Annotated in this window: 98 protein-coding genes and 1 pseudogene (2 of these 99 cut by a window edge); 49 read left to right on the plus strand and 50 right to left on the minus strand. The window is 44.7% G+C overall.

Translation table 11 applies throughout. The features are described 5' to 3' along the window. From napG to R8O10_RS10600, 4 genes are all read left to right on the plus strand, one after another. Nucleotides 1-188, plus strand: partial view of a ferredoxin-type protein NapG gene (napG, locus tag R8O10_RS10585; RefSeq protein ID WP_005383947.1) — the final stretch only. It extends 583 nt beyond the left edge of the window; 188 of the gene's 771 nt are visible here — the last part of the coding sequence; its start codon lies off the left edge, out of view; its stop codon occupies nucleotides 186-188. After that, entirely contained in the window at nucleotides 188-1,042 is an 855-nt protein-coding gene (napH, locus tag R8O10_RS10590) for a quinol dehydrogenase ferredoxin subunit NapH (RefSeq protein WP_017635480.1), read from the plus strand. Before napG ends, napH begins: the two co-directional genes overlap by 1 nt. 199 nt (nucleotides 1,043-1,241) lie before the next feature. Continuing rightward, a complete protein-coding gene (locus R8O10_RS10595) occupies nucleotides 1,242-2,423 on the plus strand; it encodes an MFS transporter (RefSeq protein ID WP_005375129.1) in 1,182 nt (393 codons plus the stop codon). A 206-nt stretch (nucleotides 2,424-2,629) separates the two neighbouring features. Further along, on the plus strand, nucleotides 2,630-2,911 hold the full coding sequence (locus R8O10_RS10600; protein ID WP_005375130.1) for a YrhK family protein: 282 nt from the start codon (nucleotides 2,630-2,632) through the stop codon (nucleotides 2,909-2,911). Between the two features lie 122 nt (nucleotides 2,912-3,033). On the opposite strand, the gene R8O10_RS10605 is transcribed toward R8O10_RS10600, so the two are convergent. The 9 genes from R8O10_RS10605 to deoD form a co-directional block, all read right to left on the minus strand. After that, on the minus strand, nucleotides 3,034-3,873 hold the full coding sequence (locus R8O10_RS10605; protein ID WP_053307919.1) for an energy-coupling factor transporter transmembrane component T family protein: 840 nt from the start codon (nucleotides 3,871-3,873) through the stop codon (nucleotides 3,034-3,036). Further along, nucleotides 3,870-5,609 carry an ABC transporter ATP-binding protein gene (locus R8O10_RS10610; protein ID WP_047104520.1) on the minus strand — a complete coding sequence of 580 codons (1,740 nt, stop codon included), beginning with the start codon at nucleotides 5,607-5,609 and terminating at the stop codon, nucleotides 3,870-3,872. The genes R8O10_RS10605 and R8O10_RS10610 overlap by 4 nt, the downstream gene beginning before the upstream one ends. Nucleotides 5,610-5,615: 6 nt before the next feature. Further along, the gene (locus R8O10_RS10615; RefSeq protein ID WP_005375133.1) at nucleotides 5,616-6,164 is read right to left on the minus strand and encodes an ECF-type riboflavin transporter substrate-binding protein; all 549 of its coding nucleotides are present in this window, start codon (nucleotides 6,162-6,164) and stop codon (nucleotides 5,616-5,618) included. 335 nt (nucleotides 6,165-6,499) lie between these two features. Further along, nucleotides 6,500-7,630 (minus strand): HlyD family secretion protein, encoded by a 1,131-nt coding sequence (locus R8O10_RS10620; RefSeq protein WP_005375134.1) that lies wholly within the window; start codon nucleotides 7,628-7,630, stop codon nucleotides 6,500-6,502. Further along, nucleotides 7,630-8,010 (minus strand): DUF3302 domain-containing protein, encoded by a 381-nt coding sequence (locus R8O10_RS10625; protein WP_005375135.1) that lies wholly within the window; start codon nucleotides 8,008-8,010, stop codon nucleotides 7,630-7,632. Before R8O10_RS10625 ends, R8O10_RS10620 begins: the two co-directional genes overlap by 1 nt. 244 nt (nucleotides 8,011-8,254) lie before the next feature. Beyond that, nucleotides 8,255-9,838, minus strand: a complete 1,584-nt coding sequence (locus R8O10_RS10630; RefSeq protein WP_318191369.1) for a GGDEF domain-containing protein — start codon at nucleotides 9,836-9,838, stop codon at nucleotides 8,255-8,257. Continuing rightward, a complete protein-coding gene (locus R8O10_RS10635; RefSeq protein WP_005375137.1) occupies nucleotides 9,822-11,306 on the minus strand; it encodes a hypothetical protein in 1,485 nt (494 codons plus the stop codon). The genes R8O10_RS10630 and R8O10_RS10635 overlap by 17 nt, the downstream gene beginning before the upstream one ends. A gap of 166 nt (nucleotides 11,307-11,472) precedes the next feature. Continuing rightward, nucleotides 11,473-12,942, minus strand: a complete 1,470-nt coding sequence (locus R8O10_RS10640; protein ID WP_318191370.1) for a lactate dehydrogenase — start codon at nucleotides 12,940-12,942, stop codon at nucleotides 11,473-11,475. Nucleotides 12,943-13,012: 70 nt separating this feature from the next. Beyond that, a complete protein-coding gene (gene deoD / locus R8O10_RS10645; RefSeq protein ID WP_005375140.1) occupies nucleotides 13,013-13,723 on the minus strand; it encodes a purine-nucleoside phosphorylase in 711 nt (236 codons plus the stop codon). Between the two features lie 398 nt (nucleotides 13,724-14,121). On the opposite strand from deoD, the gene R8O10_RS10650 reads away from it, so the two are divergent. Genes R8O10_RS10650 through R8O10_RS10665 form a run of 4 tightly spaced genes read left to right on the plus strand, consistent with a single transcriptional unit; the run spans nucleotide 14,122 to nucleotide 18,233 of the window. Then, entirely contained in the window at nucleotides 14,122-15,072 is a 951-nt protein-coding gene (locus R8O10_RS10650; RefSeq protein ID WP_258476604.1) for a YbgA family protein, read from the plus strand. After that, nucleotides 15,062-15,862, plus strand: a complete 801-nt coding sequence (locus R8O10_RS10655; protein ID WP_005375142.1) for a MerR family transcriptional regulator — start codon at nucleotides 15,062-15,064, stop codon at nucleotides 15,860-15,862. Before R8O10_RS10650 ends, R8O10_RS10655 begins: the two co-directional genes overlap by 11 nt. 22 nt (nucleotides 15,863-15,884) lie before the next feature. Next, nucleotides 15,885-17,300: a deoxyribodipyrimidine photo-lyase gene (gene phrB, locus R8O10_RS10660; RefSeq protein ID WP_318191371.1), complete on the plus strand. Its 1,416-nt coding sequence runs from the start codon at nucleotides 15,885-15,887 to the stop codon at nucleotides 17,298-17,300. Nucleotides 17,301-17,306: 6 nt separating this feature from the next. Further along, the gene (locus R8O10_RS10665) at nucleotides 17,307-18,233 is read left to right on the plus strand and encodes a L,D-transpeptidase family protein (RefSeq protein ID WP_318191372.1); all 927 of its coding nucleotides are present in this window, start codon (nucleotides 17,307-17,309) and stop codon (nucleotides 18,231-18,233) included. A 26-nt stretch (nucleotides 18,234-18,259) separates the two neighbouring features. Here the strand turns inward: R8O10_RS10665 and R8O10_RS10670 are convergent, their stop codons facing one another. After that, entirely contained in the window at nucleotides 18,260-18,514 is a 255-nt protein-coding gene (locus R8O10_RS10670) for an Lpp/OprI family alanine-zipper lipoprotein (protein WP_005375145.1), read from the minus strand. Nucleotides 18,515-19,064: 550 nt separating this feature from the next. Here R8O10_RS10670 and R8O10_RS10675 point away from each other — a divergent pair. From R8O10_RS10675 to R8O10_RS10700, 6 genes are all read left to right on the plus strand, one after another. Then, complete coding sequence (locus R8O10_RS10675; protein WP_176311321.1) at nucleotides 19,065-20,408, plus strand: DEAD/DEAH box helicase; 1,344 nt, start codon at nucleotides 19,065-19,067, stop codon at nucleotides 20,406-20,408. A gap of 324 nt (nucleotides 20,409-20,732) precedes the next feature. Further along, a complete protein-coding gene (locus tag R8O10_RS10680; protein ID WP_318191373.1) occupies nucleotides 20,733-22,730 on the plus strand; it encodes a prolyl oligopeptidase family serine peptidase in 1,998 nt (665 codons plus the stop codon). Next, nucleotides 22,731-24,872, plus strand: coding sequence for a TonB-dependent hemoglobin/transferrin/lactoferrin family receptor (locus tag R8O10_RS10685; RefSeq protein ID WP_318191374.1), 2,142 nt, complete (start codon nucleotides 22,731-22,733; stop codon nucleotides 24,870-24,872). A gap of 9 nt (nucleotides 24,873-24,881) precedes the next feature. Beyond that, the gene (locus tag R8O10_RS10690) at nucleotides 24,882-27,134 is read left to right on the plus strand and encodes a proprotein convertase P-domain-containing protein (protein WP_318191375.1); all 2,253 of its coding nucleotides are present in this window, start codon (nucleotides 24,882-24,884) and stop codon (nucleotides 27,132-27,134) included. A gap of 25 nt (nucleotides 27,135-27,159) precedes the next feature. Then, a complete protein-coding gene (locus tag R8O10_RS10695) occupies nucleotides 27,160-28,611 on the plus strand; it encodes a DUF1566 domain-containing protein (protein ID WP_171344174.1) in 1,452 nt (483 codons plus the stop codon). 1 nt (nucleotide 28,612) lies between these two features. After that, entirely contained in the window at nucleotides 28,613-29,188 is a 576-nt protein-coding gene (locus R8O10_RS10700) for a DUF1566 domain-containing protein (RefSeq protein WP_005375151.1), read from the plus strand. Between the two features lie 108 nt (nucleotides 29,189-29,296). Here the strand turns inward: R8O10_RS10700 and R8O10_RS10705 are convergent, their stop codons facing one another. Then, a complete protein-coding gene (locus tag R8O10_RS10705) occupies nucleotides 29,297-30,940 on the minus strand; it encodes a methyl-accepting chemotaxis protein (RefSeq protein WP_005375152.1) in 1,644 nt (547 codons plus the stop codon). 331 nt (nucleotides 30,941-31,271) lie between these two features. Here R8O10_RS10705 and R8O10_RS10710 point away from each other — a divergent pair, with 331 nt between their 5' ends. The 5 genes from R8O10_RS10710 (at nucleotide 31,272) to R8O10_RS10730 (ending at nucleotide 37,273) form a co-directional block, all read left to right on the plus strand. After that, complete coding sequence (locus R8O10_RS10710) at nucleotides 31,272-32,093, plus strand: phosphate ABC transporter substrate-binding protein (RefSeq protein ID WP_005375153.1); 822 nt, start codon at nucleotides 31,272-31,274, stop codon at nucleotides 32,091-32,093. A 100-nt stretch (nucleotides 32,094-32,193) separates the two neighbouring features. Continuing rightward, complete coding sequence (gene pstC / locus R8O10_RS10715; protein ID WP_005375154.1) at nucleotides 32,194-33,126, plus strand: phosphate ABC transporter permease subunit PstC; 933 nt, start codon at nucleotides 32,194-32,196, stop codon at nucleotides 33,124-33,126. Between the two features lie 22 nt (nucleotides 33,127-33,148). Beyond that, on the plus strand, nucleotides 33,149-34,012 hold the full coding sequence (pstA, locus tag R8O10_RS10720) for a phosphate ABC transporter permease PstA (RefSeq protein WP_005383923.1): 864 nt from the start codon (nucleotides 33,149-33,151) through the stop codon (nucleotides 34,010-34,012). Between the two features lie 60 nt (nucleotides 34,013-34,072). After that, a complete protein-coding gene (gene pstB / locus R8O10_RS10725; RefSeq protein ID WP_005375156.1) occupies nucleotides 34,073-34,822 on the plus strand; it encodes a phosphate ABC transporter ATP-binding protein PstB in 750 nt (249 codons plus the stop codon). A gap of 327 nt (nucleotides 34,823-35,149) precedes the next feature. Continuing rightward, nucleotides 35,150-37,273 (plus strand): GGDEF domain-containing protein, encoded by a 2,124-nt coding sequence (locus R8O10_RS10730; protein WP_258654478.1) that lies wholly within the window; start codon nucleotides 35,150-35,152, stop codon nucleotides 37,271-37,273. Nucleotides 37,274-37,401: 128 nt separating this feature from the next. Here R8O10_RS10730 and R8O10_RS10735 read toward each other — a convergent pair whose 3' ends face one another. Genes R8O10_RS10735 through R8O10_RS10760 form a run of 6 tightly spaced genes read right to left on the minus strand, consistent with a single transcriptional unit; the run spans nucleotide 37,402 to nucleotide 44,174 of the window. Further along, nucleotides 37,402-39,048 carry a BatD family protein gene (locus R8O10_RS10735; protein WP_318191376.1) on the minus strand — a complete coding sequence of 549 codons (1,647 nt, stop codon included), beginning with the start codon at nucleotides 39,046-39,048 and terminating at the stop codon, nucleotides 37,402-37,404. Nucleotides 39,049-39,052: 4 nt separating this feature from the next. Next, nucleotides 39,053-40,774, minus strand: coding sequence for a VWA domain-containing protein (locus tag R8O10_RS10740; RefSeq protein WP_318191377.1), 1,722 nt, complete (start codon nucleotides 40,772-40,774; stop codon nucleotides 39,053-39,055). Next, nucleotides 40,767-41,771 (minus strand): vWA domain-containing protein, encoded by a 1,005-nt coding sequence (locus tag R8O10_RS10745; RefSeq protein WP_050550100.1) that lies wholly within the window; start codon nucleotides 41,769-41,771, stop codon nucleotides 40,767-40,769. Before R8O10_RS10745 ends, R8O10_RS10740 begins: the two co-directional genes overlap by 8 nt. Continuing rightward, nucleotides 41,764-42,240, minus strand: a complete 477-nt coding sequence (locus tag R8O10_RS10750; protein ID WP_318191378.1) for a DUF4381 domain-containing protein — start codon at nucleotides 42,238-42,240, stop codon at nucleotides 41,764-41,766. The genes R8O10_RS10745 and R8O10_RS10750 overlap by 8 nt, the downstream gene beginning before the upstream one ends. 37 nt (nucleotides 42,241-42,277) lie before the next feature. Continuing rightward, entirely contained in the window at nucleotides 42,278-43,204 is a 927-nt protein-coding gene (locus R8O10_RS10755; RefSeq protein WP_130545783.1) for a DUF58 domain-containing protein, read from the minus strand. Between the two features lie 13 nt (nucleotides 43,205-43,217). After that, nucleotides 43,218-44,174, minus strand: a complete 957-nt coding sequence (locus R8O10_RS10760) for an AAA family ATPase (RefSeq protein ID WP_054578631.1) — start codon at nucleotides 44,172-44,174, stop codon at nucleotides 43,218-43,220. Nucleotides 44,175-44,484: 310 nt separating this feature from the next. Here R8O10_RS10760 and R8O10_RS10765 point away from each other — a divergent pair, with 310 nt between their 5' ends. The 8 genes from R8O10_RS10765 to R8O10_RS10800 all read left to right on the plus strand — a co-directional run bounded on the left by R8O10_RS10765 (nucleotide 44,485) and on the right by R8O10_RS10800 (nucleotide 53,385). Continuing rightward, nucleotides 44,485-46,401, plus strand: a complete 1,917-nt coding sequence (locus tag R8O10_RS10765; protein ID WP_318191379.1) for a methyl-accepting chemotaxis protein — start codon at nucleotides 44,485-44,487, stop codon at nucleotides 46,399-46,401. 56 nt (nucleotides 46,402-46,457) lie between these two features. Continuing rightward, nucleotides 46,458-46,658 carry a restriction endonuclease subunit S gene (locus R8O10_RS10770; protein WP_005375165.1) on the plus strand — a complete coding sequence of 67 codons (201 nt, stop codon included), beginning with the start codon at nucleotides 46,458-46,460 and terminating at the stop codon, nucleotides 46,656-46,658. Between the two features lie 246 nt (nucleotides 46,659-46,904). Then, nucleotides 46,905-47,573 carry a LuxR C-terminal-related transcriptional regulator gene (locus R8O10_RS10775; RefSeq protein WP_318191380.1) on the plus strand — a complete coding sequence of 223 codons (669 nt, stop codon included), beginning with the start codon at nucleotides 46,905-46,907 and terminating at the stop codon, nucleotides 47,571-47,573. A 228-nt stretch (nucleotides 47,574-47,801) separates the two neighbouring features. Then, the gene (locus R8O10_RS10780; protein WP_318191381.1) at nucleotides 47,802-48,458 is read left to right on the plus strand and encodes a LuxR C-terminal-related transcriptional regulator; all 657 of its coding nucleotides are present in this window, start codon (nucleotides 47,802-47,804) and stop codon (nucleotides 48,456-48,458) included. A gap of 206 nt (nucleotides 48,459-48,664) precedes the next feature. Then, a complete protein-coding gene (locus R8O10_RS10785) occupies nucleotides 48,665-49,255 on the plus strand; it encodes a calcium-binding protein (RefSeq protein WP_005375168.1) in 591 nt (196 codons plus the stop codon). Between the two features lie 152 nt (nucleotides 49,256-49,407). Beyond that, nucleotides 49,408-51,126, plus strand: coding sequence for a type I secretion system permease/ATPase (locus R8O10_RS10790; RefSeq protein WP_318191382.1), 1,719 nt, complete (start codon nucleotides 49,408-49,410; stop codon nucleotides 51,124-51,126). Further along, entirely contained in the window at nucleotides 51,101-52,441 is a 1,341-nt protein-coding gene (locus R8O10_RS10795; RefSeq protein WP_318191383.1) for an HlyD family type I secretion periplasmic adaptor subunit, read from the plus strand. Before R8O10_RS10790 ends, R8O10_RS10795 begins: the two co-directional genes overlap by 26 nt. Nucleotides 52,442-52,536: 95 nt before the next feature. After that, nucleotides 52,537-53,385, plus strand: a complete 849-nt coding sequence (locus tag R8O10_RS10800) for a mechanosensitive ion channel family protein (RefSeq protein WP_005375171.1) — start codon at nucleotides 52,537-52,539, stop codon at nucleotides 53,383-53,385. Between the two features lie 95 nt (nucleotides 53,386-53,480). Here the strand turns inward: R8O10_RS10800 and fhuB are convergent, their stop codons facing one another. From fhuB to R8O10_RS10820, 4 genes are read right to left on the minus strand one after another with little or no spacing between them, the layout of a single operon-like run. Then, the gene (gene fhuB, locus R8O10_RS10805) at nucleotides 53,481-55,448 is read right to left on the minus strand and encodes a Fe(3+)-hydroxamate ABC transporter permease FhuB (protein ID WP_318191384.1); all 1,968 of its coding nucleotides are present in this window, start codon (nucleotides 55,446-55,448) and stop codon (nucleotides 53,481-53,483) included. Continuing rightward, the gene (locus R8O10_RS10810) at nucleotides 55,445-56,374 is read right to left on the minus strand and encodes an iron-siderophore ABC transporter substrate-binding protein (protein WP_262667888.1); all 930 of its coding nucleotides are present in this window, start codon (nucleotides 56,372-56,374) and stop codon (nucleotides 55,445-55,447) included. The genes fhuB and R8O10_RS10810 overlap by 4 nt, the downstream gene beginning before the upstream one ends. Beyond that, a complete protein-coding gene (locus R8O10_RS10815; RefSeq protein WP_005383893.1) occupies nucleotides 56,365-57,150 on the minus strand; it encodes an ABC transporter ATP-binding protein in 786 nt (261 codons plus the stop codon). Before R8O10_RS10815 ends, R8O10_RS10810 begins: the two co-directional genes overlap by 10 nt. Before the next feature lie 51 nt (nucleotides 57,151-57,201). Then, nucleotides 57,202-59,304 (minus strand): TonB-dependent siderophore receptor, encoded by a 2,103-nt coding sequence (locus tag R8O10_RS10820; RefSeq protein ID WP_318191385.1) that lies wholly within the window; start codon nucleotides 59,302-59,304, stop codon nucleotides 57,202-57,204. A gap of 145 nt (nucleotides 59,305-59,449) precedes the next feature. Here R8O10_RS10820 and R8O10_RS10825 point away from each other — a divergent pair, with 145 nt between their 5' ends. The 6 genes from R8O10_RS10825 to R8O10_RS10850 all read left to right on the plus strand — a co-directional run bounded on the left by R8O10_RS10825 (nucleotide 59,450) and on the right by R8O10_RS10850 (nucleotide 66,615). Continuing rightward, nucleotides 59,450-61,303, plus strand: a complete 1,854-nt coding sequence (locus R8O10_RS10825; protein ID WP_042521744.1) for an ABC transporter ATP-binding protein — start codon at nucleotides 59,450-59,452, stop codon at nucleotides 61,301-61,303. A 237-nt stretch (nucleotides 61,304-61,540) separates the two neighbouring features. Continuing rightward, on the plus strand, nucleotides 61,541-62,575 hold the full coding sequence (locus R8O10_RS10830) for a DUF4118 domain-containing protein (RefSeq protein ID WP_318191386.1): 1,035 nt from the start codon (nucleotides 61,541-61,543) through the stop codon (nucleotides 62,573-62,575). Then, on the plus strand, nucleotides 62,572-63,270 hold the full coding sequence (locus R8O10_RS10835; protein WP_169628843.1) for a response regulator transcription factor: 699 nt from the start codon (nucleotides 62,572-62,574) through the stop codon (nucleotides 63,268-63,270). The genes R8O10_RS10830 and R8O10_RS10835 overlap by 4 nt, the downstream gene beginning before the upstream one ends. A gap of 151 nt (nucleotides 63,271-63,421) precedes the next feature. Continuing rightward, nucleotides 63,422-64,075, plus strand: coding sequence for a potassium channel family protein (locus R8O10_RS10840; RefSeq protein WP_169628844.1), 654 nt, complete (start codon nucleotides 63,422-63,424; stop codon nucleotides 64,073-64,075). A 1-nt stretch (nucleotide 64,076) separates the two neighbouring features. Beyond that, nucleotides 64,077-65,441, plus strand: a complete 1,365-nt coding sequence (locus tag R8O10_RS10845; RefSeq protein ID WP_005375181.1) for a TrkH family potassium uptake protein — start codon at nucleotides 64,077-64,079, stop codon at nucleotides 65,439-65,441. A gap of 247 nt (nucleotides 65,442-65,688) precedes the next feature. Further along, nucleotides 65,689-66,615, plus strand: coding sequence for a LysR substrate-binding domain-containing protein (locus tag R8O10_RS10850; RefSeq protein ID WP_115386780.1), 927 nt, complete (start codon nucleotides 65,689-65,691; stop codon nucleotides 66,613-66,615). Nucleotides 66,616-66,708: 93 nt separating this feature from the next. Here the strand turns inward: R8O10_RS10850 and R8O10_RS10855 are convergent, their stop codons facing one another. Then, on the minus strand, nucleotides 66,709-68,445 hold the full coding sequence (locus tag R8O10_RS10855) for a BCCT family transporter (RefSeq protein WP_318191387.1): 1,737 nt from the start codon (nucleotides 68,443-68,445) through the stop codon (nucleotides 66,709-66,711). A 319-nt stretch (nucleotides 68,446-68,764) separates the two neighbouring features. Between R8O10_RS10855 and R8O10_RS10860 the strand changes: the two genes are divergently transcribed. The 6 genes and pseudogenes from R8O10_RS10860 (at nucleotide 68,765) to R8O10_RS10885 (ending at nucleotide 74,642) form a co-directional block, all read left to right on the plus strand. After that, the gene (locus R8O10_RS10860) at nucleotides 68,765-69,952 is read left to right on the plus strand and encodes an aromatic ring-hydroxylating oxygenase subunit alpha (protein ID WP_042521602.1); all 1,188 of its coding nucleotides are present in this window, start codon (nucleotides 68,765-68,767) and stop codon (nucleotides 69,950-69,952) included. A gap of 1 nt (nucleotide 69,953) precedes the next feature. Then, nucleotides 69,954-71,390, plus strand: a complete 1,437-nt coding sequence (locus R8O10_RS10865) for an aldehyde dehydrogenase family protein (protein ID WP_318191388.1) — start codon at nucleotides 69,954-69,956, stop codon at nucleotides 71,388-71,390. Nucleotides 71,391-71,532: 142 nt separating this feature from the next. Then, nucleotides 71,533-71,694, plus strand: a pseudogene (locus R8O10_RS10870) (rubredoxin); the annotation flags it as partial. Next, nucleotides 71,683-72,966: an NAD(P)/FAD-dependent oxidoreductase gene (locus R8O10_RS10875; RefSeq protein ID WP_318191397.1), complete on the plus strand. Its 1,284-nt coding sequence runs from the start codon at nucleotides 71,683-71,685 to the stop codon at nucleotides 72,964-72,966. The pseudogene R8O10_RS10870 and the gene R8O10_RS10875, both read left to right, overlap by 12 nt. A gap of 12 nt (nucleotides 72,967-72,978) precedes the next feature. Continuing rightward, the gene (locus tag R8O10_RS10880; RefSeq protein WP_005385877.1) at nucleotides 72,979-74,295 is read left to right on the plus strand and encodes an NAD(P)/FAD-dependent oxidoreductase; all 1,317 of its coding nucleotides are present in this window, start codon (nucleotides 72,979-72,981) and stop codon (nucleotides 74,293-74,295) included. Further along, on the plus strand, nucleotides 74,292-74,642 hold the full coding sequence (locus R8O10_RS10885) for an ethanolamine utilization protein EutQ (RefSeq protein WP_318191389.1): 351 nt from the start codon (nucleotides 74,292-74,294) through the stop codon (nucleotides 74,640-74,642). The genes R8O10_RS10880 and R8O10_RS10885 overlap by 4 nt, the downstream gene beginning before the upstream one ends. A gap of 226 nt (nucleotides 74,643-74,868) precedes the next feature. Here the strand turns inward: R8O10_RS10885 and azu are convergent, their stop codons facing one another. The 4 genes from azu to norR all read right to left on the minus strand — a co-directional run bounded on the left by azu (nucleotide 74,869) and on the right by norR (nucleotide 79,025). Then, complete coding sequence (gene azu / locus R8O10_RS10890; protein ID WP_005375211.1) at nucleotides 74,869-75,321, minus strand: azurin; 453 nt, start codon at nucleotides 75,319-75,321, stop codon at nucleotides 74,869-74,871. Between the two features lie 335 nt (nucleotides 75,322-75,656). After that, nucleotides 75,657-76,307: an HAD family hydrolase gene (locus R8O10_RS10895; RefSeq protein WP_213905445.1), complete on the minus strand. Its 651-nt coding sequence runs from the start codon at nucleotides 76,305-76,307 to the stop codon at nucleotides 75,657-75,659. 269 nt (nucleotides 76,308-76,576) lie between these two features. Further along, nucleotides 76,577-77,095 (minus strand): hypothetical protein, encoded by a 519-nt coding sequence (locus R8O10_RS10900; protein WP_053307894.1) that lies wholly within the window; start codon nucleotides 77,093-77,095, stop codon nucleotides 76,577-76,579. Nucleotides 77,096-77,492: 397 nt separating this feature from the next. Continuing rightward, on the minus strand, nucleotides 77,493-79,025 hold the full coding sequence (gene norR / locus R8O10_RS10905; RefSeq protein ID WP_248486176.1) for a nitric oxide reductase transcriptional regulator NorR: 1,533 nt from the start codon (nucleotides 79,023-79,025) through the stop codon (nucleotides 77,493-77,495). Nucleotides 79,026-79,215: 190 nt separating this feature from the next. Here norR and norV point away from each other — a divergent pair, with 190 nt between their 5' ends. The 4 genes from norV (at nucleotide 79,216) to R8O10_RS10925 (ending at nucleotide 83,319) form a co-directional block, all read left to right on the plus strand. Beyond that, nucleotides 79,216-80,718: an anaerobic nitric oxide reductase flavorubredoxin gene (gene norV, locus R8O10_RS10910; RefSeq protein WP_372052361.1), complete on the plus strand. Its 1,503-nt coding sequence runs from the start codon at nucleotides 79,216-79,218 to the stop codon at nucleotides 80,716-80,718. A gap of 8 nt (nucleotides 80,719-80,726) precedes the next feature. Continuing rightward, the gene (gene norW, locus R8O10_RS10915) at nucleotides 80,727-81,875 is read left to right on the plus strand and encodes an NADH:flavorubredoxin reductase NorW (protein WP_318191390.1); all 1,149 of its coding nucleotides are present in this window, start codon (nucleotides 80,727-80,729) and stop codon (nucleotides 81,873-81,875) included. A gap of 42 nt (nucleotides 81,876-81,917) precedes the next feature. Continuing rightward, nucleotides 81,918-82,256, plus strand: a complete 339-nt coding sequence (locus tag R8O10_RS10920; protein WP_005375231.1) for a DUF1971 domain-containing protein — start codon at nucleotides 81,918-81,920, stop codon at nucleotides 82,254-82,256. Between the two features lie 184 nt (nucleotides 82,257-82,440). After that, nucleotides 82,441-83,319 carry an NAD(P)-dependent oxidoreductase gene (locus tag R8O10_RS10925; protein ID WP_017821261.1) on the plus strand — a complete coding sequence of 293 codons (879 nt, stop codon included), beginning with the start codon at nucleotides 82,441-82,443 and terminating at the stop codon, nucleotides 83,317-83,319. 195 nt (nucleotides 83,320-83,514) lie between these two features. Here the strand turns inward: R8O10_RS10925 and R8O10_RS10930 are convergent, their stop codons facing one another. The 17 genes from R8O10_RS10930 to malK all read right to left on the minus strand — a co-directional run bounded on the left by R8O10_RS10930 (nucleotide 83,515) and on the right by malK (nucleotide 101,647). Continuing rightward, nucleotides 83,515-84,954 (minus strand): catalase, encoded by a 1,440-nt coding sequence (locus R8O10_RS10930; RefSeq protein WP_017821260.1) that lies wholly within the window; start codon nucleotides 84,952-84,954, stop codon nucleotides 83,515-83,517. A 290-nt stretch (nucleotides 84,955-85,244) separates the two neighbouring features. Continuing rightward, complete coding sequence (locus R8O10_RS10935) at nucleotides 85,245-85,862, minus strand: glutathione S-transferase family protein (RefSeq protein ID WP_005375238.1); 618 nt, start codon at nucleotides 85,860-85,862, stop codon at nucleotides 85,245-85,247. Between the two features lie 14 nt (nucleotides 85,863-85,876). Beyond that, complete coding sequence (locus R8O10_RS10940) at nucleotides 85,877-86,911, minus strand: NADP-dependent oxidoreductase (protein ID WP_213873852.1); 1,035 nt, start codon at nucleotides 86,909-86,911, stop codon at nucleotides 85,877-85,879. Nucleotides 86,912-87,062: 151 nt separating this feature from the next. Continuing rightward, on the minus strand, nucleotides 87,063-87,662 hold the full coding sequence (locus tag R8O10_RS10945) for a TetR/AcrR family transcriptional regulator (RefSeq protein WP_005385858.1): 600 nt from the start codon (nucleotides 87,660-87,662) through the stop codon (nucleotides 87,063-87,065). Nucleotides 87,663-87,712: 50 nt separating this feature from the next. After that, nucleotides 87,713-88,033, minus strand: a complete 321-nt coding sequence (gene yqfB / locus R8O10_RS10950; protein ID WP_005385855.1) for a N(4)-acetylcytidine aminohydrolase — start codon at nucleotides 88,031-88,033, stop codon at nucleotides 87,713-87,715. A gap of 67 nt (nucleotides 88,034-88,100) precedes the next feature. Further along, on the minus strand, nucleotides 88,101-88,496 hold the full coding sequence (locus tag R8O10_RS10955; RefSeq protein WP_258474778.1) for a VanZ family protein: 396 nt from the start codon (nucleotides 88,494-88,496) through the stop codon (nucleotides 88,101-88,103). Between the two features lie 2 nt (nucleotides 88,497-88,498). Then, the gene (locus R8O10_RS10960; RefSeq protein WP_318191391.1) at nucleotides 88,499-89,806 is read right to left on the minus strand and encodes an oligosaccharide flippase family protein; all 1,308 of its coding nucleotides are present in this window, start codon (nucleotides 89,804-89,806) and stop codon (nucleotides 88,499-88,501) included. Nucleotides 89,807-89,814: 8 nt separating this feature from the next. Next, on the minus strand, nucleotides 89,815-90,846 hold the full coding sequence (locus R8O10_RS10965; RefSeq protein WP_318191392.1) for a glycosyltransferase family 4 protein: 1,032 nt from the start codon (nucleotides 90,844-90,846) through the stop codon (nucleotides 89,815-89,817). Beyond that, nucleotides 90,843-91,676 (minus strand): putative capsular polysaccharide synthesis family protein, encoded by an 834-nt coding sequence (locus R8O10_RS10970; protein ID WP_258474777.1) that lies wholly within the window; start codon nucleotides 91,674-91,676, stop codon nucleotides 90,843-90,845. Before R8O10_RS10970 ends, R8O10_RS10965 begins: the two co-directional genes overlap by 4 nt. Nucleotides 91,677-91,691: 15 nt before the next feature. After that, nucleotides 91,692-92,939, minus strand: coding sequence for an O-antigen ligase family protein (locus tag R8O10_RS10975; RefSeq protein WP_258474776.1), 1,248 nt, complete (start codon nucleotides 92,937-92,939; stop codon nucleotides 91,692-91,694). Beyond that, nucleotides 92,905-93,957, minus strand: a complete 1,053-nt coding sequence (locus R8O10_RS10980; protein ID WP_005385849.1) for a glycosyltransferase — start codon at nucleotides 93,955-93,957, stop codon at nucleotides 92,905-92,907. The genes R8O10_RS10975 and R8O10_RS10980 overlap by 35 nt, the downstream gene beginning before the upstream one ends. A gap of 2 nt (nucleotides 93,958-93,959) precedes the next feature. Continuing rightward, entirely contained in the window at nucleotides 93,960-94,769 is an 810-nt protein-coding gene (locus tag R8O10_RS10985) for a putative capsular polysaccharide synthesis family protein (protein WP_005385848.1), read from the minus strand. Continuing rightward, nucleotides 94,747-96,927: a polysaccharide biosynthesis tyrosine autokinase gene (locus tag R8O10_RS10990; protein ID WP_318191393.1), complete on the minus strand. Its 2,181-nt coding sequence runs from the start codon at nucleotides 96,925-96,927 to the stop codon at nucleotides 94,747-94,749. The genes R8O10_RS10985 and R8O10_RS10990 overlap by 23 nt, the downstream gene beginning before the upstream one ends. Nucleotides 96,928-96,942: 15 nt before the next feature. Further along, the gene (locus R8O10_RS10995; RefSeq protein ID WP_005375265.1) at nucleotides 96,943-97,476 is read right to left on the minus strand and encodes a polysaccharide biosynthesis/export family protein; all 534 of its coding nucleotides are present in this window, start codon (nucleotides 97,474-97,476) and stop codon (nucleotides 96,943-96,945) included. A 12-nt stretch (nucleotides 97,477-97,488) separates the two neighbouring features. Further along, a complete protein-coding gene (locus R8O10_RS11000; protein ID WP_017635284.1) occupies nucleotides 97,489-98,694 on the minus strand; it encodes an outer membrane beta-barrel protein in 1,206 nt (401 codons plus the stop codon). Between the two features lie 10 nt (nucleotides 98,695-98,704). Then, complete coding sequence (locus tag R8O10_RS11005; protein WP_258497806.1) at nucleotides 98,705-100,105, minus strand: undecaprenyl-phosphate glucose phosphotransferase; 1,401 nt, start codon at nucleotides 100,103-100,105, stop codon at nucleotides 98,705-98,707. A gap of 423 nt (nucleotides 100,106-100,528) precedes the next feature. After that, nucleotides 100,529-101,647 (minus strand): maltose/maltodextrin ABC transporter ATP-binding protein MalK, encoded by a 1,119-nt coding sequence (gene malK, locus R8O10_RS11010; protein WP_005375271.1) that lies wholly within the window; start codon nucleotides 101,645-101,647, stop codon nucleotides 100,529-100,531. 672 nt (nucleotides 101,648-102,319) lie between these two features. On the opposite strand from malK, the gene malE reads away from it, so the two are divergent. The 3 genes from malE to malG all read left to right on the plus strand — a co-directional run bounded on the left by malE (nucleotide 102,320) and on the right by malG (nucleotide 106,055). Continuing rightward, nucleotides 102,320-103,498, plus strand: a complete 1,179-nt coding sequence (gene malE, locus R8O10_RS11015; protein ID WP_005375272.1) for a maltose/maltodextrin ABC transporter substrate-binding protein MalE — start codon at nucleotides 102,320-102,322, stop codon at nucleotides 103,496-103,498. Between the two features lie 79 nt (nucleotides 103,499-103,577). Further along, nucleotides 103,578-105,152 carry a maltose ABC transporter permease MalF gene (gene malF, locus R8O10_RS11020; RefSeq protein WP_005375273.1) on the plus strand — a complete coding sequence of 525 codons (1,575 nt, stop codon included), beginning with the start codon at nucleotides 103,578-103,580 and terminating at the stop codon, nucleotides 105,150-105,152. A gap of 12 nt (nucleotides 105,153-105,164) precedes the next feature. Further along, nucleotides 105,165-106,055, plus strand: coding sequence for a maltose ABC transporter permease MalG (gene malG, locus R8O10_RS11025; protein WP_005375275.1), 891 nt, complete (start codon nucleotides 105,165-105,167; stop codon nucleotides 106,053-106,055). A 367-nt stretch (nucleotides 106,056-106,422) separates the two neighbouring features. Here malG and R8O10_RS11030 read toward each other — a convergent pair whose 3' ends face one another. The 3 genes from R8O10_RS11030 to R8O10_RS11040 form a co-directional block, all read right to left on the minus strand. Next, nucleotides 106,423-106,668, minus strand: coding sequence for a hypothetical protein (locus tag R8O10_RS11030; RefSeq protein ID WP_005375277.1), 246 nt, complete (start codon nucleotides 106,666-106,668; stop codon nucleotides 106,423-106,425). 171 nt (nucleotides 106,669-106,839) lie between these two features. Further along, entirely contained in the window at nucleotides 106,840-107,325 is a 486-nt protein-coding gene (locus R8O10_RS11035; protein ID WP_005375279.1) for an acyl-CoA thioesterase, read from the minus strand. Between the two features lie 145 nt (nucleotides 107,326-107,470). Next, nucleotides 107,471-108,376, minus strand: coding sequence for a DMT family transporter (locus tag R8O10_RS11040; protein WP_318191394.1), 906 nt, complete (start codon nucleotides 108,374-108,376; stop codon nucleotides 107,471-107,473). A 98-nt stretch (nucleotides 108,377-108,474) separates the two neighbouring features. Between R8O10_RS11040 and R8O10_RS11045 the strand changes: the two genes are divergently transcribed. Further along, entirely contained in the window at nucleotides 108,475-109,263 is a 789-nt protein-coding gene (locus R8O10_RS11045) for a helix-turn-helix transcriptional regulator (RefSeq protein WP_318191395.1), read from the plus strand. Here R8O10_RS11045 and R8O10_RS11050 read toward each other — a convergent pair. After that, a complete protein-coding gene (locus R8O10_RS11050; protein ID WP_213986597.1) occupies nucleotides 109,258-110,175 on the minus strand; it encodes a M14 family metallocarboxypeptidase in 918 nt (305 codons plus the stop codon). The genes R8O10_RS11045 and R8O10_RS11050 overlap by 6 nt on opposite strands. A 172-nt stretch (nucleotides 110,176-110,347) precedes the next feature. Here R8O10_RS11050 and R8O10_RS11055 point away from each other — a divergent pair, with 172 nt between their 5' ends. Then, entirely contained in the window at nucleotides 110,348-111,253 is a 906-nt protein-coding gene (locus R8O10_RS11055; protein WP_017821242.1) for a DUF808 domain-containing protein, read from the plus strand. A 95-nt stretch (nucleotides 111,254-111,348) separates the two neighbouring features. On the opposite strand, the gene pyrC is transcribed toward R8O10_RS11055, so the two are convergent. Further along, entirely contained in the window at nucleotides 111,349-112,377 is a 1,029-nt protein-coding gene (gene pyrC / locus R8O10_RS11060; protein ID WP_005385019.1) for a dihydroorotase, read from the minus strand. 155 nt (nucleotides 112,378-112,532) lie between these two features. Beyond that, the gene (locus R8O10_RS11065) at nucleotides 112,533-112,697 is read right to left on the minus strand and encodes a YqaE/Pmp3 family membrane protein (RefSeq protein WP_005375297.1); all 165 of its coding nucleotides are present in this window, start codon (nucleotides 112,695-112,697) and stop codon (nucleotides 112,533-112,535) included. Between the two features lie 267 nt (nucleotides 112,698-112,964). On the opposite strand from R8O10_RS11065, the gene R8O10_RS11070 reads away from it, so the two are divergent. After that, on the plus strand, nucleotides 112,965-114,782 hold the full coding sequence (locus R8O10_RS11070) for a hybrid-cluster NAD(P)-dependent oxidoreductase (RefSeq protein WP_318191396.1): 1,818 nt from the start codon (nucleotides 112,965-112,967) through the stop codon (nucleotides 114,780-114,782). A 100-nt stretch (nucleotides 114,783-114,882) separates the two neighbouring features. Here R8O10_RS11070 and nadE read toward each other — a convergent pair whose 3' ends face one another. After that, on the minus strand, nucleotides 114,883-115,343 hold the 3' portion of the coding sequence (nadE, locus tag R8O10_RS11075; protein ID WP_005375299.1) for an ammonia-dependent NAD(+) synthetase. Its footprint extends 370 nt past the window's final position; the window shows 461 of its 831 coding nt (coding positions 371-831); its start codon lies off the right edge, out of view; it ends in the stop codon at nucleotides 114,883-114,885.

Consider the following 115,343-nt stretch of genomic DNA (forward strand, 5'->3'; position numbering starts at 1 on the left):
AGTGTGAACAAGCGTGCGTGTTGGATGTCGCTGCTATTAAAGTTGTCCCGACGGATTTGGCGAAAGGCAAAGTGGGCAGCCACTACAATTTTGGTTGGAAAGAGATCGACAAACCACTCGAAAATATCCTCCCTAGTGAGACGCCTGTGCCGGAAGGTGCGCTTGAATCGCTAAAAGGAGGTAAGTAATGGCAAAGAATTTAGCTCAAAATGCTGGCAAAGAAGCGCTTGAAAAGCTTGGTTGGTGGCGCGCGCATCGGTTTTTGATTTTACGTCGGCTATGTCAGTTCACCATCATTGCGCTATTTATGGCTGGGCCGACGCTGGGAATTCTAACTGGTAATCTGTCATCAAGTATGTTGCTCGATACCGTGCCGTTAAGTGACCCGTTAATTGTGCTTCAAGCTTTGGCGACAGGGCATGTTCCGGAGTTTAATGCGTTGTTAGGCGTAGTGATTGTCGTGGTGTTTTACGCGATTTTGGCGCCGCGCGCATTTTGTGCTTGGGTGTGCCCGTTGAACATCGTGACAGACTTGGCGGCGTGGTTGCGTCGAAAGCTCAACATTAAAGCGAGCTATCGTTGGTCTCCCGTGATTCGTTATTGGCTGATCCCTGTTTTGATGTTGGGCAGTGCGCTGTCTGGCGCAATTCTTTGGACATGGTTAGATCCAGTGGCGGCACTGCATCGCGGGTTGGTGTTTGGTATGGGCGCAGGTTGGGTGTTGATCGCCCTGGTGTTCGTGTTGGATTTACTCTTGGTTGAGCATGGGTGGTGTGGGCACTTATGTCCACTGGGGGCTACCTATGGCGTGATAGGCCGAAAAAGCCTGTTGCGCGTTACTGCTGTTCGCCGCGAAGATTGCACCAAATGCATGGATTGCTTTTACGTTTGCCCAGAACCAGAAGTGCTTCGGCAGCCTTTGAAAGAGGGAGATCGTCGAGTTATGGATCAAAACTGCATTAGCTGTGGCCGTTGTTTGGATGTGTGTCCAGAACATGTGTTTGAATTTAAAAATCGCCTATCAGTAAAAGTCATTGATTAAGCCACTGAGCACATTTACTCATGCTTTAGTTCTCTTGATACTTGAACATCGCGCTTAGCCAAGGAATTGAGTGCGATGTTTATCTTCATAACAATATTCCTCAGCCATATCAGCTTGCTCTGGGTTGAAAATAATAATGATATTGCGAATTTGTTACATTTAAAGCTATGATGATGCCTTCATATTTAAAGGAAACATCATGACTACCTCATCGCACGGCTGGAGAACGCCGCAAAATTTCCTCCTGTTAATTTCCATTATCGTGCCCATTGCTTTTTCTACCTGGATGGCGTTGTTGAACAACTTTGTTATCGAGAAAGCAAACTTTGATGGTGCTGACATAGGCCTATTGCAAAGTGTGCGCGAAATTCCGGGTTTTTTGGCCTTTACCGCCGTGTTTGTATTGCTGTTTATCCGAGAGCAACGCTTTATGCTCGTCTCTTTGGCGATGCTTACGCTTGGTACGGCATTAACAGGTTATTTTCCCACTTTGTACGGTCTACTTTTTACAACCTTGTTAATGTCCACCGGCTTCCATTACTTTGAAACACTCAAGCAGTCTTTGTCTTTACAATGGCTATCTAAAGAAGAAGCGCCAGAAATGCTGGGTAAGTTTATTTCTGTTGGAGCTTTGGCTTCTCTGTTTACCTACGGCGCCATTTGGGTTTCGCTCGAACAGCTCAAACTTGATTTTAAAACGGTCTATTTAATGGCTGGTGGTTTAGGTTTTGTGCTCATTTTGGTGATGGCATTTGCCTTCCCACAATTTAAGACAAAAGTGCCTCAGAACAAGAAGCTCATCCTGCGTAAACGTTACTGGTTATACTATGCGCTTACGTTTATGAGTGGAGCACGCCGTCAAATTTTTACGGTGTTCGCTGGTTTCTTGATGGTAGAAAAGTTTGGTTACTCCGCCGCAGATATTACGTTGCTGTTCCTGATTAACTATGTCTTTAACTTCTTGTTTGCGAAGCGAATAGGCCGTTTTATCGGCGTTGTAGGTGAGCGCAAAGCGTTGATGTTTGAATACGTCGGTTTGATCTTCGTGTTCGTCGGGTACGGTTTGGTGCAAACGGCTGAGTGGGCGGCAGCATTGTATGTTGTCGATCATCTATTTTTCGCGTTAGCGCTTGCGATTAAAACCTACTTCCAGAAAATTGCCGACCCAGCAGATATGGCGTCGACCGCGGGCGTTGCGTTTACGATTAACCATATTGCAGCGGTTGTAATACCTGTTACGTTTGGTGTGATTTGGCTGGTTTCACCTGCTAGCGTATTTTACATCGGCGCTGGTATGGCAGCAGTGAGCTTGCTGTTGTCACTCAATATTCCAGCGAAGCCGGAAGAAGGCAACGAAACTCGCTTGTTGAAGTGGAGTTAAGTTGGCACTCTCTATCTAATCATTAAAGCGAATACCTGTAATTAGACTCGCTAAAAAGGGTGCTTATGCGCCCTTTTCTTTTTATTGCAAATAGATAATCCCTCCAATGGTTGTCAATGCATGCCACGTCCGTTAGGGTTTAGAACTAAGTATTTCGAAATAACTTGGGCATAACTGACGCGAAACAATAAGAGGGGAGCTATACAGTGCAGATACATGGCAGAGAGTTGGATTTAGATCTAGGAAGCCGTCACATCGTTATTCAGCGCCGCTATGAGGCGTTAGGTGCTGCAAACGACCTACTCATTGCTATTTGGTTTTTAATTGGTAGCTTTTTCTTTTTGAATGATTCGTTGATTGAAAGTGGTACTTGGCTTTTCATTGTAGGCAGTGCGCAGTTGATCATTAAGCCCCTGATAAAACTGATGAGTTTAGTTCATGTTGGTCGTTTGAATAAGCAACTTTCTGGCACATCAGTGAGCCGCTGAAATCACCGCTTCTTTTGAATACTTGCGAGCAAGAAGCCAGCAGGCGAGTTATCGAGGGGAAAGCGGGAAGATAACGTGTTCGCAATACTAAGCACGTTATCTTCTGTTTGAAGCTTAAGAATTTAGAACGGATACCAGAACAGTTGTGTGTCGATAACACGCTTGCTGATCGCCGCAATCACTATCACTGCAATCCCCGCCATGCAGATCATATCGGCTTTGGTCAGGGGTTTTAAGCTGTACCAAGTGCGAGAGGAGTGGCGGCCAAAACCACGTAGCGTCATCGCGTTTGAGATTTGATCGGCTCTGTCTAAACTAGAGAAAATCAGAGGTCCAAGAATCTTCGCGACGTTCTTCATACGATTGAACAACGGAGCCTTCTTGCTCAGTTCTACTCCGCGTGCTTGTTGCGCGTGCATGATGTTAACAAAGTCCTTTTTCACTTCCGGCAAGTAGCGCAGCGTTAAGCTTACGGCATAGGCGATTTTGTAAGGTACACCCAAGCGGTTCAAGCTGGCTGAAAACTCCGTCGGGTGAGTGGTAAATACAAACACCAACGCGATTGGAAACATGCTGAAGTATTTCAACGTCACTGTTACTAGGTAAAACAACGTCTCTTGAGTGAGCGAGTAATTACCGGGTAACGAGAGTAAAACCGTTGATGAGCCCATGAATTCAGTACCTTGTTGCGGTGCTAACGCGAACATAAACAGGGCATTGATCAGTAATACCGTGCCTGTACCGAATAACAGCGGTTTGTAGACATGAAAGGGCACTTTGGTCATTTTCAGTAAGCCTAAACCAAGCACGATCAACAGTGCGATGATTCGCAAGTCAAATGTGGTCAACACCACCGTTACCCAAGCAATGAAAAGCAAGAACTTAGTAATGCCATTCAACTTATGAAGTGGTGATTGGGTATCGATGTAGTTGATACCAAACTTCATCTTATTGTCTTTCATGCCACCGCTTTCTCTAGTTGGTTTACGTCGTCGCTTTTTTGTTGGCGGTGCGCTTTTTCTACATTGATAAAGTGCTGCATAAAGCCATTGGTGTCTTCGATGCCAACTTTCGTAGCCAACTCAAACAGACTTGTTGTGGTGAGGTTTGCTTGGTCTAGTAGCTCTGGACTGCTGAATACCTGCGTCATTGGCGCATCCGCGACTAATTTACTGTCTGCAATCACGATAGAGCGCGTGGTGTATTCCAGCACTAAATGCATGTCATGAGAGATGATCATCACGGTTACGCCCAACTCGCGATTGAGCTTTTCGATGAAACTCAGCATAGACGTGTAGTTTCGATAGTCCTGACCTGCCGTCGGTTCATCAAGGATCAGAAGCTCTGGTTCCAATACCAAAATTGACGCAATGGTTACGCGCTTTTTCTGGCCGTAGCTCAATGCTTCGATTGGCCAGTGGCGGTATTTGCTCAAACCGCACAGCTCAAGGACTTCAAGTACTTTAGCTTCGATTTGTTTCTCTTCAACGCCACGATTACGGAGGCCGAAGGCCACTTCGTCGAAAATCATGTGATGGGAAATCATGTGATTCGGGTTTTGCATCACCACGCCCACTTTCTGGCTGCGCTCGAAGATGGTCAGTTCGTTAAGATCTTGACCATTCATACTCATTGAGCCGCTATCCGCTTCAATAACGCCCATAATCAGTTTGGTGATGGTCGATTTACCCGAGCCATTTTTGCCAAGTACAGAGACAAACTCGCCACGCTTGATGTCAAAACTCACGTCTTCTAACGCGTTTTTCTCACCGTCGTAAGAATAGGTGAGGCCACGGACTTCAAGCAAAGTCTCGGCTGGCGTTTTGGGCGGTTGTGCTGTTGAACCATCAAACCATGCTTGTACTGCCGGTTTATATTGCTCCAACGGTAAGGTAGTTAAGCTAGAAGGTTTTGCATCGCCCTCAATCGCGCAGCCTGCTTCTTTCAGTGCTGAAATATAAAGCGGTTCGCGGATGCCGTAATCTTCTAGCAAAGGCGACGCTAAAATTTCATCTGGCGTTGTATCGGCAATGATTTTGCCACTTTCCATCAAGATAATACGGTCAACTGAGCAATGCAGAACGTCTTCAAGACGATGTTCAATGATTACGATGGTTTTGCCCGTTTCGCGGTGTAGATCATCGATGATCTCGATGGTTTTTTTACCCGTTTTAGGGTCAAGCGCAGCTAGTGGTTCATCAAACAAAAGGATATCGACATCATCGACGAGAATGCCCGCCAAAGAAACACGCTGTTTCTGCCCGCCAGATAAATCGTGGGGTGAGCGTTCTAGCATCTGTTCCAAGTCGACCATTTTGGCCGTGGCTTTGACCAATGGGTACATGTCGATATTTGAAGTTAGCTGGTTCTCCAGCGCAAATGCAATGTCTTCGCCAATGCTCAAACCGACAAATTGGCTGTCCGTATCTTGCAGTACGGTGCCAACTTGCTCAGTGTATTGGTGCATGTCGAAAGGGGCGGTGTCTTGACCATTGATGGTCAATGTTCCACTGGTTTCCCCTTTGATTGCGTGTGGGATCAGTCCGTTAAGACATTGCCCAAGGGTAGATTTACCACTACCACTTGGACCGATAATGACGATTTTCTCTCCTTTCTCTATCCTTAGATTGATATTTTTTAGCGTCGGTTTGTCCAGCGACTCATATCTAAAAGAGAAGTTAGAAAATTCGATTGTCATTCGACATTAAGCCTCTGTTAAGTTACGGCTTTGCTTGTTACGTTTAGCGACAGACTTAAGAATGAAGAAGCCAACAATAGCAATAAGAATGGTGTTACCGATCGCGATAATAGAAAGCTGGGTAAACACTTTAGTGAACGGTTCTGCGTATAAAATCGTGTCGAGGAATGCAGAGCAACCGTAACCAAATACGTTGCCTAATAGCGCAAGTACTACGAATAACGCGAAGTCTTTCATATTGAAATCACCTTTCTCCAAACGGTAGCGCGTTAGAGAAGGGAATAGACCGATAATCAAACCAACAATACCTGAACCAAGTACCCAAGTGAGCCATACGCCCCAACCTGCAAATAGGTCAGTAACCCAGTGACCAATAAAACCAACCAAGAAGCCAACAAGTGGTCCAAATAGTACTGAGAACAATGCTAATACTGCCATTGCTGGTTTTAGCGTTGTGTTTGCAAACACAGGGATGCCAAACATAGGTAAGCCGCCGATACCGTAAAGAGCAGCACCGATTGCAATAACCACAACAGTTTTAGCGGAAAGATTCATAGATAACCTCAGTTCAATAGTCGATTTTAAAGAACGTTCATTTATATTGTTGGAAAGCGTTAGTTATTTGATTGTGTAACATATATTCAAAACAACCAAGCTGCTTATTGTTTGCTCTATTTTTCTTCAGGAAATGTGTGATTTGATTCACGCATCCCTTTGACTGGCTTTGGTTTTAGCAAGCATTAAAAATAAGGCGCGCATTATACAGAATATTAATAAAAGTGGGAATGCTATCTATCTGGATGGCTAGAATGAATCAGGGGCTGATCGTCAGCCCCTGATTACACGGTTTGATGTTATTTTTACCAATAAATGAATGCGCTATATGTTCATTAATGGTCGAGGTATAAATAGTTCTGCCAGCTCTTCATACGAATAAGCACTTTGCGCATCACTGATACGTGAGTAAAGCTGTCTGAATAAACTGCAACTTCAACCGCAGTACCCATTGGTAGGTGGTATCCACTCAAGTCGTCGGTAATTTTCAGCTTCGCAAAAACACGTCCGCTCGTGCGCAAGGCATCAGTCCCAAGAAGAGCGCCTCGCGCTTGAATTTGGCTTTCACCAATGGCTGGAATCACGTCAATGACTTCGCCACGGAACACTTTGCCCGGAATTGCGCGGAACATAAATTCTGCTTCAAAGCCTGGCTTCAAGCGTTGTAATGAGTTCTGTCTGAATGCCGCGGTGTACGTAATGTCTTCGGTATGTACGAAGGTCATTGCCGGGGCAAGTGGCAACGGCACAGCCATCACTCCAGGACGTAAAGCCAATTGCGTAACGTAACCATCGGTTGGCGCACGAACGACGGTTTGCTCTAGGTTAAACTCTGCTTTACGCAGCTCGGCAAGAAGTTGCGCGACTTGGGTATTTTCGCCTCCGATTTCAGAGTCCAGAGCGATTTGCGCTTGTTCTTGTTGCAAAATCGCAACGTCTAACATGGCTTCTGCCGCTTTATACGCTTGGCGTCGAGTATCCAAATCTTGTTCAGTAAACGCGCCACGATCAAAGCCCCTTTGATATCGGCTAAATTCCCTTTGTGCTTTATCTCTGTCCGCTTGCGCTTTCAATACAGCAGCTTCTGCCTCTCTTAGATCAGACTCTAAGCCCAACGCACCTTGGCTTGCTTCTTTGACTTTCGCTTCCAGGCGAGCAACTTCTGCTTCAAAAGGCACAGGATCGATTTTGAAAAGAATATCGCCCGTTTTGAGCGGTTGGTTGGCCTGGACTGGCACTTCCACCACGCGGCCACGCACGCCAGAGACGATAGGCGTAGTCGGGAACACTTGGTTACCCAATTGAGTAAATGGGTGGTTGTAGTTCATAAGCAGCACGAGTGTGCCCACTAACACTACGCCGCCAAGTACGGCGGTTGGAACGGTCCATTTGTTTAGAGGAATATTGAAAATTTTAAAAATGGCAATACAAAGAGCTGCGTAAGTCAGAATCAGCAATAAGTCCATTATTCGTCCTCTTTACTTTGTTCAGGCAAAGGCTTTTGCTGAATCTTTTGTTGTTTCAACATCGATACTTCGTTTTTGAGTTCGTTGACTTCATCGATGAGTTCTTCAAGGCGGTGATGAATGTCGTGTGTTTCTTGTTCTAGTTGTTTAAAACCCCAGCCGCGTTCCTTGCGCCATAATGTTGCCCAGATCCATAAAAATGGCCACAGCGCATGCAAAGTGAAAAGGCTGACCCAGCCAGCGTAGTGAATTGCGTCTTGGTGCGGGTGCTCTCTCTCTTTGGCGATTTCATATGGAATATCATGGATGACAATGATTCCGTAAAAGATCACTAAAGCAACGAAGATGAGTAACCCAAGTGCAAAATAGTCTAGAAACATCTTACCTACCTGTGCGTATTGCGAAATGGAAAATCTACGTAAATTAACAATTTAAGTATTTGTCTTAACTACAGATGAATCAAGCGGTTTTTATGTAGGAATTATGTTTATGCGATGTAAGTATCCACTGATGTTTATTGGCAGTTAAGGTGTTGCTGAGTACTTATTTAAACAAGCAGTGAAGTGATATAGGAAGGATAAGTAAAAAGTATACTAAAGCCCCAGGTGTCAACCGGGGCATGGTTTAAAGTTCGGTACAGACTTGGTTTCTGCCATTGGCTTTGGCGCGATAAAGAGCTTTGTCTGCACGATAAAAAGTTCGCTGAGTATTCTCGCCTTCTCGATGCAAGGTAATCCCTATGGATACGGTCAGCCCCCGCTCACCAAGAATATCGTCCCAACCATATCGATAAATCCGTTCACGATAATTCTCGGCATGCATTTCTGCGCGTTCCAGTTGGGTATTCTCAAGGATCACGAGGAACTCTTCACCACCAAATCGTACGCACGATGCGCCTTTAAATCTGAAGTAGGACGCCAGTTCCTGTGACACACTTTTGATCGCTTTGTCGCCCACCAAGTGGCTTAGTTCGTCATTGATGGATTTGAAGTGATCGATATCGATGACCATCAATGCAAATGCAGTATCGTGCAGAAGTAGATCTTTTAGTTTAACTTCTAACCAGCGTCTGTTGTGTAAAGACGTAAGTGGATCGGTAAAGACGTCCTGCTGTAGCTGAGCAACAGTATTTTTATGCTGCTTGGTGGTTTCTTTTAGTTCTTTGTTTTCTAGCTCTGACAAAATGAGTTTGAGTTGTAACTCAAAGCGTGAAAGTCGGCGTAGTTGAGCAGACCCTAACTCACCGATCGGAATATGTTTTACAAGATCAGATTCGATTCTATGCGCTTTTTTTTCACAATTTAATGCTTCTTGATACAACCCTTGAGAGGCGTAAACTTGACTCATCGCGTTATAAAAATGCTGAGTAACGATAGGAGATAGTTGCTTTTGAATCCTTTTACTGATGGAGTCCAACGTTAAATTAGCTAAAGAAGTGTGCCCTACACCGTTTAGACAATACGCAGTCTCAATTTTGACCATCGTGGATAACCAGTATGTCGTGGCACTACCCGTTGTATACTGAACATTCGAAATAGCCAGCAACGCATTGGGGTAGTCTTCTTGCAGACGATGTAATTTGGCTCGGTAGAGGTGAATTTGTGCGGCGAGGTTTTTATCACTGACGAGAATGCTCAGTTCTTCACATTCACTCAATAGTTCTTTGGCGTCTGCGGTACGGTTCAAGCTGATATAACAGGCAAGCATGTACAGCTTGTAACGAAGGCGTAGGGATCGACTGCCAATAGCGTGATCGATAGCATCTATTTTTTGATAATAACGTAATGCACGTTGGTGATCCCCATGGGCATCGCACAAATTACCCATTCCAATAATGGCCAATACGTACTCATCAATATAGCCGTACTCGACGGCGATATTGGTTGAAGCAACATACTCGGTTAATGCCGCATTGTAGTCACCTACTTCAACCAAACGCTCACTCAAGCTTGCTTTCACAGAAAGAATATCTTCTACATCCTCTGGTAAAACAAGCAACTCAAGCGCTTGTTTCAATTCACTAATGCTGTCGTTGAGCTGTTTGATCTCTCTTCGATACTCGGCGCTAATGATATAGCAATGCGCTTTCTCTCGGTTTGTTGACGCAATATGTAACCCTATGTGTTCCCATAGCGTAATCGCTTCTTCACCTGAAACGGAAGAAGGATCGATACCTGCGTCAGTCACCTTGCTAAGCAGTTGTTCCATTCTTCATTACCTCAATATAACTTTCTTCGAGCTGTTCTAACGTGAATGGGAAGGTCAGGATATCTTGCAAATACAGTATCGGTTTCGGGCCTTTGATTCCGCGTCGCTTCCATGGATAGATGTCTAACATCGCTTGGACAGTGCGGTAGACCTCTTCTGCTGCTTGACCTTTTTCTGCAATTAACATTGCTAGCCTGTTACTGGAAATTCTCGAGATGAGGTCGCTGGAGGTTGTCAATGCATGAACGAGCTCGGTACAAACATCGAGAACTTCGGGGTTTGAATGCTGAATCATAATGATGGCGTGGTTAGAGCGTTTGAGCTCCGTTTTAAACAAAACTAACTGTTCCCACCAGTAGGTCTCAGAAACGACATTAGAGAACTGTTTTTCAGGGTCGTATTCGTGTTGAGAGCGAATATGATTGATCAGCTTACGTGCTCGCTGCTCTAGTTGGCGTTTAGAGCCTCTTGCTTTATCCATGCTGATTCGATGAGTTTGTTCTTTGAGCATTTTGAGTGCGTGCTTACGGTATTTCTTGAACGCGTTAAACGCAGACTCAAAGTCACCTTGTTCTTCAGCGACTCGTGATTGTTGGAAGCAAATTTGGCTGAGTAGCTCACCGTGGTCGAAACTGAGTGCAGACTCTTCTGCTGCAAGTAGCAACTTGGCAGCGCTGTCTGTATTTTGGCGCAAAAGCTCAAGTCTTGCTCGGCTAATAAAAGAGTGTGCTTTCATCCAAACGAGGTCATGCTCAATGGCGAGCTGGTGGGCTTTTTGGGTGGCTTCTTCGGCCGCATCAAGGCGTTCTAGTCCAAGCAGTGCTAACCCTTTAAAGTCCCAGATCTCGGCTTGCCACGTACTGTCATCATGATCTTTTAATACTTCGGTTGCTCCATCCAGTACCGTAAGCATCTCGACAAACTTATTTAGTAAGTAATAGTCCCAAGCTAATAGGATGCGCGCTTTGCCTTCTAACCAAGCAATACGAACATTGTTTGCCACTTTAACGGCTAACTCATGAGTTGAAGCGGCAAGTTGGTGTTCATTAGTGATGCGCCATACATTACCAAGCCCAATTAGAGATTCGATTTGAATTTCAACATCATCAACAAGAGCAGATTGTTCGAGCGCATTAATCCAATATTGTTGCGCGGAATAATACTTTGCTTGGCCCCAATATTGGAGTGCAAAAAGATGGAGAATTTCCGGGAGATGATCGTCGGTTTCAAGCTGTGTTTGTTTGCTGTAAGCGTCTTTGACGAGTTTTAAGCCTTGTCGGTAATCCATTAGGCACCAACAGCATTGCGCCATGATGAGTAAGGCTTTGATCTCTCCGTCCACAAATAAAATTTGTTCCGCGCGGATACGATATTGCTGCGCAATATTAAAGGTATGTTTAGGGGCCGATTTTATTTGGCCTTTAAGCTTAGTGAGATCATCTTCTAGCTGAATTTGGTTTTTATCCAACGTTCACATCCATGACTATCGAACTGGAAATCACACCTAATATTAAGTGGTTAGATGCATGTTTCTTTACCAAAGCGATGCGGATAACGTTTTGGTAAACGATCAGGGGCCGTAATGTATACCGTTACAACCCCTAATTACTACATCTAAATTACCAATAGAATAGCTACGATAGGAGCTGTTTGATTGTCAAAGGTGCATCAGAGACTTCCAACCTTTGTGCAGCGGTAAGACCTTGTTTATCCTGATAGCACAAATTATGCCAAGCTCTGAATATATCTAAAAGAGGTAAAATACCAGCAGGTCGTAATTTGCGACGTGGCTCGTTAATGAAGCTTTCGAAAAGAATCTGAAAGCGGTTTTGATAAAACTTCACATGACGAGTTGTCGCAACGTTAAACCATTTTTCAGGCTCATTTTGATCGCCAGCGAGGTAGCAAATGCCTTTGTGGTTTTCGTTTTGACTAGAGATTGCCCAACGATCGCGCCACCAACTCATATAGGCGATATCGACTTTGCCAAAGGGAGTGCTCATGTCCCAACTAGCGTCCTCTTCTACATACATCAAGTCGACACTTTTCTCTTTAATACGAGGTAAACAAACGCTCAATGCAGCTGAACGTAGTAGGGGATCTTGAGGCATGTATAGAGATACACGTTTGTTTGGGCAGCACATATCAAGTACGTGCAAATAGTGTGCATACGAGGTGTATGGCGGACGGACTAATGCCCCTTTTGAAGGGTAATGAAATACAGATAGATTACCAAGAGGGTCTTCTACGTTACCGCGAGCCAAAATTGTTTGGTATTTTTGGTCAATTCGCTCTCTGAGGTGATGAGAAGGTTCCGCAAGCGGCTCACTTGCTTCCGCTACGTACTCCTGGGAAACAAAACGAGACACCTCATCGTAAGGATTATGATCGAGAGTTGCGATTGGCTCTTCATCAGCGGAATAATTGACGTGCTGGCAAAGAATATAGCCAGAATGCGCTTCGCCAGAAACAATCCAATACACACCATTATTGCTGTTCGGTTGCAATGCAATATAGTTTGAGGCCAATTCATAATGCGTTGCGTGGTTTACCCAGCGCGCATCAATGGTTGCCAGCTTGCGGCGGCAGCGGCTAGCTATATGGTCAACATGATCGTAAAAGGTTTTTGGGTTAATACTAAGCTTGCGGCAGATTTCTCGTACGGAATATCCCGTAAACAATAAACCCATCAAGTTCTCTTGAAATTGAAGCTTCTTGTTGGCACCAGACCACTTGTCGACAAAGGTACTTTGACACACTTTACAGCGGTAACGTTGGCGATCGCCACTGTAACCGAAAGCGTGATAGAGGTGTTTGTGAGTGTGGACAGAAAGTCCAAAGTTGTCGCAATCATTATTACGGCAAGCAGGCAACCCGTCACTGTGGACGTGCCGCAGGCGATGAAGTTCGTTCACGACATCGCGATTATTAAGTAAGGGGGGGAAAGCTCCACATTCACGGCATACCATCGCCGGACGCTTAGGGTTCGCATGTTGCAGAACGTAACGCTTTGCATCACTCAATCCAAAGTTGTCACACGCCAATGTTTTACAAAAGTTGAGTTGTAACCCATCTGCGTCTTTTGGCAGTTCGCCGTTAGACACAATCGCCCCCTCGGGATAATTCGGGCAGCCAGCATAACTCTGGCTGCAAATTATTACTTACTATTTGTTCTTAGATGTTGATTGCAGTTTCTAGTGCAACTTTCATCATGTCGTTGAACGACTTCTGACGCTCTTCTGAGCTTAGTTTTTCACCACGGATGATGTGGTCAGAAACTGTCAGGATAGTCAGTGCTTTCGCGCCTAGGTCAGCTGCTACGCCGTAGATACCAGCCGCTTCCATGTCTACACCTAGGATGCCTAGTTTTTCCATCTTCTCGAAGATGTCTGCTTCTGGTGTGTAGAACAGGTCTGCAGAGAATACGTTACCTACTTTTACAGGCACTTCCTGAGCGCGTGCTTGGTTAACTGCTTCTTCTAGAAGACCGTAATCAGCGATTGCTGCGAAATCGTGGTTGTTGAAACGGATACGGTTAACTTTAGAGTCTGTAGAAGCACCCATACCGATAACAACGTCCATTAGTTTCACGTCGTCACGTACTGCACCACAGCTACCCACACGGATAACGTTTTTCACGCCGTATTCAGCGATTAGCTCGTGTACGTAGATACAGCAAGACGGGATACCCATGCCGTGGCCCATTACAGAAACTTTTTTGCCTTTGTAAGTGCCAGTAAAGCCGAACATGTTGCGAACGTCACAAACTTGTTTCACATCTTCTAGGAACGTTTCAGCGATGTATTTAGCGCGCAACGGGTCGCCTGGCATCAGAACTGTTTCAGCGAAATCACCTGGTTGTGCGTTAATGTGTGGGGTTGCCATAAGTGCTCTCCAAAGTTTTGTTTTGATAAAACGCCTCTATTATAGAACGCTATTACCAATTCTGTTGAACTTGTTCGTTTTCGTTGAGGCAATAATATCGGGACGTACAGTGGCCCCTTGAGAGCTTAGTCACAAAAACCACGCATTTAGAAACTGCAACTACTATTGATAACCAAATCTGTTGAAATCAAAAGAGCAATCGATTTGCTTTTGAGCAGTTTGTCGATTGCGCGCACAAATTCTTTGTTTTTGGGCCAAACTTTTTTCTGACAGCTGGTTGATCGAAATACTTTCGAGTGAAGTAAAACGATTAAATTGTACAACTTATTTTCTTGTACAATCTGGAAAGGCTTGCTATAAGTTATACAACAAAACTTTTTGTATAGGGATGCGTCATCATGGAATCTTCAATCAAAGTAGGTATCAGTTCGTGTGTTTTGGGTGAACGAGTGCGTTTTGACTCTGGTCATAAGGTGAGCAACTTTGTGACTAAAGAGCTCAGCCCGTATTTTGACTTTATTTCGGTATGCCCTGAAGTCGGCGTAGGTATGCCAGTACCCCGTCCAACCATTCGTCTTGTTTCTAATGAAGAGCGTGTTGCATTGGTTGAAACCAAAAATCCAGAAAATGATCATACCGACAATATGCTCACTTACTCGGCCAATAAAGTAGAAGAACTTCAAAGCGAGCAGCTTTGTGGTTACATCGTTTGTGCCAAGTCACCAACTTGTGGCATGGAGCGAGTCAAGGTTTACAGCAAGAACAGTGCTGCGAAAGAAGGTGTTGGCTTGTATACGCAAACATTGATGCAAAAAATGCCTTGGTTGCCTGTTGAAGAGGATGGCAGACTTAACGACCCTGTATTGAAAGAAAATTTTATTACTCGAGTATTTTGTCTAAATGACTTTTACGACTCGATGGATGGTGAGCCTACTCGTGGCAAAATCATCGACTTTCATTCGCGCTACAAACTGACGTTAATGGCACACCACCCAGAGTCATACCGCTCCCTTGGCCGCTTAGTCGCTGATGTCGCTAATTATGAAATTGAAGACTTTTACCAAGAGTATCGTTTAGGACTGATGAAGGCGTTAACGAATCGGGCTAGCCGAAAAAACAACACAAATGTGTTGATGCATTTACAAGGGTACTTCAAACGCTCACTAACTAAAGAAGAAAAAGAAGAGTTAGCGACAGTGATTCACGACTACCGAATCGGAATGCTGCCTCTGCTAGCACCACTTACATTGATTAAGCATTACTTAAATACTTACCCAGACGAGTATTTAGCAAAACAGAAGTTTTTAGAACCGTATCCGCAGGAGATGAGATTGCGCTATGGTTTGTAGTTCAGAAGAAAAACTATACGCGATCCGAGATGTCGCAGAAATCACGGGTGTAAAACCAGTTACGCTGAGAGCTTGGCAACGAAGATACAACTTGATCCAGCCTCAGCGAACTGAAAAAGGACACAGACTCTATCGCCAGCAAGATCTCGATACGATTCGCGAAGTCCAGAGTTGGCTCGCGAAGGGGATTTCGATTGGTAAAGTGAAGGGGCTGCTAGGAAAAAGCGCCGATGTCGAAGTCAAAAACGAGGTTCGCACACTCGAAGAAGTTGAAAACATGCTGCTTGCGCTGTCTACCCTGAATCGAGGAAAAGCAGAGAGTTTACTTGCCTCTGTTCTTAAAGAGTACCCACTAAAACTCGTTATTGATCAGTTTATTAGCCCAGTATTTGATGCGCTAGATATGGTAAAAGGATCGTTGCGATCCTTGCAGGTGGGGTTATTTCAGACTTGTTTAATCACTCGACTTGCCCTTGTTATCGATTCTGAAAACAAAGCCGCTTCCAAAGGAAAGTGTCTGCTCATTAGCTTTGAACAAAACAGAGAATCTGAGAGTTGGATTCAAGCAGCGAAGCTTTGTGAACAAGGGTATCACACGACTTTGATCGATAAGGTTGATGATGTTTCTGGTCTACTAGATCACGAGGTCATTGAAAATGGTTCGTTTATCTACCTTTTCTCCAATAAAGCACTAGCTGCTAAACAAGTAGCGTCCATCAAAATGCTTCACGCACAGCTAGGTGATCGGATGGGGTGCTCTGAAGTGATAGAGAAATTACACCTAACTTAGTAGACAAAAGATAGGAGCTACCATGATTTTAGTATGGTTTCGACGTGACTTACGTACGTTAGACCACACGGCACTCAAAGCGGCATTGGATTCAGGTCAGCCTGTCGTCGCTTGCTTTATCGCGACGCCAGAGCAGTGGCGGGAGCATCACATGGCGCCGATGCAGGCAGACCTCATTGCTCGTCGCTTAGCTAGTCTTAACGAGGAGCTTGAAAGCCTTAATATTCCCTTTTTGTACAAAGAGGTACCGTCGTTTTCCGATTGTACAGATGTGATTAGTGGGTGGGCGGAAACACTTGAAGCCACGTCTGTCATGGCAAACATTCACTATGAGGTGAACGAACGAGAGCTCGATACACAAGTAAGTGAAGCGTTAGCTTCTCACGATATCGAATTTGAACTGTTTCATGACAAATGTGTGCACGCGCCAACGACGGTTCTTAATAAGCAAGGCGAATATTTTAAGGTGTTTACGCCATTCAAGCGTGCTTGGTTAACGCAGTTCCATATGCCGACGGTAGTAAAACCTCACGAGCAAGCGCCACTCAATAAAAAGGTACTCGAACAAATAGAGTCGGCTCGATTTAATTCAAGCTTCACATTTAGCTATGCTCGAGAATCCAGTGAAGACTGGCTGGCTTCGACTAATGATATTTTGATGCAGCTTAGGGAATTTGCACGGGAGCGCAGTGACGCGTATCAAAGCGAGCGAGACTTTCCAGCTATTGGTGGCACTAGCCAACTGTCTCCATACCTTGCGATTGGCGCGCTATCACCAAGGCAGTGTATTGCTCGTTTGTATGCTGAAAATCAACAAAATGACCTTACAGAAGGGAAAGCAACTTGGTTAAGTGAGATCATTTGGCGTGAGTTTTATCAGCACCTATTGGTTTTCGAACCAAAACTCGTCAAAGGCAAAGGATTTATCGATTGGGAGGATAAAATCCAGTGGTCCTATGATGAGAAGGCCTTTGAGCGATGGAAGACAGGAACAACAGGATACCCAGTCGTTGATGCAGCAATGCGTCAGCTCAATCAAACAGGTTGGATGCACAATCGATTACGTATGATTGTCGCGAGCTTTCTTACCAAGGACTTACATATTGATTGGCGATGGGGAGAAGCGTACTTCATGAGTAAGCTGGTGGACGGCGATTTTGCAGCGAACAATGGTGGCTGGCAATGGTCTGCTTCTACGGGCTGTGACGGGCAGCCATACTTTCGTATTTTCAACCCGATAAGCCAAGGCGAAAAGTTCGATGCTAATGGTGAATTTGTGCGCCACTGGGTACCAGAAATCAAAAGTGTACCGAACAAATACATCCATAAACCTTGGACTTGGGAGGGCTTTTCTTTACTGGAATATCACAAGCCGATGGTTGATCACAAGACAGAAAGAGAGATAACCTTACAGCTCTTTAAAAGTGCCAAGGAATAGAGTGAAATGCTTAGCAAAAAGCGATCAATGAGTTTCGCAAAACGTACCCTGCTATCTGTGTCGTTATCTTTAGTGAGTGGTCTATCATTCGCTAAGATGTACGAATTACCAGAGGATGGAAGCCGTTTAATTGGTCGCCTTGAAAACCACGTCGTGCAAGAAGGCGAAACCATGGCAAATATCGCTAAGCTCTACGATGTGGGTATGCTAGGTTTAATGGCCGCAAACAAAGGCGTGGATCCCTTCTTACCAGAAGAGGGGCATGTTCTTACTATTCCGACACAGCTAATCCTCCCAGACGTACCTTATAAAGGTATCGTTATTAATCTAGCCGAGCTGCGCTTATATTACTTTCCGAAAGGAGAGAATATTGTCCATGTATTTCCTGTCGGAATTGGCCGAATAGGGCGCGATACCCCAGTAATGACAACGCGTATCAGCCAAAAACGACCGAACCCTACATGGACTCCTCCAGCCTCTATTCGTGCCGAGTACAAAGCAAAGGACATTGACCTACCAGCCGTTGTTCCTGCGGGGCCTGATAATCCACTTGGTATGTTTGCATTGCGTTTAGCTTACGGGAATGGCGAATACCTAATTCATGGTACCAACAAGGACTTTGGGATTGGTATGCGAGTCAGCGCGGGTTGTATTCGTATGGACCCAAGTGACATTGAGTGGTTATTTGACAAGGTTCGTAACGGCGAAGACGTTAACATCATTAACCAGCCTATCAAAATGACACTTGAGCCTGACAGAAGCGTGTTCTTAGAAGCACATGAGCCTTTGACTCGTAGTAATGGCGAGAAAGATGAACTGAAAGTGCCGAAAGAGTTAAAGTGGTGGTTGGATGAATTCGGTATGAAAAACGTGAAGGCTAAAGCAGCAATCGCTGCACAGAATGGGGTTCCTATCGAAATAACCGCGCCTTAACGGGCGTTAAGACGCGGTATCAAATCTTACTTAGTGTAAGACTGAGCGATGTTATCGATACGCTCGTTAGCACGCTCAGCTTCTTCTTGAGCAGCCATTGCTGCTGCGCCTGATTTTTGAACGTCAGATTGAAGAGCTTGTACGTCTTGGCTTAGTTGGCTAACTTGGTTGCTTAGTTCGTCTAATTTTGCTGCATTTGCTGTAGCTGCGTCATCAGAAGAAGCACAACCGGCTAGTAGAAGTACTGAAGTTGCTGCAGCTGCGATCAACGTTTTGTTCATATAAGAACTCCTTGCTTATAGTGAAAGTCTCGCCACTAACTATTATTTTATACAGTAGCGAGGTTAAATGTGGTTACATTTTATCAGTACATGATGTAGCAAAAGTCAAAAAAACCCAAGAATTTCATGGAGTACCTGACGTCAACTTTTACCTGAACTTAACAAAGTTTAACTACCTATCCTTTATTTCGTTCTCACAACAGTTTTCATAGCAGGTGTATTTGCCACGTTCCTGATATCAATAATTTAGACGATATTGACACAAATGAAAGTTTATTGGCCCAAATAACTGCTATTTAAGTCGTTTTGTTGATGGATAGAAGGCATATTTGAACGGCTTTTCTCTAAACTTCCTGTCCAGCTGCTCATCAAAAAGGCTAGTCTTTACTCTGAACTGAGCCACAAATGATGTTTTACCGTTACCACAGGGAATTAGTTTGTGTGATCTCTATCTATACTCCTATGATTTGCGGTATTATACCGAGCTTTATTTTTTTGCTGCGTTAGAGCGGAAACGACACTACAGAGCGCTCAGACGCTGACTGATTTATTGGAGAATACTTTGCAATTTAAAGATCTAGGCCTAGACAACCGATTGTTGAAGAACCTAAAACACTACGATTTTAAAAAAGCGACTGACATTCAGCAGCAGGCGATTCCTGTTGCGATTGCAGGCAAGGATCTATTGGCATCTTCGAAAACAGGTTCGGGCAAGACTTTGGCGTTTGTATTGCCAATGCTTCATAAGTCTTTAAAGACAAAATCGTTTTCTGCGAAAGACCCTCGCGCGGTAATCCTTGCTCCTACTCGTGAGCTAGCGAAACAAGTATATGGTGAGCTTCGTTCTATGCTAGCTGGCCTATCTTATGAAGCAGCACTGATTTTGGGTGGTGAGAACTTTAACGATCAAGTAAAAGCTCTGCGTCGTTACCCGAAATTTATCGTGGCGACACCAGGACGTTTGGCTGATCACTTAGATCATCGTTCGCTTTATCTGGATGGTTTGGAAACGCTGATTCTTGACGAAGCAGACCGCATGTTGGATTTGGGTTTTGCACCAGAGCTTCGTCGCATTCATAAAGCAGCCAAGCATCGTCGTCGTCAAACGTTGATGTTCTCTGCGACATTAGATCATGCAGACGTCAATGAAATCGCGGCTGAAATGCTCAATGCGCCAAAGCGAATTGCTATCGGCGTTTCTAACGAAGAGCATAAAGATATCACGCAAAAATTTTACTTGTGTGATCACCTAGATCATAAAGAGGCAATTTTAGATCGTGTTCTTTCTGAGGCTGAATACCGTCAAGTTATTATCTTTACGGCAACGCGTGATGATACTGAGCGACTAACAGAAAAGCTGAACGAAAAGAAACTGAAGGCTGTAGCACTAAGTGGTAACTTGAACCAGACTCAACGTAACTCCATTATGAGTCAGTTTGAGCGCGCAGTATTTAAGATCCTTGTAACGACTGATGTTGCTTCCCGCGGTTTGGATATTGCAACTGTGACACACGTCATCAACTTCGATATGCCAAAGCATACCGAAGAATACGTACACCGAGTTGGTCGTACTGGTCGTGCTGGAAACAAAGGGGATGCAATCTCTCTTGTTGGTCCAAAAGACTGGGATAGCTTTAAACGTGTAGAAGCATACCTACAACAAGATCTTGAGTTTTCAGTGTTCGAAGATTTGAAAGGTAAGTTTAAAGGCCTTAAGCCACCTAAACCAGATTTCCGCAATAAGAAAGCGACCGCAAAGAAAGCTCGCCCTCAAGCGAAAAAATCGGCGAAAAAACCAGCTAAGCGTGACAAGAGCTTCTACAAAAACGTATCTGTGGGTGATGATGTCTTCATCCCTAAGAAAAAACCAGCGGCACCGAGCTCTGAAGAGTAAAAGCTGCTGTAGTTTCCCACGGATTTTAGTTCTTAAAAATCCGAGTGTTCGCACTCGGATTTTTTATGTCTGTCGCTAGGTGAAATAGCGTTTTTCCATACTCACTCGTTTGTCAGCTTTTATATTTGTCTGGTTGTATATAAACAGCATAGAACGCTAATTTAGAAAGTTATTAAGTTTTATTACCTCGGTCAAAGCAAACGTTTTTCCTCACACACTAGATAAAAATCTCACATGATTATGAAAATGATAATTGATCTCATTTTTATTTAAGGGCAGAATACGCGCCATTGTATTAATCCTATAAATGAATTCGCTCTCTATATGAAATTTACTCATGTTTTTTTAGGGCTCATAATTACCTCTAGTTCTGGCTTTGCTGCTGATGATTTCAACTGGCTTCGAGATGATGCTCGTAAAGATGAGCGAGTTCTTACCTACCTAACAGAACAAAACCACAAAACTGAACAGCACCAAAAAAGTTATCAGACGTTGACAAAAAACCTACTCACGCAGTGGGATACCATGGTGGCAGACAAAGGTGATAAGCCATGGTCGATCATGAGTGGAAGAGAGTGGACGCTAACGCGTCGCGATGGTCGTTACTTACTATTATCCCGTGCGAGTCAACATGCACCAGAAAACGTGGTGTTCGATTTCGATGAACGACAATCTGCGCATCAGTACTACCAACTTGGTCAATGGCAAGTGAATGGTGACACGCTCCTTTTCACGGAAGATATCGACGGTAGCGAACAATATCGTGCTGTGGTTGTTGATTTACTCTCCGGCCAATCTACGGAACTGGCGACGCACGTCGATAGTGGCGTATTGTTGTCACCTAACGGGAAAGTGGCATTCCTCGTTGCAAAAGAAAAGCGCACTCAGCGACCTCATCAGATCTTACGTATCTCCACTGAATCTTTGGCAAAAACAGTCCTATGGAATGAACCCAAGTCAGATTGGTTACTTTCTTTCTATCGTGCGGCAGATAGCCGTTATGCTGTGCTGCAAAGCAACAACGAGTCAACAACAGAGCAGAAGCTTGTCGACCTAGAAACGGGCACTGTCTCAGATTCATTGCGAAAGCCTGAAGTGGGTGTGGAATATTACGCGGATGTGGCGAAAGGTTACATTTATCTTAAAAGCAACCTGGAAGGAAAGTTCGCCCTTTACCAAGCCGAACTCGCACCGCTTGGCGCAACATGGCAACGCTTCACCAATCCTCGTGAGCCGCTTGAACAGTTCTACCTTTATGATGCAGGAGTTGTGGCACTTAGTAAGCCAAACAATGTGTCGACATTGACGGTGTATTCTTACCAAGGGCAGGAAAAAGTGATACTGCCATTGGAACACGATGGTCATGTCGCTTGGCTAAGCACATTGGGCGATTTTGAATCAAACAAAATTCGTATCCGAAGCATGTCGATGACTACGCCTCCTCAGTGGGAAGAGTTCGATGTAAAAACGCTAAATAAATCCTTGTACTCTCAAGATGTTTACCAAGACTTTGATAGTCAGCGTTATGTATCCCAACGTATTTTTATTAAGCACGACGGCGTTTCTGTCCCGGTCTCTTTGGCGTATCGCAAAGACAAATTGCACCCACAATCTCCTGTGATGATTTACGGTTACGGCGCGTATGGTTTTACGATGAAACCGTACTTTATGCCTCAGGTTATCAGTTTACTCGACCAAGGTGTGATTTACGCTATCGCCCATGTCCGTGGCGGTGGGTACTTTGGCGATGAATGGCACGAGCAAGGCCGTGGTGTGCGAAAAGCCAATTCTATTGGTGATTTTGTCGCGGCCGCGAAGGCGCTGCAAACATTCGAACGTGGCAATAGAGAGGTTTTCGCCATCGGTTCTAGTGCTGGTGGCACGTTGGTGGCCGGAGCGGTTAATCAAGATCCTAAATTGTTTTCAGGTGTCGTACTTAAAGTGCCTTTTGTTGATGTGGTTGCAAGTATGTCGGATACCTCACTTCCGCTTACCACACAGCAGTATGGCGAATGGGGTAACCCAACCAAACCTGAACAATTGGCGTTAATGAAGGCGTACGATCCGATTCTCAATATCCATAAAGACGCTTACCCACCCATGTTGGTTCAAGTCGGTTTAATCGATCAGCGCGTGCCATATTGGGAAGGCGCAAAGTATCTCGCTAAAGTTTCAGCGTTAAGTGAGCGCAACGGGCCGTACTTGTTGCAAACTGATTTTAATTCGGGCCACCAAATGGACCCACGACAAGCGCAAGAACAACAAGCAAAAGAATACGCATTTCTACTATCACTCATTAAAACATCTAAAGCGGAGCAGTAAATGAAGCTTACCCCAGTGTCAGCGGCAGTACTTTCGGTACTTGCTGCCAGTCAAGTGCACGCCGAATCTAAGGTTTTCTCAATGGAAGAGGTGGTGGTAACCGCCAATAAAATCGATCAGCCATTGTCAAAAGTGGCAGGTAGTGTCGCGGTTATCACAAACGAGCAAATCGAAGAAAGAGGCGAGACCGAGCTATATGACGTGCTGCGTAACGAACCTGGTGTAAGCGTGACGGGCGGTGCAGGACGTCCGCAAAACATTACCATCCGTGGTATGACGGGTAACCGCATTATGATCGTTCGTGATGGCATTCGTTCTGCGGATGGCTTCGGTGCGAATGACATTAATGATGCCGTTGGGCGAGATACTTTTGATTTATCCAATTTTGAATCGCTGCAAATCATTAAAGGGGCAAGTTCTTCGGTGCATGGCTCTGGCGCGATCGGCGGTGTGGTGATTTTAGAATCCAGCCAGCCGGGTGATTTCTTAAAAGACAAAGACTTCTACACCGATGTTTCCGGTACTTACACCGATATCAGCAACAAGTACAAAGGCACGAGTAATCTAGCTTTCCGTTCCGGTGATACAGAGAGTTTGTTTAACGTTTCATACTGGCAAGGACAAGAGACACGTAACTTTGATGAAGATTTGTATAACCGCGACCTCGATGGTTACAGCGGTGCTTATACGATCAACCACTTTTTCAATGAAGAGGTGATGTTGAAAGCCAAAGCGGAACTCTACACCCAGAACCAAGAGCGTTTGGAGGGTTCACCGTCCATTCAACCTGATGGAATTTGGCATATTGAAGACTTTGCTGAGGATGAAACCACAGAAGAGTACAGCGCTTATATTGGTGCAGAGGTGACTCCGATTAATCCAACTTGGTTCGAAGAGTTGGATACCAAAGTTTACTGGCGTCACACCGAAGTGGTGGAAGACACCAACCGTTTAATGCGCCAAGTGGATCACAATGGTTTGATCACCAAACGTCGCGAGCTGGAACACAAAACCTTCATTGACGAGACAATTGGCTTCCGTGGCGACTTCACCAATACGATTTATGCAGCAAATGCAGAGCACCAATTGGCTTACGGTGTCGAGCTTTCTACTGACTATTACGAACGCACAGATAGCGATTCCAAGATTGATTGGAACGGAGTAACGCCTTCGACCAAACAACCTTTCGCTCCTGCTCGTGCTTATAACATTGGTTTGTACGTTCGAGACATGGTGGAACTGGATAAATGGACCATCACTGGCGGCCTGCGCTTTGATGCGCACCGTTTAACGCCGGACGGTGAGGGTGAAGTGGGCGGCTTCCCATTAAAAGACATGGATAGCTCAGAGGTATCTCCAAGCCTGTCGGTTTCTCGTGAAATGTTTGCCAACAACATCGTTTATGTATCGTACAACCACGGTTACCGTGCTCCGGAATACGACAAAGCATATGGCTTCGTGAACCATGATTTCGTGCCGCTGACGCCTTTTGTTATCGCACCTAACTTAGACCTAGAAGCTGAGACTTCGGACTCATTTGAAATTGGTAACAAGTTCGATAACGGTCGTGCGCATGTCTATGCGTCTGTGTTCTACAACAAGTTTGAAAACTTCATCGATGTTGTGACCACAGGCTTTGACTCAAGCACTGGTAATTACATCAAACAGTACCAAAACCTTGATGGCGTAGAGACTTATGGCGCAGAGCTTTCTGCGGGGTACGCGCTCACCAAACAATGGGACATCAGCACTAAGTTTGGCTACGTAGATGGCAAAGACGCGGAAGGCGAATACGTTCGAAGCATTACGCCATTCGAAGGTAATGCTCAACTGAAATACGCCAACCAAGACTTCAATGCTTACGTGGCTTGGAACTGGGCCGCTGCTATGGATCGCGTTCCTAAATGCCAGACCACGCTTGGCCTAGCGACAGAGTGTGCGCAGACAAGCGCGTGGAATACGTTTGATATTGGCGCAACTTACTACGTTTCCAAAGACCTTCGTGTTAGCGCAAACATCGTCAACTTGTTCGACAAAGAGTACATCCGATACCAAGACGTAGCGGGTATCGCTGAGGAAAGTAAGCGTTACTCAACTGAGCCTGGGCGCTACTTCACGCTCAATGCAAAATACGAATTCTAGGACGAAATCATGAAGCTAAAACCATTGGCGTTTTCGCTGCTCATTGCTTGTACCCCTGCGGCACAGGCTGCAGAGTGGGATTATCCCGCAACGGACTCTGTGGTAACGAATGAAGCGCAAGCGAAAACTTATCTAGACAGCCACTACTCAGAAGCGGGCGAGTTTAAGTTCCGTTACAAAACCCAGTCTCAGCTTGGTGAGCATTACAATTTTGATGTTTGGGTAAACGGTGAATATCAAGCACAGCGCACCCTAGTAGTAACAACCGATAAAAATCATCACGTTGTGCGAGTGTTTAAGAGCCTTGAAGATACGATCATTCGCAACGGTAAACCAACGGTTGCAATGGAATTGGAATCGCCTCGCCAACTGCAAGCACAAGAGCCACCGGCTTTGAGCTCTGGAAGTCTGGTTAATATTGAGGTTTCTTTATTCAACCCAGATCTTCGCACCATGCAACAGCAAGCGGCACCAGAATCGACGTGGTCAGCACTGTCCGATTACCCTCAGCCGATCGAGTACGTCACCAAGTCGATTGAGGTTTTACAGTCCGGCGGTAAGTTCTATCTCTCTAACCCAAGATTGAAGCAAGTGGATGCGACGGGCTTATTTGCAGCCCCAGCACCTGGTGAAGCGCCTGTACTCGATACGTTGGACTTTCTCAGCGCAGAAGGGGTTCAAGCATTTGACAGTGTTGATGAGATGCAAAGCACCGAGTTTGGTGACAATGCGTTCCCACAGTTGATGGCTTTTTATCATCTTGATAGCTCGATCCAATATCTGACAAGCCTGACTTACGACTTGTTTGACGAACCGCTTCGTTTTGATGCTCGTGGTTTATCAAAAGATAACTCTACTTACTATTACGGTCCGAAAGCTCTCATGCTGGGTGTCGGTGGTGTTTCTCCGGATGCAGTCGATGCTGATGTCGTGATACATGAGCTCGGGCATGGCATTCATTACCAAATCGTACCGGATTGGGCGTACGGTCACACTGGTGCTATCGCAGAGGGTTTTGCTGATTACTGGGCGGGCAGCGCGAGCTACCGCATTCAATATTTGGATGCTTCGCGTCGTGGTCAAGAATTCGAGTTAGATACGGTGTTCAACTGGGACGGTGTGTTCGGAACACGCAAAACAACTCGTAGCTTATGGAACCAAAGAGCACGTTACTTCGAGAGCTCAGAGTATCCAGCGCACGTCAGTGTGGGCGGTGAACTAGGTGACGAGCTATGGTCAACGCCGCTGTTTCAAGCGCTTAAAGCATCGGTTGAACGATACGGTGATGATACCGATAACGTGTTCCGCGAGTTTGACGCCATTGTACTTGAAGGTATGTACGGCATTGGTCGTGGCGTGAAAATGCATGATCTGGCGGAATCGACCGTGTTTGCCGCAAACACCTTGTTCCCAAATAAAAACTACGCCCAATTCCTGACGGACAGCTTCAACAGACACAACTTACTTAAAGCGCCTCTTCGTGTTCGCTATGACGCTCGATACATCGCACAAGGTCAAGACGTTGGTTTGAGCCTGAGCCAAACTGGCCGTGAAGCGAGCATCAAAGGGCAATGGCAGCTAAACAACGCATCTGTTTTCGACTTTGATGAAACGCTTTCTGACTCGACCTCAATGAAGGTGGCGTTACCAAGCGGTCTAACATGTGGCACGCAATTCGATTCCTCTATTTCATTGGATTATCAATTTTCTGAAGGCCTAAAGACTCACCAGTGGAGTGAAAAGGTGATGCTGGTTAATGGTACGCCAGAGCTCGATATCCAGCCTCAACCAGTGAACTCCGCTTTGCCGGAACAGGGCGACAGACTGTTCTCTCAGACGCTATCGGACAAGTCACGCACGATTGATGATTCGTTTGCGGTTTACCTGAACATCGAACATGACTCACTGCAAGATCTGCAAGTGACGCTAGTGTCTCCACAAGGCAAATCGGTCGTGCTACTTAGCCATCAATCAAGCAATACCAAAGGATTTAAAGGTTACTTCACCGCTCAGTATGACGAGGAGTTACAAGCACTTGTCGGTCAACCGAGTTGGGGTACTTGGCGTCTCGAAGTGTCTGACCGCGTGTCAGGGAACTCTGGGGTGTTGAAAGAGTGGGGTGTGAGTCACTTTGCTCAGTATCAGTGTAGTGCTGATACCACTAAAGAAAGCAGTGGCGGTGGTTCAGGTGGCAGTGGTTCGCCTTGGACCTTGTTAGGACTTTTCCTGCTTTCAATGGTGAGAGTGATTCGCTCTCGTTAATTAAAATCAAAAGAAGATAAAATCTATGAAGTTTCAATATTCTTTCGTTGCTATGTCACTAGCCCTAGCTGGCTGTGGCGGAGGTTCTGGTGGTGACACGTCGGCACCGACCTATGATGTAGCTGGCACCATCGTTTCTGCAGGTACACTTCTTGATACGCCAGTATGTATCGATTTAAACCAAAACTACGTTTGTGATTCCACTGAACCGAGTGCTAAAACGGATAATGCCGGTAAATTTAGCCTGACTTCAAGCGACAAAAACGTACTAACCAGCACCATTCTTGCTCAAGTTGATCAAGGTTCAAACCAAACGTTGCGTCTTGCGGCTCCGGGTCAAAATTTAGCAACGGGTAACACGGTCAATGGTGTAACAACGTTGCTCGCGGGTCTTGTAATTGACGGTAAAACCGTTGCTCAAGCTGAAGAGATTGTGAAAGCGCAACTCGCCGATGCCGGCGTTTCTCTTTCTGGTACGGTGATGTCTAACGCAGAAGCTAGCGAGCTAGACAAGCTAGAGCAAAACACGGTTGTGCTATTAGCTGCGATGCAACCAAAGCAAATGATCAAAGGCGTAGCGCTGCTTGCTCAAAATCTTAGCTTTCAAGGTAAATCGTTGGCCTCTGATCTTCTGTCTGAAGCGGAAGTAAGTGCATTTGCTGAAGAAATTGTAGCGGTTGCTGAACAAACGGTTGGTAGTAACGATACGGGCGCCGTTCTTTATTTTGCTGAAGGAGCAGCAGACGTTGCTGAGGTTCAAGCGTCTTACCCTGGTCAAGATGCAGAATACGGCTTCGACAAAGAGGACAAGCAAACGTCGACAGGCGCTGGCTTTAAGTTCGTTAAGCTAGATTCACAAGGTGCAGCTTTAGCTGCAGATGCGACTGAGTGGGCTTGTACTATGGACGAGCGTACTGGTCTTGTTTGGGAAAACAAAAGTGCGGATGCGAGCTCAGTTCAATTTAAAGATCGCCTATTTGCGTTTGAGTCTGAAACATTTAAGCCATTTAGCAAAGATGTAGAGCTTGCAGGTTGTAAAGACGCTGGTGATGAAGTTTGTACCACTAGCCAATATGTTCAGTACATAAACAAACAATCGTTATGTGGAATCACTGGTTGGCGCTTGCCTACTTACCGTGAGACTTATGACTTACTAGACTTTGGTGAACAAACACTGTTTGCTCCGAACGATGAATATGCAAAATACAACGTCTATGGTTTTAATGTTAAATACTTTCCACAGCAAACCATAGGTAGCCCTTATTTAGGATATGGTGCGTTTTGGCATAGCGACTTTAAGTTTACGAATGCATCATCACAACTTATTGATGGCGAGATTTATTTCCCTGCGATTGTCTCCCGGGGCAAAGATAGAGGCACTATTTCATACGTCGAGATTCGATCAAGCAACACAAGTGCGGGTGCCGATGATTCTTACCAATTCCCAATCCGTCTAGTCGCAGTTAAGGGGCAATAAGATGAAGAAATTAATAACTGTACTATCTCTTACTTTGGCTTCTCAAACTGCAATAGCTGCACAAGAGTGTTCTACTGACTTTGCTAAAACGGCACCTAACACGCGTTATACATATTCTGAGAGCGGTACCGTAACTGACCTGAAAACAGGTCTAACATGGATGCGCTGTCCAGTTGGTATGACATGGAATGTAGGAAACCAAGAATGCCAGGGGACGCGATCTACAATGTCATGGCAACTCGCTCTCTCCACAGCCAAACAAATTCGTAATAAGGACGGCAACCATCCTCTTCACAATTTTGCTGACAAAAAAAATTGGCGACTAGCAAATATCAAAGAGCTAGTATCTCTAACTGAGCGAGCTTGCCACAGCCCAGCCATAAATAGTACAGGGTTTGCTAGCGGCTATAGTCTGAAAGATGGAGATGATGTTCTAGGGCGTTATGTCTGGAGCAACACACCTAATGGCGACGGTAAGCATGTTGCAACTTTTGATACGACTAATGGTGAGGTTTTCAATAGAGATCCGTTAAACTCAAGTTTCAAAAGCTCTCTCTTGTTAGTGACAGATGAATAATAATTATTACGTTAATAAGGGTTGATAGCTTTGCCTTTATGATAGGCTCCGCCAGTGCGGAGCTTTTTCTTTTCTAACCTTTGGAACTTATCGTGTTGAGCAGAGTATTTAAACTTGGAACTGCTTAAGTTGATGTTTTTGATTTTCTGCTAAACCAGACAACTCTTGCGCTGCCGCGGCGGATTGAGTGATACCAGTGACGTTCTGGCTCACTAGTTCATAGATGTTCGTTAAGTTGTTGTTGATATCAGCCGTAACCTGTTTCTGCTCTTCTGATGCGGTCGCAACTTGAGTGTTGATTGAGTTCAGATCGGCGATAGCATTACTGATATTAGCAAGTGATTGGCTAACTTCTTGTGTAAGAGCTTGGTTGTCTGACAACATGGCTAAGCTGGAATGCATACTTTCATTTGCGTGACCAGATTGTTGCTGTAGCTCTTCTATAATGGTTTGGATCTCTTTGGTGGACTCCTGAGTTCGCGCTGCCAGCATACGTACTTCATCGGCCACTACCGCAAAGCCTCTGCCACTTTCGCCCGCCCGTGCAGCTTCAATCGCTGCATTCAGTGCAAGTAGATTCGTTTGCTCAGAAATACCTTCAATCACTTCGATCACGCGACCAATGTGTTCTGATTGATCTTTTAGTGAAGTCACGACGGCAGCGGCTTCGTTAAGTTGTTCCGCCATCTTTTCACTTGCGCGAGTGCTTTCCCCAAACATGCTTATACTTTGTGAGGTTAACGTACGTGCTTGATTTGATGCACTATCGGCTTCTTGTGCATTGGTCGATACTTCAGCTGCGGTCGACTCTAGCTGATTGATCGCCGAGGCTACTTGCTCAACTTCTTGCTTTTCTTGATCCGAGTTGACGCTGCTTTGAGTCATAACAGTTGCTAACTCGGTTGATGCTGATGCCACATCTTCACTAATGCGAACCAATGCGCTTACAGTTTCACGCAGTTTTTCTATGGTCTGGTTTACATCTCGAGCCAGCTGAGACACTTCGTTTTTCCCGATGGCTTCGGCCTTAACTAGTAGGTTTCCCTTCGCGACTTCCTGCATCGTTACTTGAAGGTTACGAATCGGCGCAACGATGTAGCTGGCGAGTACCCAACTAATAAGTGAAGCGGCACTCAAGATCACCGCAAGCGAGACGGCGCTGTAAGTTAGCGTGGTTGAATGTTGTTCGCCATTCGTTTCGACTTCATCGGTGACGATTTGATTCAATTGTTTAGATAGTTTGTCGATGGCGTTGATCATCGCTTCGCCAGCTAATCGATACTCAGCCATTGCAGATTCGTACTTTTGATTGAAATCAGAGGTGGTGTAATCAGAAGAGTGTTTAGTGGTGAGCAGAGGTGTCATGGTAACGCGAGTGAAATCAACATAGTGATTCATGGCCTTACGCATAGCATTGACTTCATTTTGAACGCCAGGGAGATTGTCGATGGAGTTAAGAAAATCGCGGTTTTTGTTTTGTCGCTCAGAAAGCTCTTGGTTGAGAGACTGAACATCTTCGGCTCTAAATAGACTATAAATGGCTTTGATGCGCATGGCGTAAGTGTTGTCTACGATGCCGCTAAGTTCCTCTTTGTGAATGATTAGCTTATGGGTGGAAGCCGAAACCTTATTGAATGCTTGATCGAGTTTACCGATTCCGACACTCAGTCCAATGATGAGTAATATAACTGTGAATAGAACAGGCAGAAAAACCTGAAGTTTAATAGAAAGCGTACTAAGAAATTGACGCATGAGATTGACCCTCTATCGGTTTGATTATTATCTTTTTTATAAATAAGCATTTCGATTTTAATTGTTATATTTGCCAAATCAATGAGTTACTCATATCTAATTGTTATGAAATGTACCAAAATCGATGGGGTTATCATCTTGAACATGAGGCAACGTTATAAAAACGTTACGTTCAAATTGAGAGAGGGATAAGTCGCGGAATTAATAGTTAGAAATGACAACGTGTCATAGAGGGTTCAACTAAGTGAAACACAACTGTCATATTCAAATTCTAAAGTGAGCACCGTTCAAGTGAAACACAACGGCAATAAAGCCACTTAAGGAAATTGTGATGAAAAAGACAGTAATCGGTGCAATCGCACTTCTAGGCGCAATGGCAGTGACTCCTGTTTCTGCTAAAGAAACTATCTCTGCAGTGGGTTCTAGCAGCGTAACTCCACTGATGGAAGTTTTCTCTGAAACGTACATGAAGAAGAACCCTAACGTATTTATCGAAGTTCAAGGTCCTGGTTCTTCAGCTGGTGTAAAAGCAGCGAAAAATGGTTCAGCAGACCTTGGTATGTCTTCTCGTAATCTAAAAGACTCTGAAAAAGAATCAACACTAATCGAAGAAGTGGTTGCTCGTGATGGTATCGCAGTGGTTGTTAACCCACAAAACAAACTGCCAGGTCTAACAGCCGAGCAAGTGACTGCAATCTACAAAGGCGAAGTATCAAACTGGAAAGAAGTCGGTGGTGCAGACAAGCCAATCGTAGCCATTACTCGTGACACAGCTTCTGGTACTCGTGGCGCATTTGAAGACATCATGTCTCTAAAAATGAAGATTTCTGGTAAGAAGGTATCAGCTATCTCTCAACGTGCTCAAGTTGCAAACGGTAACGGCGCACTGAAAACAATGGTTGCATCTAACCCATACGCAATCGGCTACATTTCTCTTGGTACTGTAGACAACACTGTTAATGCGCTAGCAATCGACGGCGTTGATGCAACGGTAGCTAACGTTAAAAACGGTTCTTACAAAGTAGCGCGTCCATTCCTTGTTCTTTACAAAGAAGGCAAGCCATCAACAGAAACGCAAAAATTCCTAGACTGGATGCTAACTGACGAAGCGCAAGCGCTAGTTGACCAAAAAGGTTACATCTCAGTTAACTAATCCCATCGGGACTCTAAAGTTTGCTCAGCCCAACGTTTCGGGCTGAGCCTTTTCTATCCATTGTGTTCAACGGCATTGCCCAGAACCGTGAGATTTTTAAATGACCATCGCAACAAATAGTGAAAAGCTTATGAATACTGACGCTAGAGCTATCAGCAAGTCAGGCCTACGCGAGAAGCGTCGTGTAGACTGGAAAGAGCGCATCTTCCACGGCTTGTTCCTAACGAGTGCCGTAATCGGCATTGTTTCATTGGCCGTTATTGCATACTTCATCGTTCGAGAGAGTATTCCGGCATTCCAAGAAGCAGGCGTATCGGGCATTGTCTTAGGACAAAACTGGTTACCACCTGCGCTTTACGGTGTCGCCACCATGATTGTGGCATCTATCGTATCGACGGCTGGTGCTGTCATTGTTGGGGTTCCCATTGGTGTTCTGACCGCCATTTTTATCGCTGAAATCGCACCAAAGCGATTAGCAGACATTATCCGTCCAGCGGTTGAGCTGCTAGCCGGTATTCCTTCAGTGGTCTACGGTTTCTTCGGTCTGGTTATTATCGTTCCATTGATTCAGAAAGTATTTGATGTACCTGCAGGTAACACTATCTTGGCCGGTATTATTGTTCTTGGTGTGATGATTCTACCAACAGTAATTACGGTTTCTGAAACGTCTATTCGCGCTGTCCCTCGTACTTATAAAGAAGGTTCTTTGGCACTGGGCGCATCGAAAATCTACACCATCTTTAAGTTGCTCGTTCCAGCGGCTCGCTCAGGCATCATGACAGGTGTGATTCTGGGTATCGGTCGTGCATTAGGTGAGACCATGGCGATTATCATGGTTATGGGTAACGCGCCGGCAATGCCAGAAGGCATCTTGGATTCGGCTCGTACACTAACTGCAAACATCGCTATTGAAATGTCTTACGCAAGTGGTGTTCACGCGAACGCACTTTACGCTACAGGTGTAGTACTTCTGGTCTTCATCATGTCGTTGAACGCTGTACTACTGTACCTAAACCGAGAAAAAGCGAAGTAATCGCTCGTTAAAGGTGACTATTATGGATCGCGCAAAACTAAAAAAAGCACGCCAGTTCAAAGATAATGTCTTTAACGCATTTGTCTGGATCTCGGCAGCACTAACGGTAGGTTTCTTGTTCTGGATTATCTGGTACATCCTATCAAACGGTCTACAACACGTAGATTGGAACTTCATTACTGATAACTATACGCGCACAGGTGAAGAGCACGGTATCTTCCCAATGATTGTGGCGACCATTTACATGGTTATCGCTTCTATCGCAGTGGCAGCGCCACTCGGTATCATGACGGCAATCTACTTGACCGAATACGCGAAAGTGGGCAGTCGTTTGGTGAAAATCATCCGATTCTGTACCGAGTCATTGGCGGGTATCCCGTCGATCATTTTCGGCCTGTTTGGTATGACTTTCTTCGTGGCGATTCTTGGCCTTGGCTTCTCGATTCTGTCGGGTGCATTGACGCTAAGTATCCTAATCCTGCCAGTTATCATCCGTACAACGGAAGAAGCGCTGATGGCAGTACCACAAACGTACCGTGAAGGCTCTTATGGCCTCGGTGCTTCTAAGATTTACACTATCTGGCGTTTGATTCTTCCGAGCGCAATGCCAGGTATCTTAACCTCGGTCATTCTAAGTATTGGTCGTGTCATTGGTGAGTCTGCTCCAGTATTCCTGACAGCAGGTATGGTTGCACGTATTCCGGATTCTTTATTGGATTCAGGTCGTACGCTAACCGTTCACCTATACAAACTGACTACCGAACTGTTTACCGTTGAAGAATGGAATCAGGCTTACGGTACGGCAACAGTGCTTATCGTAGTTGTTCTCTTGATCAACATGGTAACGAAACTGATTGCTAGACGTTTTAACACCGCAACTTACTAACAACACTAATTAAGAACGCACGTTAAAAGACACGAATTCAAGAATTAAGAGATTAAGACAATGAACAAATTTGATATTGAAAACCTAGACCTATTCTACGGTGACAACCAAGCACTGAAATCGATCAACTTACCAATTCCAGTTCGCCAAGTGACGGCACTTATCGGCCCGTCAGGTTGCGGAAAATCAACGCTTCTACGCTGTTTGAACCGAATGAATGACCTAATCGAAGGCGTGAAAATTACAGGTAAATTGGCGATGGACGGCGAAGATATTTACGGCAACATTGATGTTGCTGACCTTCGCATCAAAGTCGGCATGGTATTCCAAAAGCCAAACCCATTCCCGATGAGCATTTACGAGAACGTGGCTTACGGCTTACGTGCTCAAGGTATCAAAGACAAAAAGACAATTGATGAAGTGGTAGAGCGTTCGCTGCGCGGTGCTGCACTTTGGGATGAGGTGAAAGATCGCCTTAAATCACACGCATTCGGTCTTTCTGGTGGTCAGCAGCAACGTTTATGTATTGCACGTACAATCGCGATGGAGCCGGATGTGATTCTGATGGATGAGCCAACGTCGGCACTTGACCCAATTGCGACACACAAAATCGAAGAACTGATGGAAGAGCTAAAGAAGAACTACACCATCGTTATCGTGACTCACTCAATGCAACAGGCGCGTCGTATCTCTGACCGCACTGCGTTTTTCCTAATGGGTGAACTGGTTGAGCACAACGATACGCAAGTGATCTTTAGCAACCCTCAAGACGACCGTACTCAAGGCTACGTAAATGGTGATTTCGGTTAATCCACCGTATTTACAAGCATAACTAAATAACTATAAGCGATGGTAACTTTGCCCCTCTTGATGAGGGGCCTTTTTCTTTTTAAGTCGTAGGCTTAAAACATCTACCAACACAAAAATCTTGTAAATAAGTACAACTTTCCTCCCCAGTTTATAAAGCATGTAACTTATGTGAAACATGGCTTTAAAAGTGCTGAAGAGCTCTCGAATGTAACACTAAGTCTGATAATTTTGCGAATGACTTAACAGCTCAAATTTGAACGTATTGATTGCATATCATGGCCTAAGTAGTTTTTTATCGAGGATAAAAAAGTAGATTAGGTTGGTAGGGTGAGTTTAAGAAGTTTTACAAGAAAAGTGTCTTCAACGAGGGACCATCGGTTGCTAGCGGAGGCAATCTTTGATCATTTAGAGAGTCTGTTCTCCCCTCAAGCCCTCGCTATTTTTGAAGATCCTTCAATTAACCCTCGTCATTCTATGAGCTTCTCTCGCGGAGAGCTTTACCCAACCCAAAACTATCCTGAGACATTCTGGGAGTGGGCAAGTCAGTTTGATACCTCTGAAAGCATCATACCTCTGGCGATCAACACTTGTAACTGGAATCACACCCGAGATTTAGGCGGTGATAGTTACATCATGATGCTCGACAACACGCCTATCAAACGTACCTACCTACTGATTCAATCTGTACATGCTCGCACAGCACATAATATCTATGAAGAAAGTTACGACGCAATGCAGCTCGCAGCGGCGCGTTGGCAATGTATTCGTGCTGAAAAAAATGCCTCGAAAGAGATCAGGCACAGAGATATTCGTGAAGCGCAATATGTTGATGAGATTAGCCAACGCGAGCGCTTTATCGAAAATATGAAGTTAGTTCAGCAAGTTGCACTCGAAATCTCTAATCCTGATTCTTTAAAGGACTTGTACTACAAAGCCGTCGAAGCGTTACGTGAACGACTTGGGTTTGATCGCTCTACACTGATGCTTCTCGATATGAAAAAGCGCAGCTTCAGTGGTACATACGGCACGGATGAGTCAGGAATTACGATTGATGAATTTCACACACAATACGATTTACATCAACTTAGCGAGGAGTATATCACCGCGTTATCTAGCCTTGAGAGCAACTTAGTGATTGTAGAAGACGCGCCAATATACACAGCAGGCAAGGTCATCGGGCAGGGCTGGAATGCGATGTTGATTTTACGCGATGGCAATGAACCGTTTGGGTGGTTCGCGCTAGATAACTTTATTCATCGTAAGCCGATAACGGCATATCAAAAACAGATGTTGGACTCGTTTGGTTCACTCTTCTCTCAAATTTACATTCGTAAGCGCCAAGAACAAAACGTACGCATGTTGCATTCAAGCATGGTTGAGTTATCACGTTGCACTTCTGTCAGTGGAGTATGCAAATCGGCCGTCACTTTCGCCATTAAAAATCTTGGTATTGATCGAATGGCGGTGTTTTTAACTGATGAAAATTGCTCTTACATGCAAGGAACGTGGGGTACCGATATTCAAGGTAACGTGGTGGATGAATCTTACTTCTTTGGCGAAACCCAAGATTTCTCTCTTATAAATCTGGCTCGCTCAATGCCAAACGAAGTCGCATTTGAAGAATCAGTGCCTATTTATCATGACTGTAATATTGTTGGCTTTGGTTGGGCTGCGATGACGGTATTGACTTCAAATAGCAGTGGTCCTATCGCCTTTATCGCTGTTGATAATTTGCTGACACGTGCGCCGTTAACTTCTCAGTTACGTGAAGTGATTCGTATGTTCGCGTCCAGCTTAGCTGAAGTATTGCAACGTACTCAAGCTCAAGAGGCGATTCGCGAATTAAACGAAAACTTAGAGCTGGAGGTTCAGAACCGAACAAAAGAGTTGGAGGAAGCCAATCGACAGCTTGAGGTACTTTCTAAGCTCGATCCTTTGACGCGTCTTGGTAATCGCCGCATGTTAGAACATGTGATGCAAAAATATTGTGCCCTAGAGTGTGAAGACGACATGTCGTTTGGCCTGATCCTGATTGATATTGACCATTTTGGCTTATTCAATAATCACTATGGTCATCTCGAAGGCGATATCGCATTGATGCGAATTGGCTATATCTTGGATCATCATACCAAAGGTGAAGATGAAGTTTTTTGCCGTATCGGAGGTGAGGAGTTTGCATTGCTCATGATTGGTTCTGAGCAAGAGGAGGTTCGACTGAGAGCAGAGTGCATTCGTCAGTGCATCGAGGGCGAGGGGATAAAGCATCGACATAACCCAGAAGGGGAGTTACTTACCGTTTCAGTCGGTTACTCCTGTTATAAAGCGAAAGGCAAAGACTTTAATTTCGACCATTTATATCAGTTGTCGGATAAGGCACTCTATCAAGCGAAGAATCATGGGCGAAATTGTGTAAGGCGATATGAATACGAGCCCCAAGTGTTTGTTGAGTGAGTGATGTTCATAAGAGCAACTTGATAGGGAAGGGGCGGCGGTTGGTGCTCTAGATAAAACCGCTAAAGCAAATTTGGCCGGATAAGAGAATGGGCAGCTCATGAGAGCTGCCATTGTTATCTAGTTATTTATAGCTTTTCGAGCTGGTGGTCGGTTTTTGTTACGTTTGCTTTGCCAAGGTTTTGAATTTTCGCTAGCAGCGAATCAGGGCTCCAAGGTTGTTGGTTAGCACTAAAATACGCTTGATTCCTGGCATTAAGCTCTTGCTTAATTACTTGTACGTCACCAGGGTTTAACCTGTCTTGATGAGTGGTTAAATACTCATTTACAGATCGTTCAATTTTCGCAGCATCGCCCTCTTCGATGACTTTTTTTAGCGCGTCGATGCAAAGTGGTTGTTCAGTATTTGAAACCGTTCCTCTCGCTGTTATTGACCGCTTTTTCCATGCCCAAATTGCGATTCCCAATGTCATTATCCAAAGCCCTAAGAAAACAAAGGTTAACGTTCGCCAGAGACTGTTTACACCGCCGCTTGATTCAGGACTAGGGGCTGGCACTAAAGGCGCTGAAAGAGGCGATTCCGGCAACGTGATTAGCCCAGTGTCATTTTTCTCTACGTCTAATGTTAGCTCTGGTAACGTTGTTTTCTTCGCTTCATCATTTTGACTGTCCCACCAGTTCACGTCGTATCCTGGTAAGGTATATTTCCCGGCCTCTGTAGGAATAATGACTTGCTTCACCGTCATGGTAACGGTGCCATCTCTTCCGCTATCGAACTTAGGTTGTTCGGGATACACGCGCAGTGAACTCGGGTAACTAATATTGACTCGTGGCAGATATTCGGCTTGTGTACCGCGAGCCTTAACTTGAATGGTTCGAGTGAGTGAAGAACCTTGCTTTACTGTGTTGATCGCGTTAATCGACAGTAGATTACCTTGATCGTCTTGCCAGCTCTGTGTCATTTCTAACGCTGAAGCAGGAAGCCATTCACCTTTAAATTCGCTCGGAATCGGTTTGACCGTGATTGGCATGCGTTCCGCTTTGGTGTTGATAGGCATTATTTTGGTTGAGCCCGTCAAGCTGTCGCCATAAATATAAGAACCGGTCAGTTTAGGACCTATCAAGGTATAAGTGCCTGGTTGATTGGCCGTTAGGCGAAACGACTGCTCTATGACCGCTACTTCTAACCCATTTAAGATCTTCTGTCTTTGCTGTAAGCCACCCAGTGCCTCAAGCTTCATGCCTTCAATTTGCGGAGGTACTATTTGTGGGTTATCTAGGCGTCGAGTGTCCGCTTTGATTAGAAGCTGTATACGTAATGTTGCAGATTGCTGAGGGTAGAGCGTACTGTTGTCGACCGTAATATTGAAGCTAAATAGATCATCAAGATTGGGGTCTGTTTGGCTCGCGTTGACACGTAGTTTGATCGGCTCCGTTTTCATACCATCAGCGGAAAAACTTGGAATAGTCAGAACACCTTCTTTCATTGGTGCAATTGAGATACTCCACTCGGTACGCACTGATTTTCTTCCGTTAATGTTATTGCTAGAGCGGCCATAACGAGGTTGACCCAAGAAGAAGTCTTTCTCTAGAACATTGAAGTCGATTGAGTCTGAGCTGAGCTCAGTATCTGAAATGATTCTGAGGTTAATCACTTCATTCTTGGCTACTTGTGTTTTATTCACACTAGCTTGAAGTGTCTGTGCCATCACCGAGAAACTGGATATCAGGCTGGCCACAAAAATAAAGACCAGTTTTACGCCTTTGTTCATCACAGGCTTACCACTCCTTTTGAGATTGTTGTGGAGGTTGTTTTTGTTGCGCTTGAAGTTGCATTTGCGCACGGATCAAAAAGCTTGGGTCGCGAGCACTTTCTACTGCTTCTAGTCGACGGAACTCAGGATCATCCTGATGCATTTTTTCGGGATGCGCTTTAGCCTGTATTGGTTCACCTTGATCCTTCACTTGCTTGTCATCTCGTTGCGGTTGATGTTGTTCCGTTTTTTGTTTTTCTTTTTTATTTTTAGAATCTTGCTGATTTTGTGACTGTTGTCCTTGCGCTTCTTTCCCTTCGTTTTGAGACTTTTGTTGCTGTTGCTGTTGCTGTTGCTGTTGCTGTTGCTGTTGCTGTTGCTGTTGCTGTTGCTGTTGCTGTTGCTGTTGCTGTTTTAGCTTTTCTTCTACAACCGATAGGTTTTTCTTCGCGGCTTCAAAGTTAGGCTTTTCCTCTAGCAGTTTTTTATACAAATCAGCCGCATCTTCTAATTGACCATTTTGAGCGAGCGAGTTGGCGAGGTTATAGCGGCCGTTAAGGGAGGCATCATGAGAAAATGCTTCGATAGCGGCTTCGTAGTCACCTTTTTGATAACTGGCGGCTCCTTTCCAGCTTGGGTTTGTAAATAGGTTTTGCGCCTGTTCATACTCACCTTGCTTGTATAGTTGCGATCCTTGTTGGTCGGCATTTAAGAACGGATTAGCTTCTGCATGCGGTGTCCACGTTACTGGGACTGCAGTCGCAACTACCACCCAAATCAGGCCGCGTCGAAACAGTAAAGCCGCAGGAAGAAGTAACAACGGCAGTAACCAAAAGCCACTGTTGAGACGAGAATCAGTTTTAACTTCTTCGCTTTGGGTCGCAGAAAGCTGGCTACCAATGTTATTAGTAAAGGCCGCGATATTTTCAACATCACGGTTGGTGTGCTGAATAGGAACAAATAGGCCGCCAGTTTTATTCGCTAGCGTCTGTAGGTTTTTCAGGTTTGTTTTCGCTACGACGGTTGTGCCTTGTGCCGTTTTTAGCAGAGAGCCATCGGGCAGCGCGATAGGCGCACCGTTAGGAGTCCCGACGGCAAGAACAGAAATGCGAAACTTTGTACCTTGGACTAAATCTAACGCGCGAGACAGCTCTGACGTATCAAGATCATCCGCTAACACGATGATATCGCCTTGTTGCGTGCCGGCTTGAGAAAACTGGTTGATCGCCAGTTCAATCGCGGCAGGCAGGTTTGCTCCTTGAAAAGGCATCAGCTCTGGTGACAAATTTTCGATAATCCCCGCAAGCGTGCTGGAATCAGTTGTCAGTGGACTTAAGTTATAGGCATCGCCAGCGTAAGCAATAAGTCCAGTGGCTCCCTCTTTCCATTTAGGCAGCAAATCGAGCGCCTTATAACGTGTTTGTGCTAGCCGATTGGGTTTGATGTCTGTAGCAAACATAGAGCGAGACATATCAAGCACCAAGATACGGTTTTGGTTTAACTCAAAGCTTGGTCGAGCATTGGACCGCCAGCTTGGCCCCGCTAATGAAATGCAAGTTATTGCCCAAGCTAAACCCCATAGAGTGAAGTAATGCTTAGACTGCGTGTTTTGTCCGAGCATCCGCGATAGGTGAGGGGCAATCAGTGTGGACTTTTGGGCTCTAAATTTGTAATTAAGCAAGAGTGCAATAGGGATCACGATGAGCCCCAAAAGCCAATAAGGATTGAGGAAAATAAACTCAGCCATGTTTTCTCCTTAATAGGAATAACAATACCGATAATACAAATGCAGCGCTTAATGGATATGGAAACCATTCAGACTGTGGGCGCCAAGTTTGTGTGTCGCTAGATACGGGTTCTAGCTGGTTGATGGTGTCATAAATCTTTTCGAGCTCTTCCGTATCTCGCGCTCGAAAATATTGTCCACCTGTCACCTCTGCCACTTTAGTCAGTGTTTGTTCATCTAAGTCGGCTGCGGTGTTGACTTTGCGAGTCATGAAAAACTCTTTCACCATCATTTCACCAGCGCCCACGCCCACGGTGTAAATAGTGGCGTTGTATTTTTTCGCAATTTCCGCTGCTTCTAGCGGCTCGAGCACCCCTGCAGTATTGCTGCCGTCACTGAGCAAAATCATGACTCGTTGGGGAGCATCACTGTCTACAAAGGTTTTTGTGCCTAAACCAATACCATCACCAATGGCGGTTCGTTGACCAACCAAACCGATGACGGTTTGATTAATCTGTTGCATGACGCTTTTTCGGTCTGCAGTGAGTGGTGTTTGCAAATAAGCATGGTCGCCAAACAAAACAACTCCGAGACGGTCACCTTTTCTCTTTGCTACGAAATCAGACAGAACTTTTTTGACTGCTGTGAGGCGATCGATATATTCGCCGTTGAGTTCCATGTCTTCCTGCTGCATCGAACCGGACAGATCGACGACTAACATCAAGTCCCGATATTTGGGTTGGAATTCAACGGGATCGCCAAACCAAACTGGACGCGCACAAGCGACGACAAGAAGGCCCCAGATCGCGATTGAAAGTGCTTTTTGCAGCGCTTGCTTAGGCTTGCTGCGATTCTCATTGGTTGGTAAGTACGCCAATTTGATCTCGGCTTGTTGAGATTCTTGTGGCAGGAACTTGTATACCAGCCAGGGGATGGGCAACAAAAACAGTGCCCACCACCAGACAAATTCAATGTTTAGCCATTGGGCAAGATCGGTTATGAGTGTTTGCTCAGTCACGGTTATTTGCCTTTTTCTTTGGTGGCAAAGCGTAGGTTATCCAAAAGACACAATCGTCTACCAAGCTTTGATGATGCCCTTGGGAGGAATTCTGATACAACGCTTCTTGCCACTGATGTTGTTTGTCTACGAATCGAGTCTCTTTGGTATGGCTATCGAGAAATTTATACCAAGCGATTCCAGTTAATGGTGCGATCTCTTCACGCGGAAAGTAACTCAATGCTGCCTGGCGCAATATTTCCAGAGCAGAAGAGGGGGTATGAGGCGCGGTAGGTTGAGTTAAAAGTGTTAATGCTGTCTTTTTTGCGCGTAAGTGTTTTTTACGCCATCTCACATAAAGACAAATGCCGAAAACGAAGAGCAAGGTGGCTGCAAGCACCACCCACCATCCCCAAGCGAGCGGAAACCAATCCGGTGCGTTTGGCAAAATCAAAGGTTCAAGGTCTAGGCTTTGGTTGTTTGTTGTCATTATTATTACTGCTTAATAAATACTGCTTGTCAGTTTGTTAGCTTAATTGTGAAATTAAGGGCCAGCCACTTGATAGCGTGTTAAATGGAATTGCTATCGAATGGCACTGCTGCTTAATGGTTTCTTGATGTTGGGTAAAGTGGTTTTCGAGTTCTCTTCGTTGTCCTTTAGAGCCAAAGTTAAACCATTGACTATGCAGCCCATCCGAAGCTTTCACTTGACCTCTAAAGTCTGTTTCGCCTCTTTCTAACGGATCATAAAACTGAACAGCCCTTACGCTATTGTGTTGTTTGAGTCGACGTAGTTGTGCCAGTTCCGTTGGTGTTACGTGGGCAAAATCACTGAGCATAATCAATTCGCTGCCTTTTGGGGTGAGCGTATGAAGTGTCTCCAATACTTGTGCATACGGCAGTGTACGAGTGTCGTTGCTTGCAGTACGAGTTACTTGCGCATTATGTATGTCGACTATGGCGTTAAGAATCCGCAGCCCTTGTCTTTGTAAAGAAGAGGGGCGAAATTCAAGACATTGATGTCCGTCATCAATCACTGCGCCGATGCGATCTTTTTTAGCTAGAGTTAGCCAAATTAGAACACTGGCAAAGTGGGCCAATTGAACGGATTTGAGTACATACTTAGATCCAAAATGTAGACTAGAACTTAGATCAAGATAAAGAATGACCGCTTGCTCTTTATCTTCTGCAAACAACTTCGTATGTGCTTTACCGGTCCTAGCGGTGACTCGCCAATCAATGCTGCGAATATCGTCGCCAGGTTGATATTGGCGTACCTCCATAAAATCCATACCTCGCCCTTTTTGGCGACTGGTATGGTTACCACTCATCTGCGACCAGAGACTCTGTGCTGGTGGTAACCAACGTACAGATTGAGTGCGATATTGGAGCAGCTCTTCAAGGGTTAATGTCACCCCATTCGCATGAGGTGGTAATGAATGTGTAGCGGACATATCACTCACCTGTTTATGCACTGCCAACAAGGTTTAGCAGTTTATCGATGACCTGGTTTGCCGTAATGCCTTCCGCTTGAGCGTGATAACTCAACAATAAACGGTGGCGCAGTACCGGATAAGCCATGGTTTGAACATCTTCCGGAGAGACAAAATCACGACCAGCAAGCCAAGCGTGCGCACGTGCACAGCGATCAAGAGCGATGGTGGCACGCGGACTCACACCCATTGACAACCACTTGTCCAACTCAGTGTCATATTCGTTGGCTTGACGTGTCGCCATAACTAAACGGACGATGTACTGCTCTATCGTTTCCGCCATATGAATATCCAACACTTCTTTACGTGCGGTGAATATATCGTGTTGGCTTAACATTGGGCGTTCAACCTTTGCTTCGCCTTTTGCTTCTCCGCGGTTAATACGCAAGATAGACAGCTCATGCTCCGCATCTGGGTATTCCACTTCTAAATGCAATAAAAAGCGGTCTAGCTGCGCTTCAGGAAGGGGGTAGGTCCCTTCTTGCTCTATCGGGTTTTGAGTTGCCATAACCAAAAACAACTCTGGCAGCGGGTAGGTATGACGACCTGCTGTGACTTGTTTCTCTGCCATTGCTTCAAGCATTGCCGCTTGTACTTTGGCTGGCGCACGGTTTATCTCATCCGCAAGAATAAGCGAGTTGAAGATAGGACCTGATTGGAAAGTGAATTCTCCGGTTTCGGGACGGAAGATATCGGTGCCGGTTAAATCGGCTGGCAGCAAATCAGGGGTGAACTGAATGCGGTGGAAGTCGCCTTCAACACAGTCTGAGAGTGATTTTACTGCACGGGTTTTTGCTAACCCAGGAGGGCCTTCAACTAAAATATGCCCATCCGCAAGAAGCGCAACAAGCAGTTGCTTTACCAGATCTTGCTGTCCGATGATCTGCGACTCTAAGTATTGCTGAAGAGTTTCGAAGTTAGATTTATGCATGCTTTGGACTCTCGGTATCCATGTGATTTTCGTGTTGAGTATTGGTCATTTTCCATGTGAAAAAAGTTCCAACGCTCTATTGCAATTTATCTTTTCAATATTGGGACGCTACAGAGAATTGCAAGTACGTGCTATCTCTGAAAGTGCTTATTTGACAGTGTGTTACATTTATTTTTCATAATATAATGAGAAATGCCTCTAGTTTTGTACATATGAGCCGATAAAGATTCCGTGGTGTGCGTGTCATGAGATATGCACCTGATTCCCCTTGTGGGGCCAATAACAAGTGATTCTTTTAAAAGGTCCGAATATGTTGAAACTTCATTCCTTGAGCATCAAACAGAAGGTTGTACTTGGCATTACGTTTGCTGTTCTAGCATCAACAATCATTGTTGGTGTTATGGCTCAGCGTCATGCGAGAGATGTATTGAGCCATCGTCTTATTGACATCGAGCTACCTGCGATGTTGCAGCAAATCAATACCGAAATTGACCGCGAAGTTGTCGAAATGCAACAAGCGGCAAAACAGCTGGCTACAAACGAATTTATTGTTGAAGCCCTATCTAATACAGACCGTGATCCGTCAGTAGAAGTTCAGTTGGTTCAGCAGCTCAATAACGTTAAATCACAGTATGGTCTTAATGATGCGTCGGTAGCGAATCGTCAAACGGCATATTACTGGAATCAAAACGGATTCTTACGTCAACTTAACCGAACGCAAGATGCTTGGTTCTTTGGATTTACGTCGTCTGGTCAAGAAACGTCCGTGAGTGTGTTCCAAGAGGCAAATGGCGAAGTGAAAATGTTTGCCAATTTCCAAGATCTTAATGGTACATCAATGTCAGGTCTCTCTAAATCTATGGGAGACATGGTTACTTTGCTCAATGGGTTTAAAATTGAAGATACGGGTTACGTGTTCCTCACTAATGAACAAGGCCAGATTCAAATACACCGCCAACAAGGTAAGAACCAAACTTCTATCACTAAACTATTTGGTAGTGACGCAAGTGCGCTGTTGAACAAAAATAGCTTCAACCTAATTAATGTGGAGTTTGAAGGGCAGGATACTTTTGTTTCTAGTTTGTATGTTCCTTCAATGAACTGGTTTGTTATTGGCGTGGTTCCCGTTGATGAAGTATTCGCAGACCTGAATGCGACAGCTAAAAAAATGCTGTTTACGACCATCATTGTTGCCGTTGTATTCATCCTCATGGGCGTATGGTTAGCAAACAGCATTACGAAACCAATCCGGCTGATTGCCGGTCGTTTTACCGACCTTGGGCAAGGTGAAGGCGATTTGGCGCAGCGTATTGAAATTAAGGGTAATGATGAAATTGCTCAGCTTTCAAAAGGCTTTAATGGATTTATTGAGAAGATTCATGCCACGATGAAAGAGGTTGCTTTAACCAGTGGCTCATTAAGTCAAGCGGCAGAAAGTGTGTCAACGAAAGCAACATCCACACACGACAACAGCCAAGAGCAGCGTGATCAAACCATTCAAGTAGTTGCAGCTATCAACCAAATGGGTGCGACCATCAGTGAAATTGCATCGAACGCTGCTACCGCTGCTGATACGGCAAATCAGGCTTCAGATAACACTCAAACTGGTCGAGAAGTTGTGATGAAAGCAAAAGAGGTGATCAGCCGCCTAGCCGATGATGTTGAAACAACCAATATTGTTGTGACGCAGTTGGCATCGACAACCAAAGATATTGGCTCGATTCTGGGTGTAATTCGTGACATATCTGAGCAAACGAATTTACTTGCGCTAAACGCTGCAATTGAGGCTGCTCGTGCTGGTGAGCAGGGACGTGGTTTTGCGGTTGTTGCTGATGAGGTAAGAAACCTAGCTTCACGCACGGCCGATTCTACAGAAGAGATTCAGCGCATGATCAATCAGCTTCAAAGTGACGCACAAGACGCGGTAAGTGCTATGGAAGCGGGCAAAGCGGTCACCATAGAAGGGGTTACTTCTACCGATGAAGCAGTCGAGGTATTAATCAGTATTTCTGAACGAATCACCGACATCTCTGATCGTAATACACAGGTTGCAACGGCGACGGAAGAGCAATCCACGGTGGTGCATACCATTAATCAAAATATCGAAGAAATCAACGCGATAAATGAAATGACAACCGCGACAGCAGAAGAGTTGGCGGATGCAAGTCGCGATCTTCAAGCGCTCTCTTCTCGTTTGGACAAGATGGTTGGTAGCTTCAAGTTATAGAGTTGGATAGAATAGGCGAAGTTTAAAAGTTCAATCATTAATTTTAGGTAAGTACTATGAATGACTTCGAAAAAGAACTAGAGCAAATTTCTCAAGAAACCGCTCAGGAGCCAGAAGTAAAACTGCCGTCGCTAGAAGAGCAAAAAGCGATCGTCGCTGAGCTGAAAAAGCTGGAAGCGGAAGGTAAGCTGACGCCAGAAGTGTTAGAACAACACTTTGGTAAGTTTAACCAAAAAAACGCAGTTCCAATCCACTAAGTTAGGTGGTGTTTTGCCTCTAACGTGCGTGATTAAATCACCTGCTCAAACACAAAAAGGGAGTTTATACTCCCTTTTTTAATGTCTGAAAAATGCTAATACCTCTCACATACTTGCCACTTAAAAATTATTGACACTTCAATGAGTTATTAATTAGTACTAGTGATTTTCATACTTGACAATACTACCGCTCTATCTAAATCTATTGCGTATTTCAATAAAAACGACCAAGGGAATGCGATCAGGATGGAGCAGCAAAAAAAAAGAAACGTTATTTTAATCACGGAGGGAAGTCTACAGTCATCTCTGTTGAAAGATGTATTGGAGACCAAACTCGATATTAGTGTTGCTCTAATCACGCCAGATAATCTGATTCACGGAGTGTTACATGAATCTCTTGCATCAGCCATTATTGTTGATTGCAGCGTGATCACGGATGAAATTTTTCGCCGTTATGCGGAGTTTAAAGCGGCCAAGCAGAAAGACACGCTTGAAATCTTAATTAATTGTGAGCAATCCATATCGACAGAAGATCTCTTTGCTTGGCGTACTTTGGCCGGTATTTTCTATACCTCTGATGATATAAAAACGTTGCAAGTTGGTATTGGTAAGGTGCTTCAAGGAGATATGTGGTTCAGCCGTAAGTTTTCTCAGCAGTACATTACTTACCTTCGTCGACATTGCAAACCTATAAATAAGAATGTTTCCGCTATTCTGACCAAACGAGAGCAACAAATAATTACCTTTCTTTCCATGGGGGCGTCCAATCAACAAATCGCCGAACAATTATTTGTCAGCGAGAATACGGTAAAAACGCATTTACATAATATTTTCAAGAAGATTGATGTGAAAAATAGAGTTCAAGCACTTATTTGGGCAAAGGAAAATATTTCAGACAACTCGTTAACGGTGTAATGCTATTGCAATATTAGGTTGCCTAATTTAGTAAACTCTTAATAATTTCTGTGACCTGAATGTGTTAAAAGTGTTTCTTTTATGAGAAACACTTTTTTTGGTTCTCTTTTTAATAACTTTAGAATTTAAAAAAGTAGCAAATAACTTTACTCTGTGAACTAGCACTTACATATCAAACTAAGTGCTGACGATTAACTACTAATTTAAGAATGTTAAGTCACTGAAAGTATGAGAAACATTATGGAACAGTATATGGAAAAGCCTGAAATCCTAATGCTCACTCAACAAAGTTTACAGAGTGAAAACTTTAAGGAAATGCTTTCTAAAAATACAGAAACTAAAATAACGATCATTGATACTAAAAACCCTAGTTATCATGAACTCATTCCGGAACGCTACTTTTTGCTTGTTGATTTTTCAGTTGAGATTCCTTCCGAAACTTTAGTTTATTTAAAAGATAGTAATAAAGTGCTAGGAACTATAATGCTTAATCTAGGTTATGACTTAGACACAGAAGAACTCGCTTCTTGGCCTCATGTAAAAGGTATATTTGGTCCAGGAGATTCAATGGACAAGGTTTGTCAGGGATTAAAAGCAATAATAAAAGGGGATAATTGGCTGTCTCGAAGATTACTTGATCAGATAGTAAATTATTATCGAGGCAGAGAAGTAAATAGCATTATCGAACCTGCTATTGAGGTTGAGCTTACTCGGCGTGAAGTTCAGGTTTTAAAAATGTTGAAAGAAGGTGGTTCAAATATGGAAATCGCTGATTCTTTATTTATCAGCGAGCATACTATTAAATCACATCTATACAATATTTTTAGAAAGTTAGAAGTAAAGAACCGTACGCAAGCTACAAGTTGGGCTAAGAGAAACCTGTAGTACTAGTATTAACTTGCTGTAATAAAAAGAAAATACTCTATAAAGTACTAAATTTTATATTTATTATTAAAATGTCAGTCTGAAATATCATCCCATATTCAAACTTATTCCTATTCAGTTGACTATTAGACTTCTCATGTCGTGACGAATCTAGTCAGACGTGGAACAGAAGGTCTATTCAATTAATAAGCTAAGAGGGAATAAAAATGAGCGCAAGTGACAATGACACGTATTTAGGCGATGCAGGTGTAAATAACCAATTTGCTGATTTCGATGGCGGCGATGATTTGTTTATCGGTTTTGGTGGTAATGACTCGTTTGTTGGCGGTGGCGGTAATGATTATGTGATCGGCGGTGACGGCGATGATCGCCTAACTGGTGGTGCTGGAGATGACATCCTTAGGGCTGGTACAGGAAACGACTACCTCGGCGGTGGTACCGGTAATGACTTGCTGTTGGGTTTGCTGGGCGACAATAAATTAAATGGTGGTGTCGGTGAAGATATTCTTGTTGCTGGTTCTGGTGACAACGTTTTAGTTGGCGGCAGCAATGGCGATAAGTTTGTGTTCACGGATAAGTTTGGTGGCCATGGCGAAGCCAAAGTTGTTGATTTCACCATTGGTGAAGACTCTTTGCACATCATTAGCGACTCTGTCACAGACTTTGGTGATTTAAGCTTTAGCTACGATGCAGTTGGGAATGCAGTGTTTACCGATGGGGCTGATCTAACAGTGAAACTTATTGGCGTGACTGAAACTGACATCAACACCTATGGTGCTGATCTGTTCGTAATCTAAACGACTGAAAATAACTCTGGATGGGAATTAGTTTGCGTGGCTCTGCCATGCTGAGGTGAACTAATCGGACACTCTAGAGCGATTTGAGGTTACCTTAAGTTAGGCGCTAGTATTTCTGGCGCCTACAATTTTCACATTAAACGGAAGTAGTCGTGCAAAAAACGGTTTTCAAAGAAGTGAAACAAAAACTATGCACGCTTTCGGGCTTGCTAATCGTTTTTAGCCTTTTTATCAACTTATTGGTTCTCTCGATTCCGCTGTACATGCTTCAAGTGTACAACCGAGTGATATCCTCCTACTCAACCGATACTTTATTCTTGCTCACTGTCATCGTAATTGTCGCGCTGTTAACCATGTCCATCATCGACATTGCACGAGCACAAATGAGTAAATCTTTTGGTTATTGGATGGACACAAAACTCTCCGCTTTCATGCTCAAGCGCACGATTCAATATCAATCACATACTGGGAAGAGTTATACCTCGCAAACTCTGAGAGACATTCAGAACATCAAAAGCTTTTTGAGCAGTCAAGCACCTTATCCACTGTTGGATGCGCCCTGGACACCGCTGTTTATTTTATTTGTGTATTTATTGCACCCGATACTAGGTCACATCGCGTTACTTGGATCTATCGTATTGTTTAGCCTAGGTCTACTTAATGAGCTAATGACGCGTAAAACAATGCAAGAGAGCGAAGTCAGAGCGATTTCTCATATCAACAACGCAGAATTAGCCACGCAAAACTCCAATTCAATTCTCGCAATGGGGATGATGAATGCATTTTTAGAGAAGTGGCAGTCGCGCGTGAGTGAAGTGAATGTGCTTGAAGAGCGAGTTGCAGGTAAGTCCATCTACATGGCTAACTTTTCTAAGTTTGTGCGTGGGTCACTACAGATATTTTTACTGGGAGGTGGTGCATGGTTAGTTATCCAACATGAGATAACGGCAGGGGCGATGATCGCGAGCTCCATATTAATGAGTCGGGCATTATCGCCGATGGAGCAGGCGATAGGCACGTGGCGAAGTGCGATGTCTGCTAAAGGCGCCTATAAAAGGTTGAAAGAAATCGATGCGATCGTGCGCCAAGATGAATCAGATATGCCACTGCCTAAACCAAAAGGACACTATGAGCTTACCGGACTGGCCTATCGCCATCCTGGAGCAACCGAACCAGTGCTCTCATCGATCAACTTATCGATTCCTCCGGGTGTTGCTGTTGGGGTGATTGGCCCTTCTGGTACGGGTAAATCGACGTTTGCTCGGCTGTTATTAGGTACGGTTAAGCCATTAGCGGGTAAAGTGACTCTTGATGGAATGGAAGTCTCCGTATGGGCATCTGAAGATCGCGGCGTGCATTTTGGGTATCTCGCTCAAGAGGTGGAGTTATTTCCTGGCACAATTCGAGAGAACATCGCGCGCTTTAAAGAAGAAGACCCCGCTAAAGTCATCAAGGCGGCTCAACTAGCAGGATGTCATGAATTAATACTCAAGAAAAACAAAGGCTATGATTGCATTATTGGTGAAAATGGCCGTGGTTTATCTGGGGGGGAAAGGCAGAGAATCGCTCTTGCAAGAGCCGTTTATGGCGACCCTTCTATTGTGATTTTCGATGAAGCGAATGCCAACCTCGATGGTGAGGGAGAGGCTGCGTATCAACGTTTGATTGCCCATTTAAAAGCACAGAGTACAACGATTATCGTCATTGCCCACAATCCGAGTACGTTGCGACAAATGGATAGGCTGTTGTATTTGGCTGACGGCCGAGTCAAGTTATACGGCGCTAAAGATGAAGTATTAAAACGTTTGATGGGCGAAGAAAGAACAGATATCCCAAGGGTAAGAAATGAGCAATCAACTGCCAACCGTTAATCAGAGTTCTACCGAGATCGTATATCGTTTTAGCCCCAAAGCGAGACTAAGCTTTCGAAAACCAATTTTACTCGGTGTGGTGACCTTAAGTGTTTTTCTTGGAGGTCTTGGCTACTGGGCTGCAACAGCCAAATTAGAAAGTGCAGCGATTGCTTATGGTGATTTGTCAGTTCTCACTAAGCGACAAGAAATTCAGCATTTAGAAGGCGGTATTATTGAAAAGCTATATGTACAGGAAGGGGATTTAGTCGAAAAAGGTCAGTTATTAATTCAACTTTCTAAGCGTCAAGCTATGGCTAAGTTGGACTCGTTAAGTGGTCGTTTTATCCATACTCTAGTAAAGGAAAACCGTTTAAGTGCGGAGCTTGATGAGCTTCCAACGATTGTATGGTCTGATGATCTTGAAAGCATTCCCCGTGTCGATATCGTACAAGAAGCACAACTGGTTCAAAACAAGATCTTTGAAGCGAGAAAGCGATTCTTTGATAGTAAACTGAGTATCATTGAGCAGAGTATTTCTGGAGCAAATTTAGAGCTTGAAAACCTTCAGCAAACCAAAGTGATTGAGACGGAACGGCTCAACTTTATTGCTGAAGAAATAGACAGCAACCAAGCCTTGGTGCAAAAAGGTTTCTCGGGAAAATCTACCTTACTTCAACTCAAGCGCCTAGCAGCGGAGGTGAGAAGTACCTTAAGCCAGTTAGACAGGCAGTCGCTCACCGTGCGAAAAAGGTTAGATGAGAACTTGGCGCAAATTGAAGAGTTGAAGCTTGAAAGGCTGAATGAGATTGTAGAGGAACTACGAAACACCAAAACGGAAATTGTCGCAATTCGGGAAGAATATCGCTCCGCTCAAGATATTGTCGCAAGAACAACGATCAACGCACCTATTTCTGGTCGCGTAGTCAACATGCAAGTGTTTACCGAAAAAGGTGTGATTGGCTCGGGTGAAACGTTACTAGAACTGGTCCCGCAAGACGATAAGTTGTTAGTCGAGGCTCGTGTTAATCCTCAGGATATTGATTTAGTGAATCCAGGCCAGCAAGCGCATGTTCGTCTGACCGCTCTGAATGCACGGACGTTGGCACCTTTAGACGGTACAGTGCTGACGATTTCTGCCGATAAGCTCTCGCAAGAAAACCAAGAAGATTTTTATCTCGCTAGAATTGCAATTTCACCGGAAGATGTGACAAAACATCGTTTAACCTCAGGTATGAATGCCGAAGTGCTTATTTTATCTGAGCCACGAACGCCATTGAGCTACCTAATAAAGCCAATTACAGAAAGCATGAATCGCGCCTTCAGAGAGGAGTAATTTCAAAAAGACTTGAGTGAGCACGGACAACAGACAAAATAATTTGTTATCGTTAGCTGTTACTGGGCCGTATTTTTATTCGAGGGAGCCGTGGAATGGAGAAAGTGCAGTTAGTTGTCGATTTTCTTCTCACTCATAAATTGATTTTTACCGCACTGATCTTTGCGATTATGTGGTTAATTCGTCGTGCAATTTTATCGATGATTCGTGGTGATCACGCTTTTCTCTCAGAAGATCAGCGTAGTTGGATGTCCAGAACTAAAAATGGCACCTTTGCTGTTACATTACTGATTTTATTTATTTTATGGCAATCAGAAATTAACGAGTTTGCTCTGAGTGTAACGGCGATTGCCGTTGCCATTGTAGTGGCATCCAAAGAAATCATTTTGTGTTTTACGGGTTCGATTCAAAGAGCAAGTTCACGTTCTTTTCGCGTTGGGGACTGGATTGAGGTCGGGAAGTTATGCGGTGAAGTGATTGAGCACAATATGATGGCGACGGTGATTCAAGAGATCGACCTGCATCATGGGCAATATCATTACACCGGCAAAACAGCGACATTGCCTAATAGTATGTTCTTTACCTATCCAGTAAAGAACCTCAACTTCATGAAGCGGTACGTTTACCACAACTTTTCTGTAGTGGTGAAAGACTTCGTCAATTTGTATCCACTGCTACCGATTTTAACTGATAAAATTGAAGAACATTGCAGTTACTTTGCTGATGTTGCACATCGTTACAATGCGATGATTGAAAAACATGCCGGTGTTGACCTTCCTGGTTCTGAGCCACATATGCATATTTCTAGCAACATTAATGGTGAACAAATTCTGCACGTGATGATTTTCTGCCCAACCGATAAAGCGAACCACTTAGAGCACTTAATTCGTAAGGACTTTATGGAACTTTATGAGCAACGTTTTCCTGTAGTGCGAGAAGAATAGAGCATCGTACTTCGCCTTTAATTTCAAACCCCGCTATCAAAATAGCGGGGTTTGTTTTTCTTAGCGTATTTTTAGGCTGTAACAATATTCCCAACTTAGCTGAATTTACTCTTCAGCATTAAAAATAGGAAGTAAGTGCTGCCTATAATAGCGACCAACGTGCCAGCTGCGACCTGACTTGGATAAATAGCGATTTGTCCTAGCCAATCTGCCCACAACATTAGGGTTGCGCCAATTAAGGCACCGACACACAGTTGCTCTTTCACTTTTCTTGCTCCTAACATCATCGCCATATGGGGAGCGACCAAGCCAACAAAAGATATTGGACCAACTGTAGCGGTAGAAAAGGCGCATAACAAAGCAACGATGGTGAGCATAAGCGTATTGGCTACGGTAGGGTTAAGCCCTCGTGCATTTGAGAATTGTCGCCCGATGGAAATTAGTGTTAGCCAACGAGAAATCGAGAATACAGCGGCAACCAGAACTATTATGGCCAAACATAGCATCAGTGCGGTGTCGGCTGTGACTCGATAAATTGAACCAGTTAGCCACAATAAAATTTTGTAACTGTCACCTGAGCCTTGAGCTAGCGAAAATTGAACGAGGGCTTCTAATAGTGCCGTTAGTGCGATGCCGGACAACACGAAGTTAGATGGATTAAAATGGCTTCGTTTACCGATAATCAGCAATAACATCAATACGGACATACTTCCGAAAAAAGCGATACCCCAGCTAAATGCGGAGAGAAGCGACCCAGCGATTACTCCTGTCGTAATAATGGCAAACGTGGCTCCGGAAGACACACCGAGAATATCGGGACTTGCCAGAGGGTTGTAAACAATGCGTTGCAAAATGATTCCGGCAACGGATAGCGCAATACCGACAGAAAGTGCGGTTAACATTCGCGGCCAACGCAATTGCCATTGGAACTCACCTGGCACAGACCATTGAATTCCGTTTATACCATGGGTAACGAATGAGTAAGCTAGAATCCCAATCAGACTGAATAGCGCAATGCTGCATACCGCGCGTTTAGAAAGTGCCGTTTTTCCTTGGCTCATTGAAAGGTTAAGTTGATCGGTTGCCGTCAGCTTTTTACGAGTAAACCAAATTAAAGCGGGAGCGCCAATAGCTGCAGCCGCTACGCCGCTAGGAATGGTTTCCTCTAACCATAAGCTCAGCGAGATAGCGGCAGAGTCTGTGATGATTAGTAGCATTGCGCCCAAAAGCATGCTGCTGATCAATTCGTCGCGCGGTGTTCTTGCCCCCATCGCTCTGGCAATATTGGGTGTCAGTAATCCGATGAAGCTGATAATACCAACTGCGGTGATGGAGGCTGATACCAGCCAAATACCCATCACCATTAATGCACCAAACGCGGGTAATACCGCTAAGCCTCGGGCTGCTGCGCCTTCTTGTCCCAGTTTCATTAAGGTCAGAATACGTGGTGCGACGATCAAAATTACGATTGCGATAGCGCAGCGAGGCAATAACCACTCAAACCAATCCCAGCTGTATTGAGAAAGGTCTCCGGCTCCCCACATAAAAATATTCTGTGCGAACTGGGCGTTTAAAATAATAATGGCTGTGGCGATAGAACCGAGCAAGATATTGATCACCATCCCCGAAACGACCAGCGGCAAACCTGTCATATTACGCACACCGGCAATTGATACGATCAGGCCAAACGCCACTAAAGCCCCAACCATTGCGGCTAATGCAGAGTAATCGGCGACCCAATCGACGAACCAAATGTTTACCACGACTAATGCAAGCCAAGCACCAGAAGAGGTGCCAAGAGTCAACGGCGAGGTGAGGTTATTCTGCGTTAATTGCTGCATTAAGCTGCCGGTGAGACCAAGCATGGCACCAACAAGCAGGGTCATACTTAACCTAGGAAGCTGCGCTTGCGTAAAGAATACGTCACGAAACTCGGTTGCTACCTCTGGTTTTGTTAATAATTGCCATTGTTCGAAAAGTGATAAATTAGTATCAATTTGTAGGCTAAAGACGCTAAGTAACGTAATCAGCGCCAGATAACCAATATAATGTTTCGTTCTCATTGTTCTGGTGCCAACTCTATTAGACTGTCGGTAATCGCTTCAGCGGTGTATTGCAAAGACATGGCACCGCCATACGCCCACACTGCTCTGACTGAATTTACCCGCTGCTTTTTCACAAACGGCATCGCTTGCCAAAGTGGCGACTCTTTCAGTTTTCGTTCTTCTGGGAAAGGTTGTACGTAGAGAACGTAGCTGTTTTGAAGGCTCTGAAGCCGATTGATTCGATCTTGCTTTACTCCCCACGCACGTGGGTCCTCTTTAATTGGAGCCTGTAATCCCAGTTTTCTAACCACGTAGTCAGTGGTGGAGTTTTCGGTTGCAAGTAATACAGTATTCGGAGTTGAAAATCGCATCACAAGAACGCTGAGTGGAGCAGAGTAATAGTGGCGAATTCGCTGGCGCATCTGCGCAAATGAAGCATCTAATTCTGCCAATTTCTGTTCAGCAAGTGCCTCTTTATTGAATAGCTTGCCGAGCGTACGAAAGTGACGAATGGCCGTTTCAGCTGCGGCCTCATTTTCAGAAAAATTAGGTAAATAGATTACCGGAGCAATTTGTTTGAGTAACGGAATCAAGTCTTGCTGTGGAGACGCAGCAAGGATGACATCTGGTTTCAAACTGGCTATTTTTTCTAAGTTGGGCTCTGCTCGGGTTCCAATATCTTCAATTGACTCTGGTGCAGTTGGATTGACGACCCATTGGCGGTAGCCTGGTAAATTTGGGGCTGCGATTGGTTCTACGTTTAGCGCCAAAACTTGTTCTAAGATGTCCCAGTTTAAGGCTACAACGCGTTGTGGCGCGTGCTCAAAACTATGCTCACCATATTCATCGGTAACGGTGATGACTGCATGTGCATTGGTCATAAAAAATACGAGGAGAAAAGCAGATTGTGTAACCACAGTAAGTAAACGAGCCATTATGCGCATACAACAGCCACCTTTTGGCTCGCTAATGTGTTAGCCGGGCTTGGGTGCTCAATCAGCTTAATTGGTGACTCATATAGTTTAGAAAGGCGTGCCTCGTCTAACAACATGTCGGCGTTGCCTTCGAAGGCAATTTTACCTTTTTTGAGCGCAACAATGTGGGTGGCGTAGCGCAGTGCTAAGTTCAGATCGTGCAGGATCACGATAATGCCTACATTCTCGGTTCGATTCAGTTCTGCCAGCAGCGCCATTAGTTGAAACTGATGGTGAACATCGAGCGCCGAGGTTGGCTCATCGAGAATTAAAATTGGCGATTGTTGAGCCAGTAGCATAGACACCCAAGCACGTTGGCGTTCGCCGCCCGATAAGTCATCCGCCAAAGCTTGAGCAAAAGGTGTAACTCCTGTTCGTTCCATAGCCTGCGTGATGATCTGTTTGTCTTCGGTTTTCCAACGACCAAGTGCCCCACGCCACGGAAAGCGACCCAAGCGCACTAGCTCTTCTACCGTTAAACCAGCCGAAGAGGGCAGCTTTTGTGGCAAATAGGCGATCTGTTTTGCCAACTCTTTGGTTTTGAGTGATGAAAGGGAAGTATCGTTTAGTGTTACCGTGCCTTTATCTGGTGGCATTTGACCAGAAAGCAGGTTCACCAGTGTCGACTTACCTGAACCGTTATGGCCTAAAACGACCGTTAGCTCATTTGTTGGGATGTTAAGTTGTTCGATGCCGAGGATCTGACGTCCACCTCGCACGATCTCAATATTAGACAGTTGAAACATGGATGGCTCTTAGGAGAAAACTCCCCTCAATAGAGGGGAGTAGAAGTACAATTACCAGCGGTAGTTTGCGTTTAGCATAACAGAGCGAGACTGGCCGTAGTAACACCAGTAATCGCAACCTGAAACAAACTCTTTATCTAGGATGTTGTTCACGTTTAGCTGTGCTTGCCACTGTGAAGTGATGTCGTAAGTGACTGACGCATCCCAAAGAGTGACTGAAGGAACCGTTAGGTTCGAGCTCTTAGGGTTATCTTTTGACTCACCTACGTAGTGCACACCAGTACCGATATTGAGGCCTGGAATCAGGCTGTAGGCGCTGTAGTCTACCCATGCAGAAGCTTGGTGCTCAGGAATAAGTGCGGCTTGTTTTTTACCTTGGCCAAAGCTCTCATCTGTTTTCGCTTTAGTGTAGGTGTAGCTTGCCATCAGTTTTAGATCGTCGGTTAGCTGCGCCGTGCTTTCTAGCTCAATACCTTGAGATGTCACTTCACCTGTTTGTGTCGCAATCCATGTTGATGGGTTAGTGACCAACGCGTTCTTTTGCGTGATGTCGAACCATGCAAGGTTGATAAAGCCATCCATAAAGTTTGGTTCATACTTCACACCCACTTCTACTTGCTCGCCTTCCAGCGGTTTGTAAAGTTCATTGGTTGCCGCATCAATAGTGCTGATCACTTCAAACGACTGAGAGTAGTTTGCGTAAGGTGACAGGCCATTGTTTGCAAGGTACATCACACCCGCACTTAGAGAGAGCTGACCATCATCACGAGATTCACTTTGATCAACGGTAGCGCCTTTGCCAGAGTTTTCTGTTTTCACCCAGTCGTAACGAGCACCGATGTTACCAATCCACTGTTCATGCAGTTTCAATTGGTATTGTGAATAGAGACTTGCTTGAGATTTCTCAATCTCACGTTTCACGTTGTCGGCAGGATCAAGAGGGGTGAAGTTGCCGTAAACTGGGTTCCACGGATTGATGGTGCCAAATGCGTAGTTGTCTTGCTCGTCGCCATCGGTTTTGTGGAATTGCAGATCCATACCGATAAGCACTGTGTGCTCTGCGTTGTCTGTCATCCAGTTGCCGACAGCATTGTTATCGAACGTGATGCTCTGGTTTTTTCCGTCACGGAATACGATGCCTTGCGTTAATTCTTCTTTCGCTGGATCGTTGTTTGAGAACGCGTAAGAGCTGCGCAAGTACAACTCATTCGAACCGTAGTTGAGGTTTTGCGAGAGTGACCACGTGTCATTGATGTCGTGCTCTAGTAAGTAACCCAGAGAAAACTGCGTGCGTTCGTATTTATCGTAGTTTGGCTGACCAAGGTTAGTCGAAGGATCGATTTTGCCAAAGTTAGAACCAATCAGAGTACCTGCTGCTGGGAAGAATGGGTTAGTTGGTACACCGTCATCATGAAGGTAAGTTGCCAAAACGGTCAGCATTGTACGGTCAGAAATGTCGAACTCGACACTTGGCGCTAGGTAGAAACGCTCGTTATTTGTGCCGTCCAGTTCACCATCTTGGCTTGTCATCAAGCCAACCAAACGATAGCGCACAGTGCCTGAGTCGTTTGCTTCGTCAGCAATGTCAAAACCTACGGATTGGTGTTGGTTGTTGCCAACTTCGACTTTTACTTCGCCTTGAGGCGTAAACGTTGGTTTTTTCTGCACCGCATTCACGATACCGCCTGGTGCCGATTCACCAAACAGAATAGCCGATGGGCCTTTAACCACTTCTACACTTTCTAGGCCGTAAGGCTCGACCAACCATGTGTAGTAACCATCGCGGAATAGACGGTTGCCGTTTAGGTAAGTCGCTGCATCAAATCCACGAACTTTGAACCAATCAGTGTCGTTGTCTGCGCCATAAGGCTGAGCGGTTACACCAGACGTGTAGCGTAATGCTTCATCTAGCTTTTTCGGTGCACGAACACGAAGTTCATCTTCAGAAATGATAGATACGCTGCGCGGCGTTTCTGCCGCAGGGGTTTCTACTTTAAGTGCTTGCGCGGTGACCGTTATGGTCTCCATGGCAATCACGTCATCTTGTACGACGTCTTCTTGAGCTTGTGCTGTGAATGCAACCACTGCTGTAGGTGCTAAAGCACAAACCAACGCGTTGCGGATAGCGATGGTCAGTGAGTTATTCTTTTGCATAAATCTATTCCCGATAATTATGATTAACGCTAAGCTTAATTGTAATTATTATCATTTGAGCTTTTGTTTCGGTATTTTACTGACTTTTGTATCAAAAGATAGTAAAACGTTCGCAAATTCATTCGCGGTACCTAAAGTCATTGTTATGTTCAATTGGTTTGAAAAACTGACCCAACCCTTTCCCCAGATGGAAACCGAAAAGCCACCGAAGACGCTATTTGGCTTTTGTCGTTTTTACACTCGTGGCTTTGAAGCCCCTTTACTCGTTATGGCAGTGTTCAGTGCGCTTATTGCCATTACAGAGGTGACGCTGTTGCGTTATATGGGCGAGCTCGTCGATATTCTCTCTAATCAAGATCGCGCAACATTCTGGCAAGACCAGGGTGATCGCATGCTAATGATGCTGTTCTTAGTGGCGGTTGTGATGCCAGCTCTCGGTTTTGTCCACTCAATGGTGATGCACCAAACGTTATTGGGTAACTACCCGATGTCTATCCGTTGGTTGATTCACCGTTACTTGCTAAAACAAGCGGTTGGATTTTTCCAGCGTGACTTTGCAGGCCGAGTTGCGACCAAAGTGATGCAAAGTGCGTTAGCGGTACGAGAAACGGTCATGAAGCTGGTGGATGTACTGGTTTATATCAGCGTTTATTTTCTTTCGATGCTCTGGATGATGGGCGAAGCCGATGGTTTGCTAATGTTGCCTATTGTGATTTGGATAGGAATGTACGCGGTTATCCAGTTCTACTTTATCCCTAAAATGAAACAAGTAGCGACGGAGCAAGCGGATGCTCGTTCTGTAATGACTGGGCGCATTGTCGATTCTTACACCAACATATCTACCGTAAAGCTATTCGCGCACTCGCAAAGAGAGTTGGAATACGCAGAAAGCAGCATGAAGCAATTTTTGGTGACGGTTTACCGCCAAATGCGCATGGTGACTTGTTTACTGTTTAGTGTGGATGCCATCAACTATTTGCTGCTGATGTCTATTAGTGCCATTTCGGTTTATCTATGGCTAGATCACGCTGTAACAATTGGTGCTATTGCGATTGCCATCAGTATTGCGTTGCGCGTACAAGGTATGTCGAAGTGGATCATGTGGGAAGTTAGCGCACTGTTTGAAAACATCGGTACAGTAGTAGACGGTATTAATACGATTTCAAACGATGTTGAAGTGAAAGACGTACCAAATGCTAAGCCTTTGCAAATCTCTCAAGGTGAGATCTGCTTTGATCACGTAGGTTTTAACTACAGTGATGAGAAGGCAGTATTTGAGAACTTGAATCTGACCATTAAACCGGGCGAAAAAGTCGGCATTGTCGGTCGCTCTGGGGCAGGTAAATCCACGTTGGTCAACTTGTTGCTGCGCTTTTACGACGTAAATAGCGGTAAGATTTGCATTGATGGACAGGACATTTCTCAAGTTGAACAAGAGTCGCTTCGCCAACACATCGGTATGATCACGCAAGACACCTCTTTGCTGCATCGTTCAATTAAAGAGAACATTCTTTACGGTGATCCAGATGCTTCAATGGATGCCGTTATCGCAGCTGCTGAGAAAGCACATGCTCATGATTTCATTCAATCTCTACGAGACGAGCAAGGTAACGTTGGCTATGACGTTGAAGTGGGTGAACGCGGTGTGAAGCTGTCTGGTGGTCAGCGTCAACGTGTGGCGATTGCTCGCGTGCTGCTGAAAAACGCGCCAATTTTGATCATGGATGAAGCAACGTCTGCACTTGATTCAGAAGTAGAATCGGCAATTCAAGAAAACCTTGAAGTTCTGATGGAAGGAAAAACAGTGATTGCGATTGCTCACCGTTTATCAACGATTGCCGCGATGGATCGTTTGATTGTAATGGATGACGGCAAAATCATTGAGCAAGGATCGCATTACGAGCTGCTGCAATTGGGTGGTGTTTACGCTCAGCTGTGGAAGCATCAAACCGGCGGCTTTTTGTCTGAGCAAGGTGATGCTCAACTACAAGTCATCTAATATGACGCTACACGAAAGAGGAGCAAATGCTCCTCTTTTTTGTGTCTGTCGTTTATACCGAGTAAGTAGGCGTTAATGGGCAACGTTAACTTGTGATTATTCATTGAGTTAGGCCAACTTAATGATGATTATGTTTATAACTCACTGTCGTTATTGAATTTTTTACGCTTTTTTTACGCGAACTCCGAATGGGCTTTTGCTAAAGTTTTCTACATCGAATTTTGGTTGATGTATTTTATGTTTGTTCAATGGCGAGATAACACCTTTCTCTTTTCTACTACCGTGATTGTTGGCGCGGTTGTCGTCTCATGGTTGTTAGACCAACTGTTTGGCTCTACAGCCGCAGTCCTGCTGATTTTACAGTTAGCGGTCGTGGTAGTGGCGTTTCAATGCAACTCGCGATTCGCTTATGCGGCGGCGGTGATCGAAGCGCTGAGCTTCAACTTCTTTTTTACGACACCTCGTTACTCTTTGCAGATGTTTCGTCCGGAAGACATTTTTAATTTAGTCGTGTTTATGGTGATGGCTTTTATCACCAGCACCTTTGCGGATCTTTATCGTCGGCAGCAGGGAGAGTTAAAACAAACCAAGCTGCAAAACAGCATCCTGCTATCGGTGTCCCATGACTTACGCACGCCGCTAGCAACCATTATTGGAACACTGACCACACTCAACGAGTACATGCCCAAGCTCAATGACTTAGAGCGCAAAGAATTGCTCGACAGTGCGACTTCAGAAAGCCACCGTTTGCACCAATATATCGAGAACCTTTTACAGGCGACTAAGCTCCAGCATGGCACATTAAAAATTACCAAAAAAGATGAGCTGATTGCAGATATTGTGCGGGATGCGGTTTCTCGTTTGCCGAATTACACCGAGAAAGTTTCCATGAATATGGATGATTCCGTTGGTTATTTATCAGTAAGTCGTTCGCTAATCGAACAAGCGATTTTTAATGTGTTGGATAATGCCATGCGATTTTCACCAGAGAATGAATCTGTTGAGGTTTCACTTTCTAAGCAGGGTTCGTCGTGCGTGATTGATGTTCGGGACATGGGGATTGGCATCAAAGCTGAAGATACGGAAAAAATATTCAGCCTTTTCTATTCCGGTGTGAACAACAAATCGGCCGATTCAGGCACCGGAATGGGACTCGCGGTTGCCAAAGGCATCATCACCGCACACCAAGGATATATTCAATCTATGCCAGTATCAGAAGGGACGCTGATCCGCATTCGACTTCCACTCAATCAAGGAGCAGAGCAGGCGTGAGTTACAAAGTTTTAGTCGTGGACGATGAGCCTCGCATTCATACCTTTATTCGAATTTCGCTGTCTGCTGAAGGGTTTGATTACATTGGCGCGAGTACCATTTCAGAAGCCAAAGCGTGTTTCGAAGCGCATTCGCCGCACGTCATTCTGCTAGATTTAGGCTTGCCCGACGGCGATGGGGCGGAGTTTCTCACTACGCTTCGTCAGACCTATAAAACGCCAGTGCTAGTGCTGACAGCTCGCGATCAAGAAGAGGAAAAAATCCGCCTTTTAGAAGCGGGCGCGAATGATTACTTGAGCAAGCCTTTTGGCGTAAAAGAGCTCATCGCGCGCATCAAAGTGCTGGTTCGAGATTTGGTGGATGAGCAAACCGTCGCTGATGAGCTGGTGGCTGGCCGAGTCAAAATCATCAAAAGTACTCACCAATTTTGGTTGGATCAGAGGGAAATTCCACTCACCAAGAAAGAGTTTTCTTTCATTGAACAGTTGATTCTCAAGCCGGGAAAACTCATTGAGCAAACTCATTTGCTAGCGGTGATTTGGGGAAAAAGTCATGTCGAAGACACTCACTACTTACGTGTGTTAGTGAGTCAACTACGCAAAAAACTGAACGATAGTGCTGACGAACAGCGGCTATTAAAAACCGAGCCGGGGCTGGGTTATCGTTTAGTGCTTGAGACGTCCAAGCACTACTAAATTCCAAATTTAATCAACGTTAATGCCAAGGTTTAGTGCTGGTTATCGGCACTCGAACAGGATTCGTGTTGCCTATTTTCCGTGACGGAAAATCAGTCTAGCCCTTAACGCATTAGCATGTTCTATACATAAAACACAGTTAGGTATTGATATGGCTCACTTTACAGTAATTGGTCTAGGGCGATTTGGCGTTGCCGCCAGCTTAGAACTTATTCATCTTGGACACACCGTAACGGGGGTGGATAGCGACCCGAAAATCGTCGAAAAATACGTCGAAGAGTTAACGCAAGCGGTCATATGTGACGCAACAGACGAAGGTGCACTCAGAGAGTTAGCGCTAGCGAACAGTGATGTGGTGTTGGTGGCGATTGGCGAAGACATGCAAGCCAGTTTGTTGTGTACGCTGGCGCTGAAAAATCTGGGTGTGAAATCCATTTGGGTCAAAGCGAGCACCAAAGCGCACCACACCATCGTGTCTAAGCTTGGCGTACAACGCATTATTCATCCGGAAGAGGAGATGGGCGTAAGAGTCGCGCAGGCACTCAACTATCCGATGGTGAACAACTATTTGGAAATGGGTCATGGTTTGTATGTGGTGGAAATCCACGTTAAATCCAATCTGCACGATATGCCGCTTTCTAAGTTGATCAGCCGAGGCAGTTACAACATTCAGCCTATCTTGGTGAAGCGCGAAGAAGCCGTCTACACCAATATCAATGATGAGTTTGTGCTTAATGAGTTCGACACGCTGTTGCTTTGTGGTAGTCGCGCTGAGCTGAAATACGTCGCTCCAAGGTTGGTGTAACATGGTTTTGTGGCATCCCTCTATTATCCCCATCGAGCGAAAACCCAAAGCGGGCAAAAAATTGTTGGGCGCACCGCCATTAATACTTAGCCTCAGCTTTGCGTGCTTGATCATGCTCGGCACGGTCTTACTCAAACTGCCGATTGCCACCACAGAGCCCATCACTTGGATTCAAAGCCTGTTTACAGCAACATCGGCCATTACGGTGACGGGATTAGTTGTGGTGGACACGGGCACGGCGTTTACGCCTTTTGGGCAAGTGGTTATTGCTTTCCTGATTCAATGTGGTGGCCTAGGTTTAATGACGTTTGCCATCGTGACCTTGCTGGCTCTGGGCGGAAAAATTGGCTTTTTGGAGCGAGCCGTCGCGAGAGAGGCGTTCAACCAAACTGACTCATCGACACTCATTGCCACTGCTAAATCTGTATTGATGTTCGCTCTGCTCGTTGAACTTATTGGTTTCACTATTTTGAGCGTTTATTGGAGTGAAGAGCTGGGTTGGAAAACCAGTTTGTTCCATGGTTTCTTCTACACCATCAGTGCGTTTAACAATGCAGGTTTTGCGTTGAGTGCCGATAGCTTAATGCCTTACGTGGACGACCCGGTCGTTAACTTCACCATTACCAGTTTGTTCATTATTGGTGGTTTAGGCTTCTCGGTTTGGATTGACTTAAAACGCAATCGCCGTTGGCACCGACTCACCGTTTACAGTCGAATGATGATCTTAGGCACGGTGATCATTAACGTGGTGGCACTTATCGCCATTTACCTGATTGAATATGATAACCCCAACACGCTTGGCCCTTTGAGCGAAGCAGGGAAATGGTGGGCATCGTGGTTTCAAGCGGTGACGCCAAGAACGGCAGGGTTCAACACTTTAGCTATCGATCAGTTGGAAGATGCCACAACGGCGATCATTCTGGTGTTGATGTTTATCGGCGGTGGATCATTGAGTACGGCAAGTGGCATTAAAGTTGTGACATTTATAGTGTTAGTCTTGGCGACTTACAGCTATTTGCGTCGCGATGAAGCAACCTATGCCTTTCAACGCAAGATTCCCAAAGAGACCATCAGCAAGGCATTGGCGCTGACTCTGATCTCGGTGGGCGTGACTTGGTTTGCCATATTCACGCTGTTACTGACAGAGAAAGCGTCTATGTTAGATATTATGTTCGAAGCGGTCTCGGCACTGGGTACGGTTGGTTTGTCGCGAGGCTTAACGGGCAGTTTGTCCGAACCGGGTGAGTTAGTGATCATCTTCATGATGTTTATGGGACGATTAGGGCCTCTTACATTAGCGTACTTCTTAGCCAGTCCAAGAAAGAAAAAAGCGCGTTACGCGAGTACTAAACTGGCAATAGGGTAGATGGGCTAACTCGAAGAAAGTGAGCAAAAGGCTAGGCAAAAGAGGAGTAACTGCTCCTCTTTTTGTGCTCGTTGTAGCCACGAAACTGTATACGGCAGTCTCTCTCACAACAATTTATGATTCATCTCTATTTTTTATCAGTTATAAATTGTCGTTTTTGAGGTGTTGTCCAGAATGGCATTATCCACGTGCAACATAAGATTGCCGGGAATAAAAATAATTACAATACTGCCTTACTGGAAGATACATGAAAATCAAACCCCTCCCTCCTTTAAATAGCCTCGTTGCGTTTGAAGCGTCGGCGCGGCACTTGAGTTTTACGTTAGCCGCTGACGAGCTAAACGTGACCCAAGGTGCTATCAGTCGCCAAATTAGACAATTAGAAGAATACTTAGGCAAGGCTATGTTCACGCGAGCCAATCGAAGCATTAATTTAACGCCTACAGGTCTTCAATATTATCAAGCTGTCAGCCAATCTTTGCTCGATATTGCTCAAATCACGGGTGAAGTGAAGAAGTGGCAGGGCGAACAAAAGATCACGGTTGCGACGACAAATGCAATGGCAGCCTTGTGGTTGTTGCCTAAGGTTGCTCAATTTCAAAATGAACATGATGACATCGATATAAGAATATTGGCCTCAGATAATGTGTTGGACTTACGCCGATTAGATTGCGATCTCGCCTTGTTTTATTGTCGCACTCCACCTGCGGAAATGGATGTGACAACGCTATTTTCAGAAGAAGTATTCCCTGTGTGTAGCCCGCTTTATTTAGAGAAAATCGGCCAGCCTAGTAAGCCAGAAGAAATCTTCAATAAAACGTTACTCTATCTGGAAGAGTCTCAAAGAGATTGGGTGAATTGGGAGCAGTGGTTTGCGAGTGTAGGATTGCCAAATATTTCGCCTCGTAATCGCATGAACATCAATAACTATCCAATGCTGTTACAAGCGGCAATTAATGGTCAGGGAATCGCGTTAGCCTGGGGGTCATTAGTGGACGACTATTTACAAAGCGGTGCTTTAGTTAGGCCAGTCGAACACGTGCTTTCAACACCTTCCAATTTCTCTATGCTTGAACCTAAAAATAGAGGTTTAATCCCAGCAAGCGTCAAGCGTTTTAGAGAGTGGCTTTTGCAACAGTTGCCAGATGAGGTGGGTGATCGAGGTTTAGCCTAAATCAATAAGCAGAGAAAATAACAGAGTTTGGTCATGTTAAAAAGCGGGAGTACCAGTTCCCGCTTTGTTTTAATTGATTGATGAAACGACGCACTAACTTAGTACTGGTCCCTGATTGAGTGTGGAATCATCTTTTAGTGAGGATGTTGAAGCGATAGGCTCGGAAACCACTGTTTTGCTTTCAACAAGCGGTTCAACAGGACCATCAAGTTTCTCTTGCTCTGGGTGAACATGCTCAGGCAGCATTGCCCATGGCTTAGGTTCGCGTCGAATACTATGAAACAGCGTTAAGCTCATCACTGCGATAAAAATGGCGATAGGGAAACCGGCAATAATGGAGGCCGTTTGCATTGCTTTTAACCCTCCAGCGTATAGAAGTACTCCCGCAATGGCGGCGATCATGATCCCCCACAATACGCGTATAGAGGTAGGAGGCTCACTGTGCCCAGCGGCATCGAGGGTACATAGAACCAAGGTACCCGAGTCTGCGGAGGTAATGAAATAAGTACCGAGTAATAGACACGCAAGCACGCTAAGTAGTTTACCAAACATACCTGTATCTAGATTGTCGAATAGCGTAAACAAAGCGCGTGTCGTATCGGCTTTAGTCGCTTCAAGAATCGGGCCGCCAGAAAAATCCGCAGGTGGTGTTTGTTTGGTTTCTTGTGCCGCAGTGACTTGCTCTTGATGAGCAACACGAGCGTCTTGCTCTACCTTCAACGCTGCACCACCAAATACTGAAATCCATAAGAACGTGATCAGCGTGGGTAAGATGAGAGCACCGCCGATAAGCTCACGTATTGTGCGTCCTTTAGAGATACGAGCCACAAACATGCCAACGAAAGGCGCCCAAGTCATCCACCAAGGCCAGTAATAAGCCGTCCACCAGTTTTGCCAGCCAGAGTCATTCTGTGCATCGCTCCATAAGCTCATACCGACAATGTTTTGTGCATAAAGCCCCGTGCTTTCAAGTAGCGTATTTAAGATATAGCGAGTTGGGCCAATATAAAGTACGACCAGCACGAGTGCGAGTGAAAGCAGCATGTTCCATTCTGATAAACGGCGAATACCTTTCCCTACACCAGATAGCACCGACGCAACCGCACAAGTACAAAGGGAAACGATAATAAAGAGTTGAATCCCCAAACTGATGTCTAGACCAAAGGCTTGATTCAAACCAGAGTTTATTTGGATAACTCCCATCCCCAAGGTTTGAGAGATACCGAAAGCAGTCACCGCGACTGTTAGGATATCAACCGTGTGTCCGATAGGCCCATAAATACGATCACCAATCAAAGGGTACAAGATAGAGCGTAGGGTAAAAGGCAGATCTTTACGGTAGGAAAAGTAAGCTAATGCGAGTGCAACAATGATAAAGACAGACCAAGGATGTAGACCCCAGTGAAAGAATGTCAGTTTCATTGATGTTGTTGCGGCTTCATTGGTCAGGCCTTGAGTAAATGGGTTGTCAGCGTAATGCCACATCGGTTCGGCGACCGACCAGAAAATTAAGCCTATCCCCATGCCTCCGGAAAAAAGCATGGATACCCAAGACAAATAACTAAACTCTGGTTTTTCGTCATCTTTACTCAAACGAATATGCCCATATCGACTAACCATAAGGTAAAGAAGAAAACCGACAACGAGTGAAACAAGTCCGATGTAAAACCACTTCATATTCTGCAGCAAAATGCCGGAAATCGTTTCGAAGTATTGGCCCGCTTGGTTGGCGAGAATGGCGCAGAAAAGTACAAAACCGATAACGACGATCTTTGATGCGATAGTCACAGTCGGATTGAGTCCTTTCAATATCCCAGATGTTGCTCTCATAGGCATCCCTCACAGTGCGTTTGTTTTAGCGTTATTGTTTGTTGCGTTATTGTTAATTTTTGAAAGAGAGTAGAGAGAGGGCTTTTGTGTTTCAACTGATTAATACTCATCGGTTAATGAGTATTAATCATGACAAGAAGATCATTGTTAATTAAAAGGTTATTTTTTTGTTCGAGATCAATGCATGAATGACAAAAACTCATCCAAGCCCGGCGAAAAAGTCGTTTGTTTGTTGCCGAGTTGTTAATCAAAATCATCTCCACTAACACAACACGATGTTGTACGCACTGGATGCAACTCGACTCTCGGAGATATGAATATGAGCAATGTCAACCAAACCATTATTCCTGTTGAACTTGTTGATAATGTACTGAACCCAATCAGTGAAGCAACAGGAATGCCGAATCAGGCCTACACCAGCGAAGAGTATTTTACTTTTGAGCGTGATCAGGTGTTTGGTAACACTTGGGTATGTATTGGTTTTGCATCAGACCTGCTTAAAAATGGTTATGTGATGCCACTTGATTTCATGAATCTTCCACTACTCATGATGAGAAATCGCCAAGGTGAAGTCCAAGTTTTCCACAACGTATGTAGTCATCGTGGTATGAAGCTGGTTCATGAGGCAGGCGAAGTTCAAGGAATGATTCGCTGTCCTTACCATTCATGGACGTACGATCTTGACGGCAATCTAAAAGGCACACCACACATTGGTGGTATCGCAAAACACAAAGATGATCGATTTAAGTGTGAAAAGCACGGCCTTAAGCCACTTCGTTCAGCCGTTTGGATGGACATGGTATTCGTCAACTTATCGGGCAATGCAGAAAGCTTTGAAGACCATATCGCGCCGCTAGAGCAACGTTGGCAGCAATTCTTAGGTGAAGAAGGATTAGGGCTTCTTCGCCGCGTGAACATGGGTGGCAACTTAGAGATAGAAGTGAAAAGTAACTGGAAGCTTGCCGTAGAAAACTACTGTGAAGCTTACCACTTACCTTGGGTGCATCCGAGTTTGAACAGTTATTCTCGCCTAGAGGATCACTACAACATCATGTTTGCAGAGCGTTTTTCTGGCCAAGGTAGTCTCGCATACAACCTCTCTGATACTGCAGGAACACACTTACCTAAATTTCCAAGCTGGCCAGAAGATAAACTGCGTCATGCAGAATACGTTGCACTCTTTCCAAACGTGTTGCTTGGTATTCAAGCCGATCATGCCTTTGCGATGATGATTGAACCAATCACTGCGAATAAGAGTGTTGAGCACCTACGTGTTTTCTATGTGGGTGATGAAGCAACGAAAGATGAGTTCGCTGCGTGCCGTACTGCTACCGTTGAGTCATGGCGAGTCGTATTCGGCGAAGATATTGGAGCGGTCGAGGGCATGCAGGAAGGTCGTTACTCACCTGGCTTTGGTGGTGGTGTGTTCTCACCAGAAATGGATGTTCCGACGCATTTCTTTCAAACCTGGTTGGCAAAGCAAGTGAAAGCGGCACTGGAGCAGTAATATGATGCATTACCTTAATTATATTGATGGTGAGTGGTGCGATTCAGAGCAAGCGCTGACCGTCATGAACCCTGGCACAGCCGAAGCGTATGCGACGGTTGCAGAAGCCACTATCACCGATGCCGACCGCGCAATGGCAGCGGCACGTCGAGTGGTCAAGCAAGGTCTTCTTTCGGACGTTCGTCCAGCCGTCAGAACCGAGTGGATGTTAAAAGCCTCCGCGGCTATTCGTGAAATGGTTGATGAAGGTGGGTTAGTTGCCTGCCGTGAAAATGGGAAATCTTTGCAAGATGCCAAAGATGAGTTTTTAGAATCGGCACGTTACTTCGAATACTACGCTGGCATGGCCGACAAGCTGGAAGGCACGTCAATTCCGTTGGGTAAAGATTATGTCGATTTCACCCAATATGTGCCGTTTGGTGTGTCAGTGCAGATTGTGCCGTGGAATTTCCCAGTTTCTATTTGTGCACGCTCATTAGCACCTGCATTAGCTGCTGGTAACGCAGTGGTGATCAAATCGCCAGAGATTTCCCCACTCGCTATGACGTTGTTGATTAAAGCGATTGAAAAAGCGGGCTTCCCAAAAGGCACGATTAACTTGCTATGTGGCAAAGGCTCAGTCGTTGGCAGTCATTTGGTGCAGCATCAAGAGGTCGATCAAATTGTCTTTACAGGTTCTGTGCCGACCGGCCAACGCATACTGAAAGATTCAGCGCAACGCGCCACACCATCTGTGATGGAGCTGGGTGGTAAATCGGCTGCTATCGCGCTGAAAGATGCGAACCTCGAAACGCTTTTACAAAGCGTTCAAGTCGGTATTTTCTTTAACGCTGGTCAAGTTTGTTCGGCAATGTCTCGTTTGCTAATTCAAAAAGAGCGTTATGAAGAAGTAAAAGCGGCGGTAGTGGAAATGGCAAAAAGCCTAACTATTGGTCAAGGCGAAAGCCAGCCGGACATCACACCGTTGGTATCGGCTGATCAACAAGCACGCGTGCTTGAAATGATAGAACAAGCAAAAGCCGACGGCGCGAACATCCTAACGGGTGGGTACGCCCCTGATTTGTCAGGTTACTTTGTGGCACCGACGGTGATTGAAGCCTCACCAGATATGCGTATTGCTCAAGAAGAAGTGTTTGGCCCTGTACTGGTAATTACACCGTTTGAAACCGAGCAAGAGGCCGTTGAAATCGCGAATGGCACCGATTTTGGCCTGGTCGCTGGTGTCTTTGGTGAAAGCCTAAACCAAACATTGCGTGTGGCACAGCAACTGCGTGGTGGACAAGTGTTCATCAATGAATGGTTTGCTGGTGGCATCGAAACACCATTTGGTGGCGTGGGCTTGTCCGGGTTTGGGCGAGAAAAAGGACAAGAAGCGATTTATAGCTACGTCCAGACACGCAATATTGCCATTCGTTTGCAGCAAGACAGCAACGTATAGCCACCGTGTAACTGTATTTTCATCACCTCGTACCGGCTTGGATTTCAGACCACAAGCTAGGGCGAGGTTGATGGAATCACAACAAATCTGACAGCGGTTTGTAAACACGGAAATTCTGAACAAGGTAGTTGGAGTATAAGTGATGAGAAAGTGGCTCTGTATTATTTGCGGCTTAATCTATGATGAAGCACAAGGTTGGCCATCCGATGGAATTGCACCAGGAACAGCATGGGAAGATGTACCGGATGACTGGTTATGTCCTGACTGTTTAGTGGGTAAGGCCGATTTTGAAATGATCGAAATTACCGACAATGCGCCAGTAGAAGAGGTCGCGGCAGTGTCTTCGGTATCGGTAGAAGCGTCTGTTCAGCCAAATACGGCTCAGCCTCTTCCATCTGAAGTTACTCAACCTGTATTCTCAAATGACCCTATCGTTATCATCGGTAGTGGCCACAGTGGTTACCAGTTGGCGGCGGCACTTAGAGCGCAATCTGAGACGGTTCCGATCACTGTCTTTACCGCTGATGATGGCGCTTTGTACAGCAAACCAGCATTGTCTAATGCACTGGTCATGAATAAAGACGGCGACGCGCTACAAAGTGAGAGCGCGTTGGAGTGGGAAAGCCGTCTCAATATCCGAGTTTACCCGCATACCCGTGTTGAACAGATCGATCGTGCCAATTCAACGTTACATACCTCCATCGGTAAATACGCCTACAGCCGCTTGGTACTGGCAACAGGTGCATCACCGATTGAAATCCCAATTGAGGGCGATCGCTCTTGGGTCATGAGTGTGAACGACTTAGTTGATTACCGCCGTTTCAGAGCGGAGCTGCAAGACAAAAAGCGCATCGCGATCCTAGGTGATGGCTTAATTGGCTGTGAGTTCGCAAATGATCTGATCGAAAGCGGTTATGAAGTAACAGTTATCGGGTTGGGTCAATGGCCAATGGAGCGTTTGATCCCGCAACAGTTGGGTGAATCATTACAAAGCGCACTTGCCGATCGAGGCGTGCAATGGGCTCTACAAGACAGTATCACCAGAATCGAACCAAGGTCGGAATCTAGTGCGGTTTTACATCTAAACAGTGGCAAGCAGATTGAAGCAGATCTAGTGCTGAGCGCGGTTGGACTCAAGCCAAATGTTTCTCTGGCTGAGCAAGCAGGGCTCGAAGTGGGCCGCGGCATTAAAGTGAATCAATTCGGCCAGACGAGTGATGAGAATATTTACTCGCTAGGTGATTGTGTTGAAACTGAGCAAGGTTGGCAGCCCTATATTGCACCGATTAATCAAATGATCCCTTCTGTAGCGAAAAGCTTGCTAGGCGATGTCGCCCCTATCTCGTTAACACCAACTCCAGTGATTGTAAAAACGCCGATTCTTCCACTCACGATTTTCCCGGTAGCCGCTGAAGAACAGGGACAATGGTACATCGAGACCCAAGCAGATGAATTGACCGCTGCGTTTTATTCACCAGAAGGAGCAATGCTCGGTTTTGCGTTGCTAGGAAGAAAAGTACAGTCATTACGCGGCCCTTGGCTAGATCAATTGTCATTGAAACTGTCAGCAGCGTAGCGGAGAAAAAAGATGATTCATTTACCCAATGATGACGTGACGTGTGGTTGGTACCATGCGTTGCCAAGTATTCCAGAAAAATCGGCGTTAAAAGGTAAACAAAGTGCTGACTATGCCGTGTTAGGTGCCGGTTTCGCAGGCCTAGCTATGGCAAGACGTTTAGCTGAACTTATGCCTAATGCACGAATTATACTGATTGATGCGCAACGTATCGGCCAAGGGGCTTCAGGAAGAAATTCGGGCTTTGTTATCGATTTGCCTCATAAGTTTTCACTTGAGCATCCCGACCCTGAGCACAAACAAAAGTTATTGTCGCTCAACCGTTCTGCGATTGCTCAGCTAAACACTTTAGTGTCGAAGCACAGTATTTCTTGTCAATGGTCAGCAAAGGGCAAATATCAAGGAGCCGTAGGGGCGCGCGGTGAAGCGTATCTCGATCACTTTGAGCACCTAATGAAAGACCTTGGCGAACCATACTTCCATGTTAATGGCAGTGAGCTGGCGAAAGTCTTGGGAACCAACTACTACAGCCGCGCAATTTACACGCCAGGTGGTTATTTAATGCAACCTGCTGCTTTGGTGCGTGGGCTAGGGGAAAGCCTTCCAGAGAACGTCGAGGTGTTAGAGAACTCGCCAATCCGCAAGCTCAGTAAAGAAAACGGTTGCTGGGTATTACATGGAGATAGTGGCTCTGTTGAAACCCCTGAACTGCTGCTTGGGACCAGCATTTTTACTCGGGAGTTTGGTTATCTTAAAAACAGACTACTTCCAGTGATGACGTTTGCAAGCTGGACGCGTCCATTAACCGACGCAGAAATGCAACGATACGGAGGTGAGCTGAATTGGGGGTTAACTCCAGCTGATCATGCGGGAACGACGTTACGTATGACCGCCGATCGACGTATTTTGATCCGCAATACTTACAAACACGTGCCGAAATATGGCTCAAGCATGAACGATAAAGTCAGAGAACAAATTCGCGACGATCATCGTCAGGTCTTTCTGGCGCGTTATCCCGAGCTGGCCGACGTACCATTTACTCACACATGGGGTGGGGTGTATGCAATCTCTCGTAACTTTACTAACTTTTTCGGTCAATTAGATGAAGGTGTTTATGCCAGCGCTTGTGACAATGGTGTTGGTGCTGCGTGGGGAACCATTTCTGGAACACTGTTAGCTGACTATGTCGTTGGTGCGACATCTAAATCATTGGATGACATACAGCAAGTGACAGGAATGCCTTGTTTGAATCCGCCAGAGCCTTTTTTAGGTTTGGGAGTAAAAACGCGTATCCAATTAGCAAAATGGCAAAGCCGGAGTGAATTATGAAGCCAGTCAAACTTGTTGATAGTAAAAGTCTAGATTTCAATGTTCGTGGTGATACGCCAGGAATGGCGTATGTTGCCAGGGCGTTAAGCCCAGAAATTTCACCAAACATAGGCGTAGGCTTTGCTAAATGGGAAGGCGCTAAAGTGGCTTGGACAGTGCTTTATGATGAGGTTATTTTCGTGATTGAAGGCTGTTTCGAGCTGACCGCAAATGGTGAAACACATTTTGTGCACCCAGGTCAGATGCTGTGGATACCGGAAGGGACTGAATTGGTTTATGGTGGGCATGCTCTGTTCGGCTATGTGGTTCATCCAGAAAACTGGAAAGAGTTACATGGTATTGAATGACTTTTATCATTTAGTTGTGTTTCGGAAAGGCAAAATAAAAATCTGATTTTTAACCATAACTTTTCGCAAAAGAACTTAATCTCAATGGAGCAAGGGTTTCATACTTGCTATGTTTCTTGGTCACGTTTCCAGACGTGTTAGACCTTTCTCAATTGCTATTTTATCTATCAAAAAGGGAAGCCTTGGCTTCCCTATAATGAGTCTTCTTTTGGCTTGGCTAAAGCTTTTATTTTAGCTCAAATTTACCCTGCATGATTGCCCAGTGACCCGGGAACGAACAGAAGAATGAATAGTCACCGCCGGCTTTCATTTTCTCAGTACTGAACGTAATGCTGGTGCTTTCACCGCCACCAATTACTTTTGTGTGAGCGTAGACGCGATCATCATTTGGTTTTACGTAGTTATTTTCTGCTCCAGCTGCCATGCCATCAGTACCGACTGCTTGTAGGTTGGCTGTGTCAGAGATGACCACGTTGTGACCCATCGATTGCGCTGGCATCTTACCTGTGTGATTCAGCGTTAGTTTTACCTCTTTACAAGTGGCTGGTACGCTCAATGTTTTAGTAGAAAACTGCATCATATCGTTAGCATCTAATGACACTTCACACTCGGCACTGGCTTGGGCACCAAAGCTCATTCCTACTAATGCGAAGGTTGTTGCTAATAAACGTAAAGACATATAACACTCTCCATTTTGTATTTTAGGCTGACTTGGATTGATCTTATCCAATAGTTCTCATTATCAGCCAATTTTCACTCCAAAAACGTGCTTCAATCGGTATATTGACGTTTTGTTGCAAGCTTGTACTGGTCAGTTCCGCTATTTGATCACTCAAATGCCTTATTTCATGCGATTGCGTGAGTTAAATCAAAAGTCGTGATTAGCCAGAGTTAAGGTGAAAATAATCTCTCTAAACGGGTGGCAGAATTGTTTGGTTTTACGGTATTGGAGAGGTTTCAAGAAAGAAGCTCAGCTAAATTGCTGAGCTTCTAGAGAACAGACGACAAGTAAACCTAGCGAGTTTGCTTTAACGTGTGCAACACATCATGCAGTGAAGGTGCGACAGTATGGCCTAATTGTCTTATTTCGTTGCAAGGCTCAACCAAATCAGGAATTTGATAAGTGATCATGTTCGCTGCTACCGCAGCACGTACGCCATTATTTGAATCTTCAAAAGCGAGACATTTGGTTGGATCTACGCTTAGACGACTTGCTGCAAGCAGGTAGATCTCTGGATCAGGTTTGCCGTGTGACACTTCACAGCCTGTCGTTAAGTTGTCGAAATACTTGCTTAGGCCCGCTAACTCCAACTTCTTCTGTGCCACTTCTTTTGCTGTAGAAGTGGCGACTGCAATTGGCAACCCTTGGCCTTTCAACCACTCAAGCAGCTCAATCACCCCTTCTTTTACCGGTATCGCTTGGTGCTTAACCACAGCGTCGTAACGGTCGCGCCACTCTTGGTGTAAGCGGTCAAGATCATCCCCATAAGCTTTACGAAAAATCACTTCAATGCCCGCTGCATTGCGACCAATGATTGAAAGGTAAACATCTTTATAGAAGGGTAGGTTCTGGGTTTCACATGCTTCTTGGAAAATATGCATACAGACGCGCTCAGTATCAAGGAGCAAACCATCCATATCAAAAATAGCAGCTTGGTAGTTCATTACATTAAGACTTTTTGGTTGGGATGGCGCATTTTGACACAAGCAGATCGTTTTTTCTTCTAAAAATTAGAACTTGATTTTGATCCTATGAGTTCACATTGCCTCTGAACACACTATACACAGAGTCTATAAATTAGGTGTGAAATATAATATTTTTAAAATTATAAAAATTTCAGTTAAATAGATAAAACTCTATCTTAATATAAGCTAGAGTTTTATTAATATTCTATTGTTATTTTAACTATTGGATAATTTATTAATAGTTAAAATTAATAATAAAATAATACCAAGTCACGATTGTTTACGACTGCATGAGTGTACCAGCTCTTGACTTCAGATATTTGTTGCTCTGATAAGCCTCCGAAGTCAACGTTATCTTGGTGAATATCTTGATTTTTTATCATAAAAACAACAGGGAAATCGTCAGGGAGTGGGAATTTTATGGGATAATCGGTATTAGTGAATGGAATATCGCAGAAATCGTTTACATCGCAAGGATACCAAGAGTTATTGGATAAGTAATAACCAGTGATCTTACATATAGCTTCAAGCAAGTAAGCATAGGCGTAACCCAAGTGACTGTATTTTATCTCTTCAGACAGCATCTGCATAAGAAGCTCTTCAGCTCGGATGCTTTCGCCACTACTTTCCAGCATTTCATTAATCACTTTAAAGGAGTCTTGACACCTTTCCATGATGGCTTTTTCTAGCTCTGGATTACGCTCATTCTTTAGTACGTTAAAAACCTTTTCAGTATCTAATGAATATACTGTCGCCCCATACCCCATATTTTATTCTCCTCACTTTTATACAGTTAAATTCATTTAATTGTTTTTATCGAAGGGATTATATTTTGATGTTTTTTGAAGGTAAAGTGTATACATAGAGGTTGTATTTATTATGATGAACTTTGAAAGTTTAGATTCTTAAAATAAATACTATATATTTAATTTTATTAGATCTGGCTCATAAAAATACCTTAACTATTATTGTGTTTATTGTTAAGGCTTATTAAATCTGTGAGGTGGTTCAAGACAATAAAATTTAGAAGAAAATACCGTCAAACTTAGGTGGCTATTCTATCTGAGCACTCAGCTCACTACTTATAGTGGGCTGAGTGAGCGGTTGGGCATCGGCTCTTTATTTGGCGATGAATATGCCATATTAGGTGATATTCGTTAGTGTCTATTTTATCCCTAGCCGTTTTGCTAATCGGTGCAAATTGCCGTTATCTAATTCAAGCTGACGTGCCGTTGCTGCCCAGTTACCTTGGTTCTCTTCCAGAACTCGAACAATCATCGCTTTTTGGAAGGCGTCTGTGGCAGGCTTTAATCCGCCTTCTGGTAGCTCAAGCCGAGATTTTTGTTCCGTTTCTTCAACGTTCTTGATGTTCTGATTCGGCGTTCGGATGTCAAAATCTTGCTCAACTAGCTCAATGTCCATGGCGTGGGTACGCGCTTTTGCCAAAACACCAGCACGTTTAATGACATGTTCAAGCTCTCGCACGTTGCCTGGCCATGAATAGTCTTTGAGTGCCTGCACCAAAGTGGGGGACAAACGAATGCTGTTCAATCCCAATTTGCTTCTTAAACGTTCGGCAAAAAAGCCTGCGAGTAACACCACATCGTCTTCACGTTCACGAAGAGGTGGAACATGAAGCGGGAAGACGCTTAGGCGGTGATATAAGTCGGCTCGGAAGCGACCAGCAGTCACTTCTTCATGCAATATACGGTTGGTGGCGGCGACAATGCGTGTATTGACTCGAATATGGCGGTCATCACCCACACGTTGAATGTCGCCGTATTGTAGAGCTCGAAGTAACTTAGCTTGCAGTTCTAACGACAGTTCGCCGACTTCATCTAAAAACAGTGTGCCGCCATCGGCTTGTTCAAACTTACCCTTACGATTGCTGATTGCGCCTGTGAATGCGCCTTTGATATGGCCGAACAACTCGCTTTCCGCGACTGATTCTGGCAGCGCCGCACAGTTGAGGTAAACCAAAGTATTGTTCGATCGGCTAGAACGATGGTGAATAGCGCTGGCAACCAACTCTTTACCTACGCCTGTTTCTCCCATGACCAACACAGACAATTCCGTATCGGCGACGGCATCAATCTGCTCTTGAAGATTCCTCATGCCCTGAGAGTTGCCAATGATTTCGTTACTCAACGTGCGTTTCTCAGCGTAAGAGTCACGTGGCAGGCTCGCTTGAGTTTCTAGTTGCTCTAGCAGAAGTGCAGTGTGCAAGCCACCTGCTGCCAACGCGCTGACAAACCGTAACTCTTGGTTGCGTAGCCCATCAAATTGGTTGGGGTCGAAGGCGTCAATCGTAATGGCACCAATCAGTTGATCGTCGATCAGCAGAGGTAAACCAATGCAGGAATGGACATGCAGTTTGTCATCGTGGTTTGGAATCAAGCCATCGTATGGATCAGGTAAGTCGCTGTCGGAGGGAAAGCGCACGATATCGCCTGCTCGGGCAATGGCTTCTAATCTTGGGTGTTGCTCAATAGAGAAACGGCGTCCAAGGACCTCTTTCGCCAATCCATTGATCGCTAAAGGTTTAAAGTGCTGGTCTTCATACAAAAGAAGGGCTGAAGAGTCACACTTCAATACATCTCGAATCGCCGTTAATAACGTATCGAAGCGAGCCTGTTGAGTGAGCGCCGAGTTAAGGTCTTGCGTGATGTGTAGCCATTGCGCGATTAAAGAAGTCATAGCCAATACCGATTGTGTCAATATGACTATTGTAGTGTCTTAATGACAATTTTCAACTGTGTCCAAATGACACTTATCAAAGTTGGATTTTAATTAAGATATTGAAATATATAGTAATAAAAAGTTGGCATGCCCAGTGCAATACAAGAAGAAATTATTTTTGTTTATCCCGTCATTCAAGGTAGTAATTATGACAATTCACGTAAAAAACAACATCCACTGGGTAGGTCAACGCGATTGGGAAGTTCAAGACTTCCACGGTACAGAATACAAAATGACAAAAGGTACCAGCTACAACAGTTATCTAATTCGTGAAGAGAAAACCGTATTGATTGATACGGTCGATCATCGATTCAGTCAACAATTCATCCAAAATTTAGAGATGGAAATCGACCTTAAGTCTATCGACTTTATCGTGGTAAACCATGCAGAAGAAGATCACTCAGGTGCATTGTCGGCATTGATGGAGAAGATTCCGAACACGCCAATTTACTGTACAGAAGCGGCGATTGATTCGATTGTGGGTCATCACCACCATCCTGAGTGGAACTTCAAAACCGTAAAAACAGGCGACAGCATTGATATTGGCAACGGTAAGCAATTGGTGTTCGTGGAAGCGCCGATGCTGCATTGGCCAGACAGCATGATGACTTACCTAACTGGCGATGCAGTGTTATTCAGTAACGACGCATTTGGTCAGCACTACTGCGATGAACGTTTGTTCAATGATGAAGTGGATCAAAATGAGTTGATGGAACAGTGTTTGCGTTACTACTCAAACATCCTAACGCCATTCAGCAGCTTGGTAACCGCTAAAATCAAAGAAGTGCTGAGCTTTAATTTGCCTGTTGACATGATCGCAACGTCACACGGTATTGTATGGCGCGATAATCCGGTTCAAATCATCGAGCAATACTTAGCGTGGGCAGACAATTATCAAGAAGATCGCATTACGATTTTCTACGATTCTATGTCAAACAACACCCGAATGATGGCCGATGCAATCGCGCAAGGCATTCACGATGTCGACCCTAGTGTGGCGGTCAAAGTCTTTAATGTCTCTAAGCATGATAAGAATGAAATTCTCGCCAATGTATTCCGCTCAAAAGGCATCTTGGTTGGTTCGTCTACCATGAACAACGTCATGATGCCGAAGATCGCTGGCATGCTAGAAGAAATTACCGGTCTGCGCTTTAAAGCGAAAAAGGCCGCTGCATTCGGTAGCTACGGGTGGAATGGTGGCGCGGTGGATCGTATCCATGCTCGATTGACTGACGCAGGTTTTGAAACCGCAGTGAGCTTGAAAACCAAATGGCGACCAGATGGTAAAGCGATGCGTGAATGTCGCGAACATGGTCAGAACATCGCAAAATTGTGGGCAAAGCATGACCTGACAAGTCCTGTTATTTCTCCTGCGATTACTGCATCTGTACCACAAGTTCAATCACAACCCGTTGCGCCAGTGACAACACAAGCGGTAGTAGATGCTGCTCCTAGCAACCCTAGTACTGAGGCGCATCCCGCAGATTGTCAATGCATGGTTTGTACGGTTTGTAATTGGGTATACGACCCAGCTAAAGGCGAGCCTAACCAAGGTGTTGAACCGGGTACAGCTTGGTCGGAAGTGCCAGATTACTTCTTGTGCCCAGAATGCCATTTAGGTAAAGACGTTTTCGTTGAATACAACGGTTAGGAGGGAATATGCAAGCACCTATTGTGATTATTGGTAGCGGCTTTGCGGCTTACCAATTGGTGAAAACAGTGCGTCGAATGGACGCACATATTCCGCTGCAAGTGTTTACTGCTGATGACGGCGCGGAATACAACAAGCCTGATTTGAGTCATGTATTCAGCAACAAGCAAACCGCCCAAGACTTAGTGGTTAAAAGTGGTGAGGCGTTCGCACAGGAACACAACATCGAACTGTTCGCCCATACCATGATTGAGCATGTCGACGTGCAAGCCCAGCAAGTGGTAGCCAACGGCCAAACCTATTCTTACTCCAAACTGGTGTTTGCGACAGGCGCGAAAGCCTTTGTGCCGCCAATATCTGGCGATGCAGCACCTGAGGTGATAACGCTGAACTCGCTACAAGAATATCAATTAGCGGAAGAGCAAATTAGCCGGGCGGAACGAATTCTAGTAATGGGTGGTGGTTTGATCGGCGTCGAGATCGCCATGGATCTCGCAACCAGTGGTAAAGCCGTTACGGTGGTTGAGCCAAATCCCCGTTTGCTCGCTAACTTGATTCCTGAATTTGTTGCATTGCCGCTGGAGAATCAACTTAAGCAGCAAGGTATTCAACTTGCCTTAGAGACTGGAGTTGTCGCGATCAATCACTCGGATGATTCGCTGGTGGCAAGCTTGAGCAAAGGTAAGGAAATCGAAGCCGATGTAGTGATTTCAGCGGCGGGTTTACGTGCAAACACTTGGTTAGCGAAGGCTTGTGGGTTGAGTGTCAATAAAGGCATCGAGGTGGACGCTCGATTACAGACATCAGCAGCCAATGTGTTCGCATTAGGCGATTGTGCTGAGATCCAAGGTCGAATGATGCCGTACCTCCAACCGATCGTGCTAAGTGCCAATGCTTTGGGCAAACAACTACTGGGGCAAGAAGCAGAGTTGAAACTACCGCCTATGATGGTAAAGGTCAAAACGCCGAGCTACCCAATTCAATTGGCAGGCGATTTTAGTTCGGTGACGAACTGGAGCGTGCAGATTTCTCAAACTGGCATTGCCGCGAAAGCAGAAGATGAAAATAGCCGACTCATGGGCTTCGTCGTGACGGGAGAACAAGTTACGCAAGCATTTCCATTGCTTCGAGAGTTGTCTCAAGCCGCTCAGGCTTAACCGATTTTAACGAAAAGAATTGTAATTAGAGAGGGTATCATTATGTCGCATCTAAGAATTCCTAAAGACTGGACTGTTCAACGTTCAACGCCTTTCTTCACTAAAGACAATGTGCCACCAGCGCTACTGACTCATCACAATACCGCTGAGGGAGTGTTTGGACAGCTTTGCGTCATGGAAGGGCAAGTGACTTACTACGGCTTTGCTGATGAAAATGCCACAGAAGCAGAAGTAGTGGTGGTGATTAATGCAGGCCAGTTTGCTACAAGTCCACCGCAGTACTGGCACCGCATTGAGATGAGCGATGATGCTCAGTTCAACATCAATTTCTGGTCGAACAAGGACAAGAGTGGGCAAGCGATGTTCCATGCTAAGCAGTAGTGAACCTATGTAAGTGCTTTGACTGTTACGCTAATCGTCAAGTAAAGGGGTGTAGAAGGCGCAATAAACGGACTGCAATGCAGGATCATCGAGACCGAGGAAAGAGAAATCACGAGTAATGATTTCAATTCTTTAGTAGCATGTTACGAAATATTTCAGTCAGGTGAACTAAGGGAAGCGTGCAATGGAAAAACAACGAGTAGCATTTATTGGTCTGGGTGTGATGGGATACCCAATGGCTGGTTACCTAAGTAAAGCGGGCTTTGAAACCAAAGTATACAACCGCACAAAAGCGAAAGCCGACAAATGGGCTGAAGAATACCAAGGCGTAGCTTGTGAAACACCACGTGAAGCGGCGGAAGGCTGTGACATCGTTTTTACCTGTGTGGGTAATGATGATGACGTTCGTAGCGTTGTTTACGGTGAAGAGGGCATTCTGGTCGGCTTGAAAGCGGACGCAGTGCTAGTCGATCACACGACCACTTCTGCAGACCTAGCGGTTGAGCTGGCTGAAGCGTGTGTTAAGTACGGTAATCACTTTATTGATGCGCCAGTTTCTGGTGGTCAAGCGGGCGCAGAAAATGGTGTTCTAACCATCATGTGTGGTGGTGAACAAAGCATTTTTGACCGTGTGTCTCCGGCGATGGATGTGTACGCGAAGCAGATGACGCTACTGGGTGAAAACGGTCAGGGTCAACGCTGTAAGATGGTAAACCAAATCTGTATTGGAGGCGTTTTACAAGGTCTGAGTGAAGCTTTGTTGCTAGCACAAAAATCAGGCTTGGACATTGCTCAAGTTGTAGAAACACTTAAGCATGGCGCTGCAGGTTCTTGGCAGATGGAAAACCGCGCAAATACGATGGCTGAAGACAAGTTCGATTTTGGCTTCGCTATTGATTGGATGCGCAAAGACTTAGGTTTCTGTCTGCAAGAAGCTGAGCGAGTGGGTCTAGAACTTCCACTGACTAAGAAAGTGGATGAGCAATACGCAGACCTTCAACGTGATGGTTTAGGTCGCATGGATACATCAGTACTGATCAAAGCGGTAGCTAAAAATCAGTAGTTGATGAATCAGTAATAGATAAACAGTTCTTTGGTATCAAAGAGCTTAAAGAAATCTAAGTTAATCATAATGAATCACCTTGAGCATGTTTTGTGACTTGTGATTAAGGATTAGTGATTTGAAATCAGGAGGTGCTGTAGAGCACCTCCTTTTTTTCGTCTTTAAATCACACAGTGTAATGATTGCAGCGTTCGCTTACTTGTTTAAGCCTAGTGCAATTTCAAGACCTTTGCCGTACGCTTCGTCCGCTTGGTATGCGTGTTGAACGTGGCGCTGTTGGATGAACTCTGGCACACCGTCCATTGCGCGAGCTGTGTTATCGAACAGAGTTTGACGTTGCTCTTCGCTCATCAGACGGAATAGGTCACCCGCTTGGCTGAAGTAGTCTTCGTCTACACGATGATCGTAGTGATCAGCGTTGCCATTGATGCGTAGAGGTGGCTCAGAGTAATCTGGTTGCTCTGCCCATTCTTGTTTGTAGTTTGGCTCGTAACCCAGTGTTGAACCAAAGTTGCCATCAACGCGCATTGCGCCATCGCGGTGGTAGCTGTGAACAGGGCAACGAGGTGCGTTCACTGGGATTTGATGATGGTTCACACCTAGACGGTAACGCTGAGCATCGCCGTAAGCGAACAGACGACCTTGTAGCATTTTATCTGGAGAGAAGCCGATACCAGGTACGACTGCAGCTGGGTTGAACGCTGATTGCTCAACTTCTGCGTAGAAGTTTTCTGGGTTACGGTTCAGTTCGAACTCACCAACTGGGATCAGTGGGTAATCTTTTTGAGACCATACACGTGTTAGGTCGAATGGGTTGAAGTTGACTTCATCCGCTTCTAGCTCAGGCATGATCTGTACGTACATCTTCCATTTAGGGAAGTCTTGGCGCTCAATCGCTTCGTAAAGGTCACGGTGATGGCTTTCGCGGTCTTTACCTACGATCGCTTCTGCTTCTTGGTCAGTCAGGTTCTTGATGCCTTGCTGAGTTTTGAAGTGGAATTTCACCCAGTAACGCTCGTTTTCTGCGTTGATGAAGCTGAATGTGTGGCTACCAAACCCATGCATATGACGGTAAGAAGCTGGGATACCACGGTCACTCATTACGATAGTCACTTGGTGGAATGCTTCTGGTAGTGATGTCCAGAAATCCCAGTTGTTGGTAGAGCTACGCATGTTAGTGCGAGGGTCGCGTTTTACTGCGTGGTTTAGGTCTGGGAATTTTAGTGGGTCACGTAGGAAGAATACTGGTGTGTTGTTACCAACCAAGTCCCAGTTACCTTCTTCAGTATAGAATTTTAGTGCGAAACCACGGATGTCACGTTCTGCGTCTGCTGCACCGCGCTCACCAGCTACAGTAGTGAAGCGAGCGAATAGTTCTGTTTTTTTGCCGATGTCAGAGAAGATCTTAGCGCGAGTGTATTTTGTGATGTCGTGCGTTACTGTGAACGTACCGTAAGCACCAGAACCTTTTGCGTGCATACGACGCTCAGGGATCACTTCGCGGTCAAAGTGTGCCAATTTTTCAAGGAACCAAACGTCTTGTAATAGTTGAGGGCCACGAGGACCTGCAGTCATAACGTTTTGGTTATGTGCGACAGGGCAGCCTGCTGCTGTAGTCAATTTCTTGTTTGTCATTTTTCTTCCCCCTCCAGGGTTCAATACCTTAGAAACTGTAGAGGAGGTTATTACGGAAAAGCTGGGGGAGAAAACTGATATTGCTTATCAATTCAATAGATGGTGACTATGGTCGAAACTATATTAGAATCAGAAATTTACTACATTAGCTTGATTGACATAACAATCGGCGTTCTCGAAAGCGATTGACTGGGGGGAGCGCTATCCAGTTAGCGTGTCTGCGATGCTAGTAATATCGCCCCTTAAATGAAGTTTTACGTGTCATCAAAGGGGCGAAAGGGGGGAAGTAATTAAGAGTACTTCACTTCAAGTTGTTCAGCTTTTGCAAATGCTGGGTGTGTCGCGAGCTGTTTCCCATAACGTTCAATATTAGGGAAGTGATTAACTAAACCAAACTTTTGAACCAATTCGACAATGAAAGACATCATGATGTCAGCGCCAGTCAGACGCTCTTCTACTAGGTAAGTTTTGCCTTCTAAGGATTGCTCGAAGTAGCCTAGTACATTCATTGCTTCCTTGTCGGCATAGCCTGATAAAAACTGAGTTTCATTTGGCTCTTTGCTTACGAAGATTTTTAGCAGCATAGGTAAAATTGCAGAGCTTTCTGCAAAGTGCATCCATTGCAAATATTCTGTGTGTGCTTTTGTACCACGCTCAGGAGCAAAGGCTCCGTCACTGTATTTCTCAATCAAATATTCGGTCATTGCACCTGACTCAATGATAATCTCGCCGTTATCTTCAAGAACAGGTGACTTTCCTAATGGGTGAACACTTTTTAGTTCTGGCGGTGCCATGAAGGTCACGGAATCACGGACATAGGGTACAATCTCGTAATTTACATCTAGCTCTTCAAGTAACCAAATGATGCGCTTTGAACGAGACTGATTGAGGTGGTGAAGTTTAATCATTTACATATCCCTTTTTATAATGGGTCGTTAATCTGTACTACAAGCTTGCCGAAATTCTTACCTTCCAACAGACCGATGAATGCTTCTGGCGCATTATCCAGTCCTTGTACTAGATGTTCGCGGTATTGGATCTTTCCTTCTGCCAACCATTGATTAATATCTTGCGCAAATTCACCGTAACGATGTCCGTAATCATCAAAAATGATGAAGCCTTGCACCTTGATTCGTTTGGTCAGGAGCTTACCCATTAGTAATGGAAGATGGTCGGTACCTTCAGGCAGCTCTGTCGCGTTGTACTGAGAAATCAAACCACAAAGTGGGATACGCGCATTTGTATTCAGAAGTGGCATTACAGCCTCGAATACTTTGCCACCTACGTTTTCGAAGTAAACATCGATACCTTTGTCACAGGCATTTTTCAGTTGTTCTGCAAAGTCTTCAGCTCTGTGATCAATACACTCATCGAAACCAAGCACCTCTTTAGCGTAACGGCATTTTTCTTCTCCGCCTGCTATACCAACAACTCGGCAACCTTTGATTTTACCAATTTGACCAACTGTTGCGCCTACAGGCCCCGTAGCAGCTGCTACCACGATGGTTTCCCCTGGTTTTGGCTGACCAATGTCGAGTAAACCCATGTACGCGGTAAATCCTGGCATACCTGCAACGCCCAACGCGTAAGAAGGGTTTTGCGGTTCTTTACCAAGTTTAATGACCATCTCACCAGTTGAGATAGCGTAGTCTTGCCAGCCAACAGTGTAGGCAAGAACCCATTCACCCGCTTCGTAATCTGGGTGGTTTGATGTTTCTACCTGACAAACTGTACCACCGACCATTACGTCATCAATTGCAACAGGGTCAGCGTATGATTCGGCATCACTCATGCGACCACGCATGTATGGATCTAGAGATAAATAAACCGTTCTCAATAGCATTTCACCCTCTCTCGGAGTCGGTTTCGTTACCTCTTCTAAACGAAAGTTTTCTTGTGTCGGTGCACCATGGGGACGTGACGCGAGTACGATTCTGCGATTTGTTGCGTTAGTCATATCTATCTCACTTGTTGATTAGACCGGTCGTCTAGTATTTATTTCAAAATATCCCGCTTATTTAAAGCGGGAAGGTTTACTGTGTTAACACTGACGCTTTTTCTGACAGTGAAACGTGTGTAGGGTGTTCATTCTGCTTCCACGCCGCCTGTTATGGACAAGTGCGCGTATTCTGCAGTAAGTGTTGAGTATAGGTCAGACTTTGCGTCAATGCTGCCTGATCTTGATAAAGTTTGTTCAGCAAGCTAGCGCCATTCCAAAGGTAGTATATCTGCCTTGCTAATAACGCACTGTCACCATTGGGGATTGAGCCATCTTGAATGCCGATGTCTATGCAATCCGCTATCGCTTGAATGGTTTTGTCTGCTCCTTGGCGTAATGCCAAGCGCATTGACTCAGAGAGATCGGAGACTTCTGCACTTAACTTGACCAATAAACATTTGTTCGCATTACACACGTCGTCTTCTACTTTGACCATTTCTTCGAAATAGCTCATTAGGCGTTGGTAGCCACTCAATTCAGTATTGGTAAAGCGTGCGTTTAAACGCTCAAAATACTTAGTAAAGTAGTCTTGAATCATCGCTTCACCAAATTGTTCTTTGGACTTGAAGTAATGATAAAACGAGCCTTTTGGCACTGCGGCCTTTTTTAACAGCTCTGAAAGACCAACACTCGTGAACCCTCGGTTTACGATCAACTCGTATCCGACGTCGAGAATATGTTGGCGTGTGTCATTCGTCTTTGCGTTCATGAAGTGTACTATAGAATGAATTAGACCAGTCGTCTAGTATTTGTTGTGGGTTATTTAATCAGCTCATACTCAATAACAAAGAGCGTGTCGGTATTTGGGTAGATTTCTCGAATTAACTGCTTGAGTTTTGGTAGTTCGATGGCTTCTTGTTCTGCATGAAACTCATTAATATCTTCAAAGTGAAGTGGTTCTACAGAACGTATCTTGATATCGCAGACTTTACGATCCGTTTCTAAGGTAAAAACTTCGACTTCTGTATTGGGAACGTAATGGCTTTCTGATTCATCTCGAATCGTTATCGTCTTTTTGCCTGACGTGATCAACGGGGTTAAGAATTCAAAAAAAGTTATCTTGGTTGGATGAGATGGCATGATGTACTCGTTAGTCTGGTTGTTTGGCGTAATTATATACCCAAATCCCCCAGAGATTCCTGTATTACTAGAACGATCGAGTGCGGATGAAGCGAATTAACTTGGCACCAAAGTAACCTGAGATAACGCCTATCCAGTTGGTGCTGAGATCATCAAAACTAAATGATCGATTTGGAATAAAAAGTTGGCTTATTTCTTCCATTGAAACGATAGCTAACAGCAGTAGCAAAAGACGAATCCCAAAAACGTCGGTTTTATTCGAGCTCACCAGAGAAGGGAACGTGAAGACCGATAAAAAGCCGATCAATAAACTGAAAGTAAAGTGAAGCGTACTTGATCCGCCTAAGTAGGTTTCCATTTGCAGGTAAGCAGTATGGTGTAGGTCAGAGCTTTTCCACAAAGAGAGTGAAGCGGTTAGCGTCAGGACTAAAACAAAACTCGTGCGTGCCAGTATTAAAGCCATAGTTAACCTATTGGAAAGAAGCCTAAGTAACGTTTTACAAAGTACAGTGCAGCTAAATTCTGGATAGCCATGCCAATTGCCATTGCCCACGCTGCACCAATCACACCAAACATTTGACAAAGCGTAACAAGTAGGCAGATGGACACCGTACCGGAGGAAATTGTAATGTATTTCATGGTTCTCTCATGACCACTCATTAATAATAAAAAACCTACTGAACCAGTCGCAACATTGACTAACTGCCCCAGAGAAAGGACGACTAATAGTGGTGCCGCGGCGAGAAACTCCTCACCAAAAAACTGCATTACAAACTCGGGGAAGAGGGTGCAAATAATTACGGGTACAATCGCTAAACCAACATTGGCTCGGCACGCCAAGCGGCTCAGATTCTGCAGTTTGCGCATTTGGCGTTCTTTGTAGAGAGAGGCAAACATCGGGGCGACCACAAAGTTAATGGTAATCAGCACAAAGCCAATCAGTAGTGATGTACGTTGGGCTGCGGCTAACAAACCGAGTTCCGCTGTTGAGATAAAAAAGCCCGCAATAACAAGGCTTCCCCATTGAAGAACATTCGTGAAGATACTGCCAACCCAGACTTGCTTGGCAGAAGAGACCATTTTTTTGTTTGGTACGAAAGCCGATGTTTGATATTGATCTGAGCCTAGCCAATTGACACTAGATATGACCGCGACACCTATGCTCGCTAAAAGCAGTGCGGTCATTAGATTGTTGATATTTTGCTGACCGATATAGTCTAGGGCAAAGACAAAAATGACCATCAACATGCTTACCCCAAGCTGCAACGCAAACAGAGATGATACAACTTTTCTACATGCTTGAAGCACCCGACTGTTGGTTTGCGCAAGCACCAAGAAAGGTATGCAAAGCAAGCATAAAATAATCGCATACATCGGTGATTGAGTCTGGTTTAGCTGTTCTGGAAACAGATTAAACCCTGCCAACAAAACGCCTATGGCGAGCAAGCAAAATGCCATACTTCGATAAAGTGCGGTTTTATAGTTTTGGCTTTGTTCAAGCTTCTCTTTGTTATTAAAAGCGATCGCATTGTAACGAACTAACGAGACATCAAAACCTAGCTGAGAAACGATAGCGAGTAGCGAGACTAGGTTGAATAAAAAGAAAAATTGACCGGCCGTCGAAGCGTCACTGATCTTCGATACAATCAGAGTCAGTAAAAAAGCAAATAGCGCACTCAACACACGCGTGATTGCGGTTTTTAATCCAGTAGATAACAAGCTTTTTTTACCGCTGGGCATCAACAGTAATTTTTGTTGAACAGTGTGAAACATAGGGGCATTTAACCGTAAATATTATTGAGTGCGAGGCGCTGTTTTTCTTCACTGAAGGCATCGTTTAATTCTGCTGTATATTGGCGAAAATCGATCTCTTCATAATGATTGACACAATGCGCGATCTGCTTGGCCATTTCTTCAGGTGTGAGCGCTAAAAACGGGTAGTTGAGATCTTTGGTTGCGCCGATGGTCCGAATAACCATAGGAAGATGTAACTTGGATGCTTCTAGAATGGTTAACGGCATCCCTTCCCATGCTGCAGTATGTAGATAAAGGTCTGAACCCTTGAGCTTTTCAACTACCTCATCGCGAGGCAGCATGCCCGTTACATCCACATTTTCAGTGCGTAATTTCTGTTCGAGTACGTGGTCACCGCCACCTATCCATGTGATCTCTATCGGGCGGTTAAGCGCATACCGATTAAGGAACTGCAATGTGCTGATAAGAAACTGAGGATCTTTTTGGGGCGCGACACGACCAAGTACAACGAGCTTCAGCGCTTCTTGCTTGTTTCGCTCTATACGATCTTCACTTTGATAAGACACGTAGTTGTTGAGCAGTTCGGCACGTTTCGCACCAATGCTAATGGCTAGGTCACACTCTCGTTGGCTACAGCCTGCAACCACATCAATTTTGCTCAGTTTTACTTTCTCTAGTGCTTTATAGATCTGGCGTGCAAGCTCTGAGATATCTTCACGTTCGAAGGCATAACAGTGCGGTGTGTAAACCAAGCGTGCCTTGCCAAGCTTTAGAAATCGGCCGAGAAATCCTGCTTTACTCGAGTGCAAATGCACGACGTCGGGGCCAAGTGATGCAATCTTGTGGTTTGCATCGCGAATAAATTGAAGCAAGCCGCCTTCTACCCACTTTGTCTGTACGAAAATGTGGTGGTTGTTCTCATTGGTCAAGTCGTTTTCTCGGGCTCTGGCTAGCAAGAAATGCTGATAAGGCTCGTCTCTGGATGAGTGAACATAACTATAGAGGGCGTTTTGAACGCCACCTCCAAATGCTTCTGTAACATGGAGCACTTTCTTCATGATGATTTTGTCCCTGGTGTTTGCATCCATTTGTGTTTAAAAACATCACGCTCTTGCTCTGAATAAACGTGGCGATACAAGGGAAGATCGTACATATAGAACAGTTTTGAGAAGTCGTAGTGATTCTTAAAGTGTTGGTGGATATTGGAGTACCACTTGTTTTTCGCTTCGTTGCTGTTTTTCAGCACGAAGTCTTGCAACTCAAGAAACTCACCGATTTCTTTATCAAGAGAACTGAGCTGTTCGCATTTGATTAGCATGACGTTGGCCTGATCGTTCTGGAATGTGAAGAAAGGTTGAGTGTTGTCCAGCTCTTGGCGCATCACATCGATATTGAAATTACGCTTTAACTCGTTGTCGAACCAGTCCGCAAAATAGTTGAGATTGATATAGTTATCAAAGCAATGCTCGAGGTGCTGATACGTGACTTCCATATCTCGGTGAATTGCATCGTTCTTTTTGCCTTCGATAAATTGCAAATGGAGATCTTGAAAGAAGCGAGAAAAGACAGTTGCGATTGGATCGCGGACCAGCGTAACGATTTTAATCTGCTCGCGTTTTTGTAAGATACGTTTTCGCTGCTTGAGCACTAAGCGATAGAGTGCGCGGTTTCGGAAGTCGAAGAATTTACTCACGTCTTTTTTATTGTGATACATGTGAAATTCTTCGTGATCATCAAAGGTGTGGATGTGATAGCTCGGGATATTTTTCTCCCCTAGCGTGTGCTCAATTGATGAGGAGCCAACTTTGCCCATTTGGTAAACTAAAACAAAATTATCAGCTTGGAGTTCTCGGTTCTTTTCAAATTGTCGAGAGATTGAATACTTCATCTATCCTATCCTTGATTATTCATATTCGTGGTGATGGTTTACCGGAAAAGTATGAGCAATGGCCCTTGAGTCGTTGTTCATGCTGATCATGACGGGTAATAAGAGTATTAAAATTATGGTGGTGTTTACCGCAACGAAAAACACCATGATGAGGGCGTATATCGCAAGTAATAGGCTTTTTCTGTTTTCATTAAGACTACGGAAGCAAAAGCGAATAAAAAGAAAATAACCACCAAACAGCAGACCGATACCAAGCAATCCGTATTCAATTGCGGTATCTAACACAAAGTTGTGGGTGTAGATCGCCAGCTCATCATAGTTAAAGTAACTGATCATAAAGTTGGGTAACATTTTCGCGCCGACACCTAGCACTGGGTGTTGAAGTAAAATATCTAGCCCATTGGCAAGTAAAAGTTTTCTATGAAGATTCGATACCCAGCGCGCTTCACTTTGGTTGGCAAATAAGACGTCTTCCTGGGTTATTTCCAATGTGTCTGCTAGCGTTTCAAACCCAACGTAGAGTGTGGTTGTGACGGCAGTAAACACAATGAAGCTTAAGGCTAATAAAATCGTCCACGTGTACGTTTCGCTGAGCGATTTTCTCATTAAATTTTTTACGAGCAGTTGGTCAAAGAAGAAAAGCAGACAAAAACCAAGTAGCGCTTTTCTTTCTTGTGATAACACCAGTAATACTAAAGCTACGAGCATCAAAAGGTGGAAAGCGCGAATTTTATCTCGATAAAGGTACAGTAGTGAGCACAGTACACCGAACCCGTATTTACTTACCCCGAGTAACTTAAACCCGCTTTGATAGCCCTGAGCAAAGTGCCATAAGGCAACGAGCGTACAGATGAAAAACAACAGATACGTGAAATAAACCATTACCCGTTCGTCATCAAACACGCCATAGGCGTACATTAGGCTCAGTAGGCACAAAATCGCTAACCATTGCACAGTTTCTATAACTAGCGGCATTAAAGGGACGCGATTTAGCAGACCATTTATGAACACATACCCAGTGAACAATATGAGGAACCCCATACAGGGATGCATGAGTTTTTCAGCTTTTCCTTCCAATACCACTAATGCAGTAAAACCAATGGACAAAAGGCTTGCGATGTCAGATGGGGCTAGCGCTATTCCTCCAGCACGAAACTTCATAGGAATAAAGAACAATGCTAATAGGCATGCTGCAAGCAATGAGGCGCGATGGCTCGATGGCGCGGAACTATTTGTTGGCGCAAAGCTGCTGGTAGATTCCATAGTAACCTTCACGAAATTTATCGATGGTGTAGAGAGAGGCCCTATTGACTGAGTATTGACTTGCAGCGTCATACCGCTCAACACTTTCACACAGCTGGAGCACTTTTTGGCTCAGTTCAGTGACGTTACCAACTTGAAATAAATATTCGGCACGTCCGGTGACGTCATCCAAACCAGGTACGTCCGACGATAGTACGGGTAAGCCTGCTGCCATCGCCTCAACCGCCGCCAAACCAAAGCCTTCGACGTGCGACGATTGCACGTAAATATCCATGTCGTTCAAAAAGGCTGGAACGTCAGAAACTACGCCATGAAAGTGAACACGTTGCGCGACGTTGATTTTTGTTGCCAATGCTTGCAGTGACGATTTTTTTTCTCCATCTCCCGCAAGGTGGAGTTCGTATCGTCTTGGTAAATGGATAAGTGCTTGGATAAGCGTTTCATGATCTTTATGTTGGTGAAGTCGGCCCACCATTCCAATCTTGATAACTGGTTTGTCGATTAGGTGGCTGGCGCATCTTGGCGTCATAGAAAACCTTTTTAAATCAACGCCATTGTGCACCACGTGATATTTGTGTTGGTAACGAGGCATGAACTTCACCAGTTCATCTTGTACTTTTTCACTAATACTGACCGTCAAGTCGTGGCCCCAATACAAGACGTATTCCATGAACTTAAACAGCGGATAGTCACGTCGACGGTTATAAGAACAGTGCTCAGTTTGGATTCGTTTTTTACCTACCGCCAATAGCGCTAGGTAAATGGAAGGGTAGAGGTGCCCGTGAACGACATCCGGCCAACGCAGCAAAGAGAATTTCTCACTCAATGACAAAGTGCGCCAGTTAAAACACTCTATCCCTTGGGCGGATAGCATTGGTAAGTAATCATTTTCATCACACAAGACCAAAATTTTGATTTCGTATTCAGGCTTATGTTCTAAAACAAGGTCGACTAAGAACTTCTGAGCACCGCCGTTCTGAGAAAGATCATTAATAATATGTAGAATCTTGGTTTTCATGATTAATTGGTCAGATATTGCTGTTTAAGGTCGGTGATTTCTGCATTTGAGAAAAAGTGCTTCGTCAATTTAGAATTCAGCATTTCTTCAACGTACTCGGGTGTAGGTTGAAATTGCGTTTTGAATTCTTTCATTAGTGGCGAGTACCATTTGTTGTCTGATTGATTTTCATAAACAACATCCACGGGGTAACCTAAAAAGTCTTCAACTGCGGAGTTAGCCTTCGTTAGCTTGTCACTTCGAATGACCAACAGTGAGAAGTTATTGTTATGGTATGTTTGATAGCCTACTTCGTGATTAAAAGACTCGTTAAACACATCAATCCCTGTTAGTTGTTTGATCTCGTTGTCAAACCACTGCAGCGCATATTGATGATTCATGTGCTTATCAAATGCTTCTTGGAGTAATTGCGGTCGTTCGGTACGTATTGCGCTGTCATCCTTTAGATATTTGTCCGCCATCCAAAAAGGAAGTGCTTGAAAGAACATTGAGACATTTCGTCCGATCGGTTCACGCACTAGCGAGATGATTCGAACTTTTTTCTTGCGCTTTAACATATGGCTCATCGTTATACGCTTTAGTCGTCGCTTTAACGCATTGATCTGAGGCTTATGCAATTGCGCTCTAACGGGGGATATTTGTTTTTGCGCATCGACGGTCATAAGGTCGTGCAAGTGAATCGAGTCAGGAATGGAATGCTCTAATGCACTCGAACCTACTTTGCCCATTTGATAGATCAATACCGGCTGTTCTTGGCTTTTCAACGTTTGGTACCAAGATAGGTTTACGTTAGTAGGCGTATTTCTGGACATAAAGCGTCTCTCCTTCCTTGGCCTTGGCTTGTGTGATTAAGACGCCAAGAGATGGAACTGAGTGTTGTATTTGTTTAGATAACGCAAGGTTAACCAGTGATGATTTTGTTGATTCTGAGCGAATGACGGTAATCAGACCATTGGCATACTGACCAAGAATAAGTGCGTCACTCACTGACAGTAGGGGTGGTGTATCGATAATGATCCGGTCATACTTATTTTGAAAATGTTCGAGCAACTTTTTAAAGCGATCAGAAGCCAGTAATTCCTGTGGGTTTGGCGGAATTAGGCCGGCCGGTAATACATCTAAGTTGGCTTCTTTTATATGTGTAACACAATCTTTGATTGGCGTATCCATAGTCAGGATATGCGTTAAGCCAGGGCTTGATTCAGCGATACCGAATCGCTTTGCGATGGAAGGTCGACGTAAATCGCAGTCGATGATCAACACCTTTTCCATTTTTGAAAACGACACCGCCATATTGATACTGGTTGATGTTTTTCCTTCTTCTGGAATAGCAGAGGTAAAGGGCAATATCTTTTGCTTCGTGTTGGTTAATCTGAGCAGAAGCGAGGTTCTGACTGAGCGGCAAGCTTCACTAAATAGCTTTTCTTCATTATCTAAATACGCGGTATAACTGACGCCGTTTTTACGCAAATTGCGTTTTTTGACCATAGGAATCACACCTAAACACGTAACACCAAGTTTTTCCTGCACATCGGCTGTGCTTCGGATAACTTCTCGCATCGTTTCTAAGATGATGACTAGAGCGCAAGCAATGGCAAAGCCAAAAAAGGTGGCAATTAGTACCAGTTTGATTCGTTGTGGTGCCACCGGGAATAGAGGAATGATGGCTTTGTCAGTAAAGCGAGCAGTGACATTCTTGTAGTCGCTGGTGGCGTTGGTCTCTTTCTCACGATTTAAGAACGCTTCATAGAGTGCCTTATTGGATTCAACCTCGCGTTTTAACTGTTCGTAACGCGCTTTTTGTGACCCTAACGATTGGAAGTCTGACTTTTTGTTATCGAGTTCTGCTCGAAGCATGTCCTCTTGCGCTTTTGCAGCAAGAAGGTCTTGTTGCTTACTGAAGGAAATGTCACGGATGAGTTGCTGGGTTCTAGATTGAATTTCAGCAAGCTGCGCTTTCGCCTGAATCATTCGATCATGCTTAGGTCCGTAGCGCTGTGCCAGTTCAGAGAGATTTTTGGCTGCCTGTGCTTCCGACAATTTTAGATCGCGGATTTGCGCTTGATTAGCGAATTCATCAATTGACAACAAGCTGTCTAAACTTTGCGAAGATTTACGTCGTAACAGTTGGATTAACGTCTGCGCTTCAATACGCTTATTAACAGCGATATTCAGCTTGCGAGTGAGTTCTTCTAGCTCATTTGCGTAAATTTCATCAATACCGTTTATATCGATCAACCCTTCTTTTAACAAGAATTCTTGCAGCGCTTGCTCCGAGTTACGTAATCGCTCCTCCAACTTTTGAGAGTTATTTGTCAACCAAGTAGCCGCATTTTGTGTAACGACCAATTTGGCTTCAAAATTTGCGTCAATGTAGGCTTGGCCGACCGCGTTGGCGATTGTCGTCGCAAGCTTAGGATCGGTAGAACGAAAGCGAATTCTGACTAATTGGGTGTTACGTACTGGCTCAATATCGAGTTTACTTCTGAAAGCTTGAAGTGCCTGATAATAGGACTCTGAAAACTGGGCGGTTTCTTTTGGGCTTGGTGCCACATTCAGTAGGTCTTGAACAAAAGGAATCGACTTTATTTGGTCGATTTTTTTATTTAACCCCCCTGAGCTTGTGAATTCAGGTAATTGGGTGAGGTTCAGCTCTCTAATGACCTTATCTGCAATATGATTCGATTTTAAAATGGCGATTTGCGTTTGAAAGTACTCTTTTTTTGTCGTGTCGACGCCATATACTTCCTCGATTGAAAGGGCGCTTTTTTGCTCCTCTTGGATGAGTAGCGTAGCTGTAGCTTGGTATATCGATGCTTTGGAGTAGATATACCAAGTACAAGTTAATGAGAACAGAAGCGTGAATGCTGCGATGCTTAGCCAATTCTTTTTAATCGCTTTGAAGTGATGGCCAAAACGAATCAGTTCTACTTTGTTCATCTGGAGATTATTTGGATGAGTCCCGTTCATTTGATTCCCTGTCACTTAAAAGAAGCTCTGGTCAATAAATACAATGTCACCAGGTTCAACGTTGCGGTGCATACTGACCCCCTCCATCGTTTGACCTGTTTTATGCTTGGTGAGGTTAATGCCTTTGCGTGAGGCTCTGTCGGTCAAGCCACCTGCTAGAGCGATGGCCTTCTCTATGGTTAACCCTGGACGGTACTCAAATCCACCAGGTTTCCTGACTTCGCCATTAACGTAAAACAGACGAAAGTTATTGATGGTGACCATCACTTTTGGATTGATGAGATAATCGCCTTTTAAGCCCGTTTCTATTTCGTACTTGAGTTGTTTTGGTGTTTTTTTGATTGCTTTAATTCGGCCAAGGTAGGGGTAATCAAAGTAGCCATCTGATGTTATTAGAATATTTTTAATCGTAAGATCTTCTTCACCATAGACCTGCACGGAAATGGTATCGCCAGTATCGAGTAAGTAATCTTCCTCGTTTGAGTCAGCGTTGACCAAAGTGCTAAATAGCAACAACGCTACACTCATGAATTTGATGAATGCCTTCATTAATAATCCTTTTTACAGAGAAAACTGTGCGCTTAAAGTCCAAATATTTTGTTCGAAGCTATAATCCGATCGGCTAGAGTTTTTATCTTGGTATTGCCAATCGGCTTGCAGCTGTATCCAACGTTTGATCTGATAATCGATACCAAAAGATAGAGTGTACCGATCGTCGTTTCTGGAGATTCCCGTGTAATCATCTTGTTGATAAACAGCACCTAAGCGAGTTGCAAGGTAACTATTCCAATCGTGCTTCAGGTTCAGTCGGTAACGAGTTTGGAGGTTGTAATCGCCATCTTGATCGGGGTTAACCGCCGCTTGAGTGGTTTTCACGCTGACTAGAGTTTGTTCTTGAGGCAACCATTCAAAGCCGATATCCCAACTAAAGCCTTTAAATGTCTCTCGTTGAGCGCTGTCAAAATCTTTGATTTGATAACCGAGTCGAGCGATGCCTTTGGTTTTTCCTGTGACTTCCCATTCGGCACCGGTGTAATAGAAACTGGTGTTGTTATCTTTCGATGGCTGCGCAGAATTTCGGTGCTGATACTCGGTTACGATTTGGTTTGTTCCGACTAACCAATAGGTTCTTGGCGTCGCTCTTAAATAGAACTCCAAATGTGCATTGGGAGCTCGAAAATCGTTGTATTTAGTTTTAGCGTTTGGGCGACCAGGCAAGCCGTCACGATAGTTTTGATAGGTTTTATCACTATAGCCTAAACCGAATTCGAGTCTGCCTTTGGCACCGTTAGATCCAAAGACATAATTGGTTTTTACATCGTTACGGTTGAACTCTATTGGTGAGTCGATTGCGCTACCATTACCTTCGGTAATATCTTCTCCTCGAACTTCATGCTGGGCGCGAAAACGGTAATCAACCACTAAACGATGACGATGATTAAATTCGAAAAAGTTGGAAAACTGAAAAGTGTGGTCGTCGAAGTCGTTGCGATCGTCAGATGAAAAGCCAGCTTTTAACTTATATAAAATATCTGCGCGATAGCGATTCCGTTCTATACGTGCTAGTAAGCTTGGTTCTATACCCCAAATATTGACTGACTCTACATTGCCGGATTTTTCCGCTTTATTGATGTTGTCATCTCCCTCGTAGAAAGTTTTTACGAGGGGAATCAACTCTATACCAGACTCGGTTTGGTAAGCCATCGGTTCTGCGAGCAAGTCAGTAGAAAACAGACTCAATGCTATTGCCATTGTCAGTTTCTTCATAATCTCAACCTTAGTAAGCGTTAGCACCAGTGAAGCCTTTGAAAACGGTCATAAAGATGATTTTGATGTCCATCCAAACCGACCAATGGTGGATGTAATCCAAATCAAACTCGACTCTCTTTTCCATTTTTTCTAAGGTGTCGGTTTCGCCGCGATAACCATTAATCTGTGCCCAGCCAGTAATGCCTGGTTTTACTTTGTGACGTAGCATGTAGCGATCCACGATCTGACGGTATTCTTCATTGTGTGCCACGGCATGAGGGCGTGGGCCGACAATAGACATGGTCCCTTGCAGTACATTGATAAATTGAGGTAGTTCGTCCAAAGAAGTGCGACGCAGAAATCCGCCAAAAGGTGTAATACGAGGATCGTTCTTTGTCGCCTGTTTCACGTTGGAACCTTGATCCATGGTTGTCATTGAACGGAACTTCCAGACTTCAATCTTGCGTCCATCAAGACCGTACCGATGTTGTTTAAAGATGACAGGGCCTTTAGAAGTTGCCTTAATGCCAATCGCAATGACGAATAGAATAGGGGCGATTAAGACCAAAATAATGCTCGAAAACAAGATGTCTTCAAACCGTTTTACCCAAGAAGAAACTCCAGCAAAAGGTGTATCAAAGACACTTAGAGTTTGAACTTGGCCAATCTGCGCCCAACGAGAATGTAAAAGGTTATAAGTGAAGAAGTCGGGAATCAGATACGTATTTGCGGTGGTATCTGAGAATTGGTTAAGAAGTGACGCAATACGCTCTTTTGCGTGCATTGGCATCGCGATATAGACGTAATCTACTTCCCCTTTTTTAGCTCGCTCAAGGGCGTGGTCAACAGCTCCTTTAATAGGATAATCAGAATTTGGCAATCTGTCGGAAGATCGTTCGTCGTAAAAGCCATCAAAAAGCACGCCGTGTTCTGTGTGGTTTTGAATTTCGTTAGCTAGGGTAATGCCGTGAGGAGTTTGGCCGATGATGATCGCAGTGCGAGTGTTGAATCCTTTTTTTCTCAAATAGGCTAATCCGGTACGGAATGTTACTCGCCATGCCAAAAGCAGAGCGGGCGTAATCGCAAACCACAGCACTAAAATTGTGTTATCAAATAAGGTATGGACTTCAGAAAAATACAGCACAATAAAGATAAGTGCAGAAGTCACCGCCCAAGCAACACAGACAATAAACATCTGCTCTTTAAACGAACTGGTTCGCCAAGAGCGATACAGATTGCCGCTTTCTGCCATAAATAGAAAGGAGATGCCTCCAACGAAAGCCAATATGACGTAATCTTTCCCCATCGCAGTATTCATGTCTTTGAACACTAAAAGCAGCATAAAAGAGACGATGACAGCAAGATCTGAGATGCGATATAAAAAAGCGAACTCCATCTCATGAGAGCGGATAAGTCCTTTTTGTTTCATGACTCAGTTTCCCTTCTGACACGCTACCGCCCTTGGGTGTCTTCCCCAATTGCCGTGTCGTGAACGTTATTAGTAGTTGGTGCACAGAGCATTCTGTTGAATGCTACTGAGTTTTTTTGTCACGTGTAATTTCGTTGATAAGTGTAAAAATTTGCGTTGTTGAGGTAAGTGGAAATAAGAATGATATTTAGCCCTTTGGCTAAGTTTGGCGGGTTAGGAAAAAGCTGGTACTTACTTATGAGGAATGAGGAAAAGTATTAAAAATGAAGTATCAGTACAAAGACAATGGTTTATGTGAGGGTAGAAGAAACGGGTGATTTGATTCGTTCACGATTAATGATTTAGTATCGAATTGCTGATATTTATTAAGATAAGAAAATCCCTCTCAAGTGAGAGGGATTTTTTTGAGTAAGGACGAATGAACTATTCGACTTCTACGCCGTTTTCTTTGTATAGGCGGCGGCATGCACGACCATCACTGTGGAACAGGTGACAACGGTGTGCTGGAATACCAATCTCGATTTTATCGCCGGTATCGACTGCGAGCGTGTCAGGCTGACGGAAAATAACGTCCGCGTCCGCACCTTCTAGGTTTAGGTATACTTGAGTTTCGTTACCTAGCTTCTCAACAATCATCACTTCACCGTGAATACTTGCATCAGCTTCAGAAGCGGATAATAGGTGCTCAGGGCGAATGCCTAAAGACATTCGGTCGCCGCGGTTAACTGTTGTACCATCCACCGGAATCCAGAAAGATACGCCGTTAGATAGTTGAACTTTGACGCGCTCTGCTTCTACTTCATCAATGAATACGCTCATGAAGTTCATTTTCGGAGAACCGATAAAGCCAGCTACAAAGCGGTTTTGTGGGTAATGGTAAAGCTCAAGCGGCTTACCAACTTGCGATACATAACCGCCGTCTAGTACAACGATTTTATCTGCCATTGTCATCGCTTCTACCTGATCGTGCGTTACGTAGATCATGGTACAACCAAGTTGGCGTTGTAGCTTAGTAATTTGTGCACGCATGTTTACACGCAGTGCCGCATCCAAGTTTGATAGTGGCTCGTCTAGAAGGAATACATTTGGCTGCGATACCAATGTTCGGCCAATCGCCACACGTTGACGCTGTCCACCAGAAAGTGCTTTTGGTTGGCGCTCAAGCAAGTGGCCTAGTTGTAGGATTTCTGCTGCTTGTTCAACACGCTTGTCGATTTCTGCTTTGTCTGCTTTTGCTAGTTTCAAGCCAAATGACATGTTGTCATATAAGTTAAGGTGCGGGTAAAGAGCGTAAGACTGGAATACCATACCAACACCACGTTTGGATGGTTCGACGTCATTCATGCGCTGGTCACCAATATACAAATCACCTGAAGTAATGTCTTCAAGACCGGCAATACAACGTAAAAGGGTAGATTTACCACAACCTGATGGACCTACAAAAACAACAAATTCACCTTCGTTGATTGTTAGGTCTACGTTCTTAGAAATCAGTACGTCGCCATACGCTTTACAAACATTTTTTAACGTGACACTCGCCATGTAGCTCGTCCTCGATCAATTTTTTATTATTCACCGCTCATCATTATATGAATTATCTAGCGAGCAGTAACAGTAGGAATCGGTAAGTTCTTGCGGTTGGTAAGAAAAGTAGGGTAGCACTTCAATAAAATGTCCTGAATAGAAGTGCTACCCATCATAGCCAAGTACGAGTTTCTCTCCCCCACATTATTCGTATTGTCTCCCCCGTGAAATAATTACCACAAACAACACTAATAATGACATTCCACTCGTCTGGCAATGCAAAACCAGCAAATCTTTTTCCTAATACGTAGGCACTGCTGGGAAAGGGTTCTTACCATCCACTCTTGGATGACTGCAGTTTCTAAGATTGTGCGTAGTGCGACATCCTCCTAATAGAAATAATTGTAGGGGGAGTAGAAAGGGAGGAGTAAAAAAGGAGGAGGAAGAAAGCAGTTGGTCGGAAATCACATTATTGCACCACCTAAAGTTGAAACCGATCACAGGAACTATCCATTTTGTGATTTGAGTCTCTTACCCTTGGCGATTTAGATCACGAAAATACGTCATAATTGTAAGGGCGTAGGGATTAGGAGGATGAGACATATTGGATTATTTCAGATGATATATGTCGAAATACGGCTGAACCTCAATGGACTAGCCCTACATCAAAAATATAAAAAGGATACGAACATGAAAAAGTTAAGCGCTGTAGCACTAGGTACTCTTGTTGCTTTGGGTTCTTTTGGTGCTAATGCTGCCATCGAAGAAGGACAACTTACTATCTGGATCAACGGTGATAAAGGCTACAACGGCCTTGCTGAAGTTGGTAAGAAATTTGAAGAAGACACCGGCATTAAAGTGACTGTGGCTCACCCAGATGGCCTTCAAGACAAATTCCCTCAAACTGCAGCGACTGGCGACGGTCCTGATATCGTATTCTGGGCTCACGACCGTTTCGGTGGTTACGCAGAAGCTGGCCTGCTAGCAGAAATTAAACCTTCTAAGAATATTCAAGAAGGTATCGTTGATTTCGCTTGGGATGCAGTACGTTACGACGGCAAATTGATCGGCTATCCAGTTGCGGTTGAGTCTCTATCTCTAATCTACAACAAAGACCTAGTTCCAAACCCACCAAAGTCTTGGGAAGAGGTTGCAGCATTAGATGCAAAACTTAAAAAAGACGGCAAGTCTGCAATCATGTGGAACCTAAAAGAACCGTACTTCACTTGGCCACTAATGGCGGCTGATGGCGGCTACGCGTTTAAATACACTTCTGAAGGTTACGATGTTAAAGACGCAGGTATCGCGAAAGAAGGCGTTAAAGACGCAATGAGCTTCGTAAAAGGCTTAGTTGATAAAGGCGTAATCTCTGCGGATATGGATTACTCCGTGTCTGAGTCTGCGTTCAACCAAGGCAAAACAGCGATGACGATCAACGGTCCATGGTCTTGGGGCAACATTGAGAAGTCTGGCGTTAACTACGGCGTGACTACGCTACCTAAGTTCCAAGGTCAATCTTCTAAGCCATTCGTTGGTGTTCTAACGGCTGGTATCAGCACTGCGTCTCCAAACAAAGACCTAGCAGTTGAGTTCATTGAGAACTATCTACTAACAAACGACGGCCTACGTATGGTTAACAACGATAAGCCTCTAGGTGCGGTAGCACTTAACTCGTTCCAACGTGAGCTAGATTCAGATACTCGTATCGCAGCAACAATGGATAATGCGATGAACGGCGAAATCATGCCAAATATCCCTCAAATGAACGCATTCTGGGGTGCGGCTAAGAACGCAATCATCAACGTAGTTGACGGTCGTCAAACTGTCGATGCAGCTCTTGCAGATGCAGAAAAACAAATGACTAAATAATTAAGTAAGACCTTTTTAAGGAGGAGGCAACTCCTCCTTACTTTTCTATATTTATTCTATATTCGCTAGCAGGTTCCCTATGCAGTCAGTTCAAGGTACAAATGCTATGACAGCACCAGAAGCCAGCCTTCCGAGCAGCAAAAAAGTGTTCATGAAATGGTCACTTTTAGGCACAGTCGGCATCATCAATGGCTACGCAACAATCCTTATGTATTCTCGCGGTGAGATTGCGTTTGCACTACTTACGCTCATTCTTACCGCTTTAGCGTTGTTCATCTTTGGTAGTAAAAAGACGTACGCACACCGTTACATCTACCCTGGTATAGCAGGGATGATCCTTTTCATTCTTTTTCCTTTGGCGTACACCATAGGTTTGGCGTTTACCAACTATAGCGCGAAGAACCAACTCTCTTTTGATCGCGCTCAGAACGTACTTTTGGACCGAACTTACCAAAGTGGTGATAGCTACCCGTTCACTTTGTATAAAACGGAGCAAGGCCATCAACTTGTGGTTGAAAAAGATGGTGAGCTACTTGCAAGCCCGACTTTTCAGCTTGATAACCTTTCAGCATCGGAGTTTGATCTTTCACCAATTGAAGAAGTGACGGGTGAAAAAGAATCAATCAAGGCGATTGTTAAGAACCGCAGTGCGTTGAGCAGTGTCGATTTACATTTGCCAAGCGGTGATGATATCCGTATGAGTGGGCTGCGCAAATTTGCTGCAGTTGTGCCTTTGTACACATTACAAGAAGATGGTGAAACGCTTTACAACAACCGGACTGAAGAAACGCTACGTCCAAATATGGAAGTAGGTTACTACCAGCCTGTCGATGAAAACGGTCAATTTGTTGGCAGCACAGTGTCACCAGGTTTCGTGGTGAACATTGGTACCCACAACTTTGAGCGTGTTTGGAAAGATGATGGTATCAAAGAGCCGTTTATCAGTATCTTTATCTGGACCATTGTTTTCTCTGCGCTAACCGTATTGTTTACGCTTGTTATTGGTCTTGTCCTTGCCAGTGTGGTTCAGTGGGAAGCACTTAAAGGTCGCTCAGTTTACCGTTTGTTGCTAATCCTGCCTTATGCAGTTCCGGCGTTTATTTCTATCTTGATCTTTAAAGGTTTGTTTAACCAAAGCTTTGGTGAGATCAACATGTTGTTGGAAGGCTTATTCGGCATTAGCCCGGCTTGGTTCTCTGACCCGTTCATGGCGAAAACCATGATCTTAATTGTGAACACTTGGCTTGGTTTCCCTTACATGATGATTTTGTGTATGGGCTTACTAAAAGCGATTCCAGACGATTTATATGAAGCATCAGCAATTGATGGTGCGAACTTTGTCACGAACTTTACACGTATCACACTACCAATGATGTTGAAGCCGTTAACACCATTGTTGATCGCGAGTTTTGCATTTAACTTCAACAACTTTGTACTTATCCAGTTGTTGACTGGCGGTGGTCCAAACATGATTGGTACATCAGAGCCTGCGGGTTACACCGACCTACTAGTAAGTTACACCTACCGAATCGCATTCGAAGGTGCTGGCGGTCAAGACTTCGGTCTAGCAAGTGCGGTAGCAACGCTTATCTTCCTATTGGTTGGCGCATTGGCACTTATCAACCTACGTGTAACTAAAGTAGCTCAGGACTAAGGAGAAATTACAATGGCAATGGTACAAGGTAAGTCATTAAAGTATCGTGTTTGGGCTACTCATATTGCAATGTGGGCATTCTTGGCACTGATTATTTTCCCTTTACTGATGATCATCGCGATTTCATTCCGTGAAGGTAACTTTGCAACGGGTAGCCTGATCCCAGACAACCCAACACTTGATCACTGGAAATTGGCATTAGGTTTCTCGGTGACTAATCCAGACGGTACAGTTACACCGCCACCATTCCCAGTAATGACATGGTTGTGGAACTCGGTAAAAGTGGGTGGTATTTCTGCAATCCTAATCGTGGCGCTATCAACCACATCGGCTTACGCGTTTGCTCGTATGAAGTTCAAAGGTAAGAACACCATTCTTAAAGCGATGATGATCTTCCAGATGTTCCCTGCGGTGTTGGCACTGGTTGCTCTGTACGCGTTGTTCGACAAACTGGGTCAGTACATTCCTTTCCTTGGTCTGAACACGCATGGCGGTCTGATCTTCGCTTACTTAGGCGGTATCGCACTGCACGTTTGGACCATTAAAGGCTACTTCGAAAGTATTGACTCGTCTCTAGAAGAAGCAGCGGCTCTTGATGGTGCTACACCATGGCAAGCATTCCGTTTGGTATTGCTGCCACTGTCTGTGCCAATCCTAGCGGTAGTCTTCATCTTGTCGTTCATCATGGTAATTGGTGAAGTTCCTGTAGCGTCACTACTGCTTTCTGATGTAGACTCGTACACACTTGCAGTGGGTATGCAGCAATACCTATATCCACAAAACTACTTGTGGGGTGACTTTGCCGCAGCTGCTGTACTTTCAGCAGTGCCAATCACTGCCGTATTCTTACTTGCGCAGCGCTGGTTGGTTGGTGGTCTAACCGCTGGTGGTGTGAAAGGATAATCTCTTGTGGTCTGAGATTGATAAGAATAACTAGAAAAGGGCGACCACATGGTCGCCCTTATACTTAGCACGGATATTACAATTTTGGTTTGGCCGCCGATCAGTAATATCTTGGCTTTTATTGGCGTTACGCATAGCTGGCTGTTAGCTTAGTTCCTTACGATTCAATCACTAACAGTTTTTGTAACCATAACCTGAGTTTAGACTCAGGTTTTTTTATGCCTGTTAAAGGCAATTGTGCAATAAGTAGATAGAGATTAGCGGCTTTGCAATGGATTACACAGGGCTTGAATAATGCCCTGCGTAGCACTTCACATAAATAACTAGAGCTTAGTAAAAAGCTAAATTGAGGTAGGGAAGGAAGAGATTAAAACTCTCGGCTGGAAGGTGCGCATCCAACGTATTGAAGCAGCGTGTACAAACTTTCTTGCTGCAGTGCGACGCGACGAAATAGATTAGCAAAGGTAACGTCACCGCCAAAGCAAGTTTGAATGTAATGATTAATTTCTGTTTCGTTATACCCCTCGACGTACATGGTTCTCACCCACTGGTACTCGACCGCTTTTAAATTGGTCAACGTCTCTTCACTTAAGGTCGTTTCTTTTAGTCTCAAGATCCAAACTCTATCCAACTCTAAAATAATGGATGGATTTAAGCAAAGCTAGGTGAAGGATTTATGACAGAGAAGGGCGAGCGTGAAACAAATGGCAAAACCATGATGTTGCTCCACACTCTGGGTCTAGGTAACGTTGAGGTACTTAATAGCGTTCTTAACGGATGCCAGTTACTTGAGATATTTAACGTGTGCTTCCATTTCTTCCCCAATCTCTTTACGCATGTTCATAAGACGGATAGCGGATTGCTCTAAGGCTTTGTCTTCATCTGACTCTGGAATCCATTTCGGTACATCGGTTGGTTTTCCGTTTTCATCTACAGCAACCATGATAACGATACAGTGAGTGGTGAGTCTGTTTTTCATTTGCTTTGGATCACTAGCTTGCACGTCAATCGCAATGTGCATTGAGCTTCGTCCGGTATAAATGACTTTCGCGCTAACTTCGACTAAGTTGCCGACATGAATCGGCGCAACAAACCGAATGCCGCCAGCATATGCGGTAATGCAATATTTACCACTCCACGCTGCAGAGCAGGCGTATGCTGCCAAGTCGATCCATTTCATTACGGCGCCGCCGTGCACTTTTCCGCCAAAATTTACGTCGCTGGGTTCTGCTAAAAAGCGAAGGGTAATGTCTCTTTGACCACTGCTCATCTGTCTTTCCTTGATGGGTTATTGTTTTCCCAATTTAGCAGCAAGATGAATTTTCGGGAATAGCGAATGAAACAAAATATTAACTTTTATTCGAACGCTGGAAGTGACAAGCCACAGCGTAGTTCTGTGGCTTGGGGTGTAGATGTTAATTGGCGGTAGAGGCAATCTCAGAATTGGACAATGGTTTTCTCTGTCTTACTTTTATTTGCGACAAGATAACGCCAGAGATGACTAACAACCCACCAATAATGTGGTAAGTGTAAATTTTCTCACCAATTAGTGTTGAAGCAAGTATGACGGAAACCACAGGCATTAGGTTCATGAACATAGCACTTGAATCAGCACCAATTGAATCAATCGCTTTTACCCACATCAGCGGCGCGAAAATGGAAGCAGCAATACCAGCATAAGCGATTAATGGTAGCGCGTCTTGGCTTGGTAACAGTTGCTCACTAGAGAGCCAAAGTGGTGTGAGCATCAAAACAGAAAAGAAGCCCTGCATGTAAACCAGAGTCAAACTACTGAATGGCATTTTCCAGCGTTTTAGCAGAACACAATAAGCCGCGTATACCATGGCAGCAACGAGCATTAAGCTGTCACCTTGCGTTAAGTCTTGATGTAAAAAGTAAGTGATATCACCGTGACCAAGCATAAATGCCAAGCCGCCGAGCGAAATGACACCACCGACGATACTTAACATTGATATAGATTTACCGAGCAATGGGACACTTAAAAACACACTGAGCAACGGAACTAAAGAGGTGATCAGGGCCATATTAGAGGCCGTTGTTGTTAAACCGGCATAGTATCCAAGTGACTGGTTGAGAACCATACCAAGTAACGCAAGAAACGCCAACTTAGCTAAGTAAGGTCGAATAATGTGTCGTTGTTTGATGATTGCAGGCAGGCAAAATGGCGTTAGGAGGACCATTGCGACAAACCAACGGTAGAAACTCATCGCACTTGGTTCAATGGCGCTCGCAGCCATCTTGTTCACAATTGAGTTACCACCCCAAATCATAACGGTGAAAAACGGAAGTAAATAAATCATGAGAACCCTATAGCACAATTATTGATGGCGCTAGTCTGGCAGGTCTTTATAATAAAAAGTATCTCTTAAAAGACATCGTAAGCGATAGGAAGACAATTTTGAAAAAGAGCGCCAGAAATCTTCACCCCTCCTTATCAATCGAGCGTGCGCCATCAGATGTATTTATGAATTTCGAAGCGTTTCTCTCTAATACAGAAACACGAATTCATAGCCACCCTTGGGGGCAAGTGCAACTGATCAGCGGTGGGATTCTGGAGATGGATGCAGAAGACACAAGATTTCTAGCACCTCCACATCTTGCTATTTGGGTTCCCGCCGGAGTTCGTCACACTAGCTACAACCGTAAGCCAATCGAATATTGTTCTTTGAACATTGCCCCTGAATTGACGGCGCATTTTCCAATTAAAACGAGCTTGATCAAAGTGACTCCAATCGTGTCATCTATTATTGAGGACTTTCGTCAGCGAGACATTAATGTGGCGCAAACTGATGAAGACAAGCGCTTGGTACAAGTGTTATTGGACCAGCTTGCAAAGCAAGAAGTCGAACATCACTTTTTACCGACTACCGACAATAAGTATCTTGAACCGATTTTAAAAGCAGTAGAAGAATCGCCGACGGATGAGATCAGTTTGGCGGAGTGGGCGGCAAAAGTGCATACCACAGAACGCACGTTAGCGAGACATTGCCAGAGTGAGTTGGGCATGAGCTTTACTGAGTGGCGCTTACGTGTGCGATATTTACATTCTATGGAGTTGCTGCGTAAAGGGCAGACTGTGAAAGAAGTCGCTCTGACGTTAGGTTATAACCAAGCTAGCCCTTTTATCGCGATGTTCAAGAAATACTCCGGCATGACACCGGAGCAATACAAGAATCGATTGTTATAGCTGAGCGATTATGTAATTCAAACCACCAACCACGGCTGCAACTTGCGCATCGTTACATTCTTCGTCGGTCACCGTTGGGCTGTCTGGGTACACTTCCGTTGTCGTGCCGTAAACGCAATTTGTTACGCCGCCACACAGGCCCAGTTTTACCATTGGGTAGTTGATAACGCCAAACTGTACGACGGGTGAACCAATGATTTCGCCGTTTTCATCTGCTGGTGCAATGTGAGTCACTTTTGCAACTGACTCAATGACCGCTTTTTGGAAGTCAGGCTGAGGGTTTTCACTATCTCCCACCGTGTAAAAGCCATCTGGGATCATACCTTCAATGTACTCAATACCATCACGAGCAGCTAAGGCTGGACGGAACTCAGTTTCGTCAGAATCTGTCGTTTCATGTAGATCAATGTGCATTAACACATCGCCTAAAGTTGCAACTAGCTTTATGAGGTTAGCGGACTCTTCGGCAGGGCTATCCTTATAGAAAGAGCGGTTTGGATCAATCGCGTTTGGATTCCAGCGGTTGATCACCTCGTAACCCCAAGGGCTTACGCAGGGTGCAACGACAATATTGAAATGCTCTGCATAGCGCTCTGCTTCTGTTTCTACAAACTTTAATGCGCCATGTACACCGCTGGTTTCGTAACCGTGCACGCCGCCTGTGACCAACACAGCAGGTTTAGTTGAATCCCAATTGCGTGTTTTGATACAAAACAGAGGGAAGCGTGCCTCGTTGTATGAGAGCGCACCATATTGTTCAACATCAAAACGCTCGCGTAGGGCATCGATTTTACTGACGACTTCATCTTGGTAGCTACGTTTTACTTCTTGCGTTGCTAACCAAGCTTTACGTTCTTCTTCTTTCCAAGGTTGGCCAGGAGTACCGATCGGGTAAATGTATCCACTTTTCATCTATACTTTTTCTTTTGACTGCTGAAAGGTATCACAAGACTAGACCTGTCTTATCTTTACGGCAATATAAAACACCATTTGGGGTGGTATTCTTTGCAAAATCATCACTTTGATGAGTGATTCATTGGTGTTACATTTTGTTATTTACTCAATTTCATATAAGAGACAAAAAATGGCTGGAGCAAGTTTACTCACACTGCTGGACGATATTGCCACGGTGCTTGATGATGTCGCCTTAATGTCAAAAATGGCGGCAAAGAAAACCGCAGGTGTGTTGGGAGATGATCTAGCGTTAAACGCTCAACAAGTGTCTGGTGTTGCATCTGAGCGAGAGATTCCAGTGGTTTGGGCGGTTGCAAAAGGCTCATTCAAAAATAAATTGATTTTAGTTCCTTCAGCTTTACTTATTAGCGCGATTATTCCATGGCTTATTATGCCATTATTGCTAATTGGCGGCTTATTTCTCTGCTTTGAAGGGGCAGAGAAAGTACTTGAGAAAGTGTTTCCTCACTCGCATCCGCACGAAGAAAAAGAGGAGCTAGTTAATACTGGCGAGTCGATAGAAGAGTATGAAAAGCGTAAAGTTTCTGGTGCGATTCGGACAGACTTTATCCTTTCAGCAGAAATCATCGTGATTGCGTTAGGTACCGTGACAGGAGCCAGTCTTGTTACGCAAATTTTAGTTGTCAGTTTAATTGCAGTGATTATGACGGTTGGAGTTTATGGACTAGTCGCTGGGATTGTGAAGCTAGATGATTTAGGCCTTTACCTTGAAAGTCGCTCAAACGGTAAAGGTTGGGTGGCGAAAGTCGGAGGGGCCTTGGTCGCTTTTGCACCAAAGTTGATGAAGTTGTTAACCATTGTAGGAACTGCTGCGATGTTTTTGGTGGGTGGAGGAATTGTGGTGCACAACGTGCCAGCCATTCATCACTTTGTAGAGCCGATTATTATGAACTTTAGTGGTCATTCGGTTGCTACAGCCATTTTGCCTATTTTACTGAACGGTATTATCGGCTTTGTGGCGGGGTTGGTTGTGGTTGCGGTATGGACGATGGTTGAAAAGCTTCGTGGTCAATAATCACATCTAAAACATGAGACGATAATAACAAGGGTCATGACTTCTTTTTACAAAAAGCATGACCCTGTTTTATGGGTGAAACGTCAGTAAAGTACTTACTTCACTTTCCACTCGATCTGTTCATTTGCTCGAATAGGCACAACGATATCATTGCCAAATGGCATCGTTTCTGGCACATCCCAAGCGGATTTTTCTAACGTCACTGTATCTGTGTTACGTGCAATGCCGTAAAAATCAGGACCGTTGAAGCTTGCGAAAGCTTCCAAGTTTTCCAACTTGCCTTCTTTTTCGAAGACTTCTGCATAAAGCTCTAGCGCTGCGTGCGCAGTGTAAGAACCAGCACAACCGCAAGCCGATTCTTTTGCCCCTTTCGCATGTGGCGCTGAGTCTGTACCTAGGAAAAACTTCTTGCTACCACTAGTTGCTGCTTCGATCAGCGCTTGCTGGTGGGTTCCGCGCTTAAGAATTGGCAAACAGTAGAAATGAGGTTTAATACCACCCACAAGCATGTGGTTACGGTTGAAAAGAAGATGGTGGGCAGTGATGGTAGCCGCTACGTTGTCTGAGGCGTTGTTAACGAAGTTTGCTGCGTCGGCGGTGGTGATATGTTCTAGAACGATTTTAAGATTAGGGAAGTCATTGACGATAGGAGCGAGGACAGTATCAAGGAATTCTTTCTCTCGGTCGAAGATATCAACATCGTGATGTGTTACTTCCCCATGAACCAAAAGTAACATTCCTACTTCTTCCATCGCTTCGAGAACGTGGTAAATGTTCTTCGCATTGGTCACACCGGAATCTGAGTTTGTGGTAGCGCCTGCAGGATAGAGCTTGGCAGCAACAATGTGTCCGGTTGCTTTAGCCTTACGTATTTCGTCTGGTGTCGTGTTATCTGTAAGGTAAAGCGCCATTAAAGGCTCAAACTGTTCGCCATGTTGCTCTTTGAGAATTCGGTCACGGTAGGCTAGGGCGAGCTCAGTTGTAGTAACAGGTGGGACGGTATTTGGCATAATCAGCGCACGGCCATTGTAGCGGCTGATGTCGCGAACGGTGTCTTTAAGAACTTCACCATCGCGTAAGTGAACGTGCCAGTCGTCAGGACGAGTGATAGTCAGTGTTGTCATTAATTGCTCCCACCATTGAAAAGTTGTCTGATTGGAGCCTAAGCGCCGTATTTGCTTTTGAGCAAACGCTTGCGCTTAGGCGACAGGATGATAGAGGAATTGCCCTCATATTTCATCCCATTTTTCAATTTTATAAAGAGTGAGAGTGTAAGTGGTTACTTCATTGTTAACCAAAGCGCGTGGATCGTACCTGGTAGAAAGAAGAAACACGTCAATATTAGATTAATCAAAAAGTCTTTATTTAGACCTTTCTCCATAAACACCGCGACAGGCGGAAGAAAGATACATAACAAAATCAGAACCAGTTTTCTTGTATCCATAATTAAGCTCCAAATCGATAAATGGGAGTAGTGATAACTTGGGTGAATTATGTGTGTCGTATCACACTTTATCAAACGGTATTTGGTCAGAGCGGTGTTAAAAAACGCGAATATTGAGTGTAGTAAATACTTGTCACTAAAACCAAATTTATAAGAATATGGTTTCGAGAAAGTTGCAATGGATGAAGAGGCAGCAGACTCTGCAACTTAATGTGATTTGAGTATACAATACCGCAACAAATAAAAAACACCCGTAGGAAGAAGGCCATGTCGCAACCCGTTTTATCCCAAATTAATGTTTTTCCGGTTAAGTCAGTTGGCGGATTATCGCTGTCGTCCGTATGGGTTGAGAAGCAAGGATTGAGCTTCGATCGTCGCTTTATGATTGCGAAAGCTGATGGCTCGATGATCACTGCGCGAAAGTATCCGCAAATGGTAACCATTAAGTCTGCCTTATTGTCCGATGGAGTGGTGTTTAGTAGTTTGGGTATGGAGCCACTTAAAATCCGTTACCAAGATTTCAAAATGCAGGAGACACCTGCAACGGTTTGGAAAGATACGTTTACTGCCTATACCACGACAGATGATGCAGATGACTGGTTTAGTCGTGTGTTGGGGCAGCGCGTTGAGTTGTTGTTTAGTGGTGAGCAATCGAATCGTGTCCGTGAAAAGCTAGGTCAAAACGTCAGTTTTGCTGATGGTTATCCGGTTTTAGTGATCAGCCAAGCTTCACTTGATGAGCTGAACCGAAGAAGTTCAGAGCTACACTCAATGGATCAGTTTCGTACTAACTTAGTTGTCTCTGATACTAAGCCATTTGAAGAAGATTCATGGAAGCGCATACGAATCGGTGAGGTAGAGTTTGAGTCTCTCAAACCTTGCGAGCGCTGTATCCTGACTACGGTGAATACCCAAAGAGGCACATTCCGTGAGAGCAAAGAGCCGCTCAAAACCTTGCAACAGTTCCGTGCAAACGATGTCGGTGGTGTGTTCTTTGGCCAGAATCTTGTCGCGCGAAATGAAGGCATTATTCGTCAAGGCGATAAAGTTGAAGTATTGGAGTACAAAGAGCCGGAGTTTTACGCAGATAACTCGCCAGTGCGCATGAAGCTTACATGTGTTGAGCGTGAAGAAATTGCCCAAGACTTTGTGACCTTATGGTTAGAGCCAAACAAAGGTTCGTTGCCTAATTACTTGCCAGGACAACACCTGCCAATAGAGGTGAATATTGATGGTAAGAAAGTGGGTCGACGCTATACCTTATCATCCAGTCCTTCTCGCCCGGGTCGTTATGCTATTTCTGTAAAGCGTATCGCGGGTGGAAGAGTCTCTAACTCACTCTTAGACAACTTACAAGTCGGTGATGTTTTAGAGGCAGAACAACCTGACGGTCAGTTCCACCTTAAAACGCATGAAGCGCAGCCTCTGCTGTTACTCTCTGCGGGTAGCGGAGTAACACCAATGTTATCAATGGTGCGTTACTTAGCGGATCACAATCAGTTGGATAATGTGGTTTTCTACCATCAATGTCGCACCGAGAATGATATTCCTTGTCGCTCAGAGTTGGAGCAGTTAAAGCGTGAGCACCCAGGGCTAGAAGTAAAAGTCTGTTTAACGCAACCTGCTGTTGACTGGTTTGGTTTGAAAGGGCGTTTAAGTTTGTCACACATTAAGCAAATCAAAGATGTTGAACAGCGGCAGGTGTTTGTGTGTGGCCCGGATGGCTTTATGGATAAAGCAAAAAGTCTTCTACTAAGAAAAGGGCTGCCAGAGGAAAACTACCATCAAGAAGCGTTTGGAGTTTCTTCTCTTACGTCAAAGCCAGAGAAGAGTATCGCTATTGACTTTAATGGAACTAAATTCGTAGGCAACAACCAAAAAACGTTGTTAGATCAGCTCGAAGATGCTGGGAAGGTCATCAGCAATAGCTGTCGTGCAGGCTTATGTGGTGCCTGTAAAGTTCAGCTTACGTCGGGTCAAGTACATCATCCGGACGTGCCCGCGTTGACTGATGAGGAACGTGCAATGGGAACCGTATTGGCGTGTTGTGCTGTGCCAGAGACGGACGTAACAGTAACCAACTAGGCGAGAGCACCTTTTTCCTTCGACAAAAACTGTTCCTAGACAAAAAAACGCTGCTATTTTTAGCAGCGTTTTGAGTTTTAAAGAGAGCTGAAAATATCGCTTAGTCGTAAATCGTCGGGATTGGCTGGCGTTTGTGCTGCGTTGCTTTGTAAATCGCTACCAGACGGTCACTCACTTGCTGTGGAACAGGTTTGCCCTCTAAGAAGTCGTCGATTTGCTCGTAAGTTAGGCTTAGGGCATCTTCGTCTGCTTTCTGTGGAGCAAGCTCTTCTAAGTCTGCCGTTGGCACTTTCTTCACTAGTTGCTCAGGTGCACCCAATGTAGCAGCCACTTCACGAACTTGGCGCTTACTTAATCCGAACAATGGTGCCATGTCACAAGCGCCATCACCAAATTTAGTGTAGAAACCAGTGATGTTTTCTGCTGAGTGATCAGTACCAAGAACAAGGCCGCCTACGTAGCCCGCGATCTCGTATTGAGCAACCATGCGAGCACGCGCTTTTACATTGCCTTTTACGAAGTCGACTTTTGCTGCATCAGTTGGTAGAAGGTCTGTGCCTT

The sequence above is a fragment of the Vibrio sp. 1727 genome (genome assembly GCF_033344415.1).
Taxonomy (GTDB): Bacteria; Pseudomonadota; Gammaproteobacteria; order Enterobacterales; family Vibrionaceae; genus Vibrio; species Vibrio alginolyticus.

What these genes read in the sequence shown, in the direction of transcription:
- napH (WP_017635480.1), top strand. Translation starts at nt 188, where the DNA reads ATGGCAAAGAATTTAGCTCAAAATGCTGGCAAAGAAGCGCTTGAAAAG.
- R8O10_RS10595 (WP_005375129.1), top strand. Translation starts at nt 1,242, where the DNA reads ATGACTACCTCATCGCACGGCTGGAGAACGCCGCAAAATTTCCTCCTG.
- R8O10_RS10605 (WP_053307919.1), bottom strand. Translation starts at nt 3,873, where the DNA reads ATGAAAGACAATAAGATGAAGTTTGGTATCAACTACATCGATACCCAA.
- R8O10_RS10610 (WP_047104520.1), bottom strand. Translation starts at nt 5,609, where the DNA reads ATGACAATCGAATTTTCTAACTTCTCTTTTAGATATGAGTCGCTGGAC.
- R8O10_RS10615 (WP_005375133.1), bottom strand. Translation starts at nt 6,164, where the DNA reads ATGAATCTTTCCGCTAAAACTGTTGTGGTTATTGCAATCGGTGCTGCT.
- R8O10_RS10620 (WP_005375134.1), bottom strand. Translation starts at nt 7,630, where the DNA reads ATGGACTTATTGCTGATTCTGACTTACGCAGCTCTTTGTATTGCCATT.
- R8O10_RS10625 (WP_005375135.1), bottom strand. Translation starts at nt 8,010, where the DNA reads ATGTTTCTAGACTATTTTGCACTTGGGTTACTCATCTTCGTTGCTTTA.
- R8O10_RS10630 (WP_318191369.1), bottom strand. Translation starts at nt 9,838, where the DNA reads ATGGAACAACTGCTTAGCAAGGTGACTGACGCAGGTATCGATCCTTCT.
- deoD (WP_005375140.1), bottom strand. Translation starts at nt 13,723, where the DNA reads ATGGCAACCCCACACATTAACGCACAACCAGGTGATTTCGCTGAAACA.
- R8O10_RS10650 (WP_258476604.1), top strand. Translation starts at nt 14,122, where the DNA reads ATGGAATCTTCAATCAAAGTAGGTATCAGTTCGTGTGTTTTGGGTGAA.
- R8O10_RS10655 (WP_005375142.1), top strand. Translation starts at nt 15,062, where the DNA reads ATGGTTTGTAGTTCAGAAGAAAAACTATACGCGATCCGAGATGTCGCA.
- phrB (WP_318191371.1), top strand. Translation starts at nt 15,885, where the DNA reads ATGATTTTAGTATGGTTTCGACGTGACTTACGTACGTTAGACCACACG.
- R8O10_RS10665 (WP_318191372.1), top strand. Translation starts at nt 17,307, where the DNA reads ATGCTTAGCAAAAAGCGATCAATGAGTTTCGCAAAACGTACCCTGCTA.
- R8O10_RS10670 (WP_005375145.1), bottom strand. Translation starts at nt 18,514, where the DNA reads ATGAACAAAACGTTGATCGCAGCTGCAGCAACTTCAGTACTTCTACTA.
- R8O10_RS10680 (WP_318191373.1), top strand. Translation starts at nt 20,733, where the DNA reads ATGAAATTTACTCATGTTTTTTTAGGGCTCATAATTACCTCTAGTTCT.
- R8O10_RS10685 (WP_318191374.1), top strand. Translation starts at nt 22,731, where the DNA reads ATGAAGCTTACCCCAGTGTCAGCGGCAGTACTTTCGGTACTTGCTGCC.
- R8O10_RS10690 (WP_318191375.1), top strand. Translation starts at nt 24,882, where the DNA reads ATGAAGCTAAAACCATTGGCGTTTTCGCTGCTCATTGCTTGTACCCCT.
- R8O10_RS10695 (WP_171344174.1), top strand. Translation starts at nt 27,160, where the DNA reads ATGAAGTTTCAATATTCTTTCGTTGCTATGTCACTAGCCCTAGCTGGC.
- R8O10_RS10700 (WP_005375151.1), top strand. Translation starts at nt 28,613, where the DNA reads ATGAAGAAATTAATAACTGTACTATCTCTTACTTTGGCTTCTCAAACT.
- R8O10_RS10705 (WP_005375152.1), bottom strand. Translation starts at nt 30,940, where the DNA reads ATGCGTCAATTTCTTAGTACGCTTTCTATTAAACTTCAGGTTTTTCTG.
- R8O10_RS10710 (WP_005375153.1), top strand. Translation starts at nt 31,272, where the DNA reads ATGAAAAAGACAGTAATCGGTGCAATCGCACTTCTAGGCGCAATGGCA.
- pstC (WP_005375154.1), top strand. Translation starts at nt 32,194, where the DNA reads ATGACCATCGCAACAAATAGTGAAAAGCTTATGAATACTGACGCTAGA.
- pstA (WP_005383923.1), top strand. Translation starts at nt 33,149, where the DNA reads ATGGATCGCGCAAAACTAAAAAAAGCACGCCAGTTCAAAGATAATGTC.
- pstB (WP_005375156.1), top strand. Translation starts at nt 34,073, where the DNA reads ATGAACAAATTTGATATTGAAAACCTAGACCTATTCTACGGTGACAAC.
- R8O10_RS10740 (WP_318191377.1), bottom strand. Translation starts at nt 40,774, where the DNA reads ATGGCTGAGTTTATTTTCCTCAATCCTTATTGGCTTTTGGGGCTCATC.
- R8O10_RS10750 (WP_318191378.1), bottom strand. Translation starts at nt 42,240, where the DNA reads ATGACAACAAACAACCAAAGCCTAGACCTTGAACCTTTGATTTTGCCA.
- R8O10_RS10755 (WP_130545783.1), bottom strand. Translation starts at nt 43,204, where the DNA reads ATGTCCGCTACACATTCATTACCACCTCATGCGAATGGGGTGACATTA.
- R8O10_RS10760 (WP_054578631.1), bottom strand. Translation starts at nt 44,174, where the DNA reads ATGCATAAATCTAACTTCGAAACTCTTCAGCAATACTTAGAGTCGCAG.
- R8O10_RS10765 (WP_318191379.1), top strand. Translation starts at nt 44,485, where the DNA reads ATGTTGAAACTTCATTCCTTGAGCATCAAACAGAAGGTTGTACTTGGC.
- R8O10_RS10770 (WP_005375165.1), top strand. Translation starts at nt 46,458, where the DNA reads ATGAATGACTTCGAAAAAGAACTAGAGCAAATTTCTCAAGAAACCGCT.
- R8O10_RS10775 (WP_318191380.1), top strand. Translation starts at nt 46,905, where the DNA reads ATGGAGCAGCAAAAAAAAAGAAACGTTATTTTAATCACGGAGGGAAGT.
- R8O10_RS10780 (WP_318191381.1), top strand. Translation starts at nt 47,802, where the DNA reads ATGAGAAACATTATGGAACAGTATATGGAAAAGCCTGAAATCCTAATG.
- R8O10_RS10785 (WP_005375168.1), top strand. Translation starts at nt 48,665, where the DNA reads ATGAGCGCAAGTGACAATGACACGTATTTAGGCGATGCAGGTGTAAAT.
- R8O10_RS10795 (WP_318191383.1), top strand. Translation starts at nt 51,101, where the DNA reads ATGAGCAATCAACTGCCAACCGTTAATCAGAGTTCTACCGAGATCGTA.
- R8O10_RS10800 (WP_005375171.1), top strand. Translation starts at nt 52,537, where the DNA reads ATGGAGAAAGTGCAGTTAGTTGTCGATTTTCTTCTCACTCATAAATTG.
- fhuB (WP_318191384.1), bottom strand. Translation starts at nt 55,448, where the DNA reads ATGAGAACGAAACATTATATTGGTTATCTGGCGCTGATTACGTTACTT.
- R8O10_RS10810 (WP_262667888.1), bottom strand. Translation starts at nt 56,374, where the DNA reads ATGCGCATAATGGCTCGTTTACTTACTGTGGTTACACAATCTGCTTTT.
- R8O10_RS10815 (WP_005383893.1), bottom strand. Translation starts at nt 57,150, where the DNA reads ATGTTTCAACTGTCTAATATTGAGATCGTGCGAGGTGGACGTCAGATC.
- R8O10_RS10820 (WP_318191385.1), bottom strand. Translation starts at nt 59,304, where the DNA reads ATGCAAAAGAATAACTCACTGACCATCGCTATCCGCAACGCGTTGGTT.
- R8O10_RS10825 (WP_042521744.1), top strand. Translation starts at nt 59,450, where the DNA reads ATGTTCAATTGGTTTGAAAAACTGACCCAACCCTTTCCCCAGATGGAA.
- R8O10_RS10830 (WP_318191386.1), top strand. Translation starts at nt 61,541, where the DNA reads ATGTTTGTTCAATGGCGAGATAACACCTTTCTCTTTTCTACTACCGTG.
- R8O10_RS10840 (WP_169628844.1), top strand. Translation starts at nt 63,422, where the DNA reads ATGGCTCACTTTACAGTAATTGGTCTAGGGCGATTTGGCGTTGCCGCC.
- R8O10_RS10845 (WP_005375181.1), top strand. Translation starts at nt 64,077, where the DNA reads ATGGTTTTGTGGCATCCCTCTATTATCCCCATCGAGCGAAAACCCAAA.
- R8O10_RS10850 (WP_115386780.1), top strand. Translation starts at nt 65,689, where the DNA reads ATGAAAATCAAACCCCTCCCTCCTTTAAATAGCCTCGTTGCGTTTGAA.
- R8O10_RS10855 (WP_318191387.1), bottom strand. Translation starts at nt 68,445, where the DNA reads ATGAGAGCAACATCTGGGATATTGAAAGGACTCAATCCGACTGTGACT.
- R8O10_RS10860 (WP_042521602.1), top strand. Translation starts at nt 68,765, where the DNA reads ATGAGCAATGTCAACCAAACCATTATTCCTGTTGAACTTGTTGATAAT.
- R8O10_RS10865 (WP_318191388.1), top strand. Translation starts at nt 69,954, where the DNA reads ATGATGCATTACCTTAATTATATTGATGGTGAGTGGTGCGATTCAGAG.
- R8O10_RS10875 (WP_318191397.1), top strand. Translation starts at nt 71,683, where the DNA reads ATGATCGAAATTACCGACAATGCGCCAGTAGAAGAGGTCGCGGCAGTG.
- R8O10_RS10880 (WP_005385877.1), top strand. Translation starts at nt 72,979, where the DNA reads ATGATTCATTTACCCAATGATGACGTGACGTGTGGTTGGTACCATGCG.
- R8O10_RS10885 (WP_318191389.1), top strand. Translation starts at nt 74,292, where the DNA reads ATGAAGCCAGTCAAACTTGTTGATAGTAAAAGTCTAGATTTCAATGTT.
- azu (WP_005375211.1), bottom strand. Translation starts at nt 75,321, where the DNA reads ATGTCTTTACGTTTATTAGCAACAACCTTCGCATTAGTAGGAATGAGC.
- R8O10_RS10895 (WP_213905445.1), bottom strand. Translation starts at nt 76,307, where the DNA reads ATGAACTACCAAGCTGCTATTTTTGATATGGATGGTTTGCTCCTTGAT.
- R8O10_RS10900 (WP_053307894.1), bottom strand. Translation starts at nt 77,095, where the DNA reads ATGGGGTATGGGGCGACAGTATATTCATTAGATACTGAAAAGGTTTTT.
- norR (WP_248486176.1), bottom strand. Translation starts at nt 79,025, where the DNA reads ATGACTTCTTTAATCGCGCAATGGCTACACATCACGCAAGACCTTAAC.
- norV (WP_372052361.1), top strand. Translation starts at nt 79,216, where the DNA reads ATGACAATTCACGTAAAAAACAACATCCACTGGGTAGGTCAACGCGAT.
- norW (WP_318191390.1), top strand. Translation starts at nt 80,727, where the DNA reads ATGCAAGCACCTATTGTGATTATTGGTAGCGGCTTTGCGGCTTACCAA.
- R8O10_RS10920 (WP_005375231.1), top strand. Translation starts at nt 81,918, where the DNA reads ATGTCGCATCTAAGAATTCCTAAAGACTGGACTGTTCAACGTTCAACG.
- R8O10_RS10925 (WP_017821261.1), top strand. Translation starts at nt 82,441, where the DNA reads ATGGAAAAACAACGAGTAGCATTTATTGGTCTGGGTGTGATGGGATAC.
- R8O10_RS10930 (WP_017821260.1), bottom strand. Translation starts at nt 84,954, where the DNA reads ATGACAAACAAGAAATTGACTACAGCAGCAGGCTGCCCTGTCGCACAT.
- R8O10_RS10935 (WP_005375238.1), bottom strand. Translation starts at nt 85,862, where the DNA reads ATGATTAAACTTCACCACCTCAATCAGTCTCGTTCAAAGCGCATCATT.
- R8O10_RS10940 (WP_213873852.1), bottom strand. Translation starts at nt 86,911, where the DNA reads ATGACTAACGCAACAAATCGCAGAATCGTACTCGCGTCACGTCCCCAT.
- R8O10_RS10945 (WP_005385858.1), bottom strand. Translation starts at nt 87,662, where the DNA reads ATGAACGCAAAGACGAATGACACACGCCAACATATTCTCGACGTCGGA.
- yqfB (WP_005385855.1), bottom strand. Translation starts at nt 88,033, where the DNA reads ATGCCATCTCATCCAACCAAGATAACTTTTTTTGAATTCTTAACCCCG.
- R8O10_RS10955 (WP_258474778.1), bottom strand. Translation starts at nt 88,496, where the DNA reads ATGGCTTTAATACTGGCACGCACGAGTTTTGTTTTAGTCCTGACGCTA.
- R8O10_RS10960 (WP_318191391.1), bottom strand. Translation starts at nt 89,806, where the DNA reads ATGTTTCACACTGTTCAACAAAAATTACTGTTGATGCCCAGCGGTAAA.
- R8O10_RS10965 (WP_318191392.1), bottom strand. Translation starts at nt 90,846, where the DNA reads ATGAAGAAAGTGCTCCATGTTACAGAAGCATTTGGAGGTGGCGTTCAA.
- R8O10_RS10970 (WP_258474777.1), bottom strand. Translation starts at nt 91,676, where the DNA reads ATGAAGTATTCAATCTCTCGACAATTTGAAAAGAACCGAGAACTCCAA.
- R8O10_RS10975 (WP_258474776.1), bottom strand. Translation starts at nt 92,939, where the DNA reads ATGGAATCTACCAGCAGCTTTGCGCCAACAAATAGTTCCGCGCCATCG.
- R8O10_RS10980 (WP_005385849.1), bottom strand. Translation starts at nt 93,957, where the DNA reads ATGAAAACCAAGATTCTACATATTATTAATGATCTTTCTCAGAACGGC.
- R8O10_RS10985 (WP_005385848.1), bottom strand. Translation starts at nt 94,769, where the DNA reads ATGTCCAGAAATACGCCTACTAACGTAAACCTATCTTGGTACCAAACG.
- R8O10_RS10990 (WP_318191393.1), bottom strand. Translation starts at nt 96,927, where the DNA reads ATGAACGGGACTCATCCAAATAATCTCCAGATGAACAAAGTAGAACTG.
- R8O10_RS10995 (WP_005375265.1), bottom strand. Translation starts at nt 97,476, where the DNA reads ATGAAGGCATTCATCAAATTCATGAGTGTAGCGTTGTTGCTATTTAGC.
- R8O10_RS11000 (WP_017635284.1), bottom strand. Translation starts at nt 98,694, where the DNA reads ATGAAGAAACTGACAATGGCAATAGCATTGAGTCTGTTTTCTACTGAC.
- R8O10_RS11005 (WP_258497806.1), bottom strand. Translation starts at nt 100,105, where the DNA reads ATGAAACAAAAAGGACTTATCCGCTCTCATGAGATGGAGTTCGCTTTT.
- malK (WP_005375271.1), bottom strand. Translation starts at nt 101,647, where the DNA reads ATGGCGAGTGTCACGTTAAAAAATGTTTGTAAAGCGTATGGCGACGTA.
- malE (WP_005375272.1), top strand. Translation starts at nt 102,320, where the DNA reads ATGAAAAAGTTAAGCGCTGTAGCACTAGGTACTCTTGTTGCTTTGGGT.
- malF (WP_005375273.1), top strand. Translation starts at nt 103,578, where the DNA reads ATGCAGTCAGTTCAAGGTACAAATGCTATGACAGCACCAGAAGCCAGC.
- malG (WP_005375275.1), top strand. Translation starts at nt 105,165, where the DNA reads ATGGCAATGGTACAAGGTAAGTCATTAAAGTATCGTGTTTGGGCTACT.
- R8O10_RS11035 (WP_005375279.1), bottom strand. Translation starts at nt 107,325, where the DNA reads ATGAGCAGTGGTCAAAGAGACATTACCCTTCGCTTTTTAGCAGAACCC.
- R8O10_RS11040 (WP_318191394.1), bottom strand. Translation starts at nt 108,376, where the DNA reads ATGATTTATTTACTTCCGTTTTTCACCGTTATGATTTGGGGTGGTAAC.
- R8O10_RS11050 (WP_213986597.1), bottom strand. Translation starts at nt 110,175, where the DNA reads ATGAAAAGTGGATACATTTACCCGATCGGTACTCCTGGCCAACCTTGG.
- R8O10_RS11055 (WP_017821242.1), top strand. Translation starts at nt 110,348, where the DNA reads ATGGCTGGAGCAAGTTTACTCACACTGCTGGACGATATTGCCACGGTG.
- pyrC (WP_005385019.1), bottom strand. Translation starts at nt 112,377, where the DNA reads ATGACAACACTGACTATCACTCGTCCTGACGACTGGCACGTTCACTTA.
- R8O10_RS11065 (WP_005375297.1), bottom strand. Translation starts at nt 112,697, where the DNA reads ATGGATACAAGAAAACTGGTTCTGATTTTGTTATGTATCTTTCTTCCG.
- R8O10_RS11070 (WP_318191396.1), top strand. Translation starts at nt 112,965, where the DNA reads ATGTCGCAACCCGTTTTATCCCAAATTAATGTTTTTCCGGTTAAGTCA.